The organism is Rhizobium quercicola, assembly GCF_021168455.1.
Taxonomy (GTDB): Bacteria; Pseudomonadota; Alphaproteobacteria; order Rhizobiales; family Rhizobiaceae; genus Ferranicluibacter; species Ferranicluibacter quercicola.
Map to the genome: position 1 here is coordinate 113,145 of NZ_JAJOZR010000005.1, position 113,766 is coordinate 226,910.

The window sequence follows — 113,766 nt, forward strand, 5'->3', positions numbered from 1 at the left end:
GCCGGACGATGCATCGATAATGAAGGAGGTGAGCCTGTCCCGTCCGGGACAGGCGTGGGACCGGGCGGGCTGAGGCCGCGCGGTAGGAATGTCTCTCCGTCCTCACGAGCGGAACAGCCGCGAGGTCAGGGTCTCGTGCCGGAGCGCGGCGATATCGGCGAGAAGTGCGGCGGAGCCGAGATCGTCCAGCGAGCTTGCCGCCGCGCGCGCAGCCGTCGCGGCGATCTCGCCTTCCAGCGCCGCCAGCACCGCGATGCCGGCGCGTTGTCCAAGCACGCCGCAGCGGATCGCCACCGAGACCTGGTTGGATGCCGTCGCGTGCAGATAGGCCGCAAGGGCGGGCTCAAGCCCCGTCGCATGTGCGCCGGCAACCGCACCGACAGCGACGGGATAGGCCATGCGCAACGGCATGTCATCGCCAGACGTCGGCCACGCCGCAGCCGCGGCGAGAAAGGCCTCGCCCTGCAGCATCGTTTCCATCTGCCTCTCCCGGCTGCCGGCCATGGCGTCCGCCAAGGCTGCCACAGCATCGCGCCGCTCGGGGTCAGCGGCCGCGCGATAGCTTTCCGCAATCAGCACCGCATCGTTCCAGCCCGTCCCCTCTGCCAGCGCGCCTGAAAGCCAGTCCTGAAGCGCAGCGGCATCCGAAACGCTGCCATCCACGACGGCCTGCTCGAGACCTGCCGAATAGGAGAAGGCACCGATGGGAAAGGCCGGCGACATCCAGGTGATCAGGCGGAGCAAGGCTTGCGTCTCGCCGCCCCTTACCGTCTGTATCGCCCCGTCGGTGAGCATGTCAGTCATGGGAATGGCGGTGCCCTTTGTCGTCATGGCCGTGCGCGTGATGATCGTGCTCGTGGTGGTCGTGGCCGTGGTGGTCGTGGCCGTGGTGATCATGGCCCGCGTGATCATGGCCGGCGTGGTCATGAGCAGCATGATCATGCCCGCTGTGATAGGCGCCCCGCATCGGCTGGAACTGCGCCGTCACCTCGTTCACCGCGGCACCAAGCCCGATGAGCATGGCGCGGATGACGGGATCGCGCAGGATGACGATGCGATCCTCGCGGATTTCGGCCTGCAGATGCCGGTTGCCGAGATGCCAGGCAAGCTCGATCAGGTGGAGCCGGTCGCGCGGCAGGATCTCGTAAAGCGGCTCTTCGACGGCGGCGATCAGGATATAGCCGCCCTGCTCCAGCACCAGCGCATCGCCATCCGCCAGCATCACCGCCTGCTTCAGATCCAGCATGACGACATCGTCGTCGGGCAGATGCAGGAGCTTGCGCCTCAGATGACGCTGATCGTGCGGCAGGCGCAGCAGGGCGACAGGCGTGATATCGGCCGGGGCCGGCGAGACGATAGACGTGGAGCGATAGGGCATGGTGACCTCGATCAGTTGAACTGCGTGAGAGAGAAAGTGAGCGATACCGGCAGCGGATTCCAGAGGCCCGTGCGCAGGCCAGCGGCCCTCAGGCCCCGCGCCGTCCATGTGTTGCAGCCCGCCAGCGCCGTGAACCAGCCCGTGGCCTCGAAGAACCGGTCGTTCTGCCCGTAGCGCACATCGGGCACGGGCACGACCTGCCCGTCCCGCGTCGCGAAGCTTGCCGCGATCATGTCGAGCAGGCGCTTATAGCCAGCCGGTTCGATGTCGAAGCCTTGCACGGTCGGCGACGGTTCGGCAAGCGCGCCGACGACGTCCACATGCAGCACGGCCCGATCGAGCGTCAGACCGCGCAGCAAGGGCAGCGGCTTCAGGTCCGCCCAGGTCGGCGTCTCCAGGTAGAAGGTTCGCCCGCCCCGGCCAAAGAGAATCCACCGCGCCGCGACATCGCCGACCGGAACGCCGGCTTCGCCAAGAAACGGAAACCGCGCCAGGCTCTCCGCATCCACCGGAATGGCGATATCGGTATGGATCGGGTTGGAAAGGACGAGAATACGCCGCGTGCCCTCGCCTGCCGCCTCCCGCGATGCAAACAGAGGCTGCGGCACGATGGCGCCGAGGCCGGCCGCCAGCGCCAGCAGCAAGACCAGCAGCGACAGGCCGACCGACAGCCGCCGCAGGACCCTGCGCACGCGCTTCATGCCGGCACGGCGTTGGCGGCGCGATGGCCGGCGGGATTGCTCGTCGGGGTCGTTAGCATCTAGAACAGGAAATAGCGCTGCGCCATCGGCAGCACCGTCGCCGGCTCGCAGGTCAGCAACTCGCCATCCGCGCGCACCTCGTAGGTCTCCGGGTCCACCTCGATCACCGGTGTCAGGCTGTTGTGGATCATCGAGGCCTTTCCGATTCCGCCCCGCGTGTTCTTCACCGCCACCAGCCTCTTCTCCACGCCGAGCTTGGCCGCAAGGCCGGCATCCAGCGACGCCTGCGACACGAAGGTCACGGAAGAATTGGTGCGCGCCTTGCCGAACGAGCCGAACATCGGCCGGTAGTGCACCGGCTGCGGCGTGGGAATGGAGGCGTTCGGATCGCCCATGGGCGCGGCCGCGATCATGCCGCCGAGCAGCACCATGTCCGGCTTTACCCCGAAGAAGGCCGGGTTCCACAGCACGAGATCGGCCCGCTTGCCCACTTCGACCGAGCCGATCGCGTGGCTGAGACCATGCGCGATGGCCGGGTTGATCGTGTATTTGGCGATGTAGCGCTTCACCCGCAGATTGTCGTTGTCGCCGGTTTCCCCCGGCAACCGGCCCCGCTGGCGCTTCATCTTGTCGGCTGTCTGCCAGGTGCGGATCGCCACCTCGCCGACCCGGCCCATGGCCTGGCTGTCCGACGAGATGATCGAGAAGGCGCCGATATCGTGGAGAATGTCTTCCGCCGCGATGGTTTCCTTGCGGATGCGGCTTTCGGCAAAGGCGATGTCTTCCGGGATCGACGGCGACAGGTGGTGGCAGACCATCAGCATGTCCAGATGCTCGGCCAGCGTATTGATCGTGTAGGGCCGCGTCGGATTGGTGGAGGACGGAATGACGTTCGGCTGGCCGCAGATCTTGATGATATCCGGTGCGTGCCCGCCGCCCGCCCCTTCCGTGTGGAAGGCATGGATGGTGCGGCCCTTGAGAGCGGCGATGGAATCCTCCACGAAGCCGCTTTCGTTCAGCGTGTCGGTGTGGATCATCACCTGCACGTCGTATTCGTCCGCCACCGACAGGCAGCAATCGATCGCGGCCGGCGTCGTGCCCCAGTCCTCGTGCAGCTTCAGCGAGGTCGCCCCGCCGAGCACCATTTCGACCAGCGCGCCCGGCAGCGAGGCATTGCCCTTGCCGGCAAAGGCGAGGTTCATCGGAAAGGCGTCGGCCGCCTCGATCATTCGCGCCAGATGCCACGGCCCGGGCGTGCAGGTGGTGGCAAGCGTGCCATGCGCGGGGCCCGTGCCGCCGCCGAGCATGGTGGTAAGGCCGGACATCAGCGCCTCCTCGATCTGCTGCGGGCAGATGAAGTGAATGTGGCTGTCCATGCCGCCGGCTGTGATGATCTTGCCTTCGGCCGCGATCGCCTCCGTGCCGGGCCCGACGATGATATCGACGTTCGGTTGCGTATCGGGGTTGCCGGCCTTGCCGATGGCGACGATCAGCCCGTCCTTCAGCCCGATATCCGCCTTGACGATGCCCCAGTGATCGACGATCAGCGCATTGGTGATGACGGTGTCCACGGCGCCATCCGCCCGCGTCACCTGGCTCTGGCCCATGCCGTCGCGGATGACCTTGCCACCCCCGAACTTCACCTCGTCGCCATAGGTGGTGAAGTCCTTCTCCACCTCGATGAACAGCTCCGTATCCGCCAGCCGCACCCGATCACCCGTCGTCGGGCCGAACATATTGGCATAGGCGGCGCGGGACATCTTGTAGGACATGGTCTACCTCGAAAGTTCGGAGAAAAGGGGCGACCGCGCCGCGGCACGATCGAAGGTATAGGTGGTGCGGCAGCCGTTGCGGCTGTTGATCTCGCCGATCAGGTGGTCGGAGAAGTCACCGGTGGAGTGTGCGAAGGCGCGCGCGGCGGCCCGAACGGCATCCTCGTCCTGAACGCGAATTTCCGGCGCATCGAGAATACGATCGATGATCGTGACAATTGCCGCGCGACTGCGCTTGGTCCGCCGGGCGAGCACCCAGATGGTCTCGGCGATGACAATATGATTGACGTGCAGAGGCGCTTCCGACGAGCGAACGAGGTTGCGGATCGCACGCATCTCGGCCTCGACATCCTCGCCGAGCATGTCTCCGAAAAGCCAACGAAGGAGGACGTTGGTATCAATCCCGTTCATCATCGCCCTCGCCGCCGCGCATCTCGCGGATCCACCCGATAAGCTCATCGGTGCTGACGGGCCTCTCGAACTTCACGATCCCCCGCAAATCCTCAAAACTCTTCCCGGGCTTGCGGATTTCCACCGCGCCCGCCTCGTTGGCAACGAACTCGACCGCGTCACCGTCCTTCAGACCGAGCGCCTTCAGCACCGATTCCGGAACCGTGATCGTGCCTGCCGTAATCCTCACCGTTTCGCCCATGGTGCGCTCCTAGCTCCCGACCGCGAAAGACAACGCCGGCGCCGCATCCAGACGCCGGAGCCGGCCCTCGGCGATCCAGCGATCGACCAGCTGCGCCTCCGCGGCGAAGGGATGCCCCTCCCAGCCGACATGGGCGAAGCCGGCGAGCGCGATATCCGCCGCAGGATGCGCGCCAAGCACGTCGGCAATGACGACGAGGCCGCTGCTCGGCACGATGTAGGGGGCGGGCGAAAAGCGCGCGAGCATCATCTCCAGGAAATGCTGCGTTTCCGCGTCGATCACCCGGAACGTCTTGCCGGATGCCTGCGCGAAGGCTCTGAACCCCTCCGTCTCGTCATCGCAGAAATCGTCAAGCTCCGGATGCGTGAGGGCGAGCGGTGCCCGGAGTGCCGCAAAAACCGTGGGGTTGCGGACGCACCAGATGCCGCCCGCCGCCATCACCGCGGGATGCGCCGCCCAGGCCGTCGGCAGGATGGTGGGGTGCACGGCGGAGGCAACCGACGGTCCCAGCATCATCTTCGCCGGCCGGCCCGTGTTGCAGACCGCGACGATATCCGTGCGTTCCCCCGGACGATACGAGCGGCAATCGTTGAAACGGATGACGCAGTCGGCAGACGCGATCGCGTTGGCGGCGCTGTCCGGCACCGGCCCGTTGCCAACGATCACGATGCGCGCACCGGTCTTCACAGTCGTCTCCCGTCGTTTCCCGCCGGCGCCGGCCCTGAACGACCGGTCGAACCCGCAGCCTGTTTCCGTCTTGAACCGCCGCCCGATCAGCGATCGGCCAGCGCCGCCTTCAGCTCGTCCGTCCGCTTGGTGGTCAGCTCCGCAAGGCAGCCCGCCACCAGCATCGGCTCCATCGTCCCGCCTCGCGCCTCGAACCCGGCCAGTTCGCACTGTGCATCGCGATAGGCGATCCAGGCGCGCTGCGCTGCCTTCAGAGCCTCCACGGCACCGACCATGCCGTCGCCGAGATCGGCCAAATCCTTGTCCATCGCCTGCGCACGCGCCATCGTCTTGCGATAGGCTGCGTTCAGCGCCACGTCCGCCGTCTCGTAATCCTGCTGCGAACACGCCGTCATGTCGCTCTGGGTCACCGCATTGCTGCAATCGAGATCATCCGGCCCAGCCGCCACGGCAGTTCCTGCCCAGAGAAACAGGCACGAGGCCAGTGCCGCGCCGAAAGAGGCGAGCCGCATTGCCATGTCAGAGCGCACCCATGACCTTCTGGCGGAAACCATAGACCTCCCGCTTGCCGGCAAACGGAATGAGCGTCACGTCGCGCGTCTGCCCCGGCTCGAAGCGCACCGCGGTGCCGGCGGGAATGTCGAGCCGCTTGCCGTGGGCGGCCGCGCGGTCGAAGGTCAGGCCGGCATTGGTCTCGGCGAAATGATAGTGGCTGCCGACCTGCACCGGCCGGTCGCCGGTGTTCGACACCTCGATCGTCACCGTCTCCAGCCCGACATTCAGCTCGATCTCGCCCTCTGCTGCGAGGATTTCACCGGGGATCATCGTCTCTCTCCTGATCGTCTCGATAGGCATGCTGCACGGCGATCGTGGCAGGCTGAGGATGCTGCGGGCACGCTCACGCCGCCGCGGCACAGCCTCCGGCCTTGACCACGCGCTCCGTGGAAGCGGGGTTGTTCACCAGCTTTTCCGCCGGGCGCACGGGGCGGCGAACGAGTTCGCCCGTGCAGTTGGGGCAGCGCCCGCCGAGCACCTCGCTCGCGCAGGCGGCGCAGAAGGTGCACTCGAAACTGCAGATCATGGCCTCGCGGCTGTCGGCCGCCAGATCCGTGTCGCAGCATTCGCAATTGGGTTGCAGCGCCAGCATGGGAAACCTCAGCGGATGGGTTCGTGAACGGTAACGAGCTTGGTTCCGTCCGGAAACGTCGCCTCGATCTGGATGTCGTGGATCATTTCCGGAATCCCCTCCATCACCTGATCGCGCGTGATGACATGGGCGCCGGCCTCCATGAGGTCGGGGACGGACCGCCCGTCGCGCGCGCCCTCGACCACGAAATCGGTGATCAGCGCGATGGCCTCGGGATGGTTCAGCTTGACGCCACGCTCCAGCCGGCGACGGGCCACTATGGCCGCCATGGAGATCAGCAGCTTGTCTTTTTCGCGGGGAGTAAGGTTCATGCGAGGCGACCCATCATCTTCTTCGACATTGTCTACAGGCTCCAGACTTTCGGCACAGACGCGCTCCTGCGCAAGTGCGAAATCATCGGCACGAGGATTTTTCGCAGAGCGAACCCGTCCTTGGCCACGATCCGCGCGACGAGCTTTTCCTGATCCCCGACCACGACATGGCTGACGCCGCCGGCGCCACGTCCGGCACCGGTCTCCAGCCGTTCGCGCAGCGGTTTCAGATGGCGCTCGCAACCGCCGGCGGTGAAGAACAGGGTGGCGAAGGCAACGTGACCGCTCAGCGAAAAGGCCCGCCGGGTCAAGGCATCGATATCGCCGGACAGCCGCATGTTTTCCGCGTGCAGCAGCGTGCCGCCCTTCACGATGCGCCACCGGTCGCGAAAGAGGCCGCTGCGCATGCGCTCGCCCATCGCCGCGCGCCCGAGCAGGACGGCCTCGACGGCCAGAAATTCGGCATCGGCGGCCAGCTCGACGTCCAGCGATCGCGTCATGGAGGCCCGGTCGAACAGGATCGTCTCCTGCGGCAGCCAGTGCACGCGCGAGCCCGCCTCCGCCCGGATGGTCGTCGTCACCGACGTCGTGCCGGCGCTCGCCTTGTAGATCTTCTCGCAGGCCTGCGTCGTCAGCGTCAGCTCGGTATCGGTGCCGGCGCCGAACCGCCAGTCCATCACGTCGCCGCCGGTCAGCCCGCCGGAACTGTTGATCAGCACGGCCTCCATGCTGCCGTCGAACATGGTCGGCAGACGCAGCTTGGCGCAGCCTTCCTGATAGAACTCCTGCAGTCGCGTCCGCCCGCCGGCCGACTTCGCCACCAGTCGCCCGCGCCCGAAGGCGCGCTGCGGCGCGGCCGCCACCGCGCCCGGCATGGGCTCAGACATCGGGTGCGCGATCAAACCGTGAGGTGCCGTCGGGCTTCCGGCGTGTCGAGCGTTTCGGCCGGGCCTTCATGCACTATCTCTCCGCGATCCATGATGTAGACATGGTCTGCAAGCTCGCGGCAGAAGTCAAGGTATTGTTCCACAAGCAAAATCGCCATCCCCGTGGAATCCCGCAAATACTGGATCGCGCGCCCGATATCCTTGATGATCGAGGGCTGGATGCCCTCCGTCGGCTCGTCGAGCACGAGGATCTTCGGCCGCGTGACGAGCGCCCGGCCGATGGCCAGCTGCTGCTGCTGGCCGCCGGAAAGATCGCCCCCGCGTCGTCCGAGCATGGATTTGAGGATCGGGAACAGCGCGAAGATCTCCTCCGGCACGAAGCGGTCCTTGCGGGCGACGGGGGCAAAGCCGGACTCCAGATTCTCCTTCACGGTCAGCAGCGGAAACACCTCCCGTCCCTGCGGCACGAAGCCGACGCCGAGCCGCGCGCGGTTATAGGGCGCCATGCCGTTCATGATCGTGTCGTTGAAGGTCACCTTGCCGGCGCTCGTCGCATGCTGGCCGGTGACCGCGCGCAGGAGGCTGGTCTTGCCGACGCCGTTGCGGCCAAGCACGCAGGTGATCTTGCCCATCGGCGCGGTGATGGAAACACCGCGCAGGGCCTGGGCCGCACCGTAGTGGAGGTTGATATTGTCGACGGTCAGCATGGGGCACCTCGTTCGGTAGGCGTGGTCGGCGCGTCGGCGTTCGAAAGGCCTGCGGGCGGAAAGGCCCTCTCCGGACTGCCCGCCATCTCCCTTACAAGCGGGGAGAAGACCTCGGGCGTCTGCCGCGCCAGAACGCCGTGTGGAAGGTTCAGACCGGTGGACGCTGATCCCTGAACCGCGAACATCGAGACATTGTAGTGCATGAACATCACCGCCCCAGATAGTTTTCGATGACTTTGGGATCGTTCGACACGAAGTCGATCGAGCCTTCGGCCAGCACCGAGCCCTCGGCCAGGCAGGTGACCTTGACGCCGAGGTCGCGGATGAAGCCCATGTCGTGCTCGACCACCACGACGGAACGGGTCTTGGCGATCTCCTTGAGGAGGATCGCGGTCTCCGTGGTTTCCGCGTCCGTCATGCCCGCAACCGGCTCGTCCACCAGAAGCAATTTGGGCTCCTGCGCCAGCAGCATGCCGATCTCCAGCCACTGCTTCTGCCCATGCGACAGGCTGCCGGCGAGATGGTCCTTGCGCGCGGTCATGCGCACGGTTTCGAGGATCTCCTCGATCCGCGCCTTGTCGGCGGGCGTCAGCGTGTAGAACAGCGTGGCGAAGACGCCGCGTTTGCGGTTCAGCGCCAGCTCGATATTGTCCCAGACCGTATGGCTCTCGAACACCGTCGGCTTCTGGAATTTGCGGCCGATGCCGAGCTGCGCGATATCGGCCTCGTCCTTCTTCGTCAGGTCGATCTGACCGTCGAAATAGACCGTGCCGGTATCCGGCCGTGTTTTGCCGGTGATGATGTCCATCATCGTCGTCTTGCCGGCGCCGTTCGGGCCGATGATCGCCCGCAGCTCGCCGGGCGCCACCACGAAGGACAGCGAATTCAGCGCCTTGAAGCCGTCGAAGGAAACCGAGACGCCGTCGAGATACAGGAGGCTGTTGGTGATCTTCTGGTCCATGGCGCTCACTCCGCGGCTTGAGGTTGGACATCGACGGGATCGCGGGTCGAAACGGTGCGCCCCTTCTCGGCTTCGGCTGCCGCCTTGTAGTCTCGGCGCGAGGCAAAGCCCTGCTGGATGGTGCCGACGATGCCCTTGGGCAGGAACAGCGTGGTGGCGACGAAGAGCGCGCCGAGCGCGAACAGCCAGAATTCCGGAAAGGCGGCGGTGAAAATGGACTTGCCGAAATTGACGAGCACCGCTCCGATGATCGGCCCGATCAACGTTCCCCGACCGCCGACCGCCGTCCAGATGACGACCTCGATCGAGTTGGCCGGTGCGAATTCGCCGGGATTGATGATGCCGACCTGCGGCACGTAGAGCGCCCCGGCGACGCCGGCGATCATGGCGGAGAAGGTGAAGATGAAGAGCTTCATGTTCTCGACGCGATAGCCAAGAAAGCGCGTCCGGCTTTCCGCATCCCGCACGCCGATCAGCACCTTGCCGTATTTGGACTGGACGATGGCCGAGGAGAGAAGGAGCACGAGCGCGAGAACGATGCCGGTGATGGCAAACAGGGTGGCGCGCGTCTCCGGCGCCTGGATGTTGAAGCCGATGATGTCCTTGAAGTCGGTCAGGCCGTTATTGCCGCCGAAACCCATCTCGTTGCGGAAGAAGGCAAGCAGCAGCGCGTAGGTCATCGCCTGCGTGATGATCGAGAGATAGACGCCGGTGACGCGCGAGCGGAAGGCGAGCCAGCCGAAGACGAAGGCGAGCGCACCGGGCACGAGCAGCACCATGAGGGCCGCGAAGGGGAAGGAATCGAAGCCGGTCCAGTACCAGGGCAGTTCCTTCCAGTTGAGGAACACCATGAAATCGGGCAGGACAGGATTGGCATAGACGCCCCGCGCGCCGATCTGGCGCATGAGATACATGCCCATGGCATAGCCGCCGAGCGCGAAGAAGGCGCCGTGGCCGAGCGAGAGAATGCCGCAATAGCCCCAGACAAGATCGAGCGCGAGCGCGAGCAGCGCATAGCAGAGATACTTGCCGAACAGCGGCACGACATGGGACGGCACATGCAGGGGGTTGCCGGGGTCGAGCAGGAGGTTGGAGGCGGGAACTGCGATGGCGATGAAGAGGATCAGAGCGGCGAGCACCAGAACCTTCTTCTCGTGGGCGTGGATGAGCCGGGTCGTGAACATTATTCGATCGACCTCCCCTTGAGGGCGAACAGGCCGCGCGGCCGCCGCTGGATGAACAGGATGATAAGGACGAGGATCAGGATCTTGCCGAGCACCGCGCCCGCATAGGGCTCGAGGAACTTGTTGGCGATCCCGAGCGTCATGGCGCCGACGAAAGTGCCCCAGAGATTGCCGACGCCACCGAACACCACGACCATGAAGCTGTCGATGATGTAGTTCTGGCCGAGATTGGGCGAGACGTTGTCGATCTGGCTGAGCGCCACCCCGGCAATGCCGGCGATGCCCGAGCCGAGACCGAAGGTCATCGCGTCCACCATCGGCGTGCGGATGCCCATGGAGGAGGCCATGCGCCGGTTCTGCGTGACCGCGCGCATCTGCAGCCCGAGGCGCGATCGCTTGAGCAGCGTCAGCAGCGCCACGAACACCGCCAGCGAGAAGACGATGATCCACATCCGGTTCCAGGTGATGGCGAGCCCGCCGAAATCGAACGTGCCCGACATCCAGCCCGGATTGTCCACCTGCCGGTTGGTCGGCCCGAAGATGGTCCGGATGGTCTGCTGCAGGATCAGCGACAGGCCCCAGGTGGCAAGCAGCGTTTCGAGCGGACGGCCGTAGAGGAAGCGGATGATGCCGCGCTCGATGGCGACGCCGACGAGGCCGGTGAACAGAAAGGCGATCGGCACCGCGAAGGCGAGCGAGAAGGTGGAAAGGCCGGGCGCGAACGAAGCGACCGTCTGCTGCACGACATAGGTCGTATAGGCCCCGAGCATCACCATCTCGCCATGTGCCATGTTGATGACGCCCATGACGCCGAAGGTGATGGCGAGGCCGATGGCGGCGAGCAGCAGAACGGAGCCGAGCGACAGGCCATACCAGACGTTCTGCACGACATCCCAGATCGCAAGGCTGCTCGTGATGCCGTCGATGCGGCTCTGGATCACCGGCACGAGGTCCGGCGGCGCCGTGGCGAGTGCGGCTGTCAGGATGTTCAGCGCACCGCGGTCGCCGCGTGCGGCGACGTTCTCGATGGCGGCCTTCTTGTCCTCGGCGCTCGTATCGGTCTTCAGAATGAGGACGGCGCGCGCCGATTCCATCGCCGCCTTGACCTCGGCATCGCCTTCCTTGGCCAGCGCGCCGTCGAGCAGCGCGAGATTGGCGGTATCGCCGCTTGCCAGCAGCGCCTGGGCGGCGGACAGGCGGGCCGTGCGGTCGGGGCTGAGCAGGGTGAGCTGGCTCATGGCATCGCCGATGGCGCCGCGCAGCATGTTGTTCAGCCGGATCTTCTGCAGGCTGCCGGCCGCCACGCCTTCGACCGGTGCGCCCGTCACCGGATCGGACACGACGTCGCCCTCGACGAGATAGACCGCACCGCCCGTCTTCGGCGCAAACAGCGCGCCGGCGCTCAGTTTTTCGAGGATCCCGGGCACCTTCGGGTCGCCGGTCGCGGCGAGCTGTTTCACCGCCTCCACTTTCTGCGGAAAGGCCGTCGCGCCCAGCCCGTCGATCAGCGGCTTCAGCGCATCCTGCGCCCGCGCGCCCGTCGCAAAGGCGAGGCCGAGACCGAGGAAAAGAAGGACGATCCGAAGCGTGCGCGATGTCAGCTGCATATGTGTTCAAAGCCCCTTCACGCGAGCACGACGGCGGCACCGCCGCGCATCTGCCCAAGAATTCCGCAGGAGCGACCTTTCGGGTGCGCCATGGCGGCTACGACATTGCAGGAAAGGCGTCATTGGTTGTGTCCCGGCCCTCACCATGCATGTTCCGTGCCATGCCGGGGCTGCCGTCGAACGCGCCTTGTCTCGAGAACATCGTCTCCGCCCGGCGCAGGGCCGGACGGAGACGATGCCGTCTCAAATCGCCTGCAATAAACCTTGGCGGTGCGGCCCAGGGGCCGCACCGGAAATGCGAACGTCATCAAAATCCGTCTGAAAACGCAGCGTCTCAGGCGATCAGGAGCCCTTGCCGCCGCACTTGCCCGTGGCAACGTTGAAGTTGCCGCAGGACATCGGCTTGCGCCAATCGGAGATCAGGTCCTTGCTGTCCGGCAGGAAGTCCGACCATTCGTCGCCGACGACCTGAGGGGTCTGCTGGACGATTTCGAACTGGCCGTCGGCCTGGATCTCGCCGATCAGCACGGGCTTGGTGATGTGGTGGTTCGGCATGACGGTGGAGTAGCCGCCCGAAAGGTTCGGAACGGAGGTGCCGATGATCGTGTCGAGAACGGCATCCGTGTCGGTCGTGCCGGCAGCCTCGACGGCCTTCACCCAGGCGGAGAAACCGATATAGGCGGCTTCCATCGGGTCGTTCGTCACGCGCTTGTCGTTCTTGGTATAGGCATGCCACTGCTTGATGAATTCGGCATTGGCCGGCGCATCGACGGACTGGAAGTAGTTCCAGGCGGCGAGATGGCCGACGAGCGGCTTGGTGTCGAGACCGGCGAGCTCTTCTTCACCGACCGAGAAAGCGACGACCGGAATGTCCGTGGCCTTGATGCCCTGGTTGCCGAGTTCCTTGTAGAAGGGAACGTTGGCATCGCCGTTGATGGTGGAGACGACGGCCGTCTTCTTGCCGGCCGAGCCGAATTCCTTGATCTTGGCGACTTCCGTCTGCCAGTCCGAGAAGCCGAACGGCGTGTAGTTGACGATGATGTCTTCCTTGGCGACGCCCTTGGAGATCAGGTAGGCTTCCAGGATCTTGTTGGTCGTGCGCGGATAGACGTAGTCTGTGCCTTCGAGCACGAAGCGCTCGACGCCTTCGTTGGCGATCAGGTAATCGACGGCCGGAATGGCCTGCTGGTTCGGCGCCGCACCCGTGTAGAAGATGTTGCGCGAGGACTCTTCGCCTTCGTACTGGACGGGGTAGAAGAGGATGGAGTTCAGCTCTTCGAACACCGGCAGAACCGACTTGCGCGACGAGGACGTCCAGCAGCCGAAGACGGCCGCGACCTTGTCGACGGAGATCAGCTCGCGGGCCTTTTCGGCAAACAGCGGCCAGTCGGACGCGGGATCGACGACGACGGCTTCGAGCTTCTTGCCGAGAACGCCGCCCTTCTTGTTCTGCTCGTCGATGAGCATCAGCATGGCGTCTTTCAGCGTCGTCTCGGAAATGGCCATCGTGCCCGACAGCGAATGCAGGACGCCGACCTTGATGGTGTCGTCAGCCGCATGGACGGCAGAGAATGCCGTGGTTGCCAGGGCGCAGGCCAGGAATGCGCTTAAGGTATGGGATTTGAATGACATCGGAGAACCCCTCTCGTTCTTTGGCGCCGTTTCCTAAGGGAGTGTTAACGGGTCGCAACCGGACTATCCGACAGGCCTTGTGCAATGCACATACGTCAATTGACGTAGGCCGGAACCGCACATGCCGCGTGCGTTCCCGCGGGAAACATGCGCTCCGTCTGGACAGGGGCGCGCATTGCCTTCAAGATCGCCACGACCTTGCGCCCTCAAGCGATGTCGCCTGCCGACAAGGATGTTGCTCCGCACCATGAAAATCCCGACATGACAGCCCGGCAGCGCATCATTCCGGTCCGGCGCGAGTACAATCGCTGGGTCGCGGACCAGACGCTGGAGGATTACGCCCTGCGGTTCACCGCCAAGAGCGCCCGGCGCTTCTCGGCAAGCCGCATCTCCCAGACCGCCATCGGCGCGATCTCCTTTCTGGCGCTGGAGGCGATCGGCGGCACGATCACGCTCTCCTACGGCACGACGAACGCGTTCTACGCCATCCTCGCCGCCGCCGTCGCCATGCTCGTCATCGGCATGCCGATCAGCCGCTACGCCATCCGCCACGGCGTCGATATCGATCTTCTCACGCGCGGCGCGAGCTTCGGCTATATCGGCTCCACCATCACCTCGCTGATCTATGCCAGCTTCACCTTCATGCTGTTCGCCATCGAGGCGTCGATCATGACAGGGGCGCTGAACCTCGCCTTCGGCATCCCACTCTGGATCGGCTACATCATCAGCGCCGTCGTGGTCATCCCGCTCGTCGTCTACGGCGTCCAGCTCATCTCCCGCTTCCAGCTGATGACGCAGCCCTTCTGGATCGTGCTCAACATCCTGCCGTTCTTCTTCATCGCCTATTCGGACTGGGAGAAGTTCGACCTCTGGCGCGCCTTTGCCGGCATCGGCCATTCGAATGCGCAGGTCGGCGGCGCGGCCCCGTTCGACCTGATCGAGTTCGGCGCCGCCTCCGCCGTCATTCTCGCACTGATGCCGCAGATCGGCGAACAGGTGGATTTTCTGCGCTTCCTGCCGCCGGAGGGCATGAAGAAATGGCGGCATCGGCTTGCCGTCTTCCTGGCGGGCCCGGGATGGGTGGTGGTGGGCGTGCCGAAGCTGCTGGCGGGCTCGTTCCTCGCCGTGCTCACGCTGTCGACCGGCGTGCCGGCCGGCGAGGCCGCGGACCCCTCGCGCATGTATCTCGCGGCCTTCGGCTACATGATCCCCAACGACACGGCGGCCCTCGTGCTCATGGCCGCCTTCGTGGTGGTCTCGCAGCTGAAGATCAACGTGATGAACGCCTATGCGGGCTCGCTCGCCTGGTCCAACTTCTTCTCCCGCCTGACCCACAGCCACCCCGGCCGCGTCGTCTGGCTGGTCTTCAACGTCGCCATCGCCCTCCTCCTCATGGAGTTCGGCATCTACAAGCTGCTGGAGGCCACGCTCGGCGTGTTCTCCATCATCGCCATGTCCTGGCTCTGCACGCTGTCGGCCGATCTCTTCATCAACAAGCCGCTCGGCCTCTCGCCCCCCGGCATCGAGTTCAAGCGCGCCCATCTCTACGATATCAACCCGGTCGGCCTCGGCGCCATGTTCACCTCGGCCGGCGTGGCGCTCGCCGCCCATTTCGGCCTGTTCGGCACCGTCATGGCGTCGCTGTCGACCTATGTCACGCTCGTCGCCTTCCTCGTCTCGCCCGCCCTCGCCTACGCCACGCGCGGCCGCTATTACCTTGCCCGCAAGCCGCGCGCGCACTGGAAGATGCGCGCCACCATCACCTGCTCCATCTGTCAGCATCCGTTCGAGCCGGAAGACATGGCCTACTGCCCGGCCTATGCCGCGCCGATCTGTTCGCTCTGCTGCTCGCTCGACAGCCGCTGTCACGACATCTGCAAGCCGCATGCGCGGGTGAACGCCCAGACCGCCGCCGTCGCCCGCAGGCTCCTGCCGGAGCGCATCGTCGCCGCACTCGCCAGCCGCCTCGGCCGCTACGCCACCGCCGTCGTCATCGCCGTCTCCGCCATCGGCGCCATCCTCGCCATGATCGCCTATCAGACCGGCACCGCCTCCCCCATCGCGGCCGATGTGATCAACCGCACGATCGGCATCGTCTTCTTCGTCTTCACCGTCGTCACCGGCGTCGTCTGCTGGTTCTACGTGCTCGCCCATGACAGCCGCCTCGTTGCGGAAGAGGAATCCTCACGGCAGAACACGCTGCTGCTGAAGGAAATCGCGGCCCACAAGAAGACCGACGCCGCGCTGCAATATGCCAAGGAGACGGCCGAGGCCGCAAACCGTGCCAAGAGCCGCTATGTCGTCGGTCTCAGCCACGAGCTGCGCACGCCGCTCAACGCCGTCATGGGCTATGCCCAGATCCTCGAGCGCGACGAGACCATTCCCGCCCCGCGGCAGGCGGCGATCCGCGTCATCAAGCGCAGCGCGGACCATCTCTCCGGCCTCATCGACGGCCTGCTCGACATTTCCCGCATCGAGGCCGGCCGGCTGCAGGTGTTCTCCAACGAGATCAACATTCAGGATTTTCTCGACCAGATCGTCGATATGTTCCGCCCGCAGGCCCAGGCCAAGGGTCTCGCCTTCGAGCATATCCGGGCGCCCGACCTGCCGACGCATGTGCGCACCGACGAGAAGCGCCTGCGCCAGATCCTCGTCAATCTTCTGTCGAACGCCATCAAGTTCACCGATCGCGGCACGGTGCGCTTCGAGGTCGCCTATCGCAGCCAGGTCGCGACCTTCACCGTGACCGATACCGGCCGCGGCATCTCCGAGGCCGACCGGCCGCGCATCTTCGAGCCGTTCCAGCGCGGCGAGGCCGAAACGATCCGCCCCATGCCGGGCCTCGGCCTCGGCCTGACGATCACCCGGCTTCTGACCGAGACGCTGGGCGGCGAGATCCTGGTGACGAGCGAGCGCGACAAGGGCTCGACCTTCCGCATACGGCTGATGCTGTCGGCGGTTGCCCGCCCCGCCGCCGTGCCGCCGCCGCAGCGCGACGTTACCGGCTATGCCGGCCCGCGCCGCACCCTCGTCGTGGTCGACGATAACGAGGATCACCGTGAACTGATGCGCGAGGTGCTGATCCCGCTCGACTTCGTCGTCCTCACCGCGATCGGCGGCGCCGAATGCCTGACGCTGATCGAGGGCATCAAGCCCGATCTCTTTCTGGTCGATATCTCCATGCCCGGCATGAGCGGCTGGCAGCTGGTGACGCGCCTGCGCGAACGCGGGCAGACCGCGCCCATCATCATGCTGTCGGCCAATATCGGCGACGGCAGCCTCGCGAGCCAGCATACCGGCCACAACGACACGCTCGCCAAGCCCTTCGTCATCCGCCAGCTGAAAGACAAGATCGCCATCAATCTCGGCCTCGAATGGACGCATGACGAGCCCGCGCCGCCGAGCGAGACCGCGGCCCCGCAGCCCATCCTCGTGCCCGAGGCCTCCCATATCGAGGAGCTGATCCGGCTGGGCGAAATCGGCTATATCAGGGGCATCGAGGCAAAGCTCGCCGAGCTCGGGCGCGACGCCGCCCACCAGCCCTTTGCCGAGGCGGCGCGCGCCTATATCCAGGCCTTCGACATGGCAGGCTATGCCAGCTTCCTCGAAACCGCCGCCGTGCGAAGCGACCCGCCGCCGGAAGGAGACCGCCGGTGAGTGACGCCCCCCGCCCCCGCGACATCGTGTTGATCGTCGACGACAGCCCGGAAACCCTCGGCTTCCTCACCGATGCGCTGGAGCAATCCGGCTTCTCCGTGCTGATCGCGACCTCCGGCCTAGCGGCGCTGAAGGTCGTGGACAAGATCACGCCCGACATCGTGCTGATGGATGCGGTCATGCCCGAGATGGACGGCTTCGACACCTGCCGGCGGCTGAAGGCGCTGGCCGACATCGCCCCCGTGCCCGTGATCTTCATGACGGGCCTGACGGAGACGGAGCACATCGTGCATGCGCTCGAATCCGGCGGCGTGGACTACCTTTCCAAACCCATCAATATCGACGAACTGCGCGCCCGCATCCGCGTCCATCTCGGCAATGCGCGCTCTGCCCAGAGCGCCCGCGTCGCTCTGGATGCGGCCGGCCGGCATCTTCTCGCGGTGCGCGGCAATGGTGCGCTGCACTGGTCGACGCCGCAGGCGACCCGGCTGGTCGATACCGCCATCGGTTCCGAAGACGGGTTGGACGCCGTCTCCGACCAGATCGCCCTCTTCCTGCGCGACCGCACCCAGGGAAAGGATGCGCCCCTCGTGATCGAAAACGCCGGCGTGCCCGTCCTGCAACTCGCCTTTCTCGGCACCATCGGCAGCGACGAATACCTGTTCCGCCTCACCGCCGTCAGCCAGACCACCGACGAGGACGCCCTGCGCCGACATTTCTCCCTGACGATGCGCGAGGCCGAAGTGCTCGTCTGGATCGCCAAGGGCAAATCCAACCGCGACATCGCCGAAATCCTCGGCCTCTCCGCCCGCACCGTCAACAAGCATCTCGAGCAGATCTATGTGAAGCTGGGCGTGGAAAACCGGGCCTCGGCTGCGGTCAAGGCGACGAATGCGCTGAGCCAGAGCTGAGTGTCCCTCGTTTCGCCCTACCGGAGACAAGACAGTCATGGTGACGCTTCAGATCGATCCCTTTCCCGCCCAGGAGGAACTGGAGACACTCTGGATGGCCGCATGGGGCGAAAGTCCCGTGCGCGATTTTTCGAAGATCCTCCAGCGCAGCCTCGCGCATGTCTGCGCTAACGACGGAAGCGAGCTTGTCGGCTTCGTAAACGTCGCATGGGACGGCGGTATCCACGCCTTCCTCCTCGACACCTGCGTCCACCCGCGGCTGCAGCGCCAAGGCATAGCAGGCTGCATGGTCGAGACAGCGAGAGGACTTGCCCGCGACAGGGGCGCCCAGTGGCTTCACGTGGATTTCGAACCTCGCCTGACCCGATTCTATAGCGCTTGCGGCTTCGCGCCGACATCCGCCGGGATCATCCGACTATCCTAACCGGGACGCCGCTTGATCCGCCATCCCCTTGAATGACGGGCTGCCCCCCCAACACGGAAAAGCCCGGCGCAGGGCCGGGCTCTCCTCGTCTCGGACACGACGGCCGGAGCCGTCATGGCGTGATTACTGCGGGAAGTAGCTGTACTTGCCGTCCGGGCCCTTCTTCCACTCGTACATGACGTAGCCGGGAAGCTTCGGGTCGCCCTTTTCGTCGAAGGACATGTCGCCGAGAACGGTCTTGAACGGACCCTTTTCCTTCATCGCGGTGGCGACGGTTTCGGAATCGGTGGAGCCGGCAGCCTTGGCAGCTTCTGCGATCGTCTGCAGGGCGGCGTAGGAGTAGAGCGTGTAGGCTTCCGGGTTAAAGCCTGCGGCCTTGAACTTCTCGACCAGTTCCTTGTTCTCCGGGCGGAGCGTCGGATCGGGGCCGAAGGTGTTGAGCGTGCCGGCAACGGCGTCGCCGGCGATCGAGGCCAGCTCGTTGGACACGATGCCGTCACCCGAGACGAGCGTGGCCTTGAGGCCCTGGTCTGCCGACTGGCGGATGATCAGGCCGGCTTCGGTGTGGAGACCGCCCCAGTAGATGATCGAGACGCCGGCTTCCTTCATCTTGGCGATGAGGGCAGAGAAGTCCTTGTCGCCGGTGTTGACGCCTTCGTACATCACTTCCGTGATGCCGGCAGCGTTCATCGCCTTCTTGGTTTCGTCGGCAAGACCCTGGCCGTAAGGCGTCTTGTCGTGAATGACCGCGATCTTGGCGTCCTTGAACTTTTCGGCAAGGTAGGCGCCGGCAACGCCGCCTTGCTGGTCGTCACGGCCGCAGGTGCGGAACGTGTTCCAGAGGCCGCGCTCGGTGAACACCGGGTTGGTTGCAGCCGGCGTGATTTCGAGGATGCCGTTTTCGGCATAGACTTCCGACGCGGGAATGGAGACGCCCGAGTTGAAGTGACCGATGACGTACTTCACGCCGTCGGCGACGAACTTGTTGGCAACCGAGATGCCCTGCTTCGGGTCGGACACGTCGTCGCCGAGAACGATCTTGATCTGCTCGCCGTTGATGCCGCCGGCGGCGTTGATGTCAGCGGCTGCCTGCTCGGCACCCTTCTGGAGCTGCGCGCCGAATGCGGCGTTCGGACCGGTCAGCGGACCGGCAACAGCGATCGTGATGTCCGCCCAGGCCTGGCCGCTGAACGCGACCATGGCTGTCAGCGCAACAGCCGACAAAAGTGACTTCTTCATCCTGTAACTCCCAATTTTCAAGCGGGTCTGTTGCCATAGCCAACGCAGTTCCCACTCTGACTGCGCCGGTGTTCGTTGTGGCCGAGGCGATGCGCCTGCGGCTGTTCCCTTTATTATTTGTTCTTCCACGAGAAGGGCGAGGCCTTCTCGTAAAGCCAGTAATAGCTGCTGACCATTTGGCGTGTCCGGTAGAAACGGAACCCAGCGGTAGAAAACAGCAAAAGAATGATCGTGTCCACGACGTAGTAGTGCAGGCTGAACATCGTGCCGTTGAACAGTGCGTGATGCACGAAACGGATGCCGAGGCCGAGAAGCAGCGTGTAGACCACGACCGTCGTATAGGTCTGCCAGCCGTCCGCGACGCTCTTGCCCGTGCGCCAGGCGGTCCAGCCGCCGAGCACGCAGGTGATCAGCATGAACTGAAGGATCGAAGGCTCTTCGTGAAGAATGCCCTGCATGTCAGAAACTCCCGGTGGAAGGGATGAAGGAAGCGGCGCTCAATGGTGCCCGCCTTCCAGATAGGCCGCGCGCACTTCCGGATTGGCCAGCAATTCGCGGCCGCCGCCGCTCATCGTCACCTGTCCGTTGACCATCACATAGCCGCGATGCGACAGCTTGAGCGCGGCGAACGCGTTCTGCTCGACGAGAAACACGGTCAGGCCCTCTTCCTCGTTGAGCTTCTTGATCGCCGCGAAGATGCCCTTGACGATCAGGGGCGCAAGGCCCAGCGACGGCTCGTCGAGAAGCAGGAGCTTCGGGCGCGCCATCAGCGCGCGACCGATGGACAGCATCTGCTGCTCGCCGCCCGACAGCGTGCCGCCACGCTGCGACTGACGCTCTTTCAGACGCGGAAACAGGGTGAAGATCTTCTCGATGTCCTCGTTGAAATATTTGAGGTTATCGAGGCTCGCGCCCATCTGCAGGTTTTCATAGACCGTCATGCGCGGAAAGATGCGCCGGCCCTCGGGCGACTGCGCGATGCGCAGCCGGGCGATCTCGTGGGTCGGCATGCGGGTGATGTCCTGACCGTCGAAGATGACCGAGCCGGTGCGCGCCTGCGGGCTACCGCAGATGGTCATCATCAGCGTCGATTTGCCGGCGCCGTTGGCACCGATCATGCAGACGATCTCGCCGGGTTCCACGACGACATCGACGCCGCCAAGCGCCCGGATGTTGCCGTAATAGGTCTCGACACCCTTGACGTGAAGAAGCGGGCTCATGGGCGCTCTCCCGTGCTGCCGGTTCCATGACCGACCGTTGCCGCAACCTCTTCCACTTCCGCGATCACCTCGTCGACCTCATCATCCTCGACGCCGAGATAGGCCGCGATGACCTTCGGGTCGTTCTGCACGAACTGCGGATTGCCGTCCGAGATCTTCTGCCCGTATTCCAGCACGACGACATGGTCCGAAATCTCCATGACCACCGACATATCGTGCTCGATAAGCAGGATCGACGTGCCGGTGTCCGTGCGGATGTCGCGCAGCAGCGTGTTGAGCGCCAGCGACTCGCGCGGATTGAGACCCGCTGCCGGCTCGTCGAGGCAGAGAAGCTCCGGCTGGGTGCACATCGCCCGGGCGATTTCCAGACGGCGCTGGGCGCCGTAGGGCAGATCGCCGGCCGGATCGTCGGCCCGGTCCGTCAGCGACGCCTTGTCGAGCCAGTATTTCGCAAGCTCGATGCTGGCGAGCGACGCCTTCCGGTAGGCGGGAAAGCCGAACAGGCCGAGAATGGTATAGCCCGACGCCCGCATCAGCGCATTGTGCTGGGCGACCAGCAGGTTCTCCAGCACCGTCAGGCCCGAGAACAGGCGGATGTTCTGGAAGGTCCGTGCGACCTTCGCCCGCTTGGTGATCTCGAAATCCGGCAGGCGCTCCAGCAGGAACTCCTTGCCGCCCTTCTGGCGCATCGTGATCATGCCCATGGTCGGCTTGTAGAAGCCGGTGATGCAGTTGAACACGGTGGTCTTGCCGGCCCCGTTCGGGCCGATGAGGGCGGTGATCTCGCCGCGCGTCGCTTCGAACGAGAAGTCGTTGATGGCCATCAGGCCGCCGAAGCGCATGGAGAGATGTTCGACCTTGAGGATTGGATCCTTGGACATTGTCGTCGCCGTTCCCGTAACCATCAGCCGTGCCCTTCCTTGGTAAAGCTTCCCGACACGTTCTTGGCTTTGTGGAGGAAGGCCGACGGTGCGCGGGAACCGACGAAGCCACGCGGCTTGAACAGCATCACGACCACCATGGCGAGACCGAAGATCAGCATGCGATAGAGTTCCGGGGTGAAGTCTGGGCCGAAGACGACCTTGAGGAAGTTCATTTCCCGCAGCAGCTCCGTGCCGCCGACCATGACGACCGCGGCGATCGCGATGCCGGTCAGCGACCCCATGCCGCCGAGGACGACGATGGCGAGGATGACGGCGGATTCGATGAACACGAAGCTTTCGGGCGAGACGAAGCCCTGGCGGGCGGCGAAGAACGAGCCGGCGAAACCGCCGAACATGGCGCCCGTGGCAAAGGCGGTCAGCTTGGTCGTGACCGTATTGATGCCGAGCGAGCGGCAGGCGATCTCGTCCTCGCGCAGCGCTTCCCAGGCGCGACCGATCGGCATGCGGCGCAGGCGGATCGTCACATAGGCCGTGAGCATGCAGAGAAGCAGGATCACGTAGAACAGGAAGATCTTGTAGTAGGCCGACGACATCGGCAGGCCGAAGGCCTTGGCGAAGTTGGACGGCGACCCGACGTCGAACGACCAGATGCCGAAGATCGAAGCCTTGGCGATGCCCGAAATCCCGAAGGTGCCCTTGGTCACTTCCGTCCAGTTGATCAGCACGAGGCGGATGATCTCACCGAAGGCGAGCGTGACGATGGCGAGATAGTCGCCCCGCAGGCGCAGCACCGGGAAGCCGAGGACGATGCCCCAGAGCGCGGCGAAAATGCCCGCGAGCGGCAGCAGCACCCAGAAGGACAGGCCGAAATGCGTGGACAGGAGCGCATAGGAATAGGCGCCGACGGCGTAGAAAGCGACGTAGCCGAGATCGAGCAGGCCCGCGAGGCCGACCACGATGTTCAGGCCCCAGGCCAGCATGACGTAGATCAGGATCTGGATGCCGAAATTGTCGACCAGCAGAAGCGAGCCCTGCACGCCCCGCAGCATGACCGACACCGGCGGATAGATCAGCAGCGCGATCAGCGCGATCTTCAGAAAATGCCGGTGGAAGAAGCCCTTGTCCTCGGACACGTCGAGGATGCCGCTCTTGGCCTTCGCCAGCTTGCGCTTGTCGAGCGCCGGCCGGATGAAGGCGACGTTGACGAAGCGACCGACGGCCGCAACGCCCACGAACACCGCGAGCAGACCCCAGCGCATGCGCCAGACGAGCTCGTTGTTGATGTTCTGATAGGTCTCGACACCGACGAAGAGGCAGAAGAGGCCGAGCGAGACGAGGCCCGCGAAGAAACCTTCCTTGAGCGCGCGCGCCATCACGCTGGGTTCGGCATGCGGCTCGGAAACGGGAGAGGAAATGTTCGCCATGGACTTATACCTTCTCCACTTCGGGCCGGCCGAGAATGCCGGTCGGCTTGAAAATCAGAACGACCGCGAGAATGACGAAGGTCGCGACGTCCTTGTAGGCGATGGAGAAATAGGCCGACCACAGGCTTTCGATGAGACCGATGAGGATGCCGCCGAGGACGGCGCCCGGCAGCGAGCCGATGCCGCCGAGAACGGCCGCCGTAAAGGCCTTCACGCCGGGGATGAAGCCATCGGTGAAGACGGCGACACCGTAATACATCAGATACATCGTGCCGGCGACGGCGGCGAGCGCCGCACCCATGATGAAGGTGATGGAAATCGTCCGGTCGACGTCGATGCCGAGCAGTGCCGCCATCTTGCGGTCCTGCTCCGTTGCGCGCTGGGCACGGCCGAGCGGCGTCTTGTTGACGATGTACCAGAAGATGGTGAGGAGGACCGCGGTGACGACGATGATCACGATCTGCTTCAGCGAGATCGAGATGCCGAGCACCTGATAGTTGGAGTTCACCAGCGGCGGGATCGGCTTGTTGCGCGGCCCCTGCACGACCTGGATGAAGTTGGACAGCGCGATCGACATGCCGATGGCGGTGATCAGCGGCGCGAGCCGGAACGATCCGCGCAACGGCCGGTAGGCGATCCGCTCGATCGTCCAGTTCCACAGGCCCGCCAGCAGCATGGCCACGATCATCATCACCAGAAGAGCGAGGACGACCGGAATGCCGGCAAAGAGGGTCGTAAGAATGAGAAAGACGATGAGGGCCGCAAAACTGCCGAGCATGAAGATATCGCCATGGGCGAAGTTGATCATGCCGATAATGCCGTAAACCATCGTATAGCCGATGGCGATCATGCCGTAGATAGATCCGAGAGTCAGCCCGTTGACGAGCTGCTGGACGAAATACACCATCAATTTTCCCCTGGACCAGATCCTTTGGCAGGTCCGGCCTCTTGTTCTGCAGTCCTTTTCGGACCCGACGTTTGCGGGGATTCCATACTGTTTTCGTTCGAAAAGAAAAGCACAAAAAGGAGGCACCCAACAGATTCTTTTCCGTCGGGAAACTTTCTGGCGGTTTCCTCGGCAATCGGCCAATGGGGAAGCATTGAGCGCTTACATTTTAAGCAAATCAGCAGGTTGACGAGGGGTGCGGCCGTGCGGCGATGATGTCATGAAGCTGTATTTGCTGCCAAAATACGCGATGCTCCTGCCGCGGCAGCGGGATCGCGCGCGCAGCGCGTCGTCCACAACGCCACGAATTGTAACGCCCGGTCACAGGGATTTGCCTGACGAATGCGGCAGAACCCTGTATGGTTGTGGAGATAACGCGGTCGGCGCCGGGAGGCAGGCCACCGCCAGGCCGAAAAGGAGCGCGGCGAGCGCGATGTTGGACGTGTTGGAGAGGGCGGCTGTCGAGGCCGGGCGGGCGGTCATCGACGTCTATAATGTGGGCGCGGATGTCCGTTACAAGGAGGATGCGTCGCCGGTGACGGATGCGGACGAAACCGCCGAACGCATCATCCTGCGCCATCTCCAGGGTGCCTTTCCCGGCATTCCCGTGGTTGCGGAGGAAGCCGCATCTGCCGGCCTCGTTCCCGATATCGACGGACGCGCCTTTTTCCTCGTCGATCCGCTGGACGGAACGAAGGAATTCGTGGGACGCAATCACGACTTCACGGTCAATATCGCGCTGATCGAACAGGGCGCGCCGACGCTGGGCGTGGTCTACGCCCCGGCTCTCGGCATTCTCTACGCCGCCGAGCGCAACCGCGCCCGCAAGTCCGTCGTGTCCGGCCAGACGGATATCGGCACCCCCACCGTCATCGGCTGCCGCCAGCGCGGCGACCGCATCGTGGCGCTGGCCAGCCGCTCGCACAACAGCGCGGAAACCATCGCCTACCTCGCCGAGCACGGCGTCACCGACTACGAGTCGGTCGGCTCGTCCCTCAAGTTCTGCCTGCTGGCCGAAGGTCTCGCCGACATCTATCCGCGTCTCAGCCGCACGATGGAGTGGGACACGGCGGCCGGCGATGCCGTGTTGCGCGCGGCCGGCGGGGAAACCGTGACCATGGACGGCAATCCGCTCTTCTACGGCAAGCGCAACCAGATCTATGACGTGGACTTCGCCAATCCGCACTTCGTCTCCCGCGGCCGGGCCTGACGCGTGCCGCGCTTCGGAGCCTAGCCGCGGCTGCGCCCGCACCCCGCACGCTCCGCCGCCGGCGGGGAAAGACATCGGCAAAAACCTCATGAAAACAGAGCCGCACCACCCTGCGGCTCCCCGCCCTCGCGATCGCGCGCACACTGCCGGAACCCCGACAGGAGATGCCGATGACCGAGATGACCCCGAACCTCGAAATGCCCTATATCCTGCCGTCGCAGGCGCAGAAGCATGTGACGCATAACGAGGCCCTGCAGCGGCTGGATGCCGTGACACAGCTCGTGATCGCCGCGCGTCTGGCGCATCCACCCGAGAACCCTGGCGAAGGCGCCTGCTACGAGGTGGCCCCCGCGCCGACGGACGCCTGGATCGGCAAGGCCGGCAAGATCGCCGTTCGGCAGGATGGCGTCTGGACCTTCGTCACGCCCCGCCCCGGCTGGCGCGCCGTCTTTGCGGGCGACGCCCGCCTCTACATCCATGACGGGACGGCCTTCCGCCTCTACGATGCCACGGCAGGTCTCGAGCGGATGGGCGTCAACGCGACCGCCGACGAGGTCAACCGGCTCGCGGTGTCGGCAGATGCCACGCTCCTCAGCCATGCCGGCCACGGCCATCAGCTGAAGATCAACAAGGCCTCGCCCGGAGATACGGCGAGCCTTCTTTTCCAGAGCGGCTGGTCCGGTCGGGCGGAGATAGGGCTTGCCGGCACGGAGAGCTTCGCGATCAAGACGAGTGCCGACGGCGCATCGTGGCAGGAGGCGCTCAGCGTGGACGCCGCCGGCCGCGTTCACCTGCCGCACAGGCCCATCGCCCGCGCCAGCACGGCGGCGGGCACGGCAACGCCGGCGGACGGCAGCGAACGCGGTTTCACGACAATGCCGCTGTCGCAGGGCGGGTTTGCGCTCGGCTCGGCCGTGACCGGCGGCGGCAACGGCCTCGTCGTGCCGGCAACCGGCATCTACCTGGTCATGCTCAAGGCGGAGGTCGAGCCGATCGGCGCGTTTTCGCTGGCGGTGAAGGCGGGGTCGCGTGCCATCGCCACGCTGCGCGGATATTCCGGCCCCGCGGCCCGGCACTCCGCCATGGTCATAGGCCTTGCCGCCATGACGGCTTGGGATGAGCTGACCCTGGCACATACAGGCAGCGCCACCCTCACCTTCGGCGAGGACCGGACGGAGGTCCTTATCGCGATGCTTTAGACGAGGCTTTAGACGAGGCTTCGGCGGGTGTCGCGTCGGCATCCGCCGCACCCGACACGGAGGCGAGCAGCTGGCTCATCGAGGTCTCGTTGAAGGGCTTGGTGATGCGCGGCCGGTCGCGGTGGCTGCCGGGAAACATGGCGCTTTCGCCATAGCCGCTGACGAAACCGAACGGCGTTTCGCGGGACACGAGGATGTTGGCGAAATCGAAACTCGTCTCGCTACCGAGATTGACGTCGAGCAGGGCGAAGTCGAACACATGCTCTTCGACAAGCTGCCGCGCCTGCGCGACATTGGTGGCGATATCGACCGTCTCGACGCCCAGCGTGCGCAGAATATCCTCGGCTTCCATCGCAATGATGAAATTGTCTTCCAACACGAGGACGCGTTTGATTGACGAAAGTGTTTCCAAACGCAGCACCAAGATCCAATCGTTAAGAGGCTATTCGGGTTGCCCAACCCACACATATGATTCGACATCCCCGGATGCAACACTAGAGCCTATCACGCAAGCTCACATTTAAATAAGACATAGCAAGGATTGGCCGGATTCCCCGCCACGATGCCACGTGTCACGCGTCAAAATCGCGCCCGGCGCTGCCGGAAACGACGGTAAAATCCGCCGTGTGTTTTCGCAAGCCCTCATGTTGCACTGGAACTTTTAACAGTTCGCGCGCATTGTGCTCCGTGGGAACGCAAGGGAGGATATCATGACAGCCAGCGAGATCGAAAGACTGGAACAGGCCGCGAGGAGCGTCTTCGGCCATGATGACGGAGACACCGTCATTGTCGAGGAAAAGCCGAGCCTTACCGATCGTATGCGCGCCTTCTTCCAGAAGCGGCTGCCCGCCCGCACGCTGCCGGCGCCGGGCGTATGAGCGCGGCACCTATCAGATAAACGGACGCCGGACGGCTTCCAGACCGTCCCAGTCCGCGGCCCGCATGAGGCCCTCGGGGTCCAGCACGTCGCACCCGCGATCCGCCCAGCGGATAAGGTTGCGCTCGGCCAGCTTCTTCAGCGTTTTGTTCGTGTGCACGATCGACAGACCCAGCGTGTCGGCGACATGCTGCTGCGTCAGCGGAATCGACACACGCTCGCCCCGGAAAAGGTTCGACGCGGCTGCCCGTTGCGACAGGAACGACAGCAGATAGGCCGCCCGCTCCAGAGCGGTGCGCCGCCCGATACTCAGCAGATGCTCATCGAGAATCCGCTCCTCCTGCGAGGCGATCCAGGTGACGTCGAAAGCAAGATCGGGATGGTTGCGATAGACCTGTCCGAGGCGTTCGCGCTCGAACACGCAGAGCGTCAGCGCCGACAGCGCCTCCACCGAATGCTTCATCTCCCCCATCAGGCTACCCTGCAGGCCGACGAGATCGCCCGGCATGATGTAATTCAGGATCTGCCGCCGGCCGTCGCCCAGCATCTTGTAGCGAAAGCCCCACCCAGACAGCACCGTGAAGAGGTGCGCGCTGTGACTTCCCTCGCTAAGCACCGTCGTTCCCGCATCGACGGAGAGTTCGCCGGTCTTGAAATGCGAGACGAATGCAAGTTCCTCTGGCTGAAATTCGCGGAAGGTCGGCAGGTGACGCAGGGGACACTGCTCGCACGGCGTCTGCCGGCTATTGCGCGTTCTCGGGGGATACATTGGCACTCGAAGCGGGAGACGGATGGATGACGGAAGCAGAAGAGCAGGGAAAGCCGGGCGGAGCGAAGAGGATGGACTTGAGCCTTCTCCTTACCTAGTTTCGCGCGCGACACTATTAAATTTGCTAACCGCACGCCTCATAAATGAGGCCGCAGATCTCGGACCGACCATGACACATGCCGCCTTCGCCGCCAATGCCGTTGCCGTCGTCACCGGAGCCGCCTCGGGCATCGGCCTTGCCGCCGCCCGCCGCTTCGCATCTCTCGGCATGACGGTGGTGCTGGCCGACCGCAAGGGCGAGCGCCTGAGGGAAGCGGCACGGTCGGTTGCGCAGGGCTCGCCGCGGGGCGCGGCGGGCGTTCTCGCCTGCGCGACGGACGTGTCCGAAATGGAAGCGCTCGAAGCCCTGCAGGAAGAGGTCATCGAGCGGTTCGGCAAGGTCAACGTCCTCATGAACAATGCCGGCATCCAGCCCGGCAGCACGCTTTTCGGCCCGCTGGAGAACTGGGAGCGTGTGATGGCCGTCAATCTCGGCGGCGTCGTCAACGGCACGCGCGTCTTCGGCCCCGGCATGATCGCGCATGGCGAACCCGGGCTGATCATCAACACCGGCTCCAAGCAGGGCATCACCACGCCGCCCGGAGACCCCGCCTACAATGTGGCGAAAGCGGGCGTCAAAGCCTTCTCCGAAGCGCTCGAGCACGAGCTGCGCAACACGGCCGGCTGCCGCATCGCGTCGCATCTCCTCATTCCCGGCTTCGTCTATACCGGGCTCACCGCCAACGGCCGCACGGAGAAGCCCGAGGCCGCCTGGACGCCGGAGCAGACGGTGGACTTCATGATCGACAGCATCGCGCGTGGCGATTTCTACATTCTCTGCCCCGACAACGATGTCAGCCGGGACCTCGACGAGAAACGCATCCTGTGGGCCGCCGGCGACATCGTCGAGAATCGGCCGCCGCTCTCCCGCTGGCATCCCGACCACGCCGAAGCCTTTCGCACCTATCTGACGCAGGACCGCCCGCGGCAGGCGGGAGACCCTGCATGACGGCGGTATCGACGGGCTCCGGCCTCGAAACACCGCGCGGCACCAGCGGCCTCCACCACATCACCCTCATCACCCGCAAGGTGCAGGCAAACGTCGATTTTTACGCCGGCTTTCTCGGCCTGCGCCTTGTCAAGCGGACGGCGGGTTTCGAGGATGCAGCACAGCTGCACTTGTTTTATGGCGACCGCATCGGCGCGCCCGGCTCGCTCGTCTCCTTCCTCGTCTGGGAAGACGGCGGGCCCGGCCGCGTCGGCGAAGGCCAGCCGAGCGAGATCGCCTTTGCCATCGCCCCGGGATCGATCGGCTTCTGGCTCCAGCGCGCCTTGCGCGACCTCGTGCCCGTTTCCGGCCCCGCGCCGGAATTCGGCGAGCCCGTGCTGCGCCTGAAGGATCCGGACGGCGTCATCGTCAAGCTGGTGGGCACGACCGACCTTGCGGGCGTCGAACCTGCCTATGCCGCCGGCATTCCGCCGGAGGATGCGATCCGCGCGCTGCGCGGCGCCACCATCCTCACCAGCCGCCCCGTGGACACCGCAGCCTTCCTCGAGCGCCACACCGGCTTTCGCTCGGCCGAGCGCACCGAAACGATCGAGCGCCTGCGCTCGGATGCCGGCGACGTGATCGACGTGCGCGACGCGACCGGCTTCTGGACCTCGGCTCCGGGCACCGGGACGATCGACCACATCGCCGTGCGCGCGCCCGACCGTGCGGCCGTGAAGGCCTTGCGGGACCGCCTCGGCGCGGAGGATGCCGGCCCGACGCCCGCGCATGACCGCACCTATTTCTTCTCCCTCTACGTCCGTGAACCCGGCGGCAGCCTCATCGAGGTCGCGACCGACGGACCGGGCATGGCCATCGACGAGGACGAATCCGCTCTGGGCACGCGGCTGTTCGTGCCCGGACAGGGTGCGGACGGGCCAGACGAGGAGATGACCGTCCTTCTCCCGCAGTTCGGTCTTCCCGGCGAGGAGCGTTTCGCGGCCCGCGATCTGCCCTTCATCCATCGCCTGCATCAGGCGGCGGAGCCCGACGGCACCACGCTGTTCCTGCTGCACGGCAGTGGCGGCAACGAGCTCAGCCTCCTGCCGCTCGCGCGCAAGGCGGCGCCGAACGCCCTGCTCGTCGCCCTTCGGGGTCGCAGTCTGGAGGAAGGCGCGCCGCGTTTCTACCGGCGCCTGGGGGCCACGACCTTCGATCAGGCCGATATCGCCAGCGAGGCGGAAGCCCTCGCCGCCTTCGTCGCCGGTGCGGCGTCCGGTTATGGCATCGATCTCGCGCACGCCAGCTTTCTCGGCTATTCCAACGGCGCGAACCTGATTGCTGCGACGCTGTTCCTGCAGCCGGGCCTCATCCGCCGGGCCGCCCTTCTGCGCAGCATGATGCCGCTGGAAACGATCCCGCCGGCCGACCTGTCCGGCACAGAGGTGCTGATCGTCTCGGGAGCCGATGACAGCTTCGACGCCTACCGCCCGGCGCAGGTGGCCGCGCTTGCGGACGCCGGTGCCGAAACGACGGTCGTCACGCTTTCCGCCGGCCACGAGCTGTCGCCGCAGGATGCAGGCACGATCGCCGGCTGGCTGCGCGTGCTGTCGGCGTGACACATGCCGTCGGCGCGCACAGGCCGGGGCACATTACTTGCGGAAGTCGATCTTGACGCGGGCGACGGGCAGGATCGTCTTCCACACCACGGCCGTGTTCGACATGGTCCTGCCGTCGCGCGAGAAGGTCAGCGTATCGAAGAAGCGATAGACATCCTGCTTCGGACCGGGATCGAGATCCACGAGATAGTTGAACCGCACGACATTGCCGTCCACCCGCACCGTCGTCCCGCCGATCACGTCCTCGCGCGTTCCGCTATAGGTGGCGGGGCCGGTGCGCACGAAATGCCAGGTCTTGCGCTCCGTCTGCCCGTCATCGTAGCGGATGTCCTCCCGCAGGGTGAGCCCGGTCTTCGTCACCGTGCCGCGCACCGCGATATCGAGGTCGCGCCGCGTGCCGTTGATGGCGCGGAAGGTTCCCGTCGCCCGGGCCTGACCCCGGAAGAAGCGTTCCATGACGGTCTCCCGCATCACGCCCGCGCCCTTGCCCGCAGGCTGGGCGGAGGCACTGAGGGAACCGGACAGGAGGCTGGCGGCAAGGCTGGCGGCAAAAAGGGCGGTCGATGCGATCTTCATGATGATCTCCATTCTGTCATGACGATGATACGGATCTGCGGGCAGAACGGTTTCCTCTCCTCTCCCGGTAAAACGTCGCGAGGGCCCGAACCATAGGCGACCTTTTCTCGTCACTGTGGGAACGGCTTCTGGAAATGTGCGGAAAATCGTCCTAAGTTCGGCCGAACCCGTTTCCGGCGCAAATCAGCCACCATTCTCCCCGAACGCTCAAGCCCGCAAAGTCTCTCGACGCTGATCCGCGGCGGCCTCCCAACCTCCGGACCAGCGTCCCTTTACAGGAACGAACCCATGCCGAAATTCAATCCGCTGGTCGCCCGGCTGTCGCCGCCGCCCGTTCCCTCGGTCGCCGCTTGGGCCAAGAGCTACGACGGCAGCCGCGGCCCCCTGCTCGACCTCAGCCAGGCCGTGCCGGGCTATCCGCCTCATCCCGACATGCTGGCCTGGCTCGGCGAGGCCGCGGCTTCGAGGCAGGCGGCCGGTTATGGCCCGATCGAAGGGGAAATTCCCCTGCGCACCGCCTATGGCAACCATGTCGCCGGCCTTTACGGCGCGCCGCTGACGGGCCGCAACGTCCAGATCACAGCCGGCTGCAATCAGGCCTTCGTCGCCACCGTCATCGCGCTTGCCGGTGCCGGCGATACGATCCTGATGACCAACCCCTATTACTTCAACCATGAGACGACGCTGTCGATGCTCGGCATCAACGTCGATATCGTTCCCTGCGATGCCAAAAGCGGCTTCATCCCGGATGTCGATTCCATCGAGGCGTCGCTGCATTCCGGCGTCAAGGCGCTTGCGCTGGTGTCGCCGAACAATCCGACGGGCGCCGTCTACCCCGCCGCCCTTCTGGGCGACATCTTCGACCTTTGCCGCCGCAACGATATCTGGCTGATCCTCGACGAAACCTACCGCGACTTCCTGACCGACACGGCCGAGCCGCCGCATGGCATCTTCTCGATCGAGGGCTGGCAGAACCACTTCGTCAGCCTCTACAGCTTCTCGAAGTCCTATTGCATCCCCGGCCACCGGATCGGTGCCATCACCTGCGGCATGCAGACGGTCCACCAGATCGCGAAGATCATGGACAATCTGCAGATCTGCCCGCCCCGCGCCGGTCAGATCGCACTGGTGAAGGCGATCCCGGCCCTTGCCGACTGGCGCGCGAAGAACCGGCTGGAAATCGGCCGGCGCAGTGCCGCCATGCAGGCCGTGATGGCCGGTCTCGATGGCTGGAAGCTCGAAGCCATCGGCGCCTACTTCGCCTATGTCCGCCACCCCTACCCCGACATCAGCGCCGAATTCGTTGCGGGGAAGCTCGCGACGCTCGCCGGCGTCGTCTGCCTGCCGGGCGATTATTTCGGCGAGATCCAGGAAGGTTTCCTGCGCTTCGCCTTCGCGAATGCCGATGTGGAGACCATCGGCCTCCTGCGCAAGCGCCTCGAGGACTTCAAGCTGCCCGGCATCTGACCTCGAACGCTATCTGAAACGACAAAACCGGACCGCGGGTAGCAACCACGATCCGGTTTTGCAATGCCAGAGATGAAAGCGCTCAGATCGCTCCGAACACGCAGGCGCCGATGAAGGCGAAGGCCGCGACCAGCGTCAGCGTGCGGAGAACCGCATGAAGGCTCGGCAGGGCTGCCGTCGAGACGGCGTTGGAATATCGGGCGTGGGGACCGTGCAGGACCTGTTTCGACGTTCGCATCATATCCTCCAGAACTAGCGAGCCGCTGTCACATTTCGCAAAATCGACCATGATCGGCTCTGCGTCTACATTCGTGGATTTCCACCGATTTCATAGACAATTTATTCCACGTCACCGATCGTTTTCAGAATTTCCTACTTTTCTCTCGGTGACCTCTGCGCTGAAAACGTTAACGCCCGTTCATGGTTCCCGGTGCGGCGAGGATTTGTCCGGCCGCCTCCCGCCGGCATCGAAGATCCCTGTCTCGCGACGGCTCATGAACCGTGAAAACAGATGACTTTCGGCACGGCTCGCCTATATCTCTCCCCCCAGGACGCAACCGGACCATGCGGGGCGACCGAACCCATTTCGAGATGCGCCATGCCGAGTTCTTTCCCGCCAGAAACCGCCGATCCGACGCCCGTTTCCGGCAAGCGCTGGACGACGATCGCAGCCTCCCGAGGCGAGATCGCGGCGCTTCTGGAAAGCCGGGACTGGAGCCGGACGCCGCTCGGCGCGCGCGAGACGTGGCCGGCGTCGCTGACGAGCCTGGTTCGCACGGTTCTGTCGTCGCCGGTTGCCATGACGCTGCTGCTCGGTCCGCACGGCATCATGATCTATAATGCCGGATATGCCGTCATCGCCGGCGGGCGCCATCCCGCATGCTTCGGCATGTCGGCCATCGCCAGCTGGCCCGAAGTCGCCGACTTCAACCGCACCATCATCGACGGCGTGCTGGACGGTGCGTGCTTCTCGTATGCCAACATGGAAATGACGCTGAACCGCAGCGGCGCGCCGGAACGCGTGTGGTTCGATCTCGACTACAGCCCCGTCTTCGCCGATGACGGCGCCGTCATCGGCGCTCTCGCGGTCGTCGTGGAAACGACGAAGGCGGTGGAAGCCGAACAGGCTCTCTTGCGCAACCGCGAAAAGCTGTCGCTTGCCCTGCAAGCCTCCGGCGTCGTCGGCATCTGGGACTGGGACGTCGTCGCAGACCGCGTCTATGCCGACGACAGGTTCGCCTCCCTCTACGGCGTCGATCCGAAGGCGGCGGCGACGGACGGCGTGCCGATCTCCGGCTTCACCGCCGCCATTCACCCCGACGATGCCGGACGTGTGTCCGGCGTGCTGCAAAACGTGATGAGCACGGGCGAGAAGCTCGCGATCGAGTACAGGCTCGTCCAGGCGGACGGGTCCGTACGGTGGGTGCTGGCGGAAGGGCAGCCGTTGCTCGAAAACGGCACCTGCATCCGCTTCCCTGGCATCGCGGTCGATATCACCGCGCAGAAGGAGGTGGCGGAAGCCTATGCGCAGTCGGAAACCGGGTTCCGCATCCTGGCCGACACCATGCCGCAGATGGTGTGGTCGACGCGGCCCGACGGATTTCACGATTACTACAATGCCCGCTGGTACGAGTTCACCGGCGTTCCCCCGGGATCGACGGACGGAGCCGGCTGGAACGGTCTTTTCCACGCGGAAGATCAGCAGCGGGCCTGGGCGGTCTGGCGCGAGAGCCTCGAGACCGGCGTTCCCTACCAGATCGAATATCGGCTGCGCCATCACAGCGGGTCCTATCGCTGGGTGCTCGGCCGCGCTCTGCCCATCCGCGATGCCGATGGGCGGATCACGCGCTGGTACGGCACCTGCACCGACATTCACGATGCCAAGATGGCGCAGGCCGAGCGTGAGGTCGTCGCGCATGAGCTCAGCCACCGCATCAAGAACATCTTCTCCGTGCTGAGCGGCATCATCAGCCTGTCCGCGCGTTCCGAGCCTCAGGCCCGCGGCTTTGCCGAGCAGTTGCGCAAGCGTATCGACGCCATGGGCCGCGCGCATGATTTCGTGCGGCCGCACAGCGAGGCGTCGCGCCCGACCATGCCGGACACCACGCTGTTCAATCTTCTGGCAAGACTGCTCGAACCCTATTGGGGCGAGGACGGAACAGGCGCGATCGAACTGCACGGCGACGATACCGCCATCGCCGACAGCGCCGCCACGCCTCTCGCCCTGCTTCTCCACGAACTCGGAACCAACTCGGCGAAATACGGCGCTCTCTCCACGGCCGACGGCCGGGTCGCGATCACCGGACGCATCGACGGCGAAACCTATCATCTCCGCTGGAAGGAACAGGTTCCGGGCGTCGTCATCGCCGCGCCCGAGCGGGACGGCTTCGGGTCGCGGCTGATGAAGATCAGCGCCGAAGGCCAGCTGGAGGGACGGCTGGAGCGCTCCTGGGAACCGGATGGCTTGCGGATCGAGGCGTCCATTCCGCTCAGCGCACTGACCCGCAGCGGACGCCTCGGGCGCCGCTAGGCGATCCGTCTCAGGCGAAAACGCGAAGACGGGCAGGCGCATGCGCCTGCCGCGCTTCGCGCAGAGCGACCGTGTAGCGCACGGCGGCCTTCAGGTCGTCTTCCGCCACAGGCTTCGGCAACACGCCGACGGCACCCGGAAACGCCTCGCCGACCTGCGAAGGATTGGCTGTCATGAAAAGAACGGTCATGCCGTGACGCTCGGCCAGCATCCGGCCGATATCGCGGCCTGTGGCGCCATCACGCAGGTTCAGATCGACGAGGGCGATATCGGCGAGCGGACCGAGCTTGATCGCGGAGGCCGTATCGGCGGCAATGCCAACGGGCCGGTGGCCCAGTTCCTCGACGACGTACTCGATCTCGGTCGCGACGAAAACCTCGTCCTCGACCACCATGATATTGCAGCTCATATCGACATGCCCACTTCACCAGACTACACCGCCGCCCCCCATTCATTCCCCGGGAACAAGACGACGACGCTCATGAATGCAGTGCAACGTTAAAAGTTCCCTGCCATGTCGCCGGGAGAAACTCTTTCGACCGCTCTTTTTTTCAGGCCCCGCCTGTGGTGTAACCCGCGCAACGCGATCGACCGGGAAAGGTGGCGCATGCCCCTCTTAGACGACATGCCGGTTTTGAAACGATGGAAGCGCCGTGTCCGCAAGCTGCGCAACCGGCTTGCCCGCCGCGCCTTTGCCAGCCGCTACGGCCGGGAACTGCTGATCCAGTGCATCAGCCCGCGTGTGCTCACCATGACGGCGGATTGCGGCGACCACATCATGACGTTTTCGCCCCATGACTATATCGGCCGCAAGATCTACCGGAAGGGCCAGTTCGAGCGCGACCATGTCGTCCGCCTTCTCGCCGTCCTGCGGGACCGCGGCATCGACCTCTCGGGCGCCCTTCTCGAAGTCGGCGGCAATATCGGCACGCAGACGCTCTATTTCGCGCTGGACAGCGATGTTCCGCGCATCGTGACGGTGGAGGCCGATCCCCGCAACTATGCGCTGCTGACAGAGAACATCCGCCGGAACGGACTGGAGCACCGGATCACCGCTGTCGCCTGCGCGGCCGGGGAGACGGAGGGTACGATCGACTTCTTCCAGCATCCCGACAATCACGGCAAGAGCAGCACGACGCGCCAGAGCCCGCGCGACCGGCAGATCAGCGTTCCGGTGCGCCCCATGATGGCGATCCTCGCGGACGCCGGATTGGCGGCCGACGACGTATCGCTGATCTTCATGGATATCGAGGGCTACGAGCCGGTCGCCGCCCGCTCGATGATCCCGCTTTTGAAGCGGCGGACGCCGTTCTATCTCGAATTCTCGCCGGTCTTCTACGGCCGCGATCAGGCCCGCATCTTCGCAGAATGGCTCGGCACCTTCTATTCCCGCTGCATCGTCTTCACCGAAAACGAGATGACCGAGATGGCGCTGGCCGACATTCCCCTGACGGAAGACCAGTTCGACCTGCTCCTTCTGCCCGACGCGCGCTAGCGGCGGCGATAGAGATAGTAGCGCCGGGGATCGATCCCCTCCGGCACCGGCAGGGGCGCGAGGTCGGCATGGTCGAGCGGCAGGCCGCTGGCGACGATGCCGCCGGAGGCGAGCGCATCGGCAAGCGCCTGCGGCAGCCAGCGTTTGGTCTCCGCATCCACCTCCGGATAGGCCGTGCCGATATCAGCATGGGCGAATGCCACCTGCAGGCCGGCCACGGCCTTCAGCGTCTGCGAGATTTCACCGAGCACGAGGTCGCCCGCGTCCGGCGTCGATTTGGGATGCGACCCGACCGCCCGATCGAAGGCGATGATGCGGCGTCCGGGAAAGATCTCGCGGATATGATCGTAGGTGCGGCCGTTTCCCAGCCCGATTTCGAGCACGGCCCCCGCGCCCGGAAGCACCATGTCCTCCCGGATGTGGTTGAGGATGGCGCGCTGCGCCAGCAGGCGGGCGATGAAGCTGTCGAGACGACTCATGAAAGCGCTTCCCGTTGCGAAAGCAATCCCGGCGACGTTGCGCAGCGGTTTGCGTCCGGAATTGCGTGAAACCGAAGAGAGAGAGCGTTTTTGCGATTCTGAAAGACGCGGAAACGCTCCAGGGAGCCCCTCTATAGGGCGCCCGCCACCCGGCAGGCAACATCGCGGCCCATCCGCACGCAAAAGTCATCCGGTGCGACCCTGTCGGACGCACACGGCTGTGCTACCTTCGCTCGAATGGCACAGATGCAGAGCGATCAGTTCTTTTCCGCACTCCCCGTCTTCACGGCGTTCGAAGGCGTGGCCGATGCGGAGAACTATCGCCCGCTGCCGATCGACTGGTGGATCGCCAGTGCCGATATCGTCGATTCCACGGGCGCCATCGAGGCCGGGCGCTACAAGGCCGTCAACATGGCCGGCGCCAGCGTCATCTCGGCGGTGCTGAACGCGGTCGGCCATTTCGATCTGCCTTTCGTCTTCGGCGGCGACGGCGCGCTCGTGGCCCTGCCCCCCTCGGCGCTGGTCGCGGCCACATCCGCGCTGGCCTCCGTGCAACTCTACGCCCGCGAAGAGCTCGATCTCGACCTGCGATCTGCCCTCGTCCCGGTCTCCGACATCCGCAAGGCCGGGCTCGATGTGCGCGTGGCGCGCTTCCAGGTCAGCCCCGACGTGTCCTATGCGATGTTCGCCGGCGGCGGCGGCGCATGGGCGGAGACGGAGATGAAGGCCGGGCGCTATCTCGTCGCCCCCGCGCCCGCGGGTGCGCGCCCCGACCTTACCGGTCTTTCCTGCCGCTGGAACCCCATCGCGTCCCGCCACGGCGCCATCGTCTCGATCATCGCGGTGCCCTGCCCCGGCAAGGAGGCCGGGCCGTTCGCGACGCTGGTGTCCGATATCGTCGCGCTGGCCTCGGGCGAGGAGCGCGAGGGCCATCCGGTGCCGGCAGACGGACCGACGCTCGGCCTTTCCCGCGAAGGCCTGGAGACAGAAGTGCGCACGGTCGGAAAACCCGCCCGCCTGCGGCAGCGCGGCCGCATCCTCATGGAGGCGGCGCTCACCTATGGCTTGGGAAAGCTCGGACTGACGCTCGGCCGCTTCGACCCGAAGATCTACCGCCAGGACGTCGCCAGCAATTCGGATTTCCGAAAGTTCGACGACGGCCTGAAGATGACGATCGACATCGAGGCGGCGCGCTTTGCCAGCATCGAGGCGCGGCTGGAACGGGCGGCATCCGAAGGCGTCTGCCGTTACGGGCTTCACCGGCAGGACGAGGCGCTGATGACCTGCATCGTGCCGACCGCCCTCAGCCGCGACCATATGCACTTCATCGACGGTGCCAATGGCGGCTACGCCATGGCGGCCAGCCACCTGAAGACGCCGATGCAGGCCGCACCGGCGGCGTGACGCATCACGCCTTCACGATCAATCCGCCCGCGATGCCGCGGCGCGCAAAGACGTTGCGCGTGTCGATGACCAGCGGCGCCTGCTCGGCGATGAGTGCGTAATCGACATTGTCGTGGTCGGTGGCGACCAGCACGGCATCGAAGCCGGAAAGCGCGCTCAGCGGCACCGAGCGCCGACCCTTCAGCGACAGATATTCGCGCGTCCGCGGGATCTCGTCCACATGCGGATCGTGGAAGGAGGCGCTGCCGCCGCGCTCCTCGATCAGCTCGATCAGCTTCAGCGACGGGCTCTCGCGGATGTCCGGCACGTTCTTCTTGTAGGCGAGCCCGATGATGAGCACGCGCGAGCGGCTGAGCGCCTTGCCCAGATGCATGTCGAGCGCTTCGGCCAGCCGGCCGACGACGTGCCGCGGCATGGCCGAATTGATCTCGCCCGCAAGCTCGATGAAGCGGGTCGGCATCTCGTATTCGCGGGATTTCCAGGTGAGATAGAACGGATCGATCGGTATGCAGTGCCCGCCGAGACCCGGACCGGGATAGAACGGCATATAGCCGAACGGTTTGGTCTTCGCCGCGTCGATCACCTCCCAGATATCGATGCCCATGGCCTCGAACACGGTCTTCAGCTCGTTGACCAGCGCAATGTTGACCGCGCGGAAGATGTTCTCCGTCAGTTTCACAGCCTCGGCCGTCGCCGTCGTGGAGACGGGCACGACACGCTCCACGACGGCCGAATAGAACGCCTCCATCGCCTGCGCCGCTGCATCGCCGTCGCCGGCGACGATCTTCGGAATGCTGGTGGTCGAGAAGTCGCGGTTGCCGGGATCCTCGCGCTCGGGCGAAAAGCCGAGGAAGACCTCGGCGCCGATATCAAGCCCGGTGGCGGCAAGGATCGGCCGCACGACATCCGTCGTGGTGCCGGGATAGGTGGTGGATTCCAGCACCACGAGCTGGCCCGGCCGCAGCCGCAGGGCGATCTCCTGGCAGGTCTTTACGATATAGGTCAGGTCGGGATCGCGATGCCGCGTCAGCGGCGTCGGCACGCAGATGACGATGACGTCGCAGGCGGCAAGGCCGTCGAAATCGACGGTTGCGGAAAACCGTCCGGCATCCCGCTCGGCGGAGAGAACGTCGTCGCCGACCGCCTCGATATAGGACCGCCCCGCATCGATCGCGACGATCTTGCCGGGGTCGATATCGAAACCGGTGACGGTGAAGCCCTTGCGTGCGATGGCGATGGCGAGTGGCAGTCCGACATAGCCAAGGCCGATGACGCCGGCATGCGCCGTGCGATCGGCGATCCGCGACAGGAGAATCGCGTGGGAGGAGGTGCTCATCGGGAACCTTGCCTGTTGGGCGCGCCTCGCACGCCGGAGCCATGGCAGATGCGGACTCGACCTTCCGCTGTCAAGGCCGCTGCGCCGTGCAACGGCCATCGCCAACTTTTCGTCGCCCCCGTTCTGGTTTTGGCCATCCCTCGTGATTATATCCTGGAAACGCTCGCGTCATGCCGGGGGGTTGATATCGGCCTGCAGCGACCGTTCGCAGCAACAAGCGGGAAGATCGACATGACCCAGACGCAGCAGGTTTCCACCCATCTGCTCGATCGCGTGTCCCTGTGGCTCAAGCAGACGGCGCTGAACGGCGGCTCGCTCGAAACGCTGGTCACCGGCTTCTGCGAACGGCTGGCCGCCGCCGGCGTGCCGCTGTCGCGCGTGCATCTGAGCTTCGCCATGCTCCACCCGCTCTATGACGCGCTCGGCTTTACCTGGCAGCGCGGCAAGGGCGTCACCGTCGAGGGCTTTCGCGCCGGGCAGAGCGAGACGGATGCGGAACGCTTCCTGCGCAGTCCCTATTACTACCTCTTTTCCCACGACCTCGACCATCTGCGCCGCCGCATCACGCCGGACACGCCGATCGAGTTCCCGATCTTCGAGGAGCTGAAGCGCGACGGTGCGACGGACTATTTCGCCTTCGTGCAGTCCTTCAGCGAAAGCCATGGACAGGGCATGGTCGGCTCCTGGACCACGGACGCCCCGGAAGGGTTTTCCGACCAGCTGATCGAGGCCATGCTGCGCCTTCAGAGCAGCCTCGCCGTCGCCGCCAAGATGGCCGTGCTCGGCAAGCTCGCCGACAACATGCTCACCACCTATCTTGGCGAAAACGCCGGCAAGCGCGTGCTGTCCGGCCAGATCCGGCGCGGCGATGGCGAGACCATCCGCGCCGTGCTCGTCATGGCCGATATGCGCCAGTCGACCGTCCTGGCCGAACGCGAAGGCCGACAGGCCTATATCGACACGCTCAACCAGTTCTTCGACGCCATCGCCACGCCGTTCAACCGCGGCGGCGGCGAGATCCTGAGCTTCCTCGGCGATGGCTTCCTCGCCGTCTATCCCTGCGGCCGCCACCGCGAACCGTCGCAGGCCGCAGCACTGGCGGCCATGGATGCCGTGCGGCAGGCCACGGCCCGCATGGCCGAGATGAACCGCGAACGCCGCGAAAACGGCCTCGGCGAAATCGGCTACGGCATCGGGCTGCACATCGGCAACGTCATGTTCGGCAATGTCGGCCTGCGCGACCGGCTGACATTCTCGGCCTTCGGCACCGCCGTCAACGAGGTGTCGCGCCTGCAGGGCCTGACCAAGAAACATTCCACCCACATCGTCGCCAGCCAGGCCTTTACCGCCTATGCCGGCGGAGAATGGGAAACGCTCGGCGAGGAAAAGCTGCGCGGCGTGCGCCAGAAGCTGACGGTGCTGGTGCCGAGCGAGAAGCTGCTGAAGATCGATCAGGCCGAGGCCATCCGCCACCGGACGCAGGAAAGCAGCTCCGAGGCGGAGCAGGTCATGCTGCTCTATCGCAACCGCAACACGCCGCAGCGCGACATCTGGAACAAACTTCTGCAATAGAAATTATGATGCCGCGGGGGCATTATTTCAAAAAACCGATACATGACGACGCTAGACCCGCAGCCGACGCCGGGAAGGCGTAATCCTGCGCTTTACATTGCGGTCATGGACAGGCCGAAATGCCTGCGATAGTCTTCCCTTAAGGTACCGGCTCAAAGCCAGCCACCATCCGCACCGGATGGAGAGAATAAGTGGGGAATGGCAGGCATGACATCAGGCGGAGACCTGTTGCGGATCGAGGACCTGAGCGTTTCTTTCGCCATGTTCGGCGGCCAGATCGATGCGGTTCGAAAGGCCAGCCTGCGTGTGCTCCCGGGCAAGGTGACGGCGCTCGTGGGGGAGTCCGGTTCGGGCAAATCCGTGATCAGCCAGGCCATCATGGGCATCCTGCCCAAATCCGCGCGGATCGGCGGCAAGATCCTCTTCAAGGACGAGACGGCCCCCGGCGGCGTCATCGATCTCGCGGCGCTCGCCCCGGAAGGCGCCGACATGCGCGCCTTTCGCGGCAACCGCATCGGCATGATCTTTCAGGAGCCGATGACCTCGCTGTCGCCGCTCCACACGATCGGCGACCAGATCAGCGAGAGCCTGCGCATCCATCGCGACGTCGACAAGGCGGGCCAGCGGTCGCAGACCGAGGAGATGCTGCGGCTCGTCGGCTTTCCCGACCCCAAGCGCGCCTTCGGCATGTATCCCTTCGAGCTGTCCGGCGGCATGCGCCAGCGCGCGATGATCGCCATGGCGCTGATCTGCCGACCGTCGCTGCTGATCGCGGACGAACCGACGACGGCACTCGACGTCACGATCCAGGCGCAGATCCTGCAATTGCTGAAGGATCTACAATCGACCTTCGGCATGGCCGTGCTGCTCATCACCCACGATCTCGGCATCGTCGCCAACATGGCCGACGAGGTCGTCGTGATCTATCACGGCGAGATCATGGAGGCCGGTTCGGTCGAGGATATCTTCCGCAACCCGTCCCACCCGTATCTGAAGGGTCTGATGGCGGCCGTGCCGCATTTCGACATGAAGCCCGGCGAGCGCCTGAAGGCGCTGCGCGAGGTGCCGGTCAACGTCGAGAGCCTGATCGTGCGGCGCAAGGGCGAACGAGCGCCCGCACGCCCCCTGCCCCGTGTTGAGGACACGCTTCCCGCACCGGGCGAGGACGTGCTTCTCTCGGTCCGCCATGTCGGCAAGACCTTTTCCGGCCGCGCGTCCGGATGGTGGAAGAAGCGCGAGAAAAGCCAGCATCGCGCCGTGGACGATGTCAGCTTCGACATCCGGCGTGGCGAATGTCTGGGCCTCGTGGGCGAAAGCGGCTGCGGCAAGACGACGCTCAGCAAGATCCTGATGCGGGCGCTCTCGCCCGACACCGGCTCGATCATGCTCAACTCGGCCGATGGCCCCATCGACATCCGCGAGGCGCATGGCAAGTCGCTGGAGCGCCTGCGCACCCGCATGCAGATGATCTTCCAGGATCCGGTCTCCTCGCTCTCGCCGCGCATGACGGTGCAGAACATTCTTAGCGAACCGCTCGAAATCCACCGTCGCGGAGATCCGAAGAGCCGGCAGCAGACGGTGAAGGCCCTGCTGAAGGCCATCGGCCTCAACGAGCGGCACATGAACCGCTATCCCCACAGCTTCTCCGGCGGGCAGCGCCAGCGCATCGGCATCGCCCGCGCTCTGGCGCTCGGGCCCGAACTGCTGATCTGCGACGAGCCGGTCTCCGCCCTCGACGTGTCGGTGCAGGCGCAGATCCTCAATCTCCTGAAGGACCTGCAGACGGAGCTCGGCCTGACCTATCTCTTCATCTCGCACAATCTGGCCGTCGTCGATTACATGGCCGACCGGATCGCCGTCATGTGCGCCGGGCGGATCGTCGAGCTGGCGCCGCGCGAACAGCTGATGCGGGCGCCGGTTCACCCCTATACCAAGGCGCTGCTCGCCGCCGTGCCCTTCCCGGATCTCGACCGGCCGCTCGATTTCGTCGCGCTCAATGCCGGCGGGGCCTCCGACAAGAAGCGCTGGAACGCCGCCTTCCGGCCGGGCGACAGCGATGCCGGCCTCGCACCCGCCGATCTCGGCAATGGTCACTGGGTGCTGGCGAGCCGGAATGCCGACGTGAAGGAGCTTCAGCCGTGATCAAACGCCGCACCACACTCGGCCTCCTCGCCTCCGCCATCGCCCTTCCCCGACTGATGCTGCCCCGCGCGGCCATGGCCGCGGGGACGGAGCCCGAAATTCTGCTCGAAAAGATCGCCGCGGGCACCCTGCCGCCGATGGCCGAGCGCGTGCCGAAGAGCCCACGCGTCGTCAACCTCGCCGCCATGGGACGTGCGCCCGGCACCTATGGCGGCGCCATGCGTATCCTCATCGGCAGCCAGAAGGACATCCGTGTGATGTTCATCAACGGCTATGCCCGCCTGGTCGGCTACGACGAAAAGCTGAACTTCCAGCCGGATATTCTGGAGGCTTGCGATATCGAGGGGGAGAAGGTCTTCACCTTCCGCATCCGCGAAGGCCATCGCTGGTCGGACGGAAGCCCGCTCACCTCGGAAGACTTTCGCTACACCTGGGAAGACGTCGTCCTCAACGAGGACCTGCGCAAGGGCGGCGTGCAGCAGGAGCTTCTGGCGGACGGCAAGCCGCCGCGGTTCGAGGTTCTCGATGAGCGCACCGTGCGCTACAGCTGGGATGCACCCAACCCGGATTTCCTGCCGAATCTCGCGGCAGCGCTGCCGCTGATCCTGCTTCTGCCGGCTGCCTACATGAAGCAGTTCCACAAGACATACCAGACCGAGGAACAGCTCAAGACCTTCATGAAGAAGTACCGGGTCAAGAAATGGGCGGACCTGCACATCAAGATGTCGCGCCAGAACCGGCCCGACAATCCGGACCTGCCGACGCTCGACCCGTGGCGCAACACGACCGCTTCGCCGGCCGAGCAGTTCATCTTCGACCGCAACCCCTTCTTCCACCGCGTCGACGAGAACGGGATGCAGCTTCCCTATATCGACCGCATCGTGCTCAACGTCTCCTCGCCGGGCATCATCGCGGCGAAGACCGGCGGTGGCGAAGCCGACCTGCAGGCGCAGAACATCGACTTCACGGATTACGCCTTCATCAAGGATTCCGAAAAGCGGTATCCGGTGAAGGTGAAGCTGTGGAAGCGGACGCAAGGCTCGCGCGTCGCCCTTTTGCCGAACCTGAACTATGGCGACCCCGTCTGGCAGGGCCTGTTGCGCGACGTGCGCGTCCGCCGCGCCCTTTCGCTCGCCATCGACCGGCGCGAGATCAACATGGTCGCCTTCTACGGTCTCGGCAAGGAAAGCGCCGATACCGTGCTGCCGGAAAGCCCGCTCTACAAGCCGGAATATGCCGCCGCCTGGTCACAGCACGACACCGAGCAGGCCAACCGCCTGCTCGACGAGGCCGGCCTCACCAAACGCGACGACGACGGCATGCGCCTTCTACCGGATGGCCGCCTCGCGCAGATCGTCGTGGAAACCGCGGGCGAAAGCACGCTGGAAACCGACGTGCTCGAACTCGTGACCGATCACTGGGCGAAGATCGGCATCCCCCTCTTCATCAAGACCTCCCAGCGCGAGGTCTTCCGCAACCGCACCATGGGCGGCGAGATCATGATGTCCATGTGGTTCGGACTCCCCAATGGTGTTCCCACGGCCGACATGAGCCCGAGCCCACTGGCCCCGAGCACCGACGACCAACTGCAATGGCCGGTCTGGGGCATGCATTACCTCTCGCTCGGCCAGTTCGGCCATGCGCCGGAACTGCCCGAAGCCCAGAAGCTGGTGGACCTGCTGAAGGAATGGCGCCGCACGGCCGATACGGCTGGCCGCGCGCGGATCTGGCACGAGATGCTGTCGATCTACACCGATCAGGTCTATTCCATCGGCATGGTCAACGCCACGCTCCAGCCGATCCTTCATACGTCGCGCATGCAGAACGTCCCGGAACACGGCCTTTACGGCTTCGATCCGACCTGCTTCTTCGGGGTCTACATGCCGGATACGTTCTGGCTCGGCGACAAGGTGAGCTGATCGATGCTGCGATACATTCTCTGGCGCATCAGTGCCATGATCCCGACGCTCGTCATCATCTCGGCCCTCGTCTTCACCATCATCGAGCTTCCCCCGGGCGATTATTTCGAGAGCTACATCTCGGAAATGCGCGCCCAGGGCGAAGGCGTCGATATGGCCGAGATCGAGGCGCTGCGGGCCGAATACGGCTTCGACCGCCCGCCGGTCATGCGCTACTTCCACTGGGTCGCCGGCATGCTGCAGGGCGATTTCGGCTACTCGTTCGAATACCAGCTGCCGGTCTCCGACGTCGTCGGCGACAGGCTGTGGCTGACGGTGCTCGTCTCCTTCGTCACCATCCTTTTCACCTGGCTGATCGCCTTCCCGATCGGCATCTATTCCGCCACGCACCAGTACAGCTGGGGGGATTACGGCCTGACCTTCCTCGGCCTGCTCGGCCTTGCGATCCCGAACTTCATGTTCGCGCTGATCCTGATGTATTTCGCCAATATGTGGTTCGGCACGTCCATCGGGCACCTCATGGACCAGAAATATCTGTCGCAGCCGATGAGCTGGGACAAGTTCCTGTCGATCCTCGAGCATCTGTGGATCCCCGTCATCATCATCGGCACGGCGGGCACGGCCGGCATGATCCGCCGCCTGCGCGCCAACCTGCTCGACGAGCTGCAGAAGCAATATGTGGTAACCGCGAAGGCGAAGGGACTTCATCCCTTCCGCGCGCTGGTGAAGTACCCGCTCCGCATGGCGCTCAACTTCTTCATCGCCGACATCGGCTCGATCCTGCCGGCCATCATCTCCGGTGCCGAAATCACGGCCATCGTGCTGTCGCTGGAAACCACCGGGCCGATGCTGATCAAGGCGCTGCAAAGCCAGGATATGTACCTTGCCGGCTCCTTCCTGATGTTCCTTGCCTTCCTCACCGTTATCGGCGTGCTCGTCTCCGACATCGCGCTGGCGCTGCTCGATCCGCGCATCCGGCTCCAGGGGGGCAGCACGAAGTGACCGCACCGCATCCGCCGTCCACGACCACCTCCAGCGGGCCTCCCGCCTGCCTGCCCGCACCCGGCCAGCCGCTGACGCACTTCGTTTCCGCCGCCCCCTTCGATCCGATGGCCGTGGAAACGATGAGCGAGGAGCAGAAGCACGCCTACGAGGCCTCCCAGCTTCAGCTGATGTGGTGGAAGTTCAAGCGTCACCGGGTCGCCGTCGCCTCACTCGTCTTCCTCGTGGTGCTCTATGCGATGGTCACGGTCGTCGAGTTCCTGGCGCCCTACAACCTGCACACCCGCAACGTCGATTTCATCCATGCGCCACCGCAGCAGGTGCACCTGTTCGACGACGGCCAGTTTGTCGGCCCCTTCGTCTACGGCCGCACGATGAACCTCGACATGGACACGCTGCGCCGCGTCTATACGGAAGATCCCGAGCGGATCGAGAAGCTGCGCTTCTTCTGCAGCGGCGACGCCTACAATTTCTGGGGCCTCGTTCCCGCCTCGCTCCACCTCGTCTGCCCGGCCGAGGGCGGTCAGTTCTTCATGCTCGGCAGCGATCGGCTCGGCCGCGACGTGCTGTCGCGCATTCTCTACGGCGCCCGCATCTCGCTCACCATCGGCCTCCTCGGCGTGACGATGAGCTTCATCCTCGGCATCGTCATCGGTGGCCTTGCCGGCTACAAGGGCGGCGTCTTCGACCTCATCGTCCAGCGCGTCATCGAGGTGCTGCAATCGATCCCGAGCATTCCGCTCTGGATGGCGCTGGCGGCCATCATGCCGGTGACGTGGAGCCCCCTCGTCATCTATCTCGGCATCACCGCCATCCTCGGACTGCTCGACTGGACGGGCCTTGCCCGCGCGGTGCGCTCCAAGCTTCTGGCCCTGCGCGAGGAGGACTACGTGCTCGCGGCGCAGCTGATGGGGGCAAAGACCAGCCGCATCATCGGCCGCCACCTCGTGCCCGGCTTCATGTCGCACCTGATCGCCAGCGCGACCATGTCGATCCCGGCGATGATTCTCGGCGAAACCGCCTTGAGTTTCCTCGGTCTCGGCCTCCGTCCCCCCATCACCAGCTGGGGCATTCTCCTGACGGAAGCGCGCAGCGTCAGTACCATCGCCTTTTATCCATGGTTGCTCTACCCAACCATCCCGGTCATTCTCGTCATCCTGGCCTTTAACTTTCTGGGCGACGGCCTTAGAGATGCGGCTGATCCGTACAAGTGAGTTTTTCATGGTGATGAAGCCTGCCCTGCGCGTGGAGCCGTGCCGATGACGCGTCGCATCGAGAATGCCCGCATCCTCATGTACAGCCACGATACGTTCGGTCTCGGCCATTTGCGGCGATGCCGGGCCATCGCGCATGCGCTGGTCGAGGACTATCGCGGCCTGCAGGTCCTGATCATTTCCGGCGCGACCATCGCCGGGGCCTATGATTACCGGGCCCGCGTCGATTTCGTGAAGATCCCGAGCGTGATCAAGCTGCGCAACGGCGAATACACCTCGATGGATCGCCATATCGATCTGAACGAGACGCTGAAGATGCGCCGCTCGATCATCCGGCACACGGCCGAGACCTTCAAGCCGGACATCTTCATCGTCGACAAGGAGCCGATGGGGCTGCGCGGCGAGGTCGAGGATACGCTGGCCTACCTCAAGCATCAGGGCACGACGCTGGTGCTCGGCCTGCGCGAGGTCATGGATGCGCCGCACCTGCTCGACGCCGAGTGGAAGCGCAACGACGTGATGCGCAAGATCGGCCAGTTCTACGACACGGTCTGGGTCTACGGCCCGCCCGATTTCTACGATCCGCTCGTCGGTCTGGACGTGCCGCCGCAGGTCCGCGCCCGCATGGATTTCGTCGGCTTCCTCCAGCGCAGCGTCTCGCTCGACGTCAGCTCCGAGCACAAGCCGAAGGGCGACTACATCCTGATCACCACCGGCGGCGGCGGCGACGGCTCCGACCTCGTCCACGACGTGGTGGACGCCTACCGCGCCGACCCGACCCTGACGCACCCATCCTTCGTCGTGCTTGGCCCCTACATGCCGGCCAAGCAGCGTCACAAACTGCTGTCGAAATGCGCGCTGACGCCACATCTGCAGGTGATCGAGTTCGACAACCGCATGGAGGAGCTGATCGCCAATGCCAGCGGCGTCGTCGCCATGGGCGGCTACAACACCTATTGCGAGATCCTCTCCTTCGACAAACCGGCCCTGATCGTCCCGCGCGTCGTCCCGCGCGAGGAGCAGCTGATCCGCGCCCGCCGCGCGAGCGAACTCGGGCTCGTCGACATGCTGCTGCCGCAGGAGGCCGCCGATCCCAAGCGGCTGGCCGCAGCCCTTCATGCCCTGCCGCACCGCGCGCCGCCCTCCCACCATGCCAGCAACATGCATCTCGATGGCCTGAGTAATATTTCCCGGATCGTCGGCAACATGCTAGACGGGCGCGATCGCGACCATTTGAGCGTCGTCAAGGCCTGAAACGTCATGCAAAGCCGCAAGATCGTCGTCATCCTGAAGGGCTATCCGCGCCTGTCGGAAACCTTCATCGCGCAGGAACTGTTGGGGCTGGAGCAATCGGGGCTGGAGCTGTCCCTGATCTCGATGCGCCACCCGACCGACAGGAAGCGCCATCCCGTTCACGACGAGATCCGCGCGCCGGTTCTCTATCTCCCGGAATATCTGCATCAGGAGCCGCTCCGCGTGCTGCGGGGTCTGTGGGCGGCGGTCCGGCGTCCCGGTTTCCGCACGGCCTTTGCCGCCTTCCGCCGCGATCTCGCCCGCGACATCTCGCGCAACCGGGTCCGCCGCTTCGGGCAGGCCGCCGTTCTCGCCGCGGAATGGCCTGAGGGCGGCAACTGGCTGCACGCCCACTTCATCCACACCCCCGCCTCCGTCGCCGCCTATACCAGCCTCCTCACCGGCATTCCCTGGACATGCTCGGCCCATGCCAAGGACATCTGGACCTCGCCCGACTGGGAGCTGGCCGACAAGCTCGCGACCAATCGCTGGACGGTCACCTGCACCGAAAGCGGTTTCCACCACCTGCGCACGCTGGCCGCCGACCGCACGACCGTGCATCTGAGCTATCACGGGCTCGATCTCGCCCGCTTCGCGCCCTTCACGCAGCCGCGCCGCCCGCACGACGGCAGCGACCTGGCCGATCCGGTCGTCATCCTCAGCGTCGGCCGTGCCGTGGAGAAGAAGGGGTACGACCTGCTCCTCAAGGCCTTAGCAAGCCTGCCGGCCGATCTCGCCTGGCGCTTCGTCCATATCGGCGGCGGCACGCTGGCCAAATCCCTGAAGGACATGGCGACCGACCTCGGCATCGCCGATCGCATCGACTGGCTGGGCGCGATGGCGCAGGAAGACGTGCTGGCGCGCTACCGGGCCTCCGACATCTTCGCCCTCGCGTGCCGCATCGGCGCGGATGGCGACCGCGACGGCCTGCCGAACGTGATCGTGGAGGCCTCCAGCCAGCGCCTCGTCTGCCTGTCCACGACGATCTCCGGCGTGCCCGAGCTTCTGTCCGACGGCGAAAACGGCCTGCTCGTGCCGCCCGAAGACCCCGAGGCTATCGCCAACGCCCTGGAGCGCGCCATCCGCGATCCCGAGCTGCGCAAGCGGCTGGGGGACGCCGCCGAACGGCGCGTCCGCCAGGATTTCGACTATCACACCAGCATTACCCAGCTTCGCAATCTCTTTGAAACCGAATGGCGGACAGCCGAATGACCGATCCGGACACGAAACGCGTTCTCTTCTACGTCCAGCACCTGCTCGGCATCGGCCACCTGACGCGCGCGAGCCGCATCGCCAATGCGCTGGCCGTGCGCGGTTTCGACGTGACGGTCGTCACCGGCGGCAAGCCGGTTGCGGGCTTTCCCGGCCCGGCCGTCCGCCACATCGCCCTGCCGCCCGTCGTTTCCAGCGACGAAGGGTTTTCGGCCCTGCAGGACATGGACGGCAACCCGGTCGATGACGCCTTCCGCGACATGCGCCGCGACCGTCTGCTCGCCATCCTCCACGAGATCAGGCCGCATGCCATCCTCACCGAGGCCTTCCCGTTCGGCCGGCGCCAGATGCGCTTCGAGCTTCTGCCCTTCCTCGACGCCGCCCGCGCCATGCCCGAGCCGCCCAGGATCTTCGCCTCCGTGCGCGATATCCTGCAGAAGCGCCCGAAGCCGGAGCGTGACCGCGAGACGGTGGACTATATCGACCGCTACTTCGACCGCATCCTCATCCATGGCGACCCGACCTTCGCAAGACTGGAGGAGACCTTTCCGCATGCCGACGAGATCGCCGACAAGGTCGTCTATACCGGCCTCGTCGCCCCGCCCCGGCCCGACGCCCCGGCAGACCGTTTCGAGGTGATCGTCTCGGCCGGCGGCGGCGCGGTCGGCCGGCACGTGCTGCATGCGGTCGTCGGCGCCACCGCCATCCTCCGGCCGGAGAAGCCCTGGGCGCTGATCACGGGGCCGAACCTCGCGCAGGCCGACCATGATGCGATCGCCGCCGGCGTCGTCGGCAATGTCGCGGTCTTCCGCTTTCGCCCGGATTTCGCAAGCCTGCTTTCGGGCGCGCAGCTTTCCGTATCCCAGGCCGGCTACAACACCGTCTGCGACATTCTGCGGGCCCGCTGCCGGGCGATCGTCGTGCCGTTCACCACAGGCGGCGAGACGGAACAGGCGGCGCGCGCCGAACGGCTGGAGCGTCTCGGCCTCGTCACCGCGCTCGGCGATGCCGAGCTGTCCGCCGAGCGGATCGCCGCCGCCATCCGCGCCGGTCTCGAGGCCCCGGCCTTCCCGGCAGGCGATCTGTCGATCGATCTGGAAGGCGCCGACCGGACGGCCGATATCCTGCGCGACATGCTGTAGCGCCCGCCACGGCGGTATCGCTTCTCATGCAGTGTAAGACAACGCTTTTGCGGGTGGTTTTCCCACCATCACTGCTATAGATTCCAACGGAACGGAGGAGACAGACGAGCACCTGGTCCGCCGCGTCGTCTCCGCTTCGTCTCGATGGCAGCCTTTCATGGATATCCGCCTTACCCGTTACATCTGGACCCACACGCGCAAGCAGCAAATGTGGATCCTCATGATCGTCGCCATCTCGATGATCCCCTACTTCCTGTCGTTCGACCTGCCCAAGCAGATCGTCAACGGCCCCATCCAGGGAAAGGGTTTCGAGCAGCCGGGCGCGACCGAGCGGTTCTTCGACATCTCCTTCTCCCTGCCCTGGATCGGCAACGTCACGCTGTTCAACGGCATCGACCTGACGCGCATGGAAACGCTCTACGCCCTCAGCGTCGTCTTCCTTCTGCTCGTCATCATCAACGGCCTCTTCAAGCTCTACATCAACACCTATAAGGGCCGGCTCGGCGAGCGCCTGCTGCGCCGCATCCGTTTCGAGCTCGTCGATCGCATCCTCCGCTTCCCGCCGACCCAGTTCAAGCGCATGAAGGGGGCGGAAGTCTCCTCCATGGTGAAGGACGAGGTGGAGCCGCTCGGCGGCTTCACGGGCGACGCCTTTGTCTCGCCGGCCCTGCTCGGGGGGCAGGCCCTGACGGCGCTCGCCTTCATCTTCATGCAGAACATGTGGCTCGGCTTCATCGCCGCCTTCATGGTCGGCATCCAGGCGACCATCATCCCGCGCATGCGCCGCCGCCTGCTGGTGCTCGGCCGCGAGCGACAGATCACCGCACGCGAGCTTGCCGGCCGCGTCAGCGAGATCGTGGACGGCATCAGCACCATCCATGCCTACGACACCTCGAACTACGAGCGCGCCGATGTGGCCGCACGGCTGGGGCGGATCTACAAGATCCGCTACGATCTCTACCAGTGGAAGTTCATGGTGAAGTTCATCAACAACTTCCTCGCACAGCTGACGCCCTTCCTGTTCTACTGCATCGGCGGTTATCTCGCGCTGCGCGGACAGCTCGACATCGGCCAGCTCGTCGCCGTCATCAGCGCCTACAAGGACCTGCCCGGCCCGCTGAAGGAGCTGATCGACTGGGACCAGCTGCGCCAGGACGTGCAGGTGAAATATGTCCAGGTGGTCGAGCAGTTCACGGTCGAGCCGCTGATCGACCCGAAGATCCAGGCCATTTCGACCGGTGCGCTTGCCGCCGGCGCCGTGGCCGCCGGTGCGGGCCTTGCCGGTCGTGCGGCAGCCGACAGCGGGGACGGCGACGATCCGTGCGGCGCCCTTGCAGCCTCCGGCCTGACCCTTGCCGACGACAGCGGCGCCCGCCTGCTGGAGCATGTCTCGGTCGAGATCACGCCCGGGGAAAAGGTGGCGATCATCGGCGGTGCGGCGAGCGGCGGCGACGTGCTGGCGGAAGCCTTCGGCCGCCTGATCTGGCCGGAAGGCGGCAAGGTGACGCTCGGCGGCGAAGACCTGCTGCACATGCCGGAATCCGTCGTCGGCCGGGCCATCACCTATGCCTCGTCGGACACCTACTTCTTCTACGGTTCGCTGCGCGACAACCTGCTCTACGGCCTGAAGCACGCACCCCTGGCGGCCGCCACCTACGAGGGCAGCCTTGCCACCCATCGCAAATGGGAGGTGACGGAAGCCAAGCTTGCCGGCAATCCCGACTACGACGTCAACGGCGACTGGATCGACTATACCGCGGCCGGCGCGACGCAGGCCGAGGATCTCTTCCCCTCGATCCTCGCCGTGCTCGACACGGTGCAGCTGTCGAAGGACATTCTGGACCTGGCCCTGCGCACCAATATCGACCCGGCAGACCGGCCGGACTTTGCCGCCAGCATCGTCGATATGCGCCAGGCGCTGCGCGAGGAGCTGGAGGAAGCCGGCCTCAATGGGCTGATCGCCTATTTCGAGCCCGGCGAATACAATATGGAAGCCACCGTCGGCGAGAACCTGCTGTTCGGCACGGCGACCGCCCCGAGCGTGGCCGGCCGCGCCATCGCCAAGAACCCGTATTTCCGCAAGGTCGTCTCGGAAACCGGCATCGACCGGGTGCTCTTCGACATGGGCTACCAGATCGCCGAGAACGCGGTCGAGCTTTTCGCCGACCTGCCGCCGGACCACCCGTTCTTCCAGCAGCTGACCTTCATGACGGCCGACGACATCCCGGCCTACCAGCTGCTGCTGCAGAAATATGCCGGCAAGGGGCTGGAGACCGCGACGGAGGACGATCGCTACCAGATCATCCGCCTGAGCTTCAACTATGTCGAGCCCCGCCACCGCTTCGGTCTGCTGACCGAAGAGCTGATGGCGCAGATCGTCGAGGTCCGCCGTCAGTTCCACGAGAACATGCCGGAAGAGCTGACCCACGACATCGAGCGCTACGACCCGGAAAAATATCTCGCCTCCGCGAGCCTCATGGACAATGTGCTGTTCGGCCGCATCAGCCACAAGCACACCGACGGCTCCAAGCGCATCCGCGCCATCGTGTCGTCGCTCCTGAATTCCCAAGGCCTGATCGAGCAGGTGCTGGATATCGGCCTCGACTTCAATCTCGGCGCCGGCGGCAAGCGCCTGACCGCCGTGCAGCGGCAGAAACTCAACCTTGCCCGCGCCATCATCCGCCGCTCGGACTACTATGTCTTCAACCGCCCGCTCCCGAGCCTCGATCACCGGCTGCAGGACGAGATCGTCCGCGACGTCATGAAGCTCTTGACCCGCAACGGCGCCAATCCGGCCGTGATCTGGGTGCTGTCGAACAACGGGCTGACGAAACTCTTCGAACGCGTGCTGGTGTTTGATCGCGGCGCGCTTGTCGAGGATGACACGCACGCCAATCTGGTAAACAATGACGGTGTCTTCAAACAGTTGGTAACCTCGTGATAGTCGCAGGCACCATACACTGGCACGCACCGATGCATCGCCCGGACGGACACGGGCAGGCAGCGCCGAACATGGGGAGTTGACGAGCTGATGTTGCTGAAGGACGAAGTGCAAATGCTGCGGCGCGTGCCGCTCTTCTCCGGTGTGGAAGCGGGCAAGCTGAAACTGCTGGCCTTCACCTCGGACCGGGTGAGCTACGGCATCGGCGAAACGCTCTTCCACCAGGGCGATGCCGGCGATGCGGCCTATGTCGTACTGGACGGCAAGGCGGAGATCCTGGTCGAATCCTCGACCGGCCCGATCCGCGTGGCCGAAGTCGAGCGCAACTCGATCGTCGGCGAGATCGCCATCCTCTGCGACGTCTCGCGAACGGCGACCGTGAAGACGACGACCGCGGTCGAGGCCTTGCGCATCCGCAAGGACCACTTCATCAAGCTCCTCACCGACTTTCCCGAAATCACCATCGAGATCATGCGCGTCCTGGCCGACCGCCTGAGCCACACGACCAGCGAGCTGACGGAAGCCCGCAGCCGCGTGCGCGAACTCGAATAGGGCACGTGGCGCAAACGGGGTGCAGCGGCTCTGCGATGACGACATGCGCGAAACAGGGGCCGAAAGCGCAAGGCGCGACTCGGAAAGATCGCGACGCGCCTTCGGCTATCGCACCGTGAACTCGCCGGTCTGAAGGTCGATCCGGAAGTCCTTCGAGGGTAACCCGCTGCGGTAGGCCTCGAAAAGCACCAGCATCGCCGCGATCCCGCCTTGCGCCGAGCCATCCGGCCAGGCTTGCGCCTGATAGAGCGCTGAAAGCCTGTCGTAGAAGCGCAGACGCGGCGGTGAGACCGAGGCCAGTCCGGCATCGCTTGCCATGCGCAGACGATACCAGTCGCCGAGGAAGGCGATGGCCGGCAGCGCAGCCGGTTCGCCCTCCTGTGACGCCTGCGTCCGATCATGGGCGGCCGGGAGCAGGGCAACAGCGTCCTCCATCGAAACTGCGGGGCGCACCGCCAGCCCGGCGAGGTCGCCGAGCGTGGCCGCGCGCAGCAGCGCGGCGAGCATTGCCGGCCACTCCCGCTTCAGGTGCCGCCGCCAGGCGAGATGGCCGATATGGGCCGAGAGGAAGTCGCCATAGCGCACCGCCTCGGCCATTCCGCCGGTCTTGACCCCGGTATGCTGCGCTTCGGCGGCATAGAGCGCCCCGATTGCGGCATCCATCGGCATCTCCCCGAGCGACACCGTCTCGATCTCGGCACCACCCTCACCCAGCCTCAGGATCTTGTAGGCGGGCGGAAAACCGACGAGCGAGGGAACGGCGACGTTGACGAGAAACCCGCTTCCGCGCCGCATCCGCGCCGTGTCGTTGACGTGAAGATGCCCGCTGAAATGCAGCGCGATCCCGGCCGCGATGAACGCCTCTCCGACCGCCTCCGCAGGAATGCGGCCCGATGTCGCCGTTGGGCCGAGGAGCGCGACCTCCGCCGCCCGGGTCCCATCCAGCGGATCGAGCGCGGGATAGTGCGAGAAGGCAACGAGACGCTTGCCGAGACGCGCCGCCCGCGCACCGACATCGGCCATCCAGTCGATCACATGGCGCTTGTGCACCAGCATCGCATTCCAGCCGGCGGAGGTGCTGTCGACCCAGTCGTCCGAGCCATCGATCGGCACGAAGACGTTGGCGTCGATCATCAAGAGCCACAGCCCGTCGACCGGCTCCACCAGATAGGAGGCCTCCATCAGCGGCCGTCGCGTGGCGCCGCTGGAGGAGACCGCGGTGAACATCCGGCCTTCCGCATTGCCATCGACGCCGAACGGCGTCTCCCAGTGCCGGTAGGACGGCTGGGGGAAATAGCCGTGCGCGGCAACCGGCGTCAGCCCGTCGGGATAGCCGGGGCAGAACATTGCGGGCGACACCGTGACCGCGCGATCGTGCGGGATCCCCGGCGGCAGCGCGTCGCGCGAGACCGTCACCGGGTGGCTCGTCACCACCGCGCTCGATCCGTTCGCGTTCAGAAACCGCTTGGTGCGATGCCGGCCGGCATCGGCGAAGATATCGTGATTTCCGGGCAGGGCGAAGAACACCAGGCCGTGCCGCTCGCCATAGTCCTTCAGGATCGCCGCAACCGACGCCGTGGTCGCCACCTGCCCGTCATCGGTATAGTCCCCGAGGAGAACGACATGCCGGATGCCGCGGGACGCGACATCGTCGAGCGCGGTGCGGAAGGCGGCAAGGCTCTCGTTGAACACCCGCGTGGACCGCGCAGCCTCCGTCAGCGGCCGGACGGACAGGCCTCCCGTCCGGGCCGCACCGGGAAAGCCGAAGTCGGCGGCGGGGTCGTGGACATGAGCGTCGGCGATCACGGCGATCGGCGGAAATTCCTGGAAAGGCATGGCGACGGCAACGGTTTCGAAAGCGGGATCGGATAGCGTTCCGCTGTCTCTGCCACGAGAAACGAGAAAAAGCGAATGCCCGTCTCGCTTCATGTGGACAGTTTGGATAACATGGCAGAAATACGGCCGGACACAGAAGCCGGCGGGGTCGATCCTGACCCACGCAACAGCAGAGGGACAGTGTTGGCAAGCCACCGAGAGGGGCGCGTCGAAACTGAAGCAAAGTGTGAACGACAATCTGTTTCGCGTACGTTTCTGGGGCGTTCGGGGAAGCCTGCCGGTAGCGGGGGCCGAGTTCCAGCGCTATGGCGGCCGGACCGTATGCATCGAGATGCAATGCGGCAACGAACGCCTGATCTTCGATGCGGGCTCGGGCCTGATGCCGGCCGGCGTCGCGCTCAAGGCCGAAGGCGTCTCCGCGTTCAACCTGTTCTTCACCCACTGTCATTACGACCACATCATCGGCCTGCCGTTCTTCCCGCCGCTCTATGACCATTCCGCCGACGTCACGCTCTGGTCGGGGCATCTGGCCGGGCGCATGTCGACGCGCCAGATGATCGGCGAGTTCATGCGGCCGCCCTGGTTTCCCGTCGAGCCGGATATCTGCCGTGCGGCGCTGGACGCGCGCGATTTCCGCTCGGGCGATCTGCTCACCCCGGTCCGCGGCGTCGAGATCCGCACCGGCAGCCTCAACCATCCCGGCGGCGCCGTCGGCTATCGCGTCGAATGGGGCGGGCGCGCCTGCGCGCTCATCACCGACACGGAACATCACCCCGGAACGCTCGACCCGGCCGTGCTCGAACTGATCGAAGGCTGCGACCTCTTCATCTACGACGCCATGTATGACGATGCGGAGATGGAACGGCACGTCGGCTACGGCCATTCCTCTTGGGAACAGGGCATCCGTCTGGCGAAAGCCGCCGGCGCCAAGCGCGTCGCCTTCATGCATCACGCCCCTTTCCGCACCGACGACGCGCTCGACGCCGTCGAGAAACAGGCCAAGATCCTCTTCCCCGGTGCGTTTTCCGCCTTCGACGGCCAGATCGTCGATCTCTGATCGATCGGATGTAGACCTCCGATCGACCGGGCAAGGCAGGGCCATCCCGGATCAGCCGGCGGCGTCTGCCGTCGCATCCTGCGTCGCCGACCCGACGCAGACCCGGTTGCGTCCCGTGCGCTTGGCCCGGTAGAGCGCGGCATCGGCCATATGGATCGCCTGTTCCAGCAGCGGCTCCTCGTGCCCGAAGGCCGCGACGCCGATGCTCGTGGTGACGGTGACCTTGTTGCCGCCGACCTCGAACGGCCTTTCCTCGATGCTCCGACACAGCATTTCGGCAAGATGCGTGGCGTCTTCCAGCGAGGCGCCGTGAAGGATCGCCACGAACTCCTCCCCGCCCCAGCGGGCAAGCACGTCCTGCTGGCGCTTGACGACGACGGGCAGCCGCTCGGCGAACTGTTTCAGCACGTGATCGCCATCGGCGTGGCCGTAGCGGTCGTTGATCGATTTGAAGTGGTCGATATCCGCGATCAGCACTGCCATCGGCCGCTTCAGCCGCTGCCCGGCGCCGATGATCGCCAGCGCCCGCTCCTCCAGCCCCCGGCGGTTGGCCAGGCCCGTCAGCGGGTCCGTGGTCGCCGCGATCTGCATCTGGCGCTGCGCTTCCTCCAGCGACATCGCCACCAGCCCGACATAGATGAGGACGCTGATGGTCTGGTCGATGAAGACGGAGAGATAGACGTTCTTACCGCTCGGACCGAGGCCTTCATAGCCGAAGAGATCGCCGATGATCAGCGAGACGATCGTTGCCACGAGAGCCATGGCATAGAAGGCGAGTGACGAGCTGATGAGGATCTGCGACGGCAGGCGCTTCTGCCAGCGCCCCTTGAGGAAGCTCGAGGATGCGGTGATCAGGATGTAGACCAGCGTGACCATGGTCAGCACCAGCACGTAGGTCTCGGGAAGACGGAGGCTCGCGGCGCTCCAGTAGGTCAGCGCCGGCACGATGCAGGCGGCGACGAATTTGACGCGATCGAGCGGCAGGCCGAAGAAGGACTTCGCCCCCGCCTCCACCGAGACGATGCTCAGACCGAGGATGAAATAGATCAGGGCGCCCTTGTCCGCACTGAAATTGGGATAGTGCGGGTCATGATAGTTCAGCCAGAGGCCGAGCGCCGAACAGAGGATGCTGAGAGTCCAGAAGCGGTAGGCATTCGTTGCACCCGGCCGGAAACTGTAGAGCAGGAAAACCAGAAGAAAACCCGCACGTGCCGTAACGCTCGAGACCAGCAGCGTTTGCACGTCCACCATAACCACCCCCTCATTTCGGGGGAAAGCCCCCAAAATCCATACATGAAAACACGCCCTGTCATGTATGCTCGATACAGCTTAAATATAATAATAGATATTAGATCAATGTGCGATTTGGAGCTTTATGACAATGACGGGCAGGGTTTGCGGGTACAACCGGCGTCTCGGACAACAGCCGCAAGGCGGTAGGCCCGTGACGCGTCACGCCCCGCGCATCGCCATCGCTTTCTGGGGCATGCTGTGCCTCGTATCCCCGGGACAATCGGCCTCGGCGCAGGATGCCGCACCCGACACGCCCGCACTCCAGAACGCCGGCGCGGCGCCCGTGTCCGGCCTCGGCGCAGGCGACCTTCTGATCCGCGCCCGCATCTCCGGTGTGCTGCCATACGACCTGCACTCGCACATCGACGTTATGGGCGGCACGGTCGAGGTTCCCACCATGGTGCTGCCGGATATGGATATCAGCTATTTCCTCACCGATCACATCGCCATTACGGGCCAGGCCGGTGCGCTGAAGGCGCGGTTCAAGATTCGCGACAGCCTCTATGGCGATATCGACGTCGGCTCCATCTGGACGCTGCCGGTGGCCCTGTCGTTCGACTATCGCCTTTTGCCCGATGCCCGCTTCAACCCCTATGCCGGCCTCGGTGCCGTCGCCACGTGGTACAAGGGCGCAGAGCCGGCGAGCCCGCTTGTGAAGGACTTCAGCGTGGAACGACAGATCTCGCCGATGATCCGCCTGGGCATGGATGTACAGATGTCGGAGAAATGGTTTGCCAATGGCGAGATGCGGCTGGTCCTGCCCCCGACGCAGGTTCTCACCAATTCCGGCGTGACGGCGCGCACGGATGTGAAAAGCCTTTCGCTCGGCTTCGGCGTCAGCTACCGGTTCTGACCGGCGGCCGCCTCCCCGACCAGCTCCGCAAGCCCCACCCACCGGCAGGCGGGATGCCCGGTCGTCGCGTCGAACAGATCGCGAAGAAACACCCAGACCGCTGCGTCATGGACCAGATGATGCGTGAGCAGCCCGACGCTGCCGCCGCTCTCAAGACAGACGCTAAGGCGCGCCACGATCTCGCGCCGCAGCGCCTCCGGGTCTCGGCAGCCTCGCGTGCCATGCCAGTCCATGACGTCCACATGCGTATTGATCATCGGCAGCGCCGCCGGCTTTTCCGGCCCGTAGACCGACAGGGCTTGGAAGCCGAGACCGGGAAGGTCGCGCAGAAGGCCGGGCTCGATCCGGTTCCACGGCGGCACGAGCACCGGCTGGAACCTTTCTCCATGAAGGGCTGCGAGCTTGGCAAAGCCCGCCGAAAGCTCTCCGAGAACGACATCCGCGGGACGGTCGGCGCCCAGCTCCTGCTTCTTCGACGTCTCCGCCGCATGATTGGCATGCCGCCAGCCATGCACCGTCACGCCGACATGCGGGGCGCGTGCCAGTCGTTCGGCAAGCGCCTCGCCCGTCGGCTCCGGGATGACGGCAAGCGCCAGGGGAACGCCATGTGCCTCCGTCAGCGCCAGCAGGCGATCGAGCGCGGGCGTCGGCGCGATGGCGTCGTCGTCGCGCAGCCAGAAGCGGGCGACACGCCCGGCCTGCCGGAAGCGGTCGAGGACGGCCGAGATATCGGTGCCGGCGGTGTCGCTCATGATCGCGCCTCCCGCGTCGCCGTCACCGATCGGTCGAGAATGTCGCCGAGCCGGGAGGCGGCGGGCGCCAGTCCCCGCTCCGTGCCCGCGAACACGCGCGCCTCTGCGCCCATGGTCTGGCGCAGCGTTTCATTCTTGAGAAAACCGGCGATGGCATCGGCATAGGCCTCGACGTCACCCGGCGGCGTCAGCACGCCGGTGCGCCCATGCTCCACCACCTCGGGAACGCCGGCAATGGCCTGTGCCACCACGGGCAGGCCGGCCGCCTGCGCCTCGAGATAGGCCAGCCCATAGGCCTCGCCGCAGCCGGGCCAGACATAGAGCGCGGAGGTCTGCAGAAGGGCTGCAACCTCCTGCGCGCTCCGCTCGCCGCACCACACCACCCGCCCCGGCCCGAGCGGCGCGAACAGAGCCTCCACCTCGGCACGCGCCTTGCCGTCGCCCACGATCGACAGCGTGAAGGGAAGATGGAGCAGCCGCGACAGCGCGTCGGCCAGCATCCGGTAGCTGTCCATCTTGTCGCCTGGCCGCATCATCGCCACCGTGACGAGACGGCCGGGATGCGGCGCCGGTTCGCGGGCGAGGAACAGGGCGGGATCGATGAACGGCTTCAACCGCTCGACGCGCGCTTCCGGCGCCCCGTCGAGAATGCCGGCCTTGTCGCGCTCCGTCATGCAGATATTGACGGAGGCCGCCGTCAGCGTTTCCAGAAGTGCGGCCTGCGCCGCGGCCCATCCATCCCGGTCGCGCCGCGCGGAATAGGAGGCCTCGACGGTGACGTAACCGATGCCGTGCGCGCGCGAAAGCGACGGCCCGAGAAGGTCCGGCGCCTTGTAATAGGGGTGATAGCAGAACCAGCAATCGGGCGCGCCGTCCGCCCGCCAGTCCGCCGCGATGCGATCCCGCTCCGCCGCAGCCGCCGCACAGAGATCGCCAATCGCCTCCGGCGTGCGCGCGAAGCTGCGCAATTGCGAGACGAGAGCGACCTCATGTCCGGCAAGCGCCAGCGCCTGCATCATCAGGCGCGACATCAGCCGGTCGCCGGAGGGTACGGGATGATGGGGGGACTTGAGCGGAGCGTAGAAAGCGATCTTCATACGCCCCATCTACACCAATCCCGCCCCGGCCTCCAAACGCTTCTGCCCGACCATCGCTGCCAGCGTCCGCAGATCGCCGGCACCTGTCTGGCGTGGCGATAAAATATTCTTGAATGGCGCGCGATGAGCATTCCGTCACCCACGCGCTACATTCTCTGCCATCGTCAACGCGTCGCACGACGCCGTGATCCAGACAGGAACATCGATGAAAACGCGTGCTTGCCTCCTTGCCGGAACCGTCCTGACCGCCCTCCTGACCGCCGGCCCCTTGATGGCCCAGTCGACCGGCGACACCTCCCCCATCGACCATGTCGAAGGCCAGCCGCCCGCAACCGGCGCGGTGAAGGCCGCCGGCAAGCCCGTCGAGACGGAAGCGGCCAACGCACCCGACCAGAAACCCGCCTTCGAGAACCAGACCCGCGCCCCGCAGCCGGACACGATGCCGACCGTGACCCATCAGGCGGTCGCGGAGGGCCTGCCCCAGCTCTGGTCGATGGAATTCCTGCCGGACGGCCGCATGCTCGTCGCCGCCAAGATGGGCTCCATGCATATCGTCGGTGCGGACGGTAAGCCGAGCACGGCGCTGAAGGGCGTACCCGCCGTGATCTCGGACGGTCAGGCCGGCCTGCTTGACGTCGCCGTCGCGCCGGATTTCGCCACCTCCAACCGCATCTTCTTCTCCTTCTCCGAGCCGCGCGACGACGGCAACGGCACGTCGGTCGCCTCCGCCCGGCTGGTCGCGGACGATCAGGGCGGCGCAGCCCTGGAGGATGTCGACGTCATCTTCCGCCAGATGCCCGGCTACGACAACACCAAGCATTACGGCTCCCGCCTCGTCTTCGGCAAGGATGGCGAGCTCTACGTGACCGTCGGCGAGCGCTCCGACCGAGAAACCCGCGTCTTCGCGCAGGACCTGAAGAGCGGCTTCGGCAAGGTCTTCCGCATCGACGCCGCGGGCAAGGCGCTGAGCGACAATCCCTTTGCCGGCAAAAGCGACGCCCAGCCGGAAATCTGGAGCTACGGCCACCGAAACCTGCAATCGGCCGCACTGGACGCCAAGGGTCGGCTCTGGACCGTCGAGCACGGACCGAAGGGCGGCGACGAGCTGAACATGCCGCAGGCGGGCCTCAACTATGGCTGGCCGGTCATCACCTACGGCCTCGACTATAGCGGCGCGGCGATCGGCGACGGCATCACCGCCAAGGACGGCATGGAGCAGCCGGTCTATTACTGGGATCCGGTCATCGGCCCCTCCGGCATGGTCTTCTACAGCGGCACCGAGTTTCCGGAATGGGAGGGCGCCGCCCTCATCGGCGGCCTCGTCTCCACCGGTCTCGTCGTGCTGCACATGGAGGGCGACAAGGTGGCCCACGAGGAGCGCGTGCCGCTCGACGCCCGCATCCGCGACGTGAAGATCGGCCCCGACGGCGCGATCTACGCCGTGACCGAAAACCCGAAAGAGGGAACTTCCGCGATCCTGAAGCTGACGCGCCAGAGCTGACGGCGCGCCGCCGGCACGGCAACCTTTTGGGCGGTGGCGGGTTGATGATCCGCCACCGCGATCAAGGACATGACATGGCCCGCAACAGCTTCTGGAAAGGCTATCTCCGCCTCTCGCTCGTCACGGCATCCGTGTCGCTGACGCCGGCGACCACCGAGAGCGAGAAGGTGCGCTTCCATGTTCTCAACCGGGCAACGAAGAACCGGGTCGAGAGCCGCTATATCGACAGCGTGACGCACAAGAAGGTGGCCGACAGGGATCAGGTGAAGGGCTTCCCGAAAGGCGAGGACGACTATGTCCTGCTGGAGGATGACGAGATCGAGGGCGTAGGGCTGGAAAGCACGCGCACGATCGACATCTCCACCTTCGTGCCGCGCGATTCCATCGACTGGATCTGGTACGACAAGCCGCATTTCCTCGTGCCGGAGGACAAGGTTGGTGCGGAGGCGTTCTGCGTCATCCGCGAAGCCATGACGCGCAACGACGTCGTCGGCATCGCCCGCCTCGTGCTCTACCGCCGGGAGCGCGCCGTGCTGCTCGTGCCGAACGGCAAGGGCATCGTGCTGTGGACGCTGCATTACGGCGAGGACGTCCGCGAACCCGTCGCCGACCTCGACATGAAGGCCAAGGGCGGCAAGACGGAAATGGCGGCGCTCGCAAAGCTGATCGAGAAGGACAAGGGCGTATGGAGCCCGACGCTCGTCCAGGACCCGGTCCAGAAGAAGATCAAGGCCTTCATCAAGAGCCGCCAGAAGAAGGACGGCAAGCCGGCGACCAAATCGCGCGCGCCCGTCAGATCCTCCGGCAACGTCATCAACATCATGGATGCGCTGAAGAAGAGCCTGCAAGAGGAAAAGCGCGGCTAGCCCTCACCCCTTCGGAAGCACCTTGGCCGCTGCGAAGAACCCGTCCCATGGGTCTTTTTTCAACGACGCCAGCCGCACCGGCATGTTGTCCACAGTGAAATGATCCGGCCCGATCGCCTCCGACAGTTCCGACCATTCGAGCGGCGCGGACACGGCAGCGCCCGGCCGCGCGCGTGTGGAATACGGCGCAACGGCCGTCGCCCCGCGTCCGTTGCGCAGATAGTCGATGAAGATACGGCCGTGGCGCTTGGCTTTGGTCGCGACCGCGAGATACCGGTCCGGATCCTGCTTCGCGGCATCCGTCGCCAGCCCCTTGGCGAAGGCCTTGACCGCCGGCCACCCGGCCGAGGGCTTGAGCGGCACGACGACGTGCAGACCCTTGCCGCCGGAGGTCTTGACGAAGGCAGACAGCCCCCTTGCCTCGATCTGGCCCTTGAGCAGAAGAGCAGCCTCGATGATGTCGGCCCAGTGCACATCCTCGCCGGGGTCGAGGTCCATGGTGATCATATCGGGCTTTTCCCAGTTCCGCGTCGTCGTCCCCCAGGGGTGGATTTCGAGTGCGGCGGATTGGACGAGGGCGATCAGGCCATCGAAATCCGTGATGCGCAGTGATGGCTCGCCGGCCTTGTCCTTTGGATCCTTGATCTGATCGATCGCCTTGTTGATGCCGCGCCAGGCGTGTTTCTGGAAGAAGCGCTGCTTGCCGTCGATGCCATCCGGGCAGCGCAACAGCGAGAGCGGCCGATCGACCACATAGGGCGCCATGAACGGCCACACCTGCGCGTAATATTCGGCAAGCCCCTGTTTCGTCACGCCCTCCTTCGGCCAGTAGAGCCTGTCGGGATGCGTCAGCGTGATCGCGGCCTTGGGCACCGGTGGTGCCTTGCGTCCCTTTTCCGCGGCCGGGCTTTCCTGCCGCACCTCGCTTGCCGACTTGTCCTCCCGCAGGCCGCGGAACGAGGCGTGGCGCAGCTTGCCATCGGCCGACCAGGCACGAAATTCGACTTCCGCGACGAGCGTCGGCTCGACATAATGCAGGCCGCGCCGCGCGTCCGCCGTGAGCTTATCGCCGAACGGGCTGTCCCGGCGCTCGATGGCCGACAGCGCCTCGAACAGCATGTCCGCCGTCGCATGGCTGAACCCGGTGCCGACCCGCCCGACGTGGCGCAGCGCGCCCTCGTCATAAACCCCGAGCGCCAGCGCGCCGATCGCGTGATCCGAGGTGGAGGACGGCGCATAGCCGCCGATCACGAACTCCTGCCGCTCGGAGCACTTCGACTTGACCCAGCTGCCCTTGCGCCCCGAGACATAAGCACCGGATCGCTCTTTGGACACCACACCTTCCAGGCTCAGGCGGCAGGCATGCGTCAGCACGAGGTCGCCATTGTCCTCGAAATGCTCGCTGAAGCGCACGGTGGGGCTGTCGGTGAGAATGAGCTTCTGAAGCAGCGTCTTGCGGTCGATCAGCGTCGCCCGGGTGAGGTCGTGCCCGTCGAGATGCAGGATGTCGAAGGCGTAGTAGATGAACCGGTCGCTGCGCCCGAGGCTCAGATCCTCCTGCAGGGCGGAGAAGTCCGATGCGCCATTGTCCTTCTGCACGACGATCTCGCCATCGATCAGCGCCGTCTCCACCGGCAATCCGGCAAACGCCGCCGCGACCTGATCGCCGAAGCGCTCCGTCCAGTCGAGCCCGCTGCGGGTGAGCAGCCGCACCGTGCCCTTGTCGATGCGCGCCTGCAGGCGGTAACCGTCGAACTTGATCTCGTGAATCCAGCAATCGCCGGAGGGCGCCTTCGGCTTCAGCGTCGCCAGCGCCGGCTCCACGAAATCCGGCAAGCCGGCCGTCTTCGCACCCTTTGGCCACGCATGCGCCTGCCCCTCGGCCGCCGTCGTCACCTTGGCAGGCTTGCCGCGTTTCGGTTTGCTCGTCTTCGCGGTGCCTTTCGAATTCCAGGTATCGTCGGGAGACTTGGCAACGGCCTTCAGGTCGCGCCCGGACTTCACCGATTCGGGTCGCTCCTCGAGGATGTCGAAGCCGTCACCCCGCGCCGCCTCGTCGTCGCCCTTGATCAGCAACCAGTTCTCGCGCGTCTCGCCCGGCTTGCCGTGCATGCGCACCAGATGCCAGCGTCCCCGGAGCTTCTCGCCGTCCAGGGTGAATTCCAGATGGCCCTTCTTGTAAGCCTTGGCGAGATCGCCGATCGGCGTCCAGAGGCCGCGATCCCAGACGATGACGGTCCCGCCGCCATACTGACCCTTGGGGATCACACCCTCGAAATCGCCATAGGAGAGCGGATGGTCCTCCACATGGACCGCCAGCCGCTTGTCCTCCGGGTTGAGGCTCGGCCCCTTGGTCAGGGTCCAGCTCTTGAGAACGCCGTCCATTTCGAGCCGGAAATCGTAATGCAGCCGCGTCGCGTCATGCTTCTGGATGACGAAGCTGGCACTGCCCGCTGCCGTCTTCCGCTTTCCGGTCTTGCCAGCCTCGCCTTTCGGCTCCGGTGTCGCATCGAATCGCCGCTTGGCATTGTAGGTGTCGAGGCTCATCGTCAGCTCGCCTTCTTCTGTCGCGAACCCGTAGCCTTGGCCTTGCCGGCCGATTTACCCTTGGCACCCGCCCCGCCCAGGCTCTGTCGCAGGGCCTCCTTGAGATCGACGACGTTATCGTGCTTCGGCGGCGCCTTTTTCTCGATGGTGCGCCCCTCGATCTTGGCCTTCACCAGTTCGGCCAGCGCGTCATTGTAACGGTCGGTGTAACTTTCGGGGTCGAAGGTGCCGGATTTCGTGCCGATGATATGCCCGGCCAGCTCCAGCATTTCCTCGTCGAATTCGATCTCCGGGACGGATTTGAAAGCCGTCTTGGCCGAGCGGACCTCGTAGTCGAAATTCAGCGTCGTCGCGATCAGCGTGTCGTCCTGCGGACGGATGAGAACGGTGCGGTTGCGCCGGAAGAGGATGGCTTCCGCGATCGCCCCCACATTTTCGTCCCGCAGGGTGCGCGCGAGCAGCGCCAGCGTTTCCGCATCGTGCTCCTCGACAGGCGCCAGATGGTAGGGCTTGTCGAAATAGAGCGTGTCGACCGCATCGAGCGCGATGAAGCGGGTGACGTTCAACACCTTGTCGCTGTCGGGCATCAGCGCCGCCAGTTCGTCGCCCTCGATCGCGATATAGTCGCCATTGTCGAGCGGATAGCCCTTGATCTGGTCCTCGCGCTCGACGGGCTTGCCGGTCTCGCTGTCCATGAACTGACGCTCGACCCGATGCCCGGTCTTGCGGTTGATGATGTTGAACGAGATTTTTTCCGATTGGGAAATGGCGGTGTAGAGCCCGACCGCGCAGGTGAGATCCCGCAATTTCAACTGGCCCTTCCAGCTTGCCCGTCGTGCCATTCGTCGCGTCCTCGCTACCGTTCGCTATCCTGTGGCAACCAAACGGAGGGACGGGGCAGAGGTTCCGGTCGGAACATTCCGACCCCCATACAGTTGAGGAACGTCTCCAAATCTAGGGCGAGAAAGGGTTTGCTATGCTTCACGCCGATGCCGAACGAATGGCCATTCCGATCGTGATCACGCTGAACGGGAGGCAAGAGCGGCTGAGCGTTGCGCCCTGGGTCACCCTTCTCAACCTGTTGCGCGGCCCGATGGAGCTGCCGGGAACAAAGAAGGGTTGCGACCACGGCCAATGCGGCGCCTGCACCGTTCTCATCGACGGGCAGCGCGTCAATTCCTGCCTGAAGCTGGCCGTTACGCTCGATGGCGCCGAGATCACGACCATCGAAGGTCTCGGTCAGCCCGGCGCGCTCCATCCGTTGCAGCAGGCCTTCGTCGATCACGACGCCTATCAGTGCGGCTATTGCACGCCCGGACAGATCTGTTCCGCCGCCGGCCTCCTGACCGAAGGTCATGCGCACACCCGGGAGGAGATCCGGGAACTGATGAGCGGCAATCTCTGTCGATGCGGGGCCTACACCAACATCGCCGACGCGATCGAACAGGTGATCGGCCAGCAATCGGGCAAGAGCTACAAGGAGGCTGCGGAATGAAACAGTTCTCCTACATCCGCGCAGAAGACGTCGCGGGCGCCGTGGCGGCATTGTCGGCCGACCCGCAAGCCCGGCTTCTTGCCGGTGGCACCAATCTGGTCGATCTCATGAAATACGGCGTCATGAGCCCTGCCACCGTCATCGACATCAACCGCCTGCCGCTGAAGGACATCGAAACGCTCGAGGACGGCTCGTTGCGGATCGGTGCGCTGGTCAGCAATGCGGCGCTTGCCTATGATCCGACCGTCATCGAACGCTTTCCGCTGCTCGCCAACGCCGTGCTGGCCGGCGCCTCTCCGCAACTGCGCAACGCCGCGACCACGGGCGGCAATCTGCTCCAGCGGACCCGCTGCTACTATTTCTACGACCCGTCGAGCCCCTGCAACAAGCGCGAGCCCGGTTCCGGCTGCGGCGCGATCGGCGGCGTGAACCGCATCCATGCGATCCTCGGCACCAGCGCCTCCTGCATCGCCACGCATCCGTCCGACATGTGCGTCGCTCTTGCGGCACTCGATGCCGTGGTCGAGGTGGAGGGACCGAACGGCCGGCGCGATATCGCCTTCCTCGACTTTCACCGCCTTCCCGGCGACGAGCCGCACTATGACAACACCCTGGCGCCGGACGAGATGGTCGTCGCCATCCATCTTCGCCCGGATCACTTCGCCGCAAACCACAGCTATCTGAAGATCCGCGACCGCCTGTCCTACGCCTTCGCGCTCGTTTCGGTCGCCGCCGCGATCGACATCAGGGACGGCGCGGTCGTGGATCTCCGGGTGGCGCTCGGCGGTGTCGCTCACAAGCCGTGGCGGGACCCGCTGGCGGAGGCCGAATGTGCCGGCAAGCCGGCGGACGAGGCAACGTTCCGCGCACTGGCGCAGCGGCTTCTTGCCGGCGCGCAGGGACAAGGCGGCAACGATTTCAAGATCCCGATGGCCGAGCGGACGATCATCCGCGCCCTGACGCAGGCTGCCAGCGGCACGCCGCAGGTGCAGTCCGAAAAAGCCATCCGCTAGGAGAATTCCATGTTCAACCCGTCCAAAATCGTCGGCCTGCCGGTCTCGCGGATCGATGGCCCGCTGAAGGTCTCCGGCACGGCACCCTATGCGGCCGAGCACTACGAGCCCGGCATGCTGCACGGCGCCGTCGTGCTGTCCACCATCGCCACCGGCAAGATCCGCAACATCGACACGTCGAAGGCCGAGGCCATCCCCGGCGTGGTCAAGGTCTACACCCATGAGAACCGGCCGAGCGCTGCGTGGTGGGACAGCAAATGGCAGGACAGCGTGGCACCGCCCGGCAGCCCCTTCCGCCCGCTCGAGAAGCCGCACATCCAGTTCGATGGACAGCCTGTCGCGCTCGTTATCGCGGAGACCTTTGAAGCCGCGCGCGATGCCGCGTCCCTCGTGACGGTGGAGTACAAGGCCGAGGTGCCGGAGACCGACCTGCACAGCGTCTATCCGAAGGCCTATGAGCCGAAAAAGAAGCGCTCCGGCATCCAGCCGCCGCCCAAGCCCCGCGGCGAACCGGAAGAGGCCTTCGCCGGCGCCGCCCACAGGATCTCGGCGGAATACGTGATGGAGGGCGAGCACCACAATCCGATGGAGATGTTCGCCACCACGGTGCTCTGGGAGAACGACAAGCAGCTGACGGTGCACGACAAGACGCAAGGATCGCAGGCCTCGCGCGACTATATCTGCAACATCTTCGGGCTCGATCCGGACGATGTCATCGTGAAGAACGCCTATGTCGGCGGTGCCTTCGGACAGGGCCTGCGACCGAAGCACCAGCTCTTCCTCGCCGTCATGGCGAGCCTCGACCTGAAGCGTTCGGTGAAGGTGGAAATGTCGCGACAGGAAATGTTTGCGCTGACCTGGCGGCCCTCTTCCGTGCAGACGGTGTCGCTCGCAGCCGACGCGGACGGCCTGCTGCAGTCGGTCATGCACCATGCCGTGCAGGCAACGTCGCGCTACGAGGATTATCAGGAGGTCGTCGTCAACTGGTCGGGCCTTGCCTACAAGTGCGACAATGCCAAGCTGACCTACGAACTCGCCCAAGTCGATATGTCCACGCCCGGCGACATGCGCGCCCCGGGGGCGGCCACCGGCGTTCTGGCACTCGAATCCGCCATGGACGAGCTGGCGACCGAAATCGGCATGGATCCGCTGGACTTGCGGGTGAAGAACTTTATTCACTTCGACCAGAATGGCGACAAGCAGCTGACCTCCAAGGCACTGCATGCCTGCTACCGCGAAGGTGCGGAAGCCTTTGGCTGGAAGGAGCGCACGGCTGCGCCCCGCTCCATGCGCGACGGGCATGATCTCGTCGGCTGGGGCATGGCCACCGGCTTCTGGGAGGCGGGCATGGCGCCGGCCGAAGCGAAGGTCCGCTATGCGATCGACGGCAAGGTTACCGTCTCCGCCGCCGCCACCGATATCGGCACCGGCACCTATACGATCCTCGCCCAGCTCGGCGCCGAAGCGTTCGACGTGCCGATCGACGCCGTTCACGTCGCGATCGCGGATTCGACGCTCCCGACGACCGGCGTCGAGGGCGGCTCCTGGACCGCGGCCTCGACCGGTTCCGCCGTGCAGATCGCTGCGGAGGCCGTGAAGGCCACACTGCTCGACATGGCGCAGGACATGGAGAACTCCCCGCTCGAAGACGCAAAGCCCGAGGAGGTGGTGATCCGCGACGGCCGTCTGGTGCTGGACGTCAACAGTCAGGTGGGCATCGCCCTGTCGGACATTCTCGCCTCCAAACAGCTGTCATCCGTCGAGGAACCGGGCAAGGCCGGGCCGGACATGCTGCAGATGCGCACGTTCGTCAGCTATACACACTCCGCCGTCTTCGTGGAGGTGAAGATCGACGAGCAGCTGGGCGTCATCCGGATCACGCGTGTCGTCAGCGCCATCGGCGCCGGCCGCATCCTCAACCCCAAAACGGCCCGCAGCCAAATCCTGGGCGGCATCGTCATGGGCATCGGCATGGCGCTCCACGAGGAGAGCATGATCGACCATCGCACCGGCCGGATCATGAACCACAATTTCGCCGAGTATCACGTGCCGGCCCATGCCGATATCGCCGACCTCGAGGTCATCTTCGTCGAGGAACACGACGACAAGGCAAGCCCGATCGGCGTGAAGGGCCTCGGCGAAATCGGCATCGTCGGCGTCGCTGCCGCTGTCGCCAACGCGATCTACCACGCGACAGGCACGCGGTTCCGCCATTTCCCGATCACCATCGACAAGATCCTCGAAAGCGAGTTGAAGCGCGCATGACCCAGCTTCCCACGACCCTCGAACGCTACCGCCCCGATGTCGAGACCATCGAGAAGGACGAACCGGAAACCGCGCGCGCGCTGTCAGAGACGCTGCTCTCCATCGCCCATACCACCTGGCGCAATGGCGGCCATGCCGTGCGCAGCGTGCACGCGAAGAGCCACGGCCTGCTCGATGGCGAGCTGGACATTCTGCCCGACCTGCCGGGGCCGCTGGCGCAGGGCATCTTCGCCAAGCCCGGCCGGCACAAGGCGGTCATCCGCCTCTCCACCTCGCCGGGCGATATCCTGCACGACAGCGTCTCCACGCCGCGCGGCTTCTCGTTGAAAATCCTCGACGTCGAGGGCGAGCGCCTGCCGGGCGGGCTCGAGGGCTCGACCAGCCAGGATTTCCTGCTGGTCAACGGCAAGCTCTTCAACTCCCCGAGCGCCAAGGCCTTCCTGACGAACCTCAAGGGCCTCGCGCTGACCACCGACCGCATGGAGCGGACCAAGGAGGTGGCGTCGAAGGTCTTCCGCGTCGTGGAAAGTGCGCTGGAAAAATTTGGCGCCGAAAGCGCCACGCTGAAGAGCCTTGGCGGCCACCCCGAGACGCATATTCTCGGCGAAAGCTTCTTCACGCAGCTGCCGCACCGCTATGGCGACTATATCGCGAAATTCTCCCTGGTGCCGGTGACGGAGAACCTGAAAGCCCTGAAGGATCAGCCGGTCGATGCCGACAAGGACGAGAACGCGCTCAGAAACGCGGTCCGCAGCTTCTTCGGCGGCGAGACGGCGACATGGGAACTTCAGGTGCAGCTCTGCACGGATCTGGACTCCATGCCGGTCGAGGACGCGTCCACGCTCTGGGACGAGGAGAAAAGCCCGTTCATTCCGGTGGCGCGCCTGACCGTGCCGCCGCAGGACAGCTGGACGGAGGAGAAGCAGAAGCGCATCGATGACGGCCTGTCCTTCCGACCCTGGAACGGCATCGTCGAACACCAGCCGCTCGGCTCCATCATGCGCATGCGCCGTCAGGCCTACGACTCATCGGCGGCCTTCCGCTCGGAGCGCAATGCCGTGCCCGTGCGCGAGCCCGGTGCCCGCTGTCCCGTCGCTGCCGGGTAAGGCGGCGACCGCGACGAATGACGTGCCGCAGCGTCTCCCCGCTGCGGCAGAGACGGACATGAAGGAACATTGCATGAATCGCTTCGAAGACAAGGTCGTTATCGTTACCGGTGCGGCCTCCGGCATCGGCGCGGCGACCGCCCGCCGCTTTTCCGACGAAGGCGCCCGCGTCGTCATGGTCGACAAGGACGGGGAGACGCTGACCACCACCGCGCAGGCCTTCCCCAAGGACCGCACGCTGGTGCAGGTCGCAGACGTCTCACATTCCACCTCCGTGGACGCTCTGGTGGAAACCGCCGTCCATCGCTTCGGGCAGATCGATGTGCTCGTCAACAATGCCGGAACGGCCGAGAACGGCAGGCCGGAGGACATCACCGACGATGCCTGGCGCAAGGTCATGGCAACGGATGCGGACGGCGTCTTCTATGGCTGCCGCGCCGCCATCCCGCATCTCGAGAAGACCGGCGGCGTTATCGTCAATACGGCTTCCGTCTCCGGCATGGGCGGAGACTGGGGCATGAGCCCCTACAATGCCGCCAAGGGCGCCGTCGTCAACTTCACCCGCGCGCTTGCCATGGATCTCGGAAAGCGCGGTATTCGCGTCAATGCGGTGTGCCCGAGCCTGACCCGCACCGGCATGACCGAGGATATGATGGACGACGAGCCGCTGCTCCAGACCTTCTACGAGCGCATCCCGCTCGGGCGCGTCTGCGAGCCGCAGGAAGTCGCCGCCGTCATCGCCTTCCTCGCCAGCTCCGACGCCAGCTTCATCACCGGCGCCAATATCGCCGTCGATGGCGGCCTCTCCGCCTCCAACGGGCAGCCACCGCAATGAAGAGCCGCGAGATCTCCAGCGGCACGACCGACCGCATGTTCGTGCTGATCCTCGAAAAGGACGAGGAAGCCTTTACCGCCATCACGCGGTTTGCCGCCGAAAACGCGATCACCGGTGCGTCGATCACCGCCATCGGCGCGTTCTCCGCGGCGACGATCGCGTGGTTCGACATGGCGGAAAAAGCCTATGTGAACACCGTGCTCGCGGAGCAGAGCGAGGTGTTGAGCCTCCTCGGGGACGTGGCGGAGGGCGACGACGGGAAGCCGAGCCTGCATCTTCACGCGGTCCTCGGCCTTAAGGACTGCACCACGCGCGGCGGACATTTCATCTCGGGCACCGTCAATCCGACGCTCGAAGTCATCCTGACGGAAACGCCGGCCGTGCTGCGCCGCCGCAAGCAACCGGGCATGGGCTTCGCCCTTATCGATCCCGGTGCCGCCTGATCGAAAACACATCGGTCTGCGAAAGCCCGCCTGCCGTTCCCTCCGGCAAGCGGGCTTTTCTGTTTCAAGCTATCGCACGATCCGCACCGGCACCGATTTCGCGGCGGGCACCTTGCTCCGCTCCGCATGCTGCCAGAGCGGGATCAGCACGTTGCATTCGGGATAATAGGCGCCGCAGCACCCGTCCGGAATGTCGTAGGGCACGATCTGCAGCCCGTCGATGCGGCGCACGACATCATCGCCGGCAACCGTTTCCAGCGCGATCATCTCCCCGGCCCGCGCACCGATCCGCGCCATCTCCTTTTTGTTCAGGAACAGGACCATGCGGGTGCCGTCCACGCCGCGAAAGCGGTCGTCATAGCCGTAGACGGTCGTGTTGAACTGATCGTTCGAACGCAACGTCATCAGCCGCAGCACATCAGGCCCATCGCCGGCAAAGCTGGCCGAAAGGGATTTCGGCAGCTTGAACTCGGCCTTGCCGCTCTCCGTCTTCCAGATCAGATCGCGCACCGGCAGCGGCTTCTCCATGCCGCCCGGCGTGTGCATCCGTTTGTTGAAATCTTTGAAGAGTTCCGGATAGGTGGCCTCGATCGCATCGCGCACCGTGGCATAGTCGTCCACCCAGCGATCCCAGGGAACGCGGGGGTTGGGCGCCAGCGATGCCTTCGCCAGCTCGGCGACGATGCGGACTTCCGACTGCAGCGTCTCGGCGGCGGGCGCGTGGAACCCCTTCGATCCGTGGAAGCAGGACGTGCTGTCCTCCATCGTCACGGTCTGCGGTCCGCTCGCCTGCTGGTCGACTTCCGTGCGCCCGAGGCAGGGCAGGAGATAGGCGACGCGACCGTTGAACAGGTGACCGCGGTTGAGCTTGGTCGCGATCTGCACCGTCAGCCGCATCCGCGGCCAGGCCTCCTCCATCATGCCCTGTTCCGGCACGGCCCGCAGAAAGTTGCCGCCGAGACCGATAAAGGCATCCACCGTCCCCTCGATGATGCCCTTGCAGGCATCCACGGTCGCCAGCCCCTCCTCGCGCGGTGGCTCGAAACCATAGAGCGCCTTGAGTTTGTCGAGCGGCACCAGCTCGGGTTTCTCCGAAATGCCGACAGTGCGCTGGCCCTGCACGTTGGAATGGCCGCGCACGGGACAGATGCCCGCACCCGGACGGCCGAAATTGCCGCGCAGGAGAAGCAGGTTGACGAGCACCTGCACCGTCTGCACGCCGAGCTTGTGCTGGGTCAGGCCCATGCCGTAGATGCCCATGACGCTCTTCGCGCTCATATAGACACCCCCGGCTTCCGTGATCGCAGTGCGGCTGAGACCGGATTCGCGCTCCAGCGCCAGCCAGTCCTGCGTTTGGACGTAGGCGATGAAATCTTCGGCACCGGTGGTGTGCTCGGCGAGAAACGCGCGGTCGAGCACGCCCTTGCCGCCGCGCTTCAGGTCGGCATCGTCGGCCTCCAGCAGCGCCTTCGCCATACCGACAATGACGGCGATGTCGCCGCCGGCCTTGACCTGATGATACTGGCAGGAGATCTGGGTCGCATTCTGCGTCAGCATCTGCACCGGATCCTGCGGATTGACGAACCGCTCGAGGCCCCGCTCCTTCAGCGGGTTGAACGTCACGATCCGCGCACCGCGCTGTACGGCCTCCTGCAACTGGTGCAGCATGCGTGGGCTGTTCGATCCGGGGTTTTGCCCAAAAAAGAACATCGCGTCCGCCGCCTCGAAATCGTCGAGCCGCACCGTGCCGACCGGCTGGCCGATGCTTTCCAGCAGCCCGACGGAGGTCGATTCGTGACACATGTTGGAACTGTCCGGCAGGTTGTTGTTGCCGTAGAGCCGGGCGAGCAGCGCATACATATAGCTTGTTTCGAGCGAGGCGCGGCCGGATGCGTAGAACACGGTGCGCTTCGGATCGTCTGCCTGGATCGCCTTCATCTCGGCGCCGATCGCCGCATAGGCCGCCTCCCACGTGGTCTCCACGTAACGATCGGTCGCCGCGTCGTAGCGCATCGGATGGGTCAGCCGGCCGGTCGATTCGAGCTTAAAGTCGTCCCAGCCCCGCATTTCCGTCAGCGTGTGCCGCGCAAACAGCGCTGGCGTCGCACGGTCGGCCGTCAGCTCCCAGAAGGTCGCCTTGGCGCCGTTCTCGCAGAACTCGGCCGGGTGAGGTTTCGCGGGCTTGGCCCAGGCGCAGCTGACGCAGGCAAATCCATCCGGCTTGTTGATCTTGGCAAGACCCGGAAGGATCGAGATCGGTTGCTTGCTTTGCCGCGCCTGGCGCATCAGCGATTTGACCGACCCCCATCCGCCGGCAGGCGCGGTGTAGGTCGTGATCTTGGGCACGTTGGACATGATGGAAGCTCCAGAGGCGGGAAGAACAGGAACGACCTCGTGACATGCCGGTTCCCCCGCCGCCTCAACTTCCCGTGTTCCGTGACACAGTGCTCTCATCGCAGGAACATATCCGGCGGCCGGCGGTTGTCCGATACGGGCAACACCGTCGCGAGACGTGGTGGGAAAGCCATTCGTCCCGGAGACGGATGCTTACCGATGCCGAACAAGGAGGAACCACCATGCAGCCCATCAAGGAACCAAGGGAAGACGACGACTATGCCGAGCGCGCACTCGACTGCCGCGAGGCGATCGGCGCCAAGGTGCAGCAGGTGACGGAGGCGGCCATGCATGCCGGCTGGAGCCAGGACGAGATCAAGGCGGCTTTCATCGAGATCGCCGAGCACTGGAAGACCGCAGACCACATCATGTAAGCGGATGTCCGACACCGGACAGGCGCGGAGAGGAGACGATCATCACCAAGGATCAAAAACCCGCAGCGGAAACCGACGCCAAAGGCGCCTTCGAGCGCCCGACGATCGGACGCGACAACAACGGCGTCACCAGCGCCAAGCCGACCGTCATCACGGGCTCCGAAGACAGCACCGTCCACAGCGGCCCAGGCGGGACGAAGCGCGAGGGTAAGGATTTCGACCTGAACTATGCGGAGCGCGACGCCAGCGCCGGCGAACCCGGCAAGGCTTCGTAAGACCGCTCGAGCGTCGAACAATAGGACGGCCCCGTTCATCTCAGCGGGGCCGTTTCGCGTCAGGTTGCCAGTGCCCGGTTGTTGCGCGACAAGTACAGGATACCCTTCTGCAACAGGATGAAGGCGAAGAGCAGGAAACCGATCAGGATCTTCGTCCACCAGCTGGAGAGCGTCCCGTCGAAGGTGATGTAGGTCTGGATGAGCCCCTGGATGAGAATGCCGATCAGCGTTCCCGCCACGAAACCCGACCCGCCGGACAGAAGCGTCCCCCCGATGACGACGGCCGCGATCGCATCCAGCTCGACGCCGACCGTCGCCAGCGAATAGCCGGCCGAGGTGTAGAGCGAGAACACAATGCCCGAGAGGCCGGCCAGCAGGCCCGAAAGCGCATAGATCATGATCGTCGTCGTGCCCGTGGGAACCCCCATCAGCCGCGCCGTCTGCGCCCCGCCGCCCAGCGCATAGACGTTCGTGCCGAAGCGGGTGCGGTGGGCGGTGAGAATGCCGAGCGCGAAGACCAGCAGCATGATGCCGCCGATCAGCGTCAGACGCCCGCCGCCCGGAAGCTTGAGGTAGAAACTCTTCATCGTCGCATAGAACGGATGGCGGATCGGGATGCTGTCGATCGACAGCACGAAGGCCATGCCGCGCGCAAGGAACATGCCGGCAAGCGTGACGATGAAAGCGGGCATTTCCAGATGATGGATGATGGCGCCCATCAGCGCGCCGAAGCTGGTGGTGATGATCAGCACCAGCACGAAGGCGGCCAGCGGATGGATCGCCGTGTTCTCCATCATCACCGCCAGAAAGACGCCGGTAAAGGCGATGACCGAGCCGATCGAGAGATCGATGCCGCCCGACAGGATGACGAAGGTCATGCCGACCGCCGCGATGCCGAGAAAGGCATTGTCCGTCAGCAGGTTGCCGATGACGCGTGTCGACAGGATGTTGGGAAACTGGAAGGCGCAGAGCGCATAGGACAGGACGAAGATGAGGATGGTCGCCGCCAGCGGAAGATGTTTGGCTTTCATTTCGCTTTGCTCTCCGCAGGCTTGTTGGCGGCAGCGGACCTGGAGAAGAAGGCGAGCGTGCCTTGCAGCTTCGGCGATTGCAGCACCAGAATGAAGACGATGATCGCCGCTTTGATGATCAGATTGAACTCCGGCGGGAAGCCCGAGAGCAGAATGCCGGTATTGATCGACTGGATGATCATGGCGCCGAGCAGCGAGGCCGCGATCGAGAAGCGCCCGCCGAGCAGCGACGTCCCCCCGATGACGACCGCGAGGATCGCGTCGAGTTCGAGCCAGAGCCCGGCATTGTTGGCATCGGCGCCGCGAATATCGGCGGCGGCGATGATGCCGGCGACGGAGGCGCAGAGGCCGGAGAGAACATAGGCCGCAATCAGCAGCACCGGGGTCGAGACCCCCGCCAGCGTGCTCGCCCGCCGATTGACGCCGACGGCCTCGATCAGCATGCCGAGCGCGGTGCGCCGCACGAGGAGCGCGACGAGAATGCCGGCCGTGATCCAGATGACGATCGGCATGGGCAGCCCGAAGAGCGAGCCGCTGCCGATGAAGATCAGGCCTTCGTCGTTGAAGGTCAGGATGGCGCCGTTGGTCACCATCTGCGCGATGCCGCGCCCGGCGACCATCAGCACCAGCGTGGCGATGATCGGCTGAATGTCGAGGATGGCGACCAGAATGCCGTTCCACAACCCGCAGAGAACGCCGACGCCGACCGTAAGAAGCAGCGTAGCGGGCAGCGAGTAGCCGGAGGTGATGGCGGAGGCCGCCACGGCGCCGCAGATCGCCATGACCGCGCCGACGGAAAGGTCGATGCCCTTGGTGGCGATGACCACGGTCATGCCGATGGCCAGAAGCGCCACGGGCGCGCCGCGGTTGAGAATGTCGATCAGCGAGCCGTAGAGCCGCCCGTTCTGAACCTGCAGGCTGAAGAAGCCGGGAAAGGCGATCGACACGAGGCCGAGAATGATCGCCAGCGCGATGAATTGCGGCAGGAGCCGCTTGCCATAGAGGCCGAGCATGGACATCACGCGACCTCCCCGGCAGCGGCCGATCGTTCGGCCGGCGTCTTCGCTGGTCCGGCGATCGTGTTGACGATGCTGTCCGTGGTGATCTCGGCACCCGTCAGCTCGGCCACGTGCTGGTGGTCGCGCAGCACGATCACGCGGTGGCTGTAGACCACCAGTTCCTCGATTTCGGACGAGATCACGATGAGCGACATGCCTTTCTCGCAGAGCGTTTCGATGAGCCGGATGATTTCGGCATGGGCACCGACATCGATGCCCCGCGTCGGCTCGTCGAGAATGAGGAATTCGGGGTTGGTCGCAAGCCAGCGGGCAAGGATCGCCTTCTGCTGGTTGCCGCCCGAGAGAAGCCGGATCGGCTTTTCCGCATCCGTCGTGCGGATATCGAGCGCCTTGATGTACTCGGCCGCCAGCCGGTCCTGTTCGGCCCGCGGGATGGGTCGCGCCCAGCCGCGCCGGGCCTGAAGGGCCAGCGCGATGTTCTCGCGCACCGAGAGGTCGCCGATGATGCCGTCGGTCTTGCGGTCTTCCGGGCAGAAGCCGAACTTCTGGCGGATGGCGGCGCGCGGCGACGACAGGTCGGCTGCCTTGCCGTCGATCGTCGCGGTGCCGCTGTCGGCACGGCGGGCGCCGAACATGACCTCGGCCGTTTCGGTGCGGCCGGAGCCGAGCAGCCCGGCAATGCCGATGACCTCGCCCGCCTTCACGTCGAGATCGAACGGGTCGATGCGCCCCTTGCGGCCGAAATCGCGGAACTGGAAGCGTACGGGTCCATCGGCGACCTTTGCGGCGCCGGCCTCGTCATGCACCTCTGCGGCCAGCTCGCGGCCGAGCATCATGGCGATCAGCTCGCGCCGCTCGAGGCGGACCGTGTCGCGCGTGCCGACCAGCTGCCCGTTGCGCAGGATGGTGACGCGATCGGTGATCTCGTAGACCTGCTCGAGGAAGTGGGTGATGAAGATGATCCCGAGCCCCCTCGCCTTCAGCCGCCGCACAACGCGAAACAGCATGGCCACTTCATGCGCATCGAGACTGGCGGTGGGCTCGTCGAGGATCAAAACCTTGCCCGACACATCCACGGCGCGGGCAATGGCGATCACCTGCTGGATGGCGACGGAAAAGCTGTCGAGGCCGGCTGTGACATCGATGTCCAGCTCGTACTCGGCCAGCAGCGCACGCGCCTTGCGGTTGACCGCGGCCGTATCGATCAGGCCGAAACGGCGCGGCTGGCGCCCGAGGAAGAGATTTTCGGCAACGCTCAGATTGGGCAGGAGGTTGACCTCCTGGTAAACCGTGCCGATGCCCAGACGCTGTGCGTCGAGCGTATCGCGCGGGTCGATCTCTGCACCATCAAGCAGGATCGTGCCGCCGTCGCGGTGATAGGCGCCCGTCAGGCACTTCACCAGCGTGGACTTGCCCGCACCGTTTTCGCCGAGAAGCGCATGCACTTCGCCGCGCCGGAGCGAGAAATCCACCTGGTTGAGCGCCTTGGCGCCCGGAAACACCTTGTCGATGCGGTGGGCGGATAGAACGGTATCGATGTCTTGCTGCATGAGCCCCATTCCATATGTCAGTCCGGCCCTGAGAGGCGCCCGTCCGTCGGCCATCGTGCAGACCGTTTCAGCATCAGCCCGGAGCCGTCGCCCACTACGCCGTCATCCCAGCCCAGGGGGCCGGGCTCCAGCGACCTGACGTCTGTCAGGTCGAAACAAGCTTTTCAGCGCAAGGGCTTGCGCTGACGGGGTCCCGGTTCAGGTTCCGGGATGAGAAAGCGAGTGGGCTGCCCCATGCCCTGAAGCGGCCGACCCAAACCCGCCATCCGCGCCCATCCGACGACGGGCGCGGCAGCGTTGCTCTTAGTAGCCGAGGCCCTTCTTGGCTTCGTACACCTTCTGCGGCTCGTCGGCCTGGGTGTAGAGCTTGGATTCCGTCTGGATCCACTTCGGCGGCTCCTTGCCGTCCTTCTTGAAGGCGGCGAGCGCGTCGAAGGCGGGGCCGGCCATGTTCGGGGTCAGTTCGACCGTCGCATTGGCTTCCCCGGCGGCCATTGCCTGGAAGATATCCGGCACGGCGTCGATGGAAACGACGAGAATGTCGGTGCCCGGCTTCAGGCCGGCTTCCTTGATGGCCTGGATCGCGCCGACGGCCATGTCGTCATTATGGGCGTAGAGGGCGCAGATATTCTTGCCACCGTTCTCGGCCTTCAGAAAGCTTTCCATGACTTCCTTGCCCTTGGTGCGGGTGAAGTCGCCGGTCTGCGAGCGGACGATCTTGAGATTGTCGTGGCCCTTCAGCGCTTCCTCGAAGCCCTTCTTGCGGTCGATGGCGGGCGAGGAGCCGGTCGTGCCCTGCAGCTCGACGACGTTGCACGGCTTGCCGGCGGTCGTATCGACCAGCCACTTGCCGGCAACATTGCCTTCATGCACGAGGTCCGACGTGACGGCCGTCATGTAGAGGCTCTTGTCGGCATCGACGGTGCGGTCGAGCAGGATGACCGGAATCTCGGCATCCTTGGCTTCGCCGAGCACTTCGTCCCAGCCGGTCGCAACGACGGGCGCGACGAAGATCGCATCGACGCCCTGCGCGATGAAGGAGCGCAGCGCCTTGATCTGGTTTTCCTGCTTCTGCTGCGCGTCGGCGAATTTCAGGTCGATGCCGCGCTTTTCGGCTTCCTGCTTCGTCACCGTGGTTTCTGCCGCGCGCCAGCCGGACTCGGAGCCGATCTGCGAAAAGCCGACCGTCATGTCGGCAGCCGATACGCTCGAGAAAACGCAGCCAGCCAGAACCGTTGCACAGCTAAGTGCTTTAACAAACTTCATGATTTCCTCCCAAAAATCGCTCCTCAGCGATGCCGGTATATAGTCATACAATATGACTTTAGTAAAGTGGATGCGTGCGTCAAATTGCAACCATTCGACATTTTTCACGCACGTTTTTACGCGTCCTCCGCCCGCCCGCCAGCGCATGCGAAAACACCCGCGCCATGGGCGCGGGTGTCATGATTTCAGAGACTTAGGACTTGGTTTTGGCGTCGCTCTGGCCGTAATAGGCACCGGGCCCATGCTTACGCTTGAAGTGCTTGGCGAGCAGTTCCGGCTCGATCTGTGGCAGCTTCGGCGCAAGCTGCAACGACATCATCGCCATGTGCGCAATGCACTCGACGGCGACGGCGACCTCCACCGCCTTCGCCACCGTCTTGCCCCAGGTGAACGGCGCATGACGGTTGACGAGGACGCCCGGGAAATCGAGCGGGTCGGCGTTGCCGAGGCACTCGACGATCACGTTGCCCGTTTCCCATTCATAAGCCGTGCCGATCTCCTCGGCCGTCATCTTCCGGGTCACCGGGATATCGCCGTTGAAGTAGTCGGCATGCGTCGTCCCGAAGATCGGGATCGGCATGCCGGCCTGGGCGAAGGCCGTCGCGTGCGAGGAGTGCGTGTGCACGACGCCTCCGATCTCCTCGAAGGCCATCAGCAGACGACGATGGGTCGGCGTGTCGGACGACGGGTTGAGCGTCCCCTCCACCCGCTTGCCGTCGAAATCGACGATGACCATGTCCTCGACCGTCATCGCGGTGTAGTCCACGCCGCTCGGCTTGATCGCGAAGACGCCGCGCGCGCGATCGACCGCGCTTGCATTGCCGAAGGTCAGGTTGATCAGGCCGTGGCGCGGCAGCGAGACATTGGCCTCGTAGGCTTCGCGCTTCAGTTCCGTATAGACCGACATGACGCCCTCAGCCCCGGATGCCGCGGGCGAAGTGGTAGTACACCTCGTTGTTGCGCAGATCCTGCTTGAAGGCGGGCAGCGTGGTGTCGTCGTTGATGACGGCAAGCTCGATGCCGGCGATGGTGGCGAAGTCTTCCAGCATCTCGGTGGTCACGTCGTAGCTGTAGACCGTGTGGTGCGCGCCGCCGGCCAGAATCCAGGAGGTGCAGGCGGTCTTGAAGTCCGGCTTGCATTCCCAGACGGCACGCGCGACCGGCAGCTTCGGCAGGTCGGGGTGCTCGACGGAGGTGACTTCGTTGACGAGCAGGCGGAAACGGTTGCCGAGATCGATCAGCGATGCGTTCAGCGCCGGGCCTTTGACCGCGTCGAACACGAGACGGACCGGATCGTCCTTGCCGCCGATGCCCAGCGCATGGATCTCGACCGACGGCGTGCCGCTCGCGATCGTCGGGCAGATTTCCAGCATGTGCGAGCCGAGCACCTGCTCGGAGCCGGGCGCCATGTGGTAGGTGTAGTCTTCCATGAAGGACGTCGCGCCGGTCAGGCCTTCGCCCATGACCTTCAGCGCTCGCAGGAGTGCCGACGTCTTCCAGTCGCCTTCGCCGGCAAAGCCGTAGCCGTCGGCCATCAGGCGCTGCGGCGCCATGCCGGGCAGCTGCGTCAGGCCGTGCAGGTCCTCGAACGTGGTGGTGAAGCCCTTGAAGCCGCCTTCCTCGAGGAAGGCGCGGATGCCGAGTTCCTGACGGGCGTTGTAGAGGAGGGATTCGTGACGGGCGCCACCTTCGGCAAGCTCGGGCACGACCTTGTAGAGCGTGACGTATTCGGCAGCGAGCGCCTTCACGTCTTCGTCGCTGACGGCGTTCATGCGGGCGGCGAGATCGCCGATGCCGTAGGTGTTCACCGAGAAGCCGAAGGCCATTTCGGCGGATACCTTGTCGCCGTCGGTGACGGAAACGAAGCGCATGTTGTCGCCGAAGCGGCAGAAGCGCGCGCCCTGCCAGTCATGCCAGGCGCGAACGGCGCGGATCCAGGCGTCGATGCGCTGGTGCACTTCCGGGTCCGTCCAGTGGCCGACGACGACCTTGCGACCGAGGCGCAGGCGCGTGTGCAGGAAGCCGGCTTCGCGGTCGCCATGCGCCGACTGGTTGAGGTTCATATAGTCCATGTCGATCGTCGCCCAGGGCAGTTCGCGATCGTACTGGGTGTGGAGGTGCAGGAACGGCTTGTTCAGCTGCGCGAGGCCGCGGATCCACATCTTGGCGGGCGAGAAGGTGTGCATCCAGAGGATGAGGCCGGCGCATTCGGCATCGGCATTGGCCTCGATGCAGAGATCGGCCGCCTGTTCCGGCGTCGTCACGATCGGGCGGCAGACGATTTCCAGCGGGAAATTGCCGGTGTCGTCGAGCGCCTTGGCGATTTCCTCGGCATGCGCGGTCACCTGCTGCAGCGCTTCCGGGCCGTAGAGATGCTGCGATCCGCAGACGAACCAGATTTTAGCGGGCTTCAAACCAAACATCGTATCAGTCCTTGTTGTCTATCCTGTCGCACGCTTGCGCGTGCGGAATTGTCGTCAGCTGTTGGCGGCGTATTTGATGTCGATCAGGCTCTTCATCAGGCCGGAAAGATCGGCCTGCTTGTTCAGACCGCCGAAGCTGTCATGCAGATCGCGGTAGAGCCCGTAGAGCTCGTCATAAACCGCCTGGTTTTCGGCGATCGGGGTGTAGCGCTCCTCGCGCAGCGAGGTCATGGCCGCCTGCGCGGCCTCGAAATCGGTGTGCGCGCCGGCGAGAACGGAGGCGGCGATGGCGCCGCCGAGCGCGCAGGTCTGGCTGGAGCCGGCGACCAGCATGGTGCAGCCGGTGACGTCGGCATAGATCTGCATCAGCATCGGGTTCTTCTCGGCGATGCCGCCGGTGCAGACGACGCGGTCGACCGCGACGCCGTATTCCCGGATGCGCTCGATGATGGCGCGCGCACCGAAGGCCGTGGCCTCCACCAGCGCGCGATAGATCTCGGCGCGGGTCGTGTAGAGCGTCTGCCCGAGGATGAGGCCCGACAGGCGCTGATCGACGAGGATCGTGCGGTTGCCGTTGTTCCAGTCGAGCGCCAGCAGGCCGGTCTGGCCGGGCTTCAGCTGCTCGGCTTCCGCCGTCAGTTCGCCATGCAGCGCGCCAGAGCCGCCGCAAACGCCCTCGACCCACCACTTGAAGATATCGCCCACGGCCGACTGTCCGGCCTCGACCCCGAAGAAGCCGGGCAGGATCGAGCCTTCCACGATGCCGCAGATGCCGGGAATGTCGCCCGGCTGCGTCTTGACCGGCACGACGGCGCAGTCGCAGGTGGACGTGCCGATGACCTTGACCAGCGTACCCTCCTCGACGCCGCAGCCGATCGCGCCGTAATGAACGTCGAACGCACCCACGGCGATCGGGATGCCGGCGGGCAGGCCCAGCTTCTCGGCCCATTCGGCCGACAGCGCGCCGGCTGGCGTCGCGGCGTCATAGGCGTTGTCGTAGAGCCTGTCGCGCAGATCGGCGATCTTCGGATCGAGCATCGCCAGGAATTCCTTGTCCGGCAGCCCGTTCCAAGCCTTGTTGTAGAGCGCCTTGTGACCGGCCGCACAGACACCGCGCACGATGTCGCTGGGGTCCTTGACGCCAGCCAGGACGGATGGGACCCAATCGGCCAGCTCGACCCAGGAATGGGCGGCCGCGAAAACGTCGGGGGCGACCGTCAGGCAGCGCCAGATCTTCGACCACCACCATTCCGACGAATAGGTCGAGCCGACCATGGCGATGTATTGCGGGCGATGCGCGCCTGCCAGTTCGGTGATGCGGGCCGCCTCGCGCCAGCTCGTATGGTCCTTCCACAGCCAGCACTGGGCATTCGGATTGGACTGGAACTGCGGCAGCATGCCGAGCGCCTGGTTCGTCGCATCCACCGGGAGCGGGCTCGAACCCGTGCTGTCGACGCCGATGCCGGCCACCTTGGAGACATCGAAATCCGGCTGGGCGACAGCCTGTTTCAAGGCACGCGCCACGCTTTCCTGCAGGCCGTAGAGATAATCGGCCGGGCTCTGGCGGGCGACGTTGTGGTCGCGGGGATCGAGCAGCACGCCCTGCGTCCCGCTCGGATAATCGACGACACCCGTGCCGTATTCCTTGCCGTCGGACGCGCGCACGATGAGGGCGCGAACCGAATTGGTGCCGTAGTCGATACCGAGAGTGAACATGAAAGCTCCAGAAAAATGCGAATGTCAGCCGGCCGAAATGTCACGGCCTGCTGCGACCGCAACGCGTCGTGCCGACACGCGCTGGGATCGCAGCAGAAACGTCAGGGGCGATGCCGGATCCGGTCCTCGGGATCGACAACACCCATCGCGCATGACGATCCGCGCGGCATCGAAGCCACCGGTCGCGCATGCACCCATAGTCTGATTCCCCTCCCGAAGAATGCCGTTCCGCGAACGGCGCGGACAGAAAAATCATATTGTAATACTTTTGTAAATGGGGAACGTTCGCTTTTCCGCATGGACATGATGTCGGGGGCGGAACGGGCGCAGAGTGCCATGGGAACATGACAGCGAAAAGGCCGATGCATCCTCTGCACCGGCCTTTTCGCACCGTTCATCGGGCTGGTCGCGCGCTCAGACAGCCAGACGCTTGGAGACCTGGGTGCGCAGGGCCTGCAGGTCCTTGGCGAAGGCGCGGATACCCTCGGAGAGCTTTTCGGTGGCCATCGCGTCCTCGTTCAGCATCCAGCGGAACGTCTTTTCGTCCATGTGGATCTTCTCCACCGGCGTGACATTGTCCGGCGAAAGCTTGCGCTCGAGCGTGCCTTCGTCCTTGGACAGTTCCTCAAGCAGCGCCGGGCTGATCGTCAGGCGGTCGCAGCCGGCAAGGGCTTCGATTTCGCCGATATTGCGGAACGAGGCGCCCATGACGACGGTCTTGATGTCGTTGGCCTTGTAGTAGTTGTAGATTTCGCGCACGGAAACGACGCCCGGATCGGTTTCCGAGGTGTAGGTTTCACCCGTGGACTTGACGTACCAGTCGAGGATACGGCCGACGAAGGGCGAGATGAGAAAGGCCTTTGCATCGGCGCAGGCGACCGCCTGGGCCATGCTGAACAGCAGCGTCAGGTTGCAGTCGATGCCTTCCTTCTGCAGCACTTCCGCAGCGCGGATGCCTTCCCAGGTGGAGGCGAGCTTGATCAGGATGCGGTCGCGTTCGATGCCGCGCTCCTTGTAGGCGGCGATGATGGCATGCGCCTTGGCAATCGAGCCTTCGGTGTCGAAGGACAGGTCGGCATCGACTTCGGTCGAGACGCGGCCGGGAACGAGCTTGGACAGCTCGGCACCGACGGACACGGCCAGACGGTCGGCGACGGCGCTCACCAGCGCATCGCCCGAGGTCGACTGGCTCTTCGCCCAGGTCACGGCTTCCGCATTGATCTCGTCGAACAGCGGCGTTCCCAGTGCCTTCAGCACGATGGTCGGGTTGGTCGTGCAATCCACCGGCTTGAGGCGGGCAACGGCCTCGATATCACCGGTGTCGGCCACGACGGTCGTGATGCCGCGTAATTGTTCCAGCTTGGACATCATCTTCGCCTTTCGTCATCTTTCGTCGGAGGTGCGGCATGCGGCCTCTGCGGCCCGTCATGGCTGCCCTCGATAGGACTTCCGTCGCGGCGCGACGGATCATGAGACCGAACGGGAATACGAGCATCGGGTTCCGCTTCCGGCACGTCTGGATATGAGTAGCTTGATGACTTTTGTCAAATCGTTTATTCAAAAGTTGTGCCATCATCCTCGAATTTCGGGGCTTTGAAACGGACCGTTACGACACTTCAGACCGCTTCCGCGGCAAACCGCTCACGCGGAGGGATCGACGCCTTGGCCAGACTGGACCGCACCAACCCCAACATCCTGCTCGACACGCGCTCGCTGCGCCTGCGGGCGGCCTGGCTCTACTACAACAGGGGGCTGACGCAGAAGGACATCGCAGAGAATCTCGGCATCAGCCGCGCGACCGTCATCCGCATGCTGGACGAGGCGGTGAAGCGTGCCGAAGTGCAGATCTGGATCAACGAGACGCCGGAGGACTGCACGGGCCTCGCGCTGCGGCTGGAGGAGAAACTGGGGCTGGACGAGGCGATCGTCGTGCCGGGCGAAGGCGACGTGGATGAAACCGCGCGCGATGTCGGGGCGGCGCTCGGCACCTTCCTGTCGGAGGTCATCCGCGACGGCAACGTCGTCGGCGTCGGCTGGGGCCGCACGCTCAGCGCCTCACTCCAGACCTTCCGTCCGCCGCGCATGGAAAAGGCCAAGATCGTCTCGCTCCTGGGCGGACTGATCGAAACCTCGACGCTCAACCCGGTCGATTATTCTTGGCGGCTGGCGAGCGCGCTCGGCGCGGACTGCATGCTGATGCTCGCGCCGCTGATCGTGGACAGCGAGGAAACCAAGGCGCGCCTGATCGAGCGCTGCGGACTGGACCGGCTGTTCGCCACCGCCGAAATGCTCGACATCGCCATCGTCAGCTGCGGCGACTTCAGCGCCAACGGCTCCTCGCTCTCCCCCGGCTTCCTCTTGCCGGCGGACCTGAAGGCGCTGCTCGCCGCCGGCACGGTCTGCGATACGCTCTGTCATTTTCTGGATGCGGCGGGAAACAGCGTCGACCACCCGCTGAACCGCCGCGTCATGTCCGTCGGTCTTTCGGCCGTCGCCAAGGCCCGCCATGTCGTCATCGCATCCGGCGGTCGCAAGCGCGTCGCGGCCATCCGCGCCACCATGGCCCGCACCGGCTGTCACACGCTGATCACCGACGAAGCCGCCGCGCGCGGCCTGCTGGAGCTGGCCTGATCCGACGCTCAACCCGCCACCATCAGGGAACAGAAAGCCGGTCTCCGCTGTTCTCCTTGCGAAACGAACCCAAGGAGACACACATGGCGCATACCGATGACACGACGAAGGTCTGGGACCTTATCGACAAGATCGGCTTTTGCATGCTGGCGACTGAAACCGGCAACGACATCCGCGCCCGGCCGATGGCGGCGTATGTGGAGCGCATGGAAAATTCCGTCTACTTCCTGACGGATGCCGACAGCCACAAGGACGACGAGGTCGAAGCCCACCCCGACGTCTGCCTCGCCTTCGCCGACACCAAGGGCCAGAAATACGTCTCGCTGTCCGGCACCGCGACCGTGGAGAACGACCGCGAGAAGATCAAGGAACTCTGGGGCACCCCGGCCAAGGCCTGGTGGGACAGCCCGGACGACCCGAAGATCCGTATCCTGCGCGTCACCCCTTCCTTCGCCGAATACTGGGACAGCCCGGGCACCGTCATCAGCTACATCAAGATGGCCGCAGCCGCCGTGTCGAACACCCGTCCCGACATGGGTGAGAATGCCAAGGTCAATCTCTGACCGGTTTCCCGTAATCGATTTGATGACTCGGCGCGGCATCTCTGCCGCGCCGTTTTTCGTTGCGCCGAACGCGCCGATCATGTCGACATCCTGTATTACCCCATGGTAGAACCGGACCCAGCCTTGACGACGCAGGGCGTGTCGGAATGCGAAGAGGGGTCTCATGACGGAAGCGATCTCCGCCGAAACGGTTCGGGCCCGCGGGTCGGGAACCCAGAGCGTCTACGCCGCCTTGCGTGGCGAAATCCTCGCCATGGCGCTGTCGCCCGGCAGTCCGCTCGATGAGGTTCGGCTGTCGGAACGCTTCGGTATGTCCCGCACGCCGATCCGCGAGGCGCTGCTGCGTCTGTCGGCCGATGGTCTCGTGACGACCCTGCCGAACCGCAACACCATTGTCGCCACCATCGATTTCGCCGAGCTTCCCACCTATTTCGACGCACTCACCCTCATGTATCGCGTCACCACCCGCGCCGCCGCCTCGCGCCGCGATGCCGCGCAGATGGCGGAGATCCGGCGGCATCAGCGGACCTTTGCCGAGGCCGTCGAAGCCCATGATGCCTACGGCATGATCGAGGCGAACCGCGAATTCCACGTCGCCATCGCCGTGCTCGGCGGCAATCCCTACTACGTCACCTTCTTCAGCCGCCTGCTGGACGAGGGACGACGCATCCTGCGGCTCTACTACTCGACCTTCGACGACCGCCTGCCGCGGCAATATGTCGATGAGCACGAGGCCTTCATCGCCGCCATCGAGGCGGGCGACGTCGAGGAATGCGACCGGCTCGCCATCGCCCATGCCGCCCAGATCGTGCGGCAGATCCAGGAATACGTCGCCCGCGACATGGGCAAGGCGACCGCCATCCGGAACCTCTAGGAAGACGGGCGCCTACGCCCTCTCTTACCGCGCCCCACAGACAGAAAGCATATCATGTCCCCCATCGATCTTGGCCTTCCCGCGTTCATTTCCGATGCCGAGCGGCGGGAGCGACTGGAGCGACTGCGCGCGAGCCTCGACGCCCAAGGCCTTGCCGGCCTTCTCCTCGGATCCTCGAAGAGCCTGCAATATTTCACCGGCCTTCACTGGCATGCGAGCGAGCGCCTGCTCGGCGCCCTGATCACCCCGACGGCGCTGCATTACATCGTCCCCGGCTTCGAGCAGAGCCGCGTCGAGACCCTGCCGCACCTGCCGGGTGAAATCGCCGTCTGGCAGGAGGAGGAGAGCCCCGCCGATCTCGTCCGCCGCATTATCGGCGCGAACGGCACGCTCGCGCTCGACGATGCGCTGCCGCTCGCCATCTATCATCCGTTGGCAACGGCGTTCGGCCAGGAGCGCCTCGTGGATGGCGGCCCCGTCATCCGCGACATCCGGATCGTCAAGTCAGCGGCCGAAATCGCCATCATCCAGCATGCCATGACCATCACGCTGGAGGTGCACAAGCGGGCGCATGCGCAGATGGCGCCGGGCGTGCCGGCATCCGACATCGTACGCTTTATCGACCGCGAGCATCGGGCGCTCGCCGGTTCCGGCTCCACCTTCTGCATCGTCTCCTTCGGCACCGCCACCTCCCTGCCGCATGGTGCGGATGGCGATCAGGTCCTGTGCGAAGGCGATGCGATCCTGGTCGACACGGGCACGCGGATCGACGGCTACCACTCGGACCTCACCCGCACCTACATGCTGGGCGAGGCGACACCGGACTTCGCCCGCGCCTGGGCCATCGAGCGGGAGGCGCAGCAGGCCGTGTTCGACGCCGCGCGCATCGGCGCGCCCTGCCACAGCCTCGACGATGCCGCGCGTGCGGTGCTCGTGCGCCACGGCCTCGGCCCGGACTACTCGCTGCCCGGCCTGCCCCACCGCGCCGGCCACGGTCTCGGGCTCGAGATCCACGAACATCCCTATATCGTGCGCGGCAACACCCTGCCGCTGCGCGCCGGCATGGTGTTCTCCAACGAGCCGATGGTCGTCTTCCCCGACCGCTTCGGCATTCGCCTCGAAGACCACATCCACATGACCGAGACGGGCCCGACATGGTTCACCGAGCCGGCCCCCGGCCCGACCCGGCCGGTCGCCTGAGGGTCCGGTGAGGGCGAAGCACGCACTTCGCCCTCACCGGCCTTAGATCGTCTCGACCGCCTCGATGCGCGCCTGCCCGCCGACAACGGGCGCGAACGCGTCCCAGACACCGCGCGCGCCCTGCCGCCATTCGGCGATATCCGGCACCGCCAGCACCTGCCCGCCATGGGACAGCGCGGTCGCCACGCTCTTTTCCTCGTCGGCCACGATCAGCGCATCGAACATGGCCGCTCCCTCCGTCGAGGCATCCGACAGCACCTGCTGCTCCTCGGGCGACAGCCCGTTCCAGAAGCTTCCGGCGAAATAGACGACGCCGGAGGCGCGGATATGGCCGGTCAGCATCATCACTGGCACCACCTCATAGAGCTTGAAGCCGGCATAGGCGGATTTCGTCAGGTCCATCGCATCGGCAACGCCGGTCGACAGCGCGTTGTAGGTTTCCGTGATGGGAATGCCGACCGGCACCGCGCCAAAGCCGGACCAGAGCCTGGTGTGCAGCGGGCTCTGGATCACCCGGATCTTCCGGCCCACCATCTCCTGCGGACGCAGGATCGGTTCCTTGGCCAGAAGATGCCGTGCACCGTAATCGATGAAGCCGGTGGCAACGAAGTTCTGGGCCTTGAGCCTGGCCTGAAGGTCGGCGCCGATCTCGCCGTTGACGACGCGGGCCACATGCGCGGCATCGCGGTAGAGAAACGGCAGGTCGAGGATCTGCAGCTCCGGCACCCAGCCGGACAGCGAAGAGACGGTGGAGAGGCTTGCCTGCACCGCGCCGAGCCGCGTCGCCTCGGCCACCTCCTTTTCCCCGCCCAAGGCGCCGTTGGCGACGATGTTGAACCGGAAGCGACCGGGCATGCGGCTTTCCACCCGCTCGGCGATGTGCCGCCAGATCTTCGTCTCCGGCTTGTCCTCCCCGAGCAGAGAGGCGACCGTGAGGCTCGTGGTTTTGGCAAAGGCCGGGCGAATGAGTGCCGGGGCGAACAGGCCGGCGGCGAGAGACGATGCCAGGAAGGTGCGGCGGGTGGTGGTGGACATGGGTTTACGGATCCTCATGGACGGAAGACGAGCGCGAGCGCGGACAGGATGAAAAGGGCGACGAGAAGCGCCCCGAGATAAGGAAGCACGGCCCGAAACAGGGCGGAGGCCGGCACGCCGGTAACGCCGGAGACGACATAGACGAGCAGGCCGAGCGGTGGCGTCAGCCCGTGGATCATCAGGTTGACGACGAGGATGACCCCGAAATGCACCGGATCGATGCCGGCAGCGACCGCCGCCGGCAGCAGCACGGGCCCGATGAGGAGGATCGCCGCACCGATGTCGAGGATCAGCCCCAGCGCCAGCAGGACGAGGTTGGAGAGCAGAAGCACCGCAAGCGCACTGCCCCCGAGCAGCGTCACGACGGACTGCATCACCCCGGCGATATCATCGACCGCGAGCAGAAAGGCGAAGGGCGCGGCTGTGCCGATCAGGAGCCCGATGGCCGACACCTCCACAGCAGCCTGCCGGAAGACGCCGAACAGGCCGGGAACGCCGCGCCGCGCCATCAGCGCGAGAAGGAGCGTATAGGCCGCCGCGAGCGCCGCGGCCTCTGTTGTCGTAACGACGCCGATGCGGATGCCGAAGACGACGATGAGCCCGAGCCCGAAGGCGGGAACGGCCGACAGCGCCGCACGCAACTGAACGTCGCGCCCGACGCGCGGCATGCGCCCGTGATCGCCGGCCGTAAGCGCGATGGCGACGGCAAGGCAGAGCGCCATCAGCCCGCCGGCGACGAAGCCGCCGGTCAGCAGCGCGCCGATCGACAGGTTGGTCGCGGCCGCGAGAAGCAGGAAGGCGATGGAGGGCGGGATGACGTTGTCGAGCACGGAGGTTGCCGCGACGATGGCCCCGGCCTGCGCCGGCGGATAGCCGTGGCGCACCAGCTCCGGCTGGAACGTCGCCGCCCCGAAGGCGGCGTTCGCGACCGACGAGCCGGACGCGCCCGAAAACAGCACCCCGGTCAGAAGCACCGTCTGGGCAAGGCCGGCGCGGCGGTGCCCGACGAGGCTTGCCGCGAACCGCACCAGCCTGTCGGCAGCACCCGATGCGGTCAGAAGCGCGCCGGTGAGCAGGAAGAACGGTACGGCGAGCAGCAGGAACTTGGACAGGCCGGCAACGGTCGTCGACAGGATCGCCGGCGCCGGCAGGCTGCTGCCGAAGGCGATCGCCACCGCGGCGGCGGCCAGAAACGCATGCGCCAGCGGCGCCGACAGGACAAGCCCCAGCCCGGCGACGAGCGCCATCCAGACGCTCGGCGGCCAGGACGTCTCGATGACCAAATGGCCCACGAGCAGATACACCGTCACGCCGAGCACCGGCCCGGCGAGCGCGCGCGCGATGTCCCCCTCGGCAATGCGGCAGAGAACCAGCCGCGCGAGAAGGGCCGCGCCGCCCAGCAGCGGAAGGCCGAAGCGCAGGGCTTCCGGCACGCCGAGCGTCGGCGACGTGCCCCCGACCATCTCCATGACGGCCCCGGCGCCGAAGACGAGCACGAGGCCGGCGAGCACCGAAACCCCGTCCGCCCCGATACCGGCAAGCCGCTGCGGCAGGGGCGGCAGGCGCGACACCAGAATATCGAGCCGCATGGCCAGCGGCCCGTTCAGGGCCAGAGGCGCACCGAGCGCGATGAGCGCGATGTGCAGCCAGATCCCCAGGTCCTCCGCGCCCATCAGCCCGGTCTTGAACCCATAGCGCAACACCACGCCGGCAAGCACCACGACGAGCATGGTCGCAAGAACGAGCCCGGCGAGCGAGCCGAGGAGACGGTCGAGCACGCGCAGCACGGCAGCGGCGACGCGCGCAGGCGCGCCGGCAGAACCGACGCCGGTCTCGATATCCCCTTGGCCCGGCGCGCCCGTCACGCCGTCCACCACCGGTAGAAATGGTGCACGGGGCCCCGACCCTTGCCGATCGCAACACCACGCCCCGCTTCCAGCGCCTGATGGAGATAGGTCTTCGACAGGCTGACGGCCTCGACCAGCGCGTAGCCGCGCGCAAGATGGGCGGTGATGGCCGCAGCGAGCGTGCAGCCCGTGCCGTGGTCGTTGCGCGTGGCGATGCGCGGTGCGGCGAAGGCCCGCACGCTCTCGCCATCGAACAGCAGGTCGATGCTCTCGGGCCCCTCGCCATGCCCGCCCTTGATCAACACGCTGGCCGCCCCGGCCTTCAGGATAGCCTCCGCCTGCCTGGTCACGGCGGCACGGTCCTGCGCGATCGGCAGCCCCGTCAGAAGTGCTGCCTCCGGCAGGTTCGGCGTCACGATCGCGGCCCGCGGCACCAGCACGCTCCGGAGCGCATCGATCGCCTCTTCCCGCAGCAGCCGGTCGCCCGATGTCGCGACCATGACGGGATCGAGCACGACGGGCTCGGAGAAGCCCTCGAGGCCGGCCGCGATCGTCTCGATGGTCTCGGCCCGCGACACCATGCCGATCTTCAGCGCCCGGACATCCATGTCGGCAAACACCGCCGCCATCTGCGCGGCGATCAGGCCGCAGGAGATATCCTCGACCGCCGTCACGCCCATCGTGTTTTGCGCCGTCACGGCGGTGATCACGCTGGTGGCAAAGGTCTCGAGTGCGGAAAACGTCTTGATGTCGGCCTGGATGCCGGCACCGCCGCCGCTATCGGAGCCGGCGATGGTGAGCGCGATCGCGGTCATGCCCTGCCCTCCAGCGCGGCATCCACCGCCGTGCGGAACGCGGTCGTCGCCCCGGCGATATCGCTCGCCCGGAAGATGGCCGAGATCACCGCCACGCCATCCGCACCGGCCGCGATCACGTCCGGCACGCGCGACAGGTCGATGCCGGCGATGGCGCTCACGGGCATGTCCGGCCGAAGGCGTCGGATCGTCCCGCGCAGCGCGCGCAATCCGTCCAGCCCGACCGGCGGGTCCGGATTGACCTTGGAGAGCGTCTCGAACACGCCGCCGATGCAGGCATAGTCGATCGGCGCACGACCTGCGCGCGCCGCATCGGCTGGCGTTTTCACCGTCAGCCCGATGATCGCGGCGTCGCCCAGCAACCGCCGCGCCGTCGGCGCGTCCATGTCGTCGGCCCCGAGATGCACGCCATCCGCACCCGCCGCCAGCGCCACGTCCACCCGGTCGTTGACGACGAAGGCCACGCCCGTGCCGGCAAGCGCCGCCCGGATGGCGACCGCGCGCTCGACCATGACGCGCGTGGATGCGGTCTTGTCGCGGTACTGGATCAGCGTTGCACCATGGCGGGCGGCAGCCAGCGCCAGCTCTGGCAGCGGCGCGATGTCCGCCAGCGATGCATCGACGATCGCGTTCAAACGGTCATCGACCTTAATCGTGTTCGGGATGGTCATGTCGGATCCTTGCAAGAGAAAGAATGTCGGTGTCGCCGACGGCTGCCAGCGCATCGAGGAAGGCGGCCGAGAACGTGCCGGGCCCGCGCGCATGGGGCGCCGCCCGTTCCGCCGCGACCCCGGTCACCGTCAGGGCGGCCGAGGCGGCCGCTAGCGCATCCGGCTCGACCGCGAGGAACGCGGCGATCACGCCGCCCGAGAGACAGCCGGTGCCGGTCACCTGCGCCATGAAGGGATGCCCGTTGCCGATCTCAACGGACGTTTTACCGAGTTGCAGCAGATCGACCGGGCCGGTGACGATCCGCAAGATCCCGGGCGTTTCGCCGATCAGCGCCATCTCGGCACGGTTGCCGCGCACCACGGTCGGCTGCAGCGCGATCAGCTCGCGTGCGAAGGCGAGCCGTGACGGCGAGTAATCGCAATGGACGGGATCGACGATCCACGGCTTGCCCTGTGCCCGGGCGACCGCAACGCCGAGACGGATCGCCTCGCGGCGCTCCGCATCGAGCGTTCCGAGATTGACGGTCAGCGCATCCGCGCGGCCGACGAAGCTTTCCACCTCCTCCAGCGATCCGGTCATCGAGGGCAAGCCCCCGATGACCGTGATGCCGTCGGCGGTGAACTTCTGCACCACGCTGTTCATGAGGCAATGCACGCGCGGCCGCGCCTGCCGCACCCGCGCCAGCATGTCCGCGACAGCCTGTGCCGTGATCGCGCTCATTTCAGCTCCACGGCGATATCGGAAACCTCGAGCGCCTTAGCGATCAGCCCCTCCTCCTGCATGAAGGCGCCGAAGCGGGCATAGCGGCCGGTATCGAGCGCAGCGGGACGCTTGGCGAAGCGCGGCAGCGTATCGAAGAAGGCGGTGCGGTTCAGTTCGTCGTTGAGGTTGGGATAGGCCTTGGCGAACAGCGCCCAGGCTTCGTCGGGATGGTTGGTGAGGAAGATGGAAGCCTCCTCGACCGCCGACAGGAAGCGCGGCAGCCGGGTATCGGTCACGAGATCGCGATGGGTGACGAAGACCAGCTCGTCATAGACCGGGATACCGTGCTCCTCCAGAAAGAAGGCGCGGCCGGGATGTCCCTCGAGCTTCATCTGCGTCAGTTCGAAATTGCGATAACCGCCGATCGTCGCATCGACCGCGCCCGAGATCAGCGACGGCGAGAGCGAGAAGTTGACGTTGACAAGCTCGACATCGTCCTTGCCGAGCCCTTCGGACGCCAGCATGCGCTGCAGCAGCACATCCTCGAAGCCGGAGACGGAATAGCCGACCTTCCGGCCTTTCAGGTCCTTCAGGCTCTTGATCGGCCCGTCCGCCAGCACCGTCACCGTGTTCAGTGGCGTCTCCACCAGCGTGCCGAAGCGCACGAGCGGCAGGCCCGCTTCATGGTCGCGATAGAGATTGGGCTGGTAGTGGATGCCGATATCCGCCTGCTTTGCCGCCACGAGTCGCGGCACGACGGAAGGGTCCGCCGGCGGCACCAGCGTGACATCGAGCCCCGCCTCGGCGAACAGGCCCTTCTCCTGCGCGACCACCAGGGGCGCATGGTCGGGATTGACGAACCATTCGAGCAGCACGGTCAGCGGGTCGGCGGCCTGCGCGGAGGTGGAGGCGAAAAGGCTGGACAGGCCAAGCATCGTCGCGACGAGAAGACGGATCATGCAGATCTCCGGGATGGGACGGGTTGAGAGGATCGATGTTCGGGATGAAGGCGATCGCCCTCCCGCGCCCAGGGCGCAAGGCGGGCGGTGAGGAGATCGACCAGCAGGCGCAGGAGCAGCGTCATGACGGCCAGCACGACCATGGCGGCGAAGACGGTGGCCGTCTGCATGCGGGCATTGGCCTGCACCATGACGAAGCCGAGACCGGCGGACGCACCGACCCACTCGCCGACGACGGCGCCGAGCGGCGCCAGCGGGGCGGCGACGCGCAGGCCGGAAACGAGGCTCGGCAGCGCCAGCGGCGCCCGCACCGACACGAGCGCCTGCCAGTGCGAGGCCTGCGTCAGGGACACGGCATCCACGATGTCCCGTTCCGTCCGGTTCAGCCCGTCGGCAAAGGCCGAGGCGACGGGAAAGAAGATGATGAGCACGGTCATGGCCACCTTCGAGGCCATGCCGAAGCCGAGCCAGACGACGAGGATCGGCGCGAGAACGAAGACCGGCAACGCCTGCAGGATGAGGATCGTCGGCCAGACGAACGGCCCGATGCGCGGGCTCGCCGCCAGCACGAACGCCGTGCCCGCACCGAGCGCCGCGCCCGCGACGAGCCCGATCAGGATTTCCGACAGCGTGACGAGGCTTTGGGACAAAAGAAACGCCGACTGCTCCCGAAATACCGCGGCGACAGCCAGCGGCGACGGCAGCAGATAGGCCGGCGGCGAAAACACGGCCGTGCCGGCCTGCCAGATGAGAACCAGCACGCCGAGCCCGAGTGCCGCGTGAAACGCGCGCATGCCTAGAGACCGGTATCGCGCGGCGGGGGAAACAGACGAACAGGCAACGGCATCGGCGATCTCCACACAAGGGCGACGGAGATCCGGGCGAAGCGGAGAAGAGAGAAAGGGCCGTGAGCGGACACCTGTTTCCGTTCCTACGCCGGTATGACCCGGATCAGGTTCAAGGGTCCAGGCTCAACGCCCATCTCAGCACCGTTCGGTGCCCCCCTCGGAAGTGCGCGGAAAATCCACGCTTTTGGCCCTCCTGTCAATCCATTTGACGCCTTTTCGCGAGGCTCACGTGACCGACCTCCGATTCCGCCCCGACGATGGTTGCCTCTAACGCCCTTATGCGAAAGCGAGAGTTTACCGAGCAGAACCACGCGCTTGCGCAGTGCACAAAAGCCGCGATAGAGACGACGGAGGCGACAGGGGCAGCGCCCGAGACGGAAGAGGGGTATCCGGCATGACGACGACGCAGACCCGGCTGGAAAAGGCCGTTGCGGTGATCGCGGACGCGATGGAGATGGCGCTCGGTTTCTTCGAGACCCGCGCGACGATCGCCACGGGCGCCAAAGGCTTTCAGGACTTCGTGACCGAGGCCGACACGAGCGTCGAGCATCTGGTGCGGGCGCGGCTGGCGGAAGCCTTTCCGGGCGAGGCCGTGGTCGGCGAGGAGATGGGCGGCACGGGTGGCGATGCCTACTGGATCATCGACCCGATCGACGGAACCGCGAACTTCCTGCGCGGCTCGCCGCTGTGGGGCATCTCGCTCGGCCACGTCACCCATGGCCGGCCCGATCTCGGCGTCGTCGCCATGCCGGTGTTCCGCGAGATCTACGCTGCCGCAGACGGCACCGGGCTGATGCGCAACGGCCAGCCCTTCACCCGCACCGTGCCGTTCGAGGATGTGCGCGTGATGTCGCTCGGCGACGCCTCGCCGAACGAGGCCGACGAGGTTGCGGCGCTGACGGTCGGCCTGCGCCATGCCGGCTGGGTCGTCCAGTCGATCCGCTCGACCTCCATCGGCCTGCTCTTTGCCGCGCGCGGCACCTATGACGGCCATCTGCAGATGTACACGACCCTGTGGGACATCGCCGGCGGTGCCGTGATCGCCCGCGAGGCCGGGCTGGAGGTGCGCATCGGCACCCGCCCCGGCACCGACATTCCCTGGATCGCCGCCGGCACGACGGCGCTCATCGCCGACACCGAACCGCTCTGGCCGCACATCGCCGTCAACCTCGAACGCCCCGATATCGTGGCCGCCGAGTAAAGCCGCTCAGCCCGGGCGCGGCCACCGGCGGATACCGCCCGTCAGGGTTTCGAACAGCTTCGAGAGTTTCAGCACCGTGAGATCCGCAAAACGTGGCCCCACGATCTGCAGGCCGATCGGCATGCCGGAGGCGGAAAAGCCGGCATTGATCGAGGCCGCCGGCTGTTCCGACATATTCCACGGCACGGTGAAGGCGATGTGTTCGAAGGGCCGTTCCGGATCGTTGGTCGGCGAGGCCCAGTCGGCCGGGTAGGACACGACCGGATTGGTGGGCGAGAGGACGGCGTCCACCGTCGAAAACAGCCTGGCCGCCGCCTTCCGCATCGCCATCGTCTGCCCGAAACCCGCGACGGCCTGCACGCCGGTGACGTCCGCCCCCCGCTCGGCCCAGGCATGGATATAGGGCAGGATCCTCGCCCGGCGTTCCACAGGCAGGCCGCGGATGTCGCCCCAGAACTTCGCCCGCCAGAAATCGTCGAGCCCATCCAGCATCGCCCGCGTCATCACAGGCCCGACCTCGATCACCTCGGCCCCTGCCGCCTCGAACTGCCGGGCGCCGGCGATCACCGCCGCCTTCACCTCCGGCTCGGCCTCGAGACCGCATCCGGCATCCAGCATCAGGCCGATCCGCAGGCCGCGGACGTCGATGTCGAGATCCATCCAGTCGATCGTGTTCGGCGGCAGGCTCGTGGCATCCCGCCCGTCCGGCCGCGACAGCGTGGCCATGGCAAAGGCCGCATCCTCGACCGTCCGCGTCATCGGCCCCGCGCAACGCCCGACATAATAGGGATCGATCGGGATACGGCCATTGCTCGGCTTGAAGCCGAACAGCCCCGTCCAGCCGGCCGGCAGGCGAACGGAGCCGCCGATATCCGTGCCGATATGCAGCGGTCCGTAGCCGGCGGCACCGGCCGCGGCCGCACCCGCGCTCGAGCCGCCGGGATTCATCGCCGTATTCCACGGATTGCGGCTCAAGGGGTGGAAGCTCGACAGACCGGAGGAGAGCATGCCGTAGTCGGGACAGGTGGTCTTGGCGAAGATCACCGCGCCGTCCTCCCGCATCCGCGCGGCAACAGGCGAATCCGCCTCCGCCGGCGTCAGAACCGTCGCCGCGGTGCCGAGCGGCACCGGCGTGCCCTTCGTCGCGATCAGTTCCTTCAGCGTCACGGGAATACCGTCGAGCGGCCCGAGCGGCGCGCCCTTCTGCCAGCGGGCGGTGGACGCCGCCGCCTGTGCCCGCGCGTCGTCCGGGTCGTAGGCATAAAGCGCCGCGACGGACGGCTCGAAGGCCGCAATCCGCGCCTCGACCGCCTGCCAGTATTCCGAAGGCGACAGCGTGCGGTCCGCGAAACGGGCGCGCAACTGCGGGATGGTGCTGTCGAGAAGGTCGGTCATATCGTCTCCATCATCCCGGTGTGGTCGTTTCCAGCAGCATTTCGGCGCGGTGGCAGGCCGTCTGCCGTTCGCCCATCTGCGGCCCGCCCGCAAGCGCGCGCAGCTCCGGCCGCTCGGTCGCACATCGCGCCACGGCGAGCGGACAGCGATTGCGAAAGCTGCAGCCGACCTCGGCATCGATCGGCGCCGCCACAAGGACGGGCGGTCGTTCCGGCCGGCCGAAGCGGGTCACATCCGGCTCGGCATCGGCCAGCAGCCTCGTATAGGGATGCAGCGGGCGGGCGAAAACGGCCTGTGCCGGACCGCTCTCCACCAGACGCCCGCGATACATCACGCCCACCCGGTCGGCCACGGCATCGACGACCGCGAGATTGTGGGTGATGAACAGGAACGTCACCCCGCGCCGATCGCGCAGGTCCATCAACAGGTTCAGCACCTGCGCCTGCACCGAGAGATCGAGCGCGGACACCGCCTCGTCAGCCACGACCAGCTTCGGCTCCGTGATCAGCGCGCGGGCAATCGCGATGCGCTGGCGCTGCCCGCCGGAAAACGCATGCGGATAGCGGTCCGCATGGTCGGGCGCGAGACCCACAGCCTCGAGCATCGCCGCCACCCGGTCGCGGCGCTCGGCCCGGCCCGGCGACCCCTCCAGCACATGCAGCGGCTCGGCCACGATGCGCCCGACCGTCTGGCGCGGATCGAGCGAGCCGAAAGGGTCCTGGAACACCATCTGAAAGTCGCGCCGCTTGCGCTTCAGGTCGCGCTGCGAAAGGCGGAAGAGATCCTCGCCGTCGAAATGAACGCTCCCGGAGGTCGGACGGTCGAGCGCCATGACCAGCCGGGCAAGCGTCGATTTCCCGCAGCCGGACTCGCCGACGATGCCGTGGATCGTGCCCGGCGCGACGGTCATGCTCAGTTCGGCGAGCGCCCGGGTCACGTGCTTGCCACCGAGCAGCCCGCCGCTTGCATAGTCGCGCGACAGCCTGCGGATATCGAGAAGCGGCGCCGGGCTCACGACGCGGCCGCCCCGTGTGCGCGGATGCAGCGGACGCCGCGGCCGGATGCGGGGCGCGTCCATGCCGGCTCGCCTGCATGGCAGGCGGGGATGACGTCGGGACAGCGGTCGGAAAAACAGCAGCCGGGCGGAAGCGCGGCAAAGGACGGCACCGTGCCGGGAATAGTGGCAAGCCTCCCGCCCTGCGCCTGCCGCCGCGGAACGGCGCGCAACAGCCCGCGCGTATAGGGGTTGAGCGGCGCCGTCAGCACATCGCGCGTCGCCCCCTCCTCCATGCGCCGGCCGGCATAGAGCACGAGGGTGCGGGCGCACATGCGGGCGATGACGCCGAGGTCGTGGCTGACGAGAATGAGCGCCATGCCGGCATCGCGGGTGAGATCGTCGAGGATATCCAGCACCTCGGCCTGCACCGTTACGTCGAGCGCGGTCGTCGGCTCGTCTGCGATCATCAGCGCGGGCTTCATGGCGAGCGCGATGGCGATGCCGACCCGCTGCCGCTGCCCGCCGGACAGCGCGTGCGGATAGGCGCGGGACAGCTGCGCCGCATCCGGCATGCGCACGCGGTCGAGCAGCGTGATCGCCTCGCGCCGCGCTGCCCGCCAGGACAGGCCCTCCTGGATCACCAGCCCCTCGGCGATCTGGTCCCCGACTGTCATGGCGGGATTGAGCGCCGTCAGCGGCTCCTGGAAGATCATGCCGATGCGGCGACCGCGCACAGAGCAGAGCGCATCCTCGTCCATCGCCAGAAGGTCGCGCCCCTCCAGCAGGATGCGGCCCGTCGCGTGCGCGACCGGGGGCAGAAGCCCCAGGACGGCAAGCGACAGCAGCGACTTTCCCGATCCGCTTTCGCCGACGATGCCGAGCGTCTCCCCAGCACGCAGCGTGATATCGATATCGGTCAGGATCGGCTGCCGCCCGCCGCCGGGACGGTCGATGGAGATGGCGAGATCTTCGATTTGAAGCAGCGGCGGCGTCATCGGCGACCCTTCTCGCGCGGGTCGAGCAGGTCGCGCAGGCCATCGCCGAGCATGTTGAAGCCGAACACCGTCAGCGCGATGGCAAGGCCGGGCAGGATGGCGAGCCACGGCGCGCGGCCGAGATAGGTCTGGGCGTCGGCGAGCATCCGCCCCCAGGTCGGCGCCGGCGGCGCCATGCCGAGACCGAGAAAGCTCAGGCCCGCCTCGGTGAGGATGGCAAGACCGAGCTGGATCGTCACCTGCACGATGATCTGATTGGCGATATTGGGTAGGACGTGATCGACCGTGATGCGGACACCGCCCTTGCCCGCGCCCCGCGCCGCCAGCACATAATCCCGCGACCAGACCTGCAGGGCGGCACTGGCCGTCACCCGCGCGAAGACCGGCACCATGAAGACCGCGATGGCGATGATGGCGGTCCGCCGGCCGGTGCCGAGCAGCGCGCCGAGCATCATGGCCGAGAGAATGGGCGGCAGCGCGAAGATCACGTCGTTCGCCCGCATCATGATCGCCTCGAACCAGCCGCGCCGCGCCGCGACGGTCACGCCAAGGAGTGTGCCGGCGAGCGCACCCATCGTGACCGCCAGCACCGCGATCGACAGGGAATTCCACGCGCCGACCATGAGCATGGAGGCGACGTCACGGCCGAGATGGTCGGTGCCGAGCAGGCCTTGCGCGAGCGGCGGTTTGAGCTTCTGCACGATCTGCAGCTTGCCCGGCGGCAGCGGCGTCCAGACGAGCGACATGAGGGCGACCGCGCCGATGAGGCCGATCAGCAGGCTTCCGATCAGGAGATTGCCCCGCGCCACCGCGCGCCTCAGCCGGTCACCGGATGGCGCGGCGCGGCGTGTATCGGAGGGCGAAGCCGCGCTCATGCGCGCTTCCGCAGGCGCGGATCGAGCGCGAGATAGGAGAGATCGACCAGGAAATTCATGACGATGACCAATGCCGCGAAGAACAGGACGACATCCTGCATGACGATGATGTCGCGCTGGGACAGAGCCTGCAAGGCGAGACGGCCGAGGCCCGGCAGGTTGAACACGTTTTCGACCAGCACCGCCCCGGCGATCAGGAAGGTGAACTGCAGGCCGAGAATGGTGACGACCGGCACCAGCGCATTCGGCACCGCATGCCGCCACAGGGCCGTGCGGCGCGGCAGGCCCTTGGCACGCGCGGTGCGCACGAAATCCTCGTTCATCACCTCGATGACCGCCGAGCGCGTGACCCGCGTGAGAACGCCCGCCTGCGGCAGAGCGAGCGCGATGGCCGGCAGCACCAGCGCGCCCAGCGCCGGCACGATCCCCGCCCGCCAGCCGGGAAAGCCGCCCGACGGCACCCAGCCGAGCGAGACGGAAAAGACCAGCACCAGCAGCAACCCCACCCAGAAGCCGGGAACCGCGATGAACATCTGCGACAGCAGGCCCGCGGCATAATCGACGGCACCGTTGCGCCGGGCGGCCGAGGCGACCCCGAGCGGAACGGCGATGGCGACCGAAAGGAGAATGGCGATGAAGGCGAGCGGAAGCGTTACCGCCAGCCGCTCGGCGATCAGCCCGGCCACGGGCACGCCATAGGTGTAGGACATGCCGAGATCGCCGGTCGCGACACCGCCGAGCCATGACAGGTAGCGCAGCACCAGCGGCTGATCGAGCCCCAGTTGCCGCCGCAACGCCTCCAGCGTCTCCGGCGTCGCCGACGTCCCCAGCATGATCGCTGCGGGATCGCCCGGCAGCACATCCATGACGAGAAAGATCAGCGCGGAGACGGCGAGGAGCGTCAGAAAGAGGCTCGCGACCCGCCGCAGCAGCAGGCCGGTCATAAGGTGGCCCGACACGGAACAAGGTGCAAGGATACAGTTGGCTCGATCCCGGCCGTTGCGCCTGTGGCCAGCCCCTCATCCGGCTGCCGCCACCTTCTCCCCATCGGGATGGGGCGAAGGGACCCGTGGCTCGTGCCCTCCACACCCTCGACCGATGCGCCTGCCACGCCCCCTCTCCCCGCAGGCGGGGAGAGGGGTAGGGTGAGGGGCCGCCGCGAAGCGCGAAGCATGGCGCAAGCCCGCCCCTCATCCGGCTGCCGCCACCTTCTCCCCATCGGGATAGGGAGAAGGCACCCGTGGCAAACGCCCTCCACACGCACGACGAAAGCGCCTGCCACGTCCCCTCTCCCCGCAGGCGGGGAGAGGGCTAGGGTGAGGGGCTGCCGCGAAGCGCGAAGCATGGCGCAAGCCCGCCCCTCATCCGGCTGCCGCCACCTTCTCCCCATCGGGATGGGGAGAAGGCACCCGTGGCAAACGCCCTCCACACCCTCGACCGATGCGCCTGCCACGTCCCCTCTCCCCGCAGGCGGGGAGAGGGTTAGGGTGAGGGGCCGCCACGACGCGCGGAGCCTGCCGCAAGCCCGCCCCTCATCCCGCTGCCGCGACCTTCTCCCCATCGAAATGGGGAGAAGGGACTTGAGGCGACGGCATCCCCTCGCCTCCACGGCCGCCATCAGGCAAGACACGCTCGCTCTCATTCCTCCCAATAGACCTCGCTCAGCACGTTGGACGGGATCGGTTCGTTTTCCCAGAGACCCTTGAGCTTGGCGTTCCACACGCCGAGCTTGGGCATGACGAACAGGAACAGGGCCGGCACGTCCTCGGCGAGGATCTTCTGTGCCTCCTGGTAGAGCGCATCCTGCTTGGCCGGGTCGGCTGTCGCTTCCACCTTGTCGATGATCTCAGAGAAGGCCGGGTTCTTGTAGTGGAAATAGTAGGGGTCGCGGGCGTAGATGTCGATGTCCATCGGCTCGGCATGGGCGACGATGGTCATGTCGTAGTCGCCGCCCTTGAAGACGTCCTGAACCCATTTGGCCGGAAATTCGGTGGGCTCGATGGTCATGGTCACGCCGATCTCGGCCAGCATGGCCTGCATCACCTCGGCGCTGCGCGGCGCATAGGCCATCTGCGGCGTCTTGATGGTGAAGGCAAAGCCGTCGGGATAGCCCGCTTCCGCCAGCAGCGCCTTGGCCTTCTCGACGTCATAGGGATGCTTGGCCGTGAGATCGATATAGCCGCGATCGTTCGGCGTGTAATGGCTGCCGATGGCCGTGCCGAGGCCGGACCAGGCGCCGTCGATCACGGTCTGCCGGTCGATCGCCATCATCAGCGCCTGCCGCACGCGCTTGTCGTCGAAGGGTTTGCGGGCATTGTTCATGCCGGCGACGACCTTCAGCTCGGTGTTGCCGATGACCGTCACGAGATCGGCCTTGTCCTTGAAGCTCTCCATCAGCTCGGGCGCGGCGAACTCGGGAAAGGCATCGACGCCGCCGGTGGTGATCGCCGCCGCCTGCGCCTGCGCGTCGGGGATGAAGCGGAAGGTCACGGCCTGAAGCCGCACCTTGACGGTCTTGTTCCAGTAGTTCGGGTTGGCGGCCAGCTCCACCCGGTCGCCCTTCGTCCAGCTGACGAAGGTGAAGGGGCCGGTGCCCACGGGCCTGGTCTTGTCGTCGGCCGCGCTCTTCGTGCCGACCATGACCGAGGCGGGCCAGCCGAGCCAGTAGAGAAGGCTTCCCTGCGGCTTCTTCAGCGTCAGCACCAGTGTCGTCTTGTCCGGCGTCGCGATCGTGTCGATCGCGGCGAAGAAGCGCTTCTGCCCGTTGGTCGAGTCCGGCCCGCGGGCGCGGTCGAGCGAGAATTTCGCCACCCCGCTGTCGAACGCCTCGCCGTCGTGGAAGGTCACGCCCTCCTGCAGCTTGAACGTATAGGTCAGCCCGTCCGGCGAGATCTCCCAGCTCTTGGCAAGCTGCGGCACGACCTTGCCCTCCCGGTCGATCGCCACCAGCCCCTCGAACACGTTCTGCCAGGTCACCTGCCCGATGGCGACGGGTGCGGCGACGGTGGGGTCCAGCCCCTGCGGCTCGATCGTCATGCCCAGAACCAGCGATGTCTTGGCGGCGAATGCGCCGTGGGAGGAGAAGAGAAGCGCCGTGGAAAGGGCTGCGCCACCGAGGATCGCGCGGATCCGTCGGGCTGTGCTCACGTCGAAACGCATCATGTCCGTCCCCCTGCCGAAGCCTGACCCAGGCCATCATGTCGGGAGTGTGTCAGCTTGAACGGCCCCGCACAACGGGAAAATGCCGCACCGCACGCTGGAGGTTGCACCCGCTCTGCGGCGTTGCCGCTTTCGCGCAAGGCGGTGGCGGCATAAGCTTCCGCATGCTGATTCATCAGGGCGCAGCCCGCAACGAACGTATCGACGTCTTTCTCGCCTTCTGGCTGGCCGGCATCGCCGGCGCGCTCAATGCCGCGGCCTTCTATGCCATCGGCTTCTTCGCCGCCAACATGACGGGCAACGTTTCGGCTTTGTCCGACCACGTCGCGACGCTCCAGGGGCGGGCAAGCCTGTTCTATCTGTCGATCGTGCTCGTCTTCATTCTGGGCTCGACGGTCTCATCGCTGATCATCAATGCCGGCCGCCGGCGGGGCATCGGCGGCATCTATGCCTGGTGCATCCTTCTGGAGGCGCTGCTGCTCGCCCCGCTCGGCCTCGCGGACCTTTTCGTGACGGCCCTGTGGCGTGTCGAAATCCTGATCCTCGGCCTCGCCTTTCTCATGGGGCTGCAGAATGCGACGGTGACGCGCATCTCCGATGCCCGCGTCCGCACCACGCACGTGTCCGGCATGGCGACCGATATCGGCATCGAGATCGCCGTGGCCATCGACATCCTGCGGGGGCGCGACGTGTCGGGCGAGGCGGCCGGCAACCGGGCGAAGCTGCGCCTGCACCTCTACACCATCCTCGCCTTCGGCAGCGGCGGCGTTGCCGGCGTGCTGGTCTACCAGTCGGTCGGCGGCGTGCTGCTTCTGGCGGCGAGCCTCCTGCTCCTCGTCATCGCCCTCGATGCGCTACGCCGCGCCCGCAAGGCGGGCCCCTGACCGGATAGACGGTCGCTCCTACTGCGCCGCCTCGGGGATGCCCGTTTCCGCGCGCGGCTTCGGCTGGCGCCCCTTGAAGATGCGGCGAACGGTGACGAACAGCAGCGGGATGAAGAAGATACCGATGAAGGTCGCCGCGATCATGCCGCCCATGACGCCGATGCCGATCGAGTTCTGCGCGCCGGAACCGGCACCACTCGCGGTTGCAAGCGGCGTCACCCCGAGGATGAAGGCGAGCGAGGTCATGAGGATCGGCCGCAGGCGCTGGCGTGCTGCCTCCACGGTGGCGGAGATCAGATCCTTGCCGCTGTTCTGCTGCTCGATCGCGAACTCCACGATCAGGATCGCATTCTTCGCCGCAAGCCCGATCGTGGTGAGCAGACCGACCTTGAAATAGACGTCGTTGGACTCCCCCATGACGGTCGCGGCCAGAAGCGCGCCAAAAATGCCGATCGGCACCGCCAGCATCACCGAGAACGGGATCGACCAGCTTTCATAAAGTGCGGCCAGCGCCAGGAACACGACGAGCGCGGAAATCAGATAGAGCTGAGTCGCCTGGCTGCCGGACAGACGCTCCTGCGCCGAAAGGCCGGTCCACTCATGCGCATAGCCGGCACCGACGCTCGACATGATCTTGTCGATCTCGTCCATCGCCACGCCGGAGCTGACGCCGCTGGCCGCAGCGCCCTGGATCTCCACGGCCGAGGCACCGTTGTAGCGCTCCAGACGCGGCGAGCCGAACGACCAGTCGCCGCTGGCAAAGGCCGAGAACGGCACCATGGCATTGTCGGAATTGCGCACGTACCAGCGATCGAAATCCTCCGGCTGCATGCGGAAGTCCTGGTCGCCCTGAACGTAGACGGGTTTGATGCGACCGCGGTCGATGAAGTCGTTGATGTAGCGCCCGCCCCAGGCGGTGGAGATGGTCGTGTCGATATCGGCAAGGCTGAGGTTGAGGGCGCTCGCCTTTTCCTGGTCGATGTTGACGGAATATTGCGTCTGGTCTTCCTGCCCGTTCGGTCGCGTGCCGGTCAGAAGCGGGTTCTTGCCGGCCTCCCCGAGCAGCTTGTTGCGCGTGGCGATCAGCGCCGCATGCCCCTCGCCGTTCACGTCCTGCAGATAGAAATCGAAGCCGCTCGAATTGCCGAAGCCCTGAATGGCGGGCGGGGCGAGCGCGAACGCGTTGCCGTCCTTGTACTTCGAGAACGTCTTCATCGCCCGGCCCGCGATGGCGCTGGCTCCGGCTTCCGCGGTGGTCCGTTCCTCGAACGGCTTGAGCTTGACGAAGGCGAGGCCCACATTCTGCCCGGCTCCGCCGAAGCCGAAGCCGACCGCGCCGAAGACGCCGGCGACATTGTCCTTTTCGTTCGTCAGATAGTAGTCGGTCACCTGCTTCAGCATCTTGACCGTGCGATCCTGCGTCGCGCCCGGCGGCATCTGCACGCTGGTGATCAGGATGCCCTGATCCTCTTCGGGAAGGAACGAGCTCGGCAGGCGGTTGAAGAGATAGCCGACCGCCGCGACGATGAGCGCGAAACCGACGAGGAAGACGAACGGCCGCCGGATCATGCCGGATACGCCGCGCTGGTAGCCATGGGTCGTGCGGTCGAAGCCGCGGTTGAAATATCCGGAAAGCCCCTTCTGCTTCGCCCCGTGCTTCGGCTTTTTAAGAATTGTCGCGCACAGCGCAGGCGTGAGGATCAGCGCCACGATGACCGACAGAATCATGGCGGACACGATGGTGATGGAGAACTGGCGGTAGATGATGCCGACCGAGCCGGAGAAAAACGCCATGGGGATGAACACGGCCGAGAGCACGGTGGCGATACCGACCAGCGCACCGGTGATCTCCTGCATCGACTTGATGGTCGCCTCGCGCGGGTCGAGCCCCTCCTCCTCCATCACGCGCTCGACGTTCTCGACGACGACGATCGCGTCGTCCACCAGCAGGCCGATGGCGAGCACCATGGCGAACATGGTCAGCGTGTTGATGGAATAGCCGAACAGCGACAGGACCCCGAACGTGCCGAGCAGCACGACCGGAACGGCAAGCGTCGGAATGATCGTCGCGCGCAGGCTCTGCAGGAAGACCAGCATGACCACGAAGACGAGGACGATCGCCTCGATCAGCGTCTTCACCACGTCCTCGATGGAGAGCTTGACGAAGGGTGTCGTGTCGTAGGGGTAGACGACCTCGACATTGGCCGGCAGCGTTTCCTTCAGGCTGTCGATCGCCGCGACGACCGCCTCGGCCGTATCCAGCGCATTGGCGTTGGAGGCGAGGTTGATGCCGAGGCCCGCGGCGTTCTTGCCGTTGTAGAGGCCCGAGGTATCGTAGCTTTCGGCGCCGAGCTCCACGCGGGCGATATCGTTCAGCCGCACCAGCGATCCGTCCGGCTGGCTCTTGATGATGATGTTTTCGAACTGCTCGGGCGTTTGCAGCCGGCTCTTCGCCGTAACGGTGGCGTTGAGCTGCTGGCCCTTGCGCTGCGGCAGGCCGCCGAGCTGGCCGGCAGACACCTGCGTGTTCTGCGCCTCGATGGCGCTCGCCACGTCGCTCGCCATCAGGCTGTACTTCACCAGCTTTTCCGGGTCGAGCCAGATGCGCATGGCATAGCCCGAGCCGAAGATGCGGGTATCCCCCACGCCGGCCACGCGCTTGATCGTGTCGTTCAGCGTGCTGTCGATATAGTCGGACAGGTCGAGCGAAGAGAGCCGGTTGTCGGTCGATACGAAGGCGACGACCATCAGGAAGCTGGAGGCGGACTTCGCGACCGTGATGCCGCTGGACTGCACCGACTGCGGCAGATTGCTCTCCACCAGCTGCAGCTTGTTCTGCACCTGCATCTGCGCGACATCGGGATCGGCATTGTTGGTGAAGGTGAGAGAGATAGACGCGGCCCCGGTCGCCTGCGAGGTCGAGGTCATGTAGTCGAGATTGTCGATGCCGGTCATGCCCTGCTCGATGACCTTGGTCACCGAGTTCTCGACCGTCTGCGCGTCCGCACCCGGATAGTTGGCGCTGATGCGAACGGTCGTCGGCGCGATCTGCGGATATTGCGAGATCGACAGTGTGGTGATGGCGAGAAGCCCCGCCAGCATGATGCAGATGGAGATGACCCAGGCGAAGATCGGCCTGTCGATGAAGAAACGCGACATGGGGCGACCTCAGTTCTTCGACGCGAGCGGAGCGGGCGCCTGCCCAGATGCCGCCGGCTCCGCGGCAGAGACATCCACGGGCTTCGCCGCCCCGCCGGTTTCCTTGGCGGCCTGTTCCAGCTCGCCGGTGGCATCGTTGACGATTACGTCCGACGTCGTCACCTCCTGCCCGGCCCGGACGCGCTGGTTGCCTTCCACGACCACCCGCGCGCCATCCTCGATGCCATCGGCCACCAGCCAGCTGTTGCCGATGCTGCGATCGACGTTAAGCACCCGCTCGTCCACCTTGCCGTCGGGCAGGACGAACTTCGCGGTCGCCTCGCCCTTGGTGTTGCGCGACACGGCCCGCTGCGGCACGAGGTAGCTGTTCTGGCGAATGCCCTCCTGGATCACGGCGCGGACATAGACGCCGGGCAGAAGCAGCTGCTCGGGATTGGGAAACTCCGCCCGGACGGTCACCGAACCTGTGGTCTCCTCGACCGCGGCATCGAGAAACTCGATCCGCCCGGTGCGATTGTAGTCGGAGCCGTCCTCGAGCTTCAGCGTCACGCTGACATTCGCGCCCGTCGTCTTCAGGCGCCCGTCCTCGATCGCCCGGCGCAGCTTCAAGAGGTTCGCGCTCGACTGCGTCACGTCCACATTGATCGGGTCGATCTGGCGGATCGTCGTCAGCGACGTCGTCTGGTCGGCCGTCACCAGCGCCCCGACCGTCACGGTGGACGCTCCGACCCGGCCACCGATCGGCGCGCGGATCTTGGTGTAGTCGAGATTGATGCGCGCGGTCTCGAGCGCGGCCTTGGCCGAGGCGACGTCGGCATTGGCCTGTGCCAGCGTGCCCAGCGCTTCGTCGAGATCCTGCTGGCTCACGGCATCGTTTCGGCTGAGGCCCCGATAGCGATCGACCCGCGCCTGCGCGCTCGGCACGGCGCCATTGGCCTTGGCGACGGCCGCCACCGCGCTGTCATAGGCGGCCTGATAGGTGGCGGGGTCGATCTCGTAGAGCACGTCCCCTTCCCGCACCGATCCGCCTTCCTGAAAATTCCGCTTGCGCACGATGCCGCCGACCTGCGGCCGGACCTCGGCGATGAGAGAGGCGGCCGTGCGCCCCGGCAGGAGCGCCGTGATGGCGACGGAGGTGGGATGCAGCGTCATGACGCTGACCTCGGGCTTTACCGCCGGCGCGTTGGCGGGCTTCTGCTCGGCATTCTCGCTGCATCCGGCAAGCGAGAGCAGCGCACCGAAAACGAGGGCGGGCGGGACGATGCGGAAATGGGGCACGGGGGAATCTCCGGAGGTGACGGAACGGACATAGGCCGCTGCGGCCGCTGGACACCCCCATGCATGCGGCAATCTTCGGCAGATCCGGTTATTTTTCACTTGCAGGCGCTCGCGCAGGCACAGCACCCGGTTCGGCCGTCACAGAGAGGCGGTGATGCCGCCATCCACGTAGAGAATATGGCCGTTGACGAACGAGGATGCAGCGGACGACAGGAACACGCAGGCGCCCACCAGTTCCTCCACCTGCCCCCATCGCCCCGCCGGCGTGCGCTTGCCGAGCCACGTCGAGAAGTCCGGGTCCGCGAGCAGCGCCGCATTCAGCGGCGTCTCGAAATAGCCGGGCGCGATCGCGTTGCATTGCAGCCCGTATCTGGCCCAGTCCGTCGCCATCCCCTTGGTCAGGTTCGCGACGGCCCCCTTCGTCGCGGTGTAGGGCGCGATCGACGGGCGGGCGAGCGCGCTCTGTACGCTGGCGATATTGACGATCTTGCCGGCGCCCCGGGCGATCATGTGCCGCGCCACGGCCTGCCCGACATGGAAGACACTGGCGATATTGGTCTGCAGCAGCCGCTCGAAGGCCTCCGGCGGAAAATCCTCAAGCGGCGCGCGATGCTGCATGCCCGCATTGTTGACGAGAATGTCGATGGGACCCGTCTCCGCCTCGAACGCGTCGATCGCGGCCCGAACCGCATGATGGTCGGTCACGTCGAAGAGAAGGCTCGTTGCGCCCGGAACTTCGGCGACCGCTGCCTCCAGCTTCGTCGCATCCCGCCCGTTGAGCACGACCTGCGCGCCCACTGCCTGCAAGCCGCGCGCCAGAGCGAGACCGATCCCCTGCGACGATCCGGTGATCAGGGCACGACGCCCGGTAAGGTCGAAGCTCATGTCTCGATCTCCCTTCGCAGAGGCGCCACACCACCCGGGATAAGCTGCGCCTCGATCGCCGCCTTGTCGATCACCGACCAGACATCCCGTATTCTGTCCGCGCGGTAGGTGTAGAAAACGTTTTCGGTAAACTGCACCCTCCGCCCGTTGACGGGCAGCCCGAGGAACGCGCCGACGGGCGTGCAATCGAACGAAAGCCGGCTGGCGATGACCGGCGGATCTTCGACCAGGAGGACGATTTGGAACGAGAGATCCGGGATCTCGCGGAAATCCTTCTCCAGCATGGCGCGATAGCCGGACAGGCCGATCTGCCGGCCGTTGTGGCAGACGTCCTCGCCGACGAAATCCGCCAGCGCCTCCCAGTCCTGCCGGTTGAGACAATCGATATAGTCGCGATACAGTCGGGAAAGCCCGGTGCCCGCCATGACAAATCTCCTCTTCGCCCCAGATAAGGGAACGCGGCTCGGGACGAGAGAA

Annotated in this window: 101 protein-coding genes and 1 riboswitch; of the genes, 39 read left to right on the forward strand and 62 right to left on the reverse strand. The window is 65.6% G+C overall.

The features are described from left to right. Positions 1-102 precede the first annotated feature (102 nt). The 17 genes from LRX75_RS09035 to urtA all read right to left on the reverse strand — a co-directional run bounded on the left by LRX75_RS09035 (position 103) and on the right by urtA (position 13,626). Positions 103-795, reverse strand: coding sequence for an urease accessory protein UreF (locus LRX75_RS09035; RefSeq protein ID WP_231813969.1), 693 nt, complete (start codon positions 793-795; stop codon positions 103-105). A gap of 1 nt (position 796) precedes the next feature. Further along, a complete protein-coding gene (locus LRX75_RS09040; protein WP_231813622.1) occupies positions 797-1,378 on the reverse strand; it encodes an urease accessory protein UreE in 582 nt (193 codons plus the stop codon). A gap of 11 nt (positions 1,379-1,389) precedes the next feature. Then, positions 1,390-2,079, reverse strand: coding sequence for a TIGR02117 family protein (locus tag LRX75_RS09045; RefSeq protein WP_231813624.1), 690 nt, complete (start codon positions 2,077-2,079; stop codon positions 1,390-1,392). Positions 2,080-2,138: 59 nt separating this feature from the next. After that, entirely contained in the window at positions 2,139-3,851 is a 1,713-nt protein-coding gene (gene ureC, locus LRX75_RS09050) for an urease subunit alpha (protein ID WP_231813626.1), read from the reverse strand. 3 nt (positions 3,852-3,854) lie between these two features. Then, positions 3,855-4,265, reverse strand: coding sequence for a PIN domain-containing protein (locus tag LRX75_RS09055; protein ID WP_231813628.1), 411 nt, complete (start codon positions 4,263-4,265; stop codon positions 3,855-3,857). After that, positions 4,249-4,503, reverse strand: coding sequence for an AbrB/MazE/SpoVT family DNA-binding domain-containing protein (locus LRX75_RS09060; protein WP_231813630.1), 255 nt, complete (start codon positions 4,501-4,503; stop codon positions 4,249-4,251). The genes LRX75_RS09055 and LRX75_RS09060 overlap by 17 nt, the downstream gene beginning before the upstream one ends. 9 nt (positions 4,504-4,512) lie before the next feature. After that, positions 4,513-5,169: a Urease operon accessory protein gene (locus LRX75_RS09065; RefSeq protein ID WP_231813971.1), complete on the reverse strand. Its 657-nt coding sequence runs from the start codon at positions 5,167-5,169 to the stop codon at positions 4,513-4,515. Between the two features lie 107 nt (positions 5,170-5,276). Further along, on the reverse strand, positions 5,277-5,702 hold the full coding sequence (locus LRX75_RS09070) for a lysozyme inhibitor LprI family protein (protein ID WP_420851180.1): 426 nt from the start codon (positions 5,700-5,702) through the stop codon (positions 5,277-5,279). A gap of 7 nt (positions 5,703-5,709) precedes the next feature. Next, positions 5,710-6,015: an urease subunit beta gene (locus tag LRX75_RS09075; protein ID WP_110728474.1), complete on the reverse strand. Its 306-nt coding sequence runs from the start codon at positions 6,013-6,015 to the stop codon at positions 5,710-5,712. Positions 6,016-6,088: 73 nt separating this feature from the next. After that, complete coding sequence (locus LRX75_RS09080) at positions 6,089-6,337, reverse strand: DUF1272 domain-containing protein (RefSeq protein WP_231813634.1); 249 nt, start codon at positions 6,335-6,337, stop codon at positions 6,089-6,091. 8 nt (positions 6,338-6,345) lie between these two features. Then, positions 6,346-6,648, reverse strand: coding sequence for an urease subunit gamma (locus LRX75_RS09085; RefSeq protein ID WP_231813636.1), 303 nt, complete (start codon positions 6,646-6,648; stop codon positions 6,346-6,348). A 32-nt stretch (positions 6,649-6,680) separates the two neighbouring features. Continuing rightward, on the reverse strand, positions 6,681-7,523 hold the full coding sequence (locus LRX75_RS09090; RefSeq protein ID WP_231813973.1) for an urease accessory protein UreD: 843 nt from the start codon (positions 7,521-7,523) through the stop codon (positions 6,681-6,683). A 23-nt stretch (positions 7,524-7,546) separates the two neighbouring features. After that, positions 7,547-8,242: an urea ABC transporter ATP-binding subunit UrtE gene (gene urtE / locus LRX75_RS09095; protein WP_231813638.1), complete on the reverse strand. Its 696-nt coding sequence runs from the start codon at positions 8,240-8,242 to the stop codon at positions 7,547-7,549. Between the two features lie 208 nt (positions 8,243-8,450). Continuing rightward, the gene (gene urtD, locus LRX75_RS09100) at positions 8,451-9,203 is read right to left on the reverse strand and encodes an urea ABC transporter ATP-binding protein UrtD (RefSeq protein WP_231813640.1); all 753 of its coding nucleotides are present in this window, start codon (positions 9,201-9,203) and stop codon (positions 8,451-8,453) included. Positions 9,204-9,208: 5 nt separating this feature from the next. Continuing rightward, positions 9,209-10,387 (reverse strand): urea ABC transporter permease subunit UrtC, encoded by a 1,179-nt coding sequence (urtC, locus tag LRX75_RS09105; RefSeq protein ID WP_231813642.1) that lies wholly within the window; start codon positions 10,385-10,387, stop codon positions 9,209-9,211. Further along, positions 10,387-11,994: an urea ABC transporter permease subunit UrtB gene (urtB, locus tag LRX75_RS09110; RefSeq protein ID WP_231813644.1), complete on the reverse strand. Its 1,608-nt coding sequence runs from the start codon at positions 11,992-11,994 to the stop codon at positions 10,387-10,389. Before urtB ends, urtC begins: the two co-directional genes overlap by 1 nt. A 342-nt stretch (positions 11,995-12,336) precedes the next feature. Beyond that, positions 12,337-13,626, reverse strand: a complete 1,290-nt coding sequence (urtA, locus tag LRX75_RS09115) for an urea ABC transporter substrate-binding protein (protein WP_231813646.1) — start codon at positions 13,624-13,626, stop codon at positions 12,337-12,339. Positions 13,627-13,887: 261 nt separating this feature from the next. Here urtA and LRX75_RS09120 point away from each other — a divergent pair, with 261 nt between their 5' ends. The 3 genes from LRX75_RS09120 to LRX75_RS09130 are packed head-to-tail and all read left to right on the forward strand — an operon-like array spanning position 13,888 to position 18,618. Beyond that, positions 13,888-17,283, forward strand: coding sequence for a hybrid sensor histidine kinase/response regulator (locus tag LRX75_RS09120; RefSeq protein WP_231813648.1), 3,396 nt, complete (start codon positions 13,888-13,890; stop codon positions 17,281-17,283). Then, positions 17,280-18,194, forward strand: a complete 915-nt coding sequence (locus LRX75_RS09125) for a response regulator (RefSeq protein ID WP_231813650.1) — start codon at positions 17,280-17,282, stop codon at positions 18,192-18,194. Before LRX75_RS09120 ends, LRX75_RS09125 begins: the two co-directional genes overlap by 4 nt. 37 nt (positions 18,195-18,231) lie before the next feature. Then, positions 18,232-18,618, forward strand: coding sequence for a GNAT family N-acetyltransferase (locus LRX75_RS09130; RefSeq protein ID WP_231813652.1), 387 nt, complete (start codon positions 18,232-18,234; stop codon positions 18,616-18,618). 123 nt (positions 18,619-18,741) lie between these two features. Here LRX75_RS09130 and LRX75_RS09135 read toward each other — a convergent pair whose 3' ends face one another. The 6 genes from LRX75_RS09135 to LRX75_RS09160 form a co-directional block, all read right to left on the reverse strand. Beyond that, entirely contained in the window at positions 18,742-19,857 is a 1,116-nt protein-coding gene (locus LRX75_RS09135; RefSeq protein WP_113150925.1) for a branched-chain amino acid ABC transporter substrate-binding protein, read from the reverse strand. A gap of 113 nt (positions 19,858-19,970) precedes the next feature. After that, the gene (locus LRX75_RS09140) at positions 19,971-20,315 is read right to left on the reverse strand and encodes a DUF6867 family protein (RefSeq protein WP_110728483.1); all 345 of its coding nucleotides are present in this window, start codon (positions 20,313-20,315) and stop codon (positions 19,971-19,973) included. A gap of 39 nt (positions 20,316-20,354) precedes the next feature. Beyond that, positions 20,355-21,077 (reverse strand): ABC transporter ATP-binding protein, encoded by a 723-nt coding sequence (locus tag LRX75_RS09145; protein ID WP_062591936.1) that lies wholly within the window; start codon positions 21,075-21,077, stop codon positions 20,355-20,357. Beyond that, positions 21,074-21,982 (reverse strand): ABC transporter ATP-binding protein, encoded by a 909-nt coding sequence (locus tag LRX75_RS09150; protein WP_113150926.1) that lies wholly within the window; start codon positions 21,980-21,982, stop codon positions 21,074-21,076. The genes LRX75_RS09145 and LRX75_RS09150 overlap by 4 nt, the downstream gene beginning before the upstream one ends. Further along, positions 21,982-23,385 (reverse strand): high-affinity branched-chain amino acid ABC transporter permease LivM, encoded by a 1,404-nt coding sequence (gene livM / locus LRX75_RS09155; RefSeq protein ID WP_231813654.1) that lies wholly within the window; start codon positions 23,383-23,385, stop codon positions 21,982-21,984. Before livM ends, LRX75_RS09150 begins: the two co-directional genes overlap by 1 nt. Before the next feature lie 4 nt (positions 23,386-23,389). Then, complete coding sequence (locus LRX75_RS09160) at positions 23,390-24,292, reverse strand: branched-chain amino acid ABC transporter permease (RefSeq protein WP_113150928.1); 903 nt, start codon at positions 24,290-24,292, stop codon at positions 23,390-23,392. A gap of 472 nt (positions 24,293-24,764) precedes the next feature. Here LRX75_RS09160 and cysQ point away from each other — a divergent pair, with 472 nt between their 5' ends. Then, entirely contained in the window at positions 24,765-25,541 is a 777-nt protein-coding gene (cysQ, locus tag LRX75_RS09165) for a 3'(2'),5'-bisphosphate nucleotidase CysQ (protein ID WP_113150929.1), read from the forward strand. Between the two features lie 170 nt (positions 25,542-25,711). Further along, complete coding sequence (locus LRX75_RS09170; protein WP_231813656.1) at positions 25,712-26,740, forward strand: DUF2793 domain-containing protein; 1,029 nt, start codon at positions 25,712-25,714, stop codon at positions 26,738-26,740. Here the strand turns inward: LRX75_RS09170 and LRX75_RS09175 are convergent. Beyond that, positions 26,724-27,119, reverse strand: a complete 396-nt coding sequence (locus LRX75_RS09175; RefSeq protein WP_338110296.1) for a response regulator — start codon at positions 27,117-27,119, stop codon at positions 26,724-26,726. The genes LRX75_RS09170 and LRX75_RS09175 overlap by 17 nt on opposite strands. Positions 27,120-27,450: 331 nt before the next feature. Here LRX75_RS09175 and LRX75_RS09180 point away from each other — a divergent pair, with 331 nt between their 5' ends. Continuing rightward, complete coding sequence (locus LRX75_RS09180) at positions 27,451-27,618, forward strand: hypothetical protein (RefSeq protein ID WP_231813657.1); 168 nt, start codon at positions 27,451-27,453, stop codon at positions 27,616-27,618. A gap of 12 nt (positions 27,619-27,630) precedes the next feature. On the opposite strand, the gene LRX75_RS09185 is transcribed toward LRX75_RS09180, so the two are convergent. After that, positions 27,631-28,386, reverse strand: a complete 756-nt coding sequence (locus LRX75_RS09185) for a Crp/Fnr family transcriptional regulator (protein ID WP_113150931.1) — start codon at positions 28,384-28,386, stop codon at positions 27,631-27,633. A 169-nt stretch (positions 28,387-28,555) separates the two neighbouring features. On the opposite strand from LRX75_RS09185, the gene LRX75_RS09190 reads away from it, so the two are divergent. Both LRX75_RS09190 and LRX75_RS09195 read left to right on the forward strand, forming a co-directional pair. Beyond that, entirely contained in the window at positions 28,556-29,434 is an 879-nt protein-coding gene (locus tag LRX75_RS09190) for an SDR family NAD(P)-dependent oxidoreductase (protein ID WP_231813659.1), read from the forward strand. Then, positions 29,431-31,032, forward strand: a complete 1,602-nt coding sequence (locus LRX75_RS09195; protein ID WP_231813661.1) for a VOC family protein — start codon at positions 29,431-29,433, stop codon at positions 31,030-31,032. Before LRX75_RS09190 ends, LRX75_RS09195 begins: the two co-directional genes overlap by 4 nt. Before the next feature lie 33 nt (positions 31,033-31,065). On the opposite strand, the gene LRX75_RS09200 is transcribed toward LRX75_RS09195, so the two are convergent. Next, positions 31,066-31,608 (reverse strand): DUF3833 family protein, encoded by a 543-nt coding sequence (locus LRX75_RS09200; protein WP_231813663.1) that lies wholly within the window; start codon positions 31,606-31,608, stop codon positions 31,066-31,068. Positions 31,609-31,896: 288 nt separating this feature from the next. Between LRX75_RS09200 and LRX75_RS09205 the strand changes: the two genes are divergently transcribed. Next, the gene (locus tag LRX75_RS09205; RefSeq protein WP_231813664.1) at positions 31,897-33,075 is read left to right on the forward strand and encodes an aminotransferase; all 1,179 of its coding nucleotides are present in this window, start codon (positions 31,897-31,899) and stop codon (positions 33,073-33,075) included. A gap of 82 nt (positions 33,076-33,157) precedes the next feature. On the opposite strand, the gene LRX75_RS09210 is transcribed toward LRX75_RS09205, so the two are convergent. Further along, on the reverse strand, positions 33,158-33,364 hold the full coding sequence (locus LRX75_RS09210) for a hypothetical protein (protein WP_113150936.1): 207 nt from the start codon (positions 33,362-33,364) through the stop codon (positions 33,158-33,160). A gap of 309 nt (positions 33,365-33,673) precedes the next feature. On the opposite strand from LRX75_RS09210, the gene LRX75_RS09215 reads away from it, so the two are divergent. Beyond that, positions 33,674-35,605 carry a PAS domain-containing sensor histidine kinase gene (locus tag LRX75_RS09215; RefSeq protein ID WP_231813666.1) on the forward strand — a complete coding sequence of 644 codons (1,932 nt, stop codon included), beginning with the start codon at positions 33,674-33,676 and terminating at the stop codon, positions 35,603-35,605. A 10-nt stretch (positions 35,606-35,615) separates the two neighbouring features. On the opposite strand, the gene LRX75_RS09220 is transcribed toward LRX75_RS09215, so the two are convergent. Further along, a complete protein-coding gene (locus LRX75_RS09220; RefSeq protein WP_231813668.1) occupies positions 35,616-36,014 on the reverse strand; it encodes a response regulator in 399 nt (132 codons plus the stop codon). A 198-nt stretch (positions 36,015-36,212) separates the two neighbouring features. Between LRX75_RS09220 and LRX75_RS09225 the strand changes: the two genes are divergently transcribed. Continuing rightward, positions 36,213-37,100: an FkbM family methyltransferase gene (locus LRX75_RS09225; protein WP_231813669.1), complete on the forward strand. Its 888-nt coding sequence runs from the start codon at positions 36,213-36,215 to the stop codon at positions 37,098-37,100. Here LRX75_RS09225 and LRX75_RS09230 read toward each other — a convergent pair. Further along, positions 37,097-37,579 carry a class I SAM-dependent methyltransferase gene (locus LRX75_RS09230; RefSeq protein ID WP_231813670.1) on the reverse strand — a complete coding sequence of 161 codons (483 nt, stop codon included), beginning with the start codon at positions 37,577-37,579 and terminating at the stop codon, positions 37,097-37,099. The genes LRX75_RS09225 and LRX75_RS09230 overlap by 4 nt on opposite strands. 246 nt (positions 37,580-37,825) lie before the next feature. Here LRX75_RS09230 and LRX75_RS09235 point away from each other — a divergent pair, with 246 nt between their 5' ends. Next, the gene (locus LRX75_RS09235; RefSeq protein WP_420851176.1) at positions 37,826-38,983 is read left to right on the forward strand and encodes a DUF3095 domain-containing protein; all 1,158 of its coding nucleotides are present in this window, start codon (positions 37,826-37,828) and stop codon (positions 38,981-38,983) included. A gap of 4 nt (positions 38,984-38,987) precedes the next feature. On the opposite strand, the gene LRX75_RS09240 is transcribed toward LRX75_RS09235, so the two are convergent. Beyond that, positions 38,988-40,319 carry a nucleotide sugar dehydrogenase gene (locus LRX75_RS09240; protein WP_231813673.1) on the reverse strand — a complete coding sequence of 444 codons (1,332 nt, stop codon included), beginning with the start codon at positions 40,317-40,319 and terminating at the stop codon, positions 38,988-38,990. 231 nt (positions 40,320-40,550) lie between these two features. On the opposite strand from LRX75_RS09240, the gene LRX75_RS09245 reads away from it, so the two are divergent. The 10 genes from LRX75_RS09245 to LRX75_RS09290 all read left to right on the forward strand — a co-directional run bounded on the left by LRX75_RS09245 (position 40,551) and on the right by LRX75_RS09290 (position 55,308). Further along, positions 40,551-41,891, forward strand: coding sequence for an adenylate/guanylate cyclase domain-containing protein (locus tag LRX75_RS09245; protein WP_231813675.1), 1,341 nt, complete (start codon positions 40,551-40,553; stop codon positions 41,889-41,891). 207 nt (positions 41,892-42,098) lie between these two features. Continuing rightward, positions 42,099-44,033, forward strand: a complete 1,935-nt coding sequence (locus tag LRX75_RS09250) for an ABC transporter ATP-binding protein (protein WP_231813677.1) — start codon at positions 42,099-42,101, stop codon at positions 44,031-44,033. After that, positions 44,030-45,952, forward strand: coding sequence for an ABC transporter substrate-binding protein (locus LRX75_RS09255; protein WP_231813679.1), 1,923 nt, complete (start codon positions 44,030-44,032; stop codon positions 45,950-45,952). The genes LRX75_RS09250 and LRX75_RS09255 overlap by 4 nt, the downstream gene beginning before the upstream one ends. 3 nt (positions 45,953-45,955) lie before the next feature. Beyond that, a complete protein-coding gene (locus LRX75_RS09260) occupies positions 45,956-46,954 on the forward strand; it encodes an ABC transporter permease (RefSeq protein WP_231813680.1) in 999 nt (332 codons plus the stop codon). A 50-nt stretch (positions 46,955-47,004) separates the two neighbouring features. Then, on the forward strand, positions 47,005-48,168 hold the full coding sequence (locus LRX75_RS09265) for an ABC transporter permease (RefSeq protein ID WP_269456149.1): 1,164 nt from the start codon (positions 47,005-47,007) through the stop codon (positions 48,166-48,168). 45 nt (positions 48,169-48,213) lie between these two features. After that, entirely contained in the window at positions 48,214-49,422 is a 1,209-nt protein-coding gene (locus tag LRX75_RS09270; RefSeq protein WP_231813682.1) for a glycosyltransferase family protein, read from the forward strand. Between the two features lie 6 nt (positions 49,423-49,428). Then, a complete protein-coding gene (locus LRX75_RS09275; protein WP_231813683.1) occupies positions 49,429-50,673 on the forward strand; it encodes a glycosyltransferase family 4 protein in 1,245 nt (414 codons plus the stop codon). Beyond that, the gene (locus LRX75_RS09280) at positions 50,670-51,815 is read left to right on the forward strand and encodes a glycosyltransferase family protein (RefSeq protein WP_231813685.1); all 1,146 of its coding nucleotides are present in this window, start codon (positions 50,670-50,672) and stop codon (positions 51,813-51,815) included. The genes LRX75_RS09275 and LRX75_RS09280 overlap by 4 nt, the downstream gene beginning before the upstream one ends. A 157-nt stretch (positions 51,816-51,972) precedes the next feature. Continuing rightward, complete coding sequence (locus LRX75_RS09285; RefSeq protein WP_231813687.1) at positions 51,973-54,756, forward strand: ABC transporter transmembrane domain-containing protein; 2,784 nt, start codon at positions 51,973-51,975, stop codon at positions 54,754-54,756. Between the two features lie 90 nt (positions 54,757-54,846). Further along, positions 54,847-55,308, forward strand: coding sequence for a cyclic nucleotide-binding domain-containing protein (locus tag LRX75_RS09290; RefSeq protein WP_092935006.1), 462 nt, complete (start codon positions 54,847-54,849; stop codon positions 55,306-55,308). Between the two features lie 105 nt (positions 55,309-55,413). Here LRX75_RS09290 and LRX75_RS09295 read toward each other — a convergent pair whose 3' ends face one another. Next, on the reverse strand, positions 55,414-57,144 hold the full coding sequence (locus tag LRX75_RS09295) for a metallophosphoesterase family protein (protein WP_231813689.1): 1,731 nt from the start codon (positions 57,142-57,144) through the stop codon (positions 55,414-55,416). A 226-nt stretch (positions 57,145-57,370) separates the two neighbouring features. Between LRX75_RS09295 and LRX75_RS09300 the strand changes: the two genes are divergently transcribed. Continuing rightward, complete coding sequence (locus LRX75_RS09300; RefSeq protein ID WP_231813691.1) at positions 57,371-58,201, forward strand: MBL fold metallo-hydrolase; 831 nt, start codon at positions 57,371-57,373, stop codon at positions 58,199-58,201. Between the two features lie 51 nt (positions 58,202-58,252). Here the strand turns inward: LRX75_RS09300 and LRX75_RS09305 are convergent, their stop codons facing one another. Beyond that, positions 58,253-59,452: a GGDEF domain-containing protein gene (locus LRX75_RS09305; RefSeq protein WP_231813693.1), complete on the reverse strand. Its 1,200-nt coding sequence runs from the start codon at positions 59,450-59,452 to the stop codon at positions 58,253-58,255. Between the two features lie 193 nt (positions 59,453-59,645). Between LRX75_RS09305 and LRX75_RS09310 the strand changes: the two genes are divergently transcribed. Beyond that, positions 59,646-60,347, forward strand: a complete 702-nt coding sequence (locus tag LRX75_RS09310) for an OmpW/AlkL family protein (protein ID WP_231813695.1) — start codon at positions 59,646-59,648, stop codon at positions 60,345-60,347. On the opposite strand, the gene LRX75_RS09315 is transcribed toward LRX75_RS09310, so the two are convergent. Both LRX75_RS09315 and LRX75_RS09320 read right to left on the reverse strand, forming a co-directional pair. After that, positions 60,335-61,099 (reverse strand): polysaccharide deacetylase family protein, encoded by a 765-nt coding sequence (locus LRX75_RS09315; RefSeq protein WP_231813697.1) that lies wholly within the window; start codon positions 61,097-61,099, stop codon positions 60,335-60,337. The genes LRX75_RS09310 and LRX75_RS09315 overlap by 13 nt on opposite strands. Beyond that, entirely contained in the window at positions 61,096-62,196 is a 1,101-nt protein-coding gene (locus LRX75_RS09320; RefSeq protein ID WP_231813977.1) for a glycosyltransferase family 4 protein, read from the reverse strand. The genes LRX75_RS09315 and LRX75_RS09320 overlap by 4 nt, the downstream gene beginning before the upstream one ends. Before the next feature lie 271 nt (positions 62,197-62,467). On the opposite strand from LRX75_RS09320, the gene LRX75_RS09325 reads away from it, so the two are divergent. Next, positions 62,468-63,697 (forward strand): PQQ-dependent sugar dehydrogenase, encoded by a 1,230-nt coding sequence (locus LRX75_RS09325; RefSeq protein ID WP_420851181.1) that lies wholly within the window; start codon positions 62,468-62,470, stop codon positions 63,695-63,697. A 74-nt stretch (positions 63,698-63,771) separates the two neighbouring features. Continuing rightward, entirely contained in the window at positions 63,772-64,563 is a 792-nt protein-coding gene (gene ku / locus LRX75_RS09330; protein ID WP_231813701.1) for a non-homologous end joining protein Ku, read from the forward strand. A gap of 3 nt (positions 64,564-64,566) precedes the next feature. Here the strand turns inward: ku (LRX75_RS09330) and ligD are convergent, their stop codons facing one another. Together ligD and ku (LRX75_RS09340) are read right to left on the reverse strand one after the other, a co-directional pair. After that, positions 64,567-67,110: a DNA ligase D gene (ligD, locus tag LRX75_RS09335; protein ID WP_231813703.1), complete on the reverse strand. Its 2,544-nt coding sequence runs from the start codon at positions 67,108-67,110 to the stop codon at positions 64,567-64,569. 2 nt (positions 67,111-67,112) lie between these two features. Next, a complete protein-coding gene (gene ku / locus LRX75_RS09340; protein WP_231813705.1) occupies positions 67,113-67,952 on the reverse strand; it encodes a non-homologous end joining protein Ku in 840 nt (279 codons plus the stop codon). A 158-nt stretch (positions 67,953-68,110) separates the two neighbouring features. On the opposite strand from ku (LRX75_RS09340), the gene LRX75_RS09345 reads away from it, so the two are divergent. From LRX75_RS09345 to LRX75_RS09370, 6 genes are all read left to right on the forward strand, one after another. Further along, positions 68,111-68,605: a (2Fe-2S)-binding protein gene (locus LRX75_RS09345; protein ID WP_231813707.1), complete on the forward strand. Its 495-nt coding sequence runs from the start codon at positions 68,111-68,113 to the stop codon at positions 68,603-68,605. Further along, positions 68,602-69,618 carry an FAD binding domain-containing protein gene (locus tag LRX75_RS09350; protein ID WP_231813709.1) on the forward strand — a complete coding sequence of 339 codons (1,017 nt, stop codon included), beginning with the start codon at positions 68,602-68,604 and terminating at the stop codon, positions 69,616-69,618. Before LRX75_RS09345 ends, LRX75_RS09350 begins: the two co-directional genes overlap by 4 nt. A gap of 9 nt (positions 69,619-69,627) precedes the next feature. After that, the gene (locus LRX75_RS09355) at positions 69,628-71,883 is read left to right on the forward strand and encodes a xanthine dehydrogenase family protein molybdopterin-binding subunit (protein WP_231813711.1); all 2,256 of its coding nucleotides are present in this window, start codon (positions 69,628-69,630) and stop codon (positions 71,881-71,883) included. Further along, positions 71,880-72,989, forward strand: a complete 1,110-nt coding sequence (locus LRX75_RS09360) for a catalase family protein (protein WP_231813713.1) — start codon at positions 71,880-71,882, stop codon at positions 72,987-72,989. The genes LRX75_RS09355 and LRX75_RS09360 overlap by 4 nt, the downstream gene beginning before the upstream one ends. A gap of 73 nt (positions 72,990-73,062) precedes the next feature. Further along, on the forward strand, positions 73,063-73,824 hold the full coding sequence (gene budC, locus LRX75_RS09365; RefSeq protein WP_231813715.1) for a meso-2,3-butanediol dehydrogenase: 762 nt from the start codon (positions 73,063-73,065) through the stop codon (positions 73,822-73,824). After that, on the forward strand, positions 73,821-74,267 hold the full coding sequence (locus LRX75_RS09370) for a PPC domain-containing DNA-binding protein (RefSeq protein ID WP_231813717.1): 447 nt from the start codon (positions 73,821-73,823) through the stop codon (positions 74,265-74,267). Before budC ends, LRX75_RS09370 begins: the two co-directional genes overlap by 4 nt. A gap of 69 nt (positions 74,268-74,336) precedes the next feature. Here LRX75_RS09370 and LRX75_RS09375 read toward each other — a convergent pair whose 3' ends face one another. After that, complete coding sequence (locus tag LRX75_RS09375) at positions 74,337-76,622, reverse strand: FdhF/YdeP family oxidoreductase (protein WP_231813719.1); 2,286 nt, start codon at positions 76,620-76,622, stop codon at positions 74,337-74,339. A 221-nt stretch (positions 76,623-76,843) separates the two neighbouring features. Between LRX75_RS09375 and LRX75_RS09380 the strand changes: the two genes are divergently transcribed. Beyond that, complete coding sequence (locus LRX75_RS09380; RefSeq protein WP_113150966.1) at positions 76,844-77,035, forward strand: hypothetical protein; 192 nt, start codon at positions 76,844-76,846, stop codon at positions 77,033-77,035. 334 nt (positions 77,036-77,369) lie between these two features. On the opposite strand, the gene yjfF is transcribed toward LRX75_RS09380, so the two are convergent. The 8 genes from yjfF to tal all read right to left on the reverse strand — a co-directional run bounded on the left by yjfF (position 77,370) and on the right by tal (position 87,686). After that, positions 77,370-78,341 (reverse strand): galactofuranose ABC transporter, permease protein YjfF, encoded by a 972-nt coding sequence (gene yjfF / locus LRX75_RS09385; RefSeq protein ID WP_231813721.1) that lies wholly within the window; start codon positions 78,339-78,341, stop codon positions 77,370-77,372. After that, positions 78,338-79,360: an ABC transporter permease gene (locus LRX75_RS09390; RefSeq protein WP_231813723.1), complete on the reverse strand. Its 1,023-nt coding sequence runs from the start codon at positions 79,358-79,360 to the stop codon at positions 78,338-78,340. The genes yjfF and LRX75_RS09390 overlap by 4 nt, the downstream gene beginning before the upstream one ends. Then, on the reverse strand, positions 79,360-80,910 hold the full coding sequence (gene ytfR, locus LRX75_RS09395; RefSeq protein ID WP_231813725.1) for a galactofuranose ABC transporter, ATP-binding protein YtfR: 1,551 nt from the start codon (positions 80,908-80,910) through the stop codon (positions 79,360-79,362). Before ytfR ends, LRX75_RS09390 begins: the two co-directional genes overlap by 1 nt. A gap of 303 nt (positions 80,911-81,213) precedes the next feature. Next, a complete protein-coding gene (ytfQ, locus tag LRX75_RS09400; protein WP_092935044.1) occupies positions 81,214-82,176 on the reverse strand; it encodes a galactofuranose ABC transporter, galactofuranose-binding protein YtfQ in 963 nt (320 codons plus the stop codon). Positions 82,177-82,369: 193 nt separating this feature from the next. Then, on the reverse strand, positions 82,370-83,083 hold the full coding sequence (gene araD, locus LRX75_RS09405; RefSeq protein ID WP_231813727.1) for an L-ribulose-5-phosphate 4-epimerase AraD: 714 nt from the start codon (positions 83,081-83,083) through the stop codon (positions 82,370-82,372). A gap of 7 nt (positions 83,084-83,090) precedes the next feature. Next, on the reverse strand, positions 83,091-84,599 hold the full coding sequence (gene araA, locus LRX75_RS09410) for an L-arabinose isomerase (protein ID WP_231813729.1): 1,509 nt from the start codon (positions 84,597-84,599) through the stop codon (positions 83,091-83,093). Positions 84,600-84,653: 54 nt separating this feature from the next. Then, the gene (locus LRX75_RS09415) at positions 84,654-86,315 is read right to left on the reverse strand and encodes a ribulokinase (protein WP_231813731.1); all 1,662 of its coding nucleotides are present in this window, start codon (positions 86,313-86,315) and stop codon (positions 84,654-84,656) included. Between the two features lie 414 nt (positions 86,316-86,729). Then, positions 86,730-87,686 carry a transaldolase gene (gene tal, locus LRX75_RS09420; protein ID WP_231813733.1) on the reverse strand — a complete coding sequence of 319 codons (957 nt, stop codon included), beginning with the start codon at positions 87,684-87,686 and terminating at the stop codon, positions 86,730-86,732. Between the two features lie 291 nt (positions 87,687-87,977). Here tal and LRX75_RS09425 point away from each other — a divergent pair, with 291 nt between their 5' ends. The 4 genes from LRX75_RS09425 (at position 87,978) to LRX75_RS09440 (ending at position 91,583) form a co-directional block, all read left to right on the forward strand. Then, positions 87,978-88,946 carry a sugar-binding transcriptional regulator gene (locus tag LRX75_RS09425; RefSeq protein WP_231813735.1) on the forward strand — a complete coding sequence of 323 codons (969 nt, stop codon included), beginning with the start codon at positions 87,978-87,980 and terminating at the stop codon, positions 88,944-88,946. Between the two features lie 83 nt (positions 88,947-89,029). Continuing rightward, positions 89,030-89,509, forward strand: coding sequence for a pyridoxamine 5'-phosphate oxidase family protein (locus LRX75_RS09430; protein WP_231813737.1), 480 nt, complete (start codon positions 89,030-89,032; stop codon positions 89,507-89,509). A gap of 163 nt (positions 89,510-89,672) precedes the next feature. Continuing rightward, the gene (locus LRX75_RS09435) at positions 89,673-90,383 is read left to right on the forward strand and encodes a GntR family transcriptional regulator (protein WP_231813739.1); all 711 of its coding nucleotides are present in this window, start codon (positions 89,673-89,675) and stop codon (positions 90,381-90,383) included. A 54-nt stretch (positions 90,384-90,437) separates the two neighbouring features. Continuing rightward, positions 90,438-91,583, forward strand: a complete 1,146-nt coding sequence (locus LRX75_RS09440) for a M24 family metallopeptidase (protein ID WP_231813741.1) — start codon at positions 90,438-90,440, stop codon at positions 91,581-91,583. A gap of 42 nt (positions 91,584-91,625) precedes the next feature. Here LRX75_RS09440 and LRX75_RS09445 read toward each other — a convergent pair whose 3' ends face one another. Genes LRX75_RS09445 through LRX75_RS09475 form a run of 7 tightly spaced genes read right to left on the reverse strand, consistent with a single transcriptional unit; the run spans position 91,626 to position 98,407 of the window. Continuing rightward, positions 91,626-92,618 (reverse strand): TRAP transporter substrate-binding protein, encoded by a 993-nt coding sequence (locus LRX75_RS09445; protein ID WP_231813743.1) that lies wholly within the window; start codon positions 92,616-92,618, stop codon positions 91,626-91,628. A 14-nt stretch (positions 92,619-92,632) separates the two neighbouring features. Then, positions 92,633-94,456: a TRAP transporter large permease gene (locus tag LRX75_RS09450; RefSeq protein ID WP_231813979.1), complete on the reverse strand. Its 1,824-nt coding sequence runs from the start codon at positions 94,454-94,456 to the stop codon at positions 92,633-92,635. Positions 94,457-94,479: 23 nt separating this feature from the next. Beyond that, a complete protein-coding gene (thiD, locus tag LRX75_RS09455; protein WP_231813745.1) occupies positions 94,480-95,280 on the reverse strand; it encodes a bifunctional hydroxymethylpyrimidine kinase/phosphomethylpyrimidine kinase in 801 nt (266 codons plus the stop codon). After that, positions 95,277-95,951 carry a thiamine phosphate synthase gene (thiE, locus tag LRX75_RS09460; protein ID WP_231813747.1) on the reverse strand — a complete coding sequence of 225 codons (675 nt, stop codon included), beginning with the start codon at positions 95,949-95,951 and terminating at the stop codon, positions 95,277-95,279. The genes thiD and thiE overlap by 4 nt, the downstream gene beginning before the upstream one ends. Further along, a complete protein-coding gene (locus LRX75_RS09465) occupies positions 95,929-96,672 on the reverse strand; it encodes a hydroxyethylthiazole kinase (RefSeq protein WP_231813749.1) in 744 nt (247 codons plus the stop codon). Before LRX75_RS09465 ends, thiE begins: the two co-directional genes overlap by 23 nt. After that, positions 96,669-97,613, reverse strand: a complete 945-nt coding sequence (locus LRX75_RS09470) for an ABC transporter substrate-binding protein (protein ID WP_231813751.1) — start codon at positions 97,611-97,613, stop codon at positions 96,669-96,671. The genes LRX75_RS09465 and LRX75_RS09470 overlap by 4 nt, the downstream gene beginning before the upstream one ends. Beyond that, positions 97,610-98,407, reverse strand: a complete 798-nt coding sequence (locus LRX75_RS09475; RefSeq protein WP_231813753.1) for an ABC transporter permease — start codon at positions 98,405-98,407, stop codon at positions 97,610-97,612. The genes LRX75_RS09470 and LRX75_RS09475 overlap by 4 nt, the downstream gene beginning before the upstream one ends. A 117-nt stretch (positions 98,408-98,524) precedes the next feature. Beyond that, a riboswitch (TPP riboswitch) is annotated at positions 98,525-98,629 on the reverse strand. A gap of 226 nt (positions 98,630-98,855) precedes the next feature. Here LRX75_RS09475 and LRX75_RS09480 point away from each other — a divergent pair. Beyond that, positions 98,856-99,662 carry an inositol monophosphatase family protein gene (locus LRX75_RS09480; protein ID WP_231813755.1) on the forward strand — a complete coding sequence of 269 codons (807 nt, stop codon included), beginning with the start codon at positions 98,856-98,858 and terminating at the stop codon, positions 99,660-99,662. 6 nt (positions 99,663-99,668) lie between these two features. Here LRX75_RS09480 and LRX75_RS09485 read toward each other — a convergent pair whose 3' ends face one another. The 6 genes from LRX75_RS09485 to LRX75_RS09510 all read right to left on the reverse strand — a co-directional run bounded on the left by LRX75_RS09485 (position 99,669) and on the right by LRX75_RS09510 (position 107,086). Beyond that, complete coding sequence (locus LRX75_RS09485; RefSeq protein WP_231813757.1) at positions 99,669-101,057, reverse strand: amidase; 1,389 nt, start codon at positions 101,055-101,057, stop codon at positions 99,669-99,671. A 10-nt stretch (positions 101,058-101,067) separates the two neighbouring features. After that, a complete protein-coding gene (locus LRX75_RS09490; RefSeq protein ID WP_231813759.1) occupies positions 101,068-102,072 on the reverse strand; it encodes an ABC transporter ATP-binding protein in 1,005 nt (334 codons plus the stop codon). After that, positions 102,069-103,049, reverse strand: a complete 981-nt coding sequence (locus LRX75_RS09495; RefSeq protein ID WP_231813761.1) for an ABC transporter ATP-binding protein — start codon at positions 103,047-103,049, stop codon at positions 102,069-102,071. The genes LRX75_RS09490 and LRX75_RS09495 overlap by 4 nt, the downstream gene beginning before the upstream one ends. After that, entirely contained in the window at positions 103,046-103,795 is a 750-nt protein-coding gene (locus LRX75_RS09500; RefSeq protein WP_231813981.1) for an ABC transporter permease, read from the reverse strand. The genes LRX75_RS09495 and LRX75_RS09500 overlap by 4 nt, the downstream gene beginning before the upstream one ends. A 125-nt stretch (positions 103,796-103,920) precedes the next feature. After that, positions 103,921-104,868: an ABC transporter permease gene (locus LRX75_RS09505; RefSeq protein WP_231813763.1), complete on the reverse strand. Its 948-nt coding sequence runs from the start codon at positions 104,866-104,868 to the stop codon at positions 103,921-103,923. A 694-nt stretch (positions 104,869-105,562) separates the two neighbouring features. Continuing rightward, positions 105,563-107,086: an ABC transporter substrate-binding protein gene (locus LRX75_RS09510; RefSeq protein ID WP_231813765.1), complete on the reverse strand. Its 1,524-nt coding sequence runs from the start codon at positions 107,084-107,086 to the stop codon at positions 105,563-105,565. 161 nt (positions 107,087-107,247) lie between these two features. Here LRX75_RS09510 and LRX75_RS09515 point away from each other — a divergent pair, with 161 nt between their 5' ends. Then, on the forward strand, positions 107,248-107,967 hold the full coding sequence (locus LRX75_RS09515; protein WP_231813767.1) for a YoaK family protein: 720 nt from the start codon (positions 107,248-107,250) through the stop codon (positions 107,965-107,967). Positions 107,968-107,985: 18 nt separating this feature from the next. On the opposite strand, the gene LRX75_RS09520 is transcribed toward LRX75_RS09515, so the two are convergent. The 4 genes from LRX75_RS09520 to LRX75_RS09535 form a co-directional block, all read right to left on the reverse strand. Then, a complete protein-coding gene (locus LRX75_RS09520) occupies positions 107,986-111,126 on the reverse strand; it encodes an efflux RND transporter permease subunit (protein WP_231813769.1) in 3,141 nt (1,046 codons plus the stop codon). Positions 111,127-111,135: 9 nt separating this feature from the next. Further along, complete coding sequence (locus LRX75_RS09525; protein WP_231813771.1) at positions 111,136-112,404, reverse strand: efflux RND transporter periplasmic adaptor subunit; 1,269 nt, start codon at positions 112,402-112,404, stop codon at positions 111,136-111,138. Between the two features lie 138 nt (positions 112,405-112,542). After that, positions 112,543-113,289: an SDR family oxidoreductase gene (locus tag LRX75_RS09530; RefSeq protein ID WP_231813773.1), complete on the reverse strand. Its 747-nt coding sequence runs from the start codon at positions 113,287-113,289 to the stop codon at positions 112,543-112,545. After that, positions 113,286-113,714: an ester cyclase gene (locus LRX75_RS09535; protein WP_231813775.1), complete on the reverse strand. Its 429-nt coding sequence runs from the start codon at positions 113,712-113,714 to the stop codon at positions 113,286-113,288. Before LRX75_RS09535 ends, LRX75_RS09530 begins: the two co-directional genes overlap by 4 nt. Positions 113,715-113,766 lie beyond the last annotated feature (52 nt).

Excerpts from the sequence above, each read along its gene's own strand:
- LRX75_RS09205 (WP_231813664.1), top strand. The coding sequence starts at position 31,897 with ATGCCGAAATTCAATCCGCTGGTCGCCCGGCTGTCGCCGCCGCCCGTT.
- LRX75_RS09495 (WP_231813761.1), bottom strand. The coding sequence starts at position 103,049 with ATGACGCCGCCGCTGCTTCAAATCGAAGATCTCGCCATCTCCATCGAC.
- LRX75_RS09160 (WP_113150928.1), bottom strand. The coding sequence starts at position 24,292 with ATGGTGTATTTCGTCCAGCAGCTCGTCAACGGGCTGACTCTCGGATCT.
- cysQ (WP_113150929.1), top strand. The coding sequence starts at position 24,765 with ATGTTGGACGTGTTGGAGAGGGCGGCTGTCGAGGCCGGGCGGGCGGTC.
- LRX75_RS09200 (WP_231813663.1), bottom strand. The coding sequence starts at position 31,608 with ATGAAGATCGCATCGACCGCCCTTTTTGCCGCCAGCCTTGCCGCCAGC.
- LRX75_RS09240 (WP_231813673.1), bottom strand. The coding sequence starts at position 40,319 with ATGAGCACCTCCTCCCACGCGATTCTCCTGTCGCGGATCGCCGATCGC.
- LRX75_RS09260 (WP_231813680.1), top strand. The coding sequence starts at position 45,956 with ATGCTGCGATACATTCTCTGGCGCATCAGTGCCATGATCCCGACGCTC.
- LRX75_RS09140 (WP_110728483.1), bottom strand. The coding sequence starts at position 20,315 with ATGCAGGGCATTCTTCACGAAGAGCCTTCGATCCTTCAGTTCATGCTG.
- LRX75_RS09150 (WP_113150926.1), bottom strand. The coding sequence starts at position 21,982 with ATGGTTACGGGAACGGCGACGACAATGTCCAAGGATCCAATCCTCAAG.
- ligD (WP_231813703.1), bottom strand. The coding sequence starts at position 67,110 with ATGAGCCTCGACACCTACAATGCCAAGCGGCGATTCGATGCGACACCG.
- LRX75_RS09055 (WP_231813628.1), bottom strand. The coding sequence starts at position 4,265 with ATGATGAACGGGATTGATACCAACGTCCTCCTTCGTTGGCTTTTCGGA.
- LRX75_RS09435 (WP_231813739.1), top strand. The coding sequence starts at position 89,673 with ATGACGGAAGCGATCTCCGCCGAAACGGTTCGGGCCCGCGGGTCGGGA.
- LRX75_RS09515 (WP_231813767.1), top strand. The coding sequence starts at position 107,248 with ATGCTGATTCATCAGGGCGCAGCCCGCAACGAACGTATCGACGTCTTT.
- ku (WP_231813705.1), bottom strand. The coding sequence starts at position 67,952 with ATGGCACGACGGGCAAGCTGGAAGGGCCAGTTGAAATTGCGGGATCTC.
- thiE (WP_231813747.1), bottom strand. The coding sequence starts at position 95,951 with ATGACCATCCCGAACACGATTAAGGTCGATGACCGTTTGAACGCGATC.
- LRX75_RS09510 (WP_231813765.1), bottom strand. The coding sequence starts at position 107,086 with ATGATGCGTTTCGACGTGAGCACAGCCCGACGGATCCGCGCGATCCTC.
- LRX75_RS09270 (WP_231813682.1), top strand. The coding sequence starts at position 48,214 with ATGACGCGTCGCATCGAGAATGCCCGCATCCTCATGTACAGCCACGAT.
- ku (WP_231813701.1), top strand. The coding sequence starts at position 63,772 with ATGGCCCGCAACAGCTTCTGGAAAGGCTATCTCCGCCTCTCGCTCGTC.
- urtD (WP_231813640.1), bottom strand. The coding sequence starts at position 9,203 with ATGGACCAGAAGATCACCAACAGCCTCCTGTATCTCGACGGCGTCTCG.
- LRX75_RS09075 (WP_110728474.1), bottom strand. The coding sequence starts at position 6,015 with ATGATCCCCGGTGAAATCCTCGCAGCAGAGGGCGAGATCGAGCTGAAT.
- LRX75_RS09275 (WP_231813683.1), top strand. The coding sequence starts at position 49,429 with ATGCAAAGCCGCAAGATCGTCGTCATCCTGAAGGGCTATCCGCGCCTG.
- LRX75_RS09350 (WP_231813709.1), top strand. The coding sequence starts at position 68,602 with ATGAAACAGTTCTCCTACATCCGCGCAGAAGACGTCGCGGGCGCCGTG.
- LRX75_RS09485 (WP_231813757.1), bottom strand. The coding sequence starts at position 101,057 with ATGACCGACCTTCTCGACAGCACCATCCCGCAGTTGCGCGCCCGTTTC.
- LRX75_RS09480 (WP_231813755.1), top strand. The coding sequence starts at position 98,856 with ATGACGACGACGCAGACCCGGCTGGAAAAGGCCGTTGCGGTGATCGCG.
- LRX75_RS09090 (WP_231813973.1), bottom strand. The coding sequence starts at position 7,523 with ATGCCGGGCGCGGTGGCGGCCGCGCCGCAGCGCGCCTTCGGGCGCGGG.
- LRX75_RS09195 (WP_231813661.1), top strand. The coding sequence starts at position 29,431 with ATGACGGCGGTATCGACGGGCTCCGGCCTCGAAACACCGCGCGGCACC.
- LRX75_RS09360 (WP_231813713.1), top strand. The coding sequence starts at position 71,880 with ATGACCCAGCTTCCCACGACCCTCGAACGCTACCGCCCCGATGTCGAG.
- urtE (WP_231813638.1), bottom strand. The coding sequence starts at position 8,242 with ATGCTGACCGTCGACAATATCAACCTCCACTACGGTGCGGCCCAGGCC.
- LRX75_RS09475 (WP_231813753.1), bottom strand. The coding sequence starts at position 98,407 with ATGCGCGCGTTTCACGCGGCACTCGGGCTCGGCGTGCTGGTTCTCATC.
- LRX75_RS09305 (WP_231813693.1), bottom strand. The coding sequence starts at position 59,452 with ATGGTGGACGTGCAAACGCTGCTGGTCTCGAGCGTTACGGCACGTGCG.
- LRX75_RS09085 (WP_231813636.1), bottom strand. The coding sequence starts at position 6,648 with ATGAACCTTACTCCCCGCGAAAAAGACAAGCTGCTGATCTCCATGGCG.
- LRX75_RS09220 (WP_231813668.1), bottom strand. The coding sequence starts at position 36,014 with ATGAGCTGCAATATCATGGTGGTCGAGGACGAGGTTTTCGTCGCGACC.
- LRX75_RS09430 (WP_231813737.1), top strand. The coding sequence starts at position 89,030 with ATGGCGCATACCGATGACACGACGAAGGTCTGGGACCTTATCGACAAG.
- LRX75_RS09440 (WP_231813741.1), top strand. The coding sequence starts at position 90,438 with ATGTCCCCCATCGATCTTGGCCTTCCCGCGTTCATTTCCGATGCCGAG.
- LRX75_RS09520 (WP_231813769.1), bottom strand. The coding sequence starts at position 111,126 with ATGTCGCGTTTCTTCATCGACAGGCCGATCTTCGCCTGGGTCATCTCC.
- urtC (WP_231813642.1), bottom strand. The coding sequence starts at position 10,387 with ATGTTCACGACCCGGCTCATCCACGCCCACGAGAAGAAGGTTCTGGTG.
- LRX75_RS09325 (WP_420851181.1), top strand. The coding sequence starts at position 62,468 with ATGGCCCAGTCGACCGGCGACACCTCCCCCATCGACCATGTCGAAGGC.
- LRX75_RS09285 (WP_231813687.1), top strand. The coding sequence starts at position 51,973 with ATGGATATCCGCCTTACCCGTTACATCTGGACCCACACGCGCAAGCAG.
- LRX75_RS09345 (WP_231813707.1), top strand. The coding sequence starts at position 68,111 with ATGGCCATTCCGATCGTGATCACGCTGAACGGGAGGCAAGAGCGGCTG.
- LRX75_RS09135 (WP_113150925.1), bottom strand. The coding sequence starts at position 19,857 with ATGAAGAAGTCACTTTTGTCGGCTGTTGCGCTGACAGCCATGGTCGCG.
- LRX75_RS09280 (WP_231813685.1), top strand. The coding sequence starts at position 50,670 with ATGACCGATCCGGACACGAAACGCGTTCTCTTCTACGTCCAGCACCTG.
- LRX75_RS09370 (WP_231813717.1), top strand. The coding sequence starts at position 73,821 with ATGAAGAGCCGCGAGATCTCCAGCGGCACGACCGACCGCATGTTCGTG.
- LRX75_RS09130 (WP_231813652.1), top strand. The coding sequence starts at position 18,232 with ATGGTGACGCTTCAGATCGATCCCTTTCCCGCCCAGGAGGAACTGGAG.
- thiD (WP_231813745.1), bottom strand. The coding sequence starts at position 95,280 with ATGACCGCGATCGCGCTCACCATCGCCGGCTCCGATAGCGGCGGCGGT.
- tal (WP_231813733.1), bottom strand. The coding sequence starts at position 87,686 with ATGATGTCCAAGCTGGAACAATTACGCGGCATCACGACCGTCGTGGCC.
- LRX75_RS09235 (WP_420851176.1), top strand. The coding sequence starts at position 37,826 with ATGCAGAGCGATCAGTTCTTTTCCGCACTCCCCGTCTTCACGGCGTTC.
- araD (WP_231813727.1), bottom strand. The coding sequence starts at position 83,083 with ATGTCGGTCTATACGGAACTGAAGCGCGAAGCCTACGAGGCCAATGTC.
- LRX75_RS09035 (WP_231813969.1), bottom strand. The coding sequence starts at position 795 with ATGCTCACCGACGGGGCGATACAGACGGTAAGGGGCGGCGAGACGCAA.
- LRX75_RS09465 (WP_231813749.1), bottom strand. The coding sequence starts at position 96,672 with ATGAGCGCGATCACGGCACAGGCTGTCGCGGACATGCTGGCGCGGGTG.
- LRX75_RS09415 (WP_231813731.1), bottom strand. The coding sequence starts at position 86,315 with ATGTTCACTCTCGGTATCGACTACGGCACCAATTCGGTTCGCGCCCTC.
- LRX75_RS09120 (WP_231813648.1), top strand. The coding sequence starts at position 13,888 with ATGACAGCCCGGCAGCGCATCATTCCGGTCCGGCGCGAGTACAATCGC.
- LRX75_RS09320 (WP_231813977.1), bottom strand. The coding sequence starts at position 62,196 with ATGAAGATCGCTTTCTACGCTCCGCTCAAGTCCCCCCATCATCCCGTA.
- LRX75_RS09190 (WP_231813659.1), top strand. The coding sequence starts at position 28,556 with ATGACACATGCCGCCTTCGCCGCCAATGCCGTTGCCGTCGTCACCGGA.
- LRX75_RS09070 (WP_420851180.1), bottom strand. The coding sequence starts at position 5,702 with ATGCGGCTCGCCTCTTTCGGCGCGGCACTGGCCTCGTGCCTGTTTCTC.
- LRX75_RS09315 (WP_231813697.1), bottom strand. The coding sequence starts at position 61,099 with ATGAGCGACACCGCCGGCACCGATATCTCGGCCGTCCTCGACCGCTTC.
- LRX75_RS09535 (WP_231813775.1), bottom strand. The coding sequence starts at position 113,714 with ATGGCGGGCACCGGGCTTTCCCGACTGTATCGCGACTATATCGATTGT.
- ytfQ (WP_092935044.1), bottom strand. The coding sequence starts at position 82,176 with ATGAAGTTTGTTAAAGCACTTAGCTGTGCAACGGTTCTGGCTGGCTGC.
- LRX75_RS09170 (WP_231813656.1), top strand. The coding sequence starts at position 25,712 with ATGACCGAGATGACCCCGAACCTCGAAATGCCCTATATCCTGCCGTCG.
- LRX75_RS09245 (WP_231813675.1), top strand. The coding sequence starts at position 40,551 with ATGACCCAGACGCAGCAGGTTTCCACCCATCTGCTCGATCGCGTGTCC.
- LRX75_RS09060 (WP_231813630.1), bottom strand. The coding sequence starts at position 4,503 with ATGGGCGAAACGGTGAGGATTACGGCAGGCACGATCACGGTTCCGGAA.
- urtB (WP_231813644.1), bottom strand. The coding sequence starts at position 11,994 with ATGCAGCTGACATCGCGCACGCTTCGGATCGTCCTTCTTTTCCTCGGT.
- LRX75_RS09295 (WP_231813689.1), bottom strand. The coding sequence starts at position 57,144 with ATGCCTTTCCAGGAATTTCCGCCGATCGCCGTGATCGCCGACGCTCAT.
- ureC (WP_231813626.1), bottom strand. The coding sequence starts at position 3,851 with ATGTCCTACAAGATGTCCCGCGCCGCCTATGCCAATATGTTCGGCCCG.
- LRX75_RS09500 (WP_231813981.1), bottom strand. The coding sequence starts at position 103,795 with ATGTCGCTCGTCTGGACGCCGCTGCCGCCGGGCAAGCTGCAGATCGTG.
- LRX75_RS09390 (WP_231813723.1), bottom strand. The coding sequence starts at position 79,360 with ATGTCCATGCTCGGCCTCTATGGCAAGCGGCTCCTGCCGCAATTCATC.
- yjfF (WP_231813721.1), bottom strand. The coding sequence starts at position 78,341 with ATGAAAGCCAAACATCTTCCGCTGGCGGCGACCATCCTCATCTTCGTC.
- LRX75_RS09210 (WP_113150936.1), bottom strand. The coding sequence starts at position 33,364 with ATGGTCGATTTTGCGAAATGTGACAGCGGCTCGCTAGTTCTGGAGGAT.
- LRX75_RS09215 (WP_231813666.1), top strand. The coding sequence starts at position 33,674 with ATGCCGAGTTCTTTCCCGCCAGAAACCGCCGATCCGACGCCCGTTTCC.
- LRX75_RS09530 (WP_231813773.1), bottom strand. The coding sequence starts at position 113,289 with ATGAGCTTCGACCTTACCGGGCGTCGTGCCCTGATCACCGGATCGTCG.
- LRX75_RS09185 (WP_113150931.1), bottom strand. The coding sequence starts at position 28,386 with ATGTATCCCCCGAGAACGCGCAATAGCCGGCAGACGCCGTGCGAGCAG.
- LRX75_RS09045 (WP_231813624.1), bottom strand. The coding sequence starts at position 2,079 with ATGAAGCGCGTGCGCAGGGTCCTGCGGCGGCTGTCGGTCGGCCTGTCG.
- budC (WP_231813715.1), top strand. The coding sequence starts at position 73,063 with ATGAATCGCTTCGAAGACAAGGTCGTTATCGTTACCGGTGCGGCCTCC.
- araA (WP_231813729.1), bottom strand. The coding sequence starts at position 84,599 with ATGTTTGGTTTGAAGCCCGCTAAAATCTGGTTCGTCTGCGGATCGCAG.
- LRX75_RS09040 (WP_231813622.1), bottom strand. The coding sequence starts at position 1,378 with ATGCCCTATCGCTCCACGTCTATCGTCTCGCCGGCCCCGGCCGATATC.
- LRX75_RS09470 (WP_231813751.1), bottom strand. The coding sequence starts at position 97,613 with ATGATCCGTCTTCTCGTCGCGACGATGCTTGGCCTGTCCAGCCTTTTC.
- LRX75_RS09380 (WP_113150966.1), top strand. The coding sequence starts at position 76,844 with ATGCAGCCCATCAAGGAACCAAGGGAAGACGACGACTATGCCGAGCGC.
- LRX75_RS09145 (WP_062591936.1), bottom strand. The coding sequence starts at position 21,077 with ATGAGCCCGCTTCTTCACGTCAAGGGTGTCGAGACCTATTACGGCAAC.
- livM (WP_231813654.1), bottom strand. The coding sequence starts at position 23,385 with ATGGCGAACATTTCCTCTCCCGTTTCCGAGCCGCATGCCGAACCCAGC.
- LRX75_RS09290 (WP_092935006.1), top strand. The coding sequence starts at position 54,847 with ATGTTGCTGAAGGACGAAGTGCAAATGCTGCGGCGCGTGCCGCTCTTC.
- LRX75_RS09375 (WP_231813719.1), bottom strand. The coding sequence starts at position 76,622 with ATGTCCAACGTGCCCAAGATCACGACCTACACCGCGCCTGCCGGCGGA.
- LRX75_RS09505 (WP_231813763.1), bottom strand. The coding sequence starts at position 104,868 with ATGACCGGCCTGCTGCTGCGGCGGGTCGCGAGCCTCTTTCTGACGCTC.
- LRX75_RS09230 (WP_231813670.1), bottom strand. The coding sequence starts at position 37,579 with ATGAGTCGTCTCGACAGCTTCATCGCCCGCCTGCTGGCGCAGCGCGCC.
- LRX75_RS09355 (WP_231813711.1), top strand. The coding sequence starts at position 69,628 with ATGTTCAACCCGTCCAAAATCGTCGGCCTGCCGGTCTCGCGGATCGAT.
- LRX75_RS09080 (WP_231813634.1), bottom strand. The coding sequence starts at position 6,337 with ATGCTGGCGCTGCAACCCAATTGCGAATGCTGCGACACGGATCTGGCG.
- LRX75_RS09445 (WP_231813743.1), bottom strand. The coding sequence starts at position 92,618 with ATGTCCACCACCACCCGCCGCACCTTCCTGGCATCGTCTCTCGCCGCC.
- LRX75_RS09225 (WP_231813669.1), top strand. The coding sequence starts at position 36,213 with ATGCCCCTCTTAGACGACATGCCGGTTTTGAAACGATGGAAGCGCCGT.
- ytfR (WP_231813725.1), bottom strand. The coding sequence starts at position 80,910 with ATGCAGCAAGACATCGATACCGTTCTATCCGCCCACCGCATCGACAAG.
- urtA (WP_231813646.1), bottom strand. The coding sequence starts at position 13,626 with ATGTCATTCAAATCCCATACCTTAAGCGCATTCCTGGCCTGCGCCCTG.
- LRX75_RS09250 (WP_231813677.1), top strand. The coding sequence starts at position 42,099 with ATGACATCAGGCGGAGACCTGTTGCGGATCGAGGACCTGAGCGTTTCT.
- LRX75_RS09180 (WP_231813657.1), top strand. The coding sequence starts at position 27,451 with ATGACAGCCAGCGAGATCGAAAGACTGGAACAGGCCGCGAGGAGCGTC.